At 70.5% G+C, this 113,487-nt stretch carries 95 protein-coding genes, 1 tRNA gene, 4 pseudogenes and 2 CRISPR repeat arrays (1 of these 102 only partly in view); of the genes and pseudogenes, 49 read left to right on the top strand and 51 right to left on the bottom strand.

Annotated features, from left to right (window positions below; genetic code table 11):
* On the top strand, window positions 1-589 hold the 3' end of the coding sequence (locus tag ACTWP8_RS00500) for a methyltransferase domain-containing protein (protein WP_443320134.1). The gene continues 590 nt to the left of window position 1, outside the view; only the last 589 of its 1,179 coding nucleotides appear in the window; its start codon lies beyond the left edge, outside the window; the stop codon is at window positions 587-589.
* Between the two features lie 54 nt (window positions 590-643).
* On the opposite strand, the gene ACTWP8_RS00495 is transcribed toward ACTWP8_RS00500, so the two are convergent.
* On the bottom strand, window positions 644-922 hold the full coding sequence (locus tag ACTWP8_RS00495) for a GntR family transcriptional regulator (protein ID WP_443320133.1): 279 nt from the start codon (window positions 920-922) through the stop codon (window positions 644-646).
* A 163-nt stretch (window positions 923-1,085) separates the two neighbouring features.
* Between ACTWP8_RS00495 and ACTWP8_RS00490 the strand changes: the two genes are divergently transcribed.
* Entirely contained in the window at window positions 1,086-1,472 is a 387-nt protein-coding gene (locus ACTWP8_RS00490) for a hypothetical protein (protein ID WP_443320132.1), read from the top strand.
* Window positions 1,473-2,072: 600 nt separating this feature from the next.
* A complete protein-coding gene (locus ACTWP8_RS00485; RefSeq protein WP_443320131.1) occupies window positions 2,073-2,708 on the top strand; it encodes a hypothetical protein in 636 nt (211 codons plus the stop codon).
* 452 nt (window positions 2,709-3,160) lie between these two features.
* On the opposite strand, the gene ACTWP8_RS00480 is transcribed toward ACTWP8_RS00485, so the two are convergent.
* Together ACTWP8_RS00480 and ACTWP8_RS00475 are read right to left on the bottom strand one after the other, a co-directional pair.
* Complete coding sequence (locus ACTWP8_RS00480) at window positions 3,161-3,772, bottom strand: hypothetical protein (protein ID WP_443320130.1); 612 nt, start codon at window positions 3,770-3,772, stop codon at window positions 3,161-3,163.
* Window positions 3,750-4,445: a helix-turn-helix domain-containing protein gene (locus ACTWP8_RS00475; protein ID WP_443320129.1), complete on the bottom strand. Its 696-nt coding sequence runs from the start codon at window positions 4,443-4,445 to the stop codon at window positions 3,750-3,752. Before ACTWP8_RS00475 ends, ACTWP8_RS00480 begins: the two co-directional genes overlap by 23 nt.
* 163 nt (window positions 4,446-4,608) lie before the next feature.
* Between ACTWP8_RS00475 and ACTWP8_RS00470 the strand changes: the two genes are divergently transcribed.
* Window positions 4,609-5,070 (top strand): ATP-binding protein, encoded by a 462-nt coding sequence (locus tag ACTWP8_RS00470; RefSeq protein ID WP_443320128.1) that lies wholly within the window; start codon window positions 4,609-4,611, stop codon window positions 5,068-5,070.
* On the opposite strand, the gene ACTWP8_RS00465 is transcribed toward ACTWP8_RS00470, so the two are convergent.
* Window positions 5,030-6,601 (bottom strand): hypothetical protein, encoded by a 1,572-nt coding sequence (locus ACTWP8_RS00465; RefSeq protein ID WP_443320127.1) that lies wholly within the window; start codon window positions 6,599-6,601, stop codon window positions 5,030-5,032. The two genes, ACTWP8_RS00470 and ACTWP8_RS00465, sit on opposite strands and share 41 nt — an antisense overlap.
* A gap of 105 nt (window positions 6,602-6,706) precedes the next feature.
* On the opposite strand from ACTWP8_RS00465, the gene ACTWP8_RS00460 reads away from it, so the two are divergent.
* Window positions 6,707-7,891 carry a glycosyltransferase gene (locus ACTWP8_RS00460; protein ID WP_443320126.1) on the top strand — a complete coding sequence of 395 codons (1,185 nt, stop codon included), beginning with the start codon at window positions 6,707-6,709 and terminating at the stop codon, window positions 7,889-7,891.
* 203 nt (window positions 7,892-8,094) lie between these two features.
* Complete coding sequence (locus ACTWP8_RS00455; protein ID WP_443320125.1) at window positions 8,095-10,197, top strand: hypothetical protein; 2,103 nt, start codon at window positions 8,095-8,097, stop codon at window positions 10,195-10,197.
* Window positions 10,198-10,565: 368 nt separating this feature from the next.
* Here the strand turns inward: ACTWP8_RS00455 and ACTWP8_RS00450 are convergent, their stop codons facing one another.
* From ACTWP8_RS00450 to gmd, 6 genes are all read right to left on the bottom strand, one after another.
* Window positions 10,566-10,826 (bottom strand): alpha/beta fold hydrolase, encoded by a 261-nt coding sequence (locus ACTWP8_RS00450; RefSeq protein ID WP_443320124.1) that lies wholly within the window; start codon window positions 10,824-10,826, stop codon window positions 10,566-10,568.
* Between the two features lie 21 nt (window positions 10,827-10,847).
* Window positions 10,848-11,420 carry a YceI family protein gene (locus ACTWP8_RS00445; RefSeq protein WP_443320123.1) on the bottom strand — a complete coding sequence of 191 codons (573 nt, stop codon included), beginning with the start codon at window positions 11,418-11,420 and terminating at the stop codon, window positions 10,848-10,850.
* Between the two features lie 191 nt (window positions 11,421-11,611).
* On the bottom strand, window positions 11,612-12,457 hold the full coding sequence (locus ACTWP8_RS00440; RefSeq protein ID WP_443320122.1) for a glycosyltransferase family 2 protein: 846 nt from the start codon (window positions 12,455-12,457) through the stop codon (window positions 11,612-11,614).
* Entirely contained in the window at window positions 12,454-12,963 is a 510-nt protein-coding gene (locus ACTWP8_RS00435) for a hypothetical protein (RefSeq protein WP_443320121.1), read from the bottom strand. Before ACTWP8_RS00435 ends, ACTWP8_RS00440 begins: the two co-directional genes overlap by 4 nt.
* The gene (locus tag ACTWP8_RS00430) at window positions 12,960-15,194 is read right to left on the bottom strand and encodes a LamG-like jellyroll fold domain-containing protein (protein ID WP_443320120.1); all 2,235 of its coding nucleotides are present in this window, start codon (window positions 15,192-15,194) and stop codon (window positions 12,960-12,962) included. The genes ACTWP8_RS00435 and ACTWP8_RS00430 overlap by 4 nt, the downstream gene beginning before the upstream one ends.
* 165 nt (window positions 15,195-15,359) lie before the next feature.
* Window positions 15,360-16,373 (bottom strand): GDP-mannose 4,6-dehydratase, encoded by a 1,014-nt coding sequence (gene gmd, locus ACTWP8_RS00425; RefSeq protein WP_443320119.1) that lies wholly within the window; start codon window positions 16,371-16,373, stop codon window positions 15,360-15,362.
* 74 nt (window positions 16,374-16,447) lie between these two features.
* Here gmd and ACTWP8_RS00420 point away from each other — a divergent pair, with 74 nt between their 5' ends.
* A complete protein-coding gene (locus ACTWP8_RS00420) occupies window positions 16,448-17,392 on the top strand; it encodes a GDP-L-fucose synthase family protein (protein ID WP_443320118.1) in 945 nt (314 codons plus the stop codon).
* A 25-nt stretch (window positions 17,393-17,417) separates the two neighbouring features.
* Here the strand turns inward: ACTWP8_RS00420 and ACTWP8_RS00415 are convergent, their stop codons facing one another.
* The 3 genes from ACTWP8_RS00415 to ACTWP8_RS00405 form a co-directional block, all read right to left on the bottom strand.
* Entirely contained in the window at window positions 17,418-18,908 is a 1,491-nt protein-coding gene (locus ACTWP8_RS00415) for a sugar transferase (RefSeq protein WP_443320117.1), read from the bottom strand.
* Window positions 18,909-19,452: 544 nt separating this feature from the next.
* Window positions 19,453-19,938, bottom strand: a complete 486-nt coding sequence (locus ACTWP8_RS00410) for a hypothetical protein (protein WP_443320116.1) — start codon at window positions 19,936-19,938, stop codon at window positions 19,453-19,455.
* A 13-nt stretch (window positions 19,939-19,951) separates the two neighbouring features.
* Window positions 19,952-21,406, bottom strand: coding sequence for a helix-turn-helix domain-containing protein (locus ACTWP8_RS00405; RefSeq protein WP_443320115.1), 1,455 nt, complete (start codon window positions 21,404-21,406; stop codon window positions 19,952-19,954).
* 269 nt (window positions 21,407-21,675) lie between these two features.
* Between ACTWP8_RS00405 and ACTWP8_RS00400 the strand changes: the two genes are divergently transcribed.
* From ACTWP8_RS00400 to ACTWP8_RS00370, 7 genes are all read left to right on the top strand, one after another.
* Window positions 21,676-21,990: a hypothetical protein gene (locus tag ACTWP8_RS00400; RefSeq protein ID WP_443320114.1), complete on the top strand. Its 315-nt coding sequence runs from the start codon at window positions 21,676-21,678 to the stop codon at window positions 21,988-21,990.
* Window positions 21,984-22,187 carry a hypothetical protein gene (locus ACTWP8_RS00395; protein ID WP_443320113.1) on the top strand — a complete coding sequence of 68 codons (204 nt, stop codon included), beginning with the start codon at window positions 21,984-21,986 and terminating at the stop codon, window positions 22,185-22,187. The genes ACTWP8_RS00400 and ACTWP8_RS00395 overlap by 7 nt, the downstream gene beginning before the upstream one ends.
* 88 nt (window positions 22,188-22,275) lie before the next feature.
* Window positions 22,276-22,404 (top strand): hypothetical protein, encoded by a 129-nt coding sequence (locus ACTWP8_RS00390; protein ID WP_443320112.1) that lies wholly within the window; start codon window positions 22,276-22,278, stop codon window positions 22,402-22,404.
* Window positions 22,405-22,419: 15 nt separating this feature from the next.
* Complete coding sequence (locus tag ACTWP8_RS00385) at window positions 22,420-23,535, top strand: methyltransferase domain-containing protein (protein WP_443320111.1); 1,116 nt, start codon at window positions 22,420-22,422, stop codon at window positions 23,533-23,535.
* 215 nt (window positions 23,536-23,750) lie between these two features.
* A complete protein-coding gene (locus ACTWP8_RS00380; RefSeq protein ID WP_443320110.1) occupies window positions 23,751-23,885 on the top strand; it encodes a hypothetical protein in 135 nt (44 codons plus the stop codon).
* 120 nt (window positions 23,886-24,005) lie between these two features.
* Window positions 24,006-24,833 (top strand): ErmE/ErmH/ErmO/ErmR family 23S rRNA (adenine(2058)-N(6))-methyltransferase, encoded by an 828-nt coding sequence (erm, locus tag ACTWP8_RS00375; RefSeq protein ID WP_443320433.1) that lies wholly within the window; start codon window positions 24,006-24,008, stop codon window positions 24,831-24,833.
* Window positions 24,834-24,843: 10 nt separating this feature from the next.
* A complete protein-coding gene (locus ACTWP8_RS00370; protein ID WP_443320109.1) occupies window positions 24,844-25,785 on the top strand; it encodes a hypothetical protein in 942 nt (313 codons plus the stop codon).
* Here the strand turns inward: ACTWP8_RS00370 and ACTWP8_RS00365 are convergent.
* Window positions 25,775-26,434: a biliverdin-producing heme oxygenase gene (locus ACTWP8_RS00365; protein WP_443320108.1), complete on the bottom strand. Its 660-nt coding sequence runs from the start codon at window positions 26,432-26,434 to the stop codon at window positions 25,775-25,777. The genes ACTWP8_RS00370 and ACTWP8_RS00365 overlap by 11 nt on opposite strands.
* A 130-nt stretch (window positions 26,435-26,564) precedes the next feature.
* A complete protein-coding gene (map, locus tag ACTWP8_RS00360; RefSeq protein ID WP_443315893.1) occupies window positions 26,565-27,422 on the bottom strand; it encodes a type I methionyl aminopeptidase in 858 nt (285 codons plus the stop codon).
* A 68-nt stretch (window positions 27,423-27,490) separates the two neighbouring features.
* Here map and ACTWP8_RS00355 point away from each other — a divergent pair, with 68 nt between their 5' ends.
* Window positions 27,491-27,724, top strand: coding sequence for a hypothetical protein (locus ACTWP8_RS00355; RefSeq protein ID WP_443320107.1), 234 nt, complete (start codon window positions 27,491-27,493; stop codon window positions 27,722-27,724).
* Between the two features lie 81 nt (window positions 27,725-27,805).
* Here the strand turns inward: ACTWP8_RS00355 and ACTWP8_RS00350 are convergent, their stop codons facing one another.
* Window positions 27,806-28,624 carry a hypothetical protein gene (locus ACTWP8_RS00350; protein WP_443320106.1) on the bottom strand — a complete coding sequence of 273 codons (819 nt, stop codon included), beginning with the start codon at window positions 28,622-28,624 and terminating at the stop codon, window positions 27,806-27,808.
* 227 nt (window positions 28,625-28,851) lie between these two features.
* On the opposite strand from ACTWP8_RS00350, the gene ACTWP8_RS00345 reads away from it, so the two are divergent.
* The 6 genes from ACTWP8_RS00345 (at window position 28,852) to ACTWP8_RS00320 (ending at window position 34,184) form a co-directional block, all read left to right on the top strand.
* A complete protein-coding gene (locus ACTWP8_RS00345; RefSeq protein WP_443320105.1) occupies window positions 28,852-29,955 on the top strand; it encodes a sialidase family protein in 1,104 nt (367 codons plus the stop codon).
* Window positions 29,952-31,280: an ABC transporter substrate-binding protein gene (locus tag ACTWP8_RS00340; protein WP_443320104.1), complete on the top strand. Its 1,329-nt coding sequence runs from the start codon at window positions 29,952-29,954 to the stop codon at window positions 31,278-31,280. Before ACTWP8_RS00345 ends, ACTWP8_RS00340 begins: the two co-directional genes overlap by 4 nt.
* The gene (locus ACTWP8_RS00335) at window positions 31,277-32,191 is read left to right on the top strand and encodes a carbohydrate ABC transporter permease (protein WP_443320103.1); all 915 of its coding nucleotides are present in this window, start codon (window positions 31,277-31,279) and stop codon (window positions 32,189-32,191) included. The genes ACTWP8_RS00340 and ACTWP8_RS00335 overlap by 4 nt, the downstream gene beginning before the upstream one ends.
* Window positions 32,188-33,129 carry a carbohydrate ABC transporter permease gene (locus tag ACTWP8_RS00330; protein ID WP_443320102.1) on the top strand — a complete coding sequence of 314 codons (942 nt, stop codon included), beginning with the start codon at window positions 32,188-32,190 and terminating at the stop codon, window positions 33,127-33,129. Before ACTWP8_RS00335 ends, ACTWP8_RS00330 begins: the two co-directional genes overlap by 4 nt.
* Window positions 33,130-33,189: 60 nt before the next feature.
* Window positions 33,190-33,906 (top strand): NADPH-dependent F420 reductase, encoded by a 717-nt coding sequence (gene npdG / locus ACTWP8_RS00325; RefSeq protein WP_443320101.1) that lies wholly within the window; start codon window positions 33,190-33,192, stop codon window positions 33,904-33,906.
* Window positions 33,907-33,989: 83 nt separating this feature from the next.
* Window positions 33,990-34,184, top strand: coding sequence for a hypothetical protein (locus ACTWP8_RS00320; protein WP_443320100.1), 195 nt, complete (start codon window positions 33,990-33,992; stop codon window positions 34,182-34,184).
* Window positions 34,185-34,346: 162 nt separating this feature from the next.
* Here ACTWP8_RS00320 and ACTWP8_RS00315 read toward each other — a convergent pair whose 3' ends face one another.
* Window positions 34,347-35,141 (bottom strand): site-2 protease family protein, encoded by a 795-nt coding sequence (locus tag ACTWP8_RS00315; protein WP_443320099.1) that lies wholly within the window; start codon window positions 35,139-35,141, stop codon window positions 34,347-34,349.
* Window positions 35,142-35,324: 183 nt separating this feature from the next.
* Between ACTWP8_RS00315 and ACTWP8_RS00310 the strand changes: the two are divergent.
* Window positions 35,325-38,657 (top strand): annotated as a pseudogene (locus ACTWP8_RS00310) (AfsR/SARP family transcriptional regulator); the annotation flags it as partial.
* A gap of 36 nt (window positions 38,658-38,693) precedes the next feature.
* On the opposite strand, the gene ACTWP8_RS00305 reads toward ACTWP8_RS00310, so the two are convergent.
* The 3 genes from ACTWP8_RS00305 to panB all read right to left on the bottom strand — a co-directional run bounded on the left by ACTWP8_RS00305 (window position 38,694) and on the right by panB (window position 41,623).
* Entirely contained in the window at window positions 38,694-39,527 is an 834-nt protein-coding gene (locus ACTWP8_RS00305) for an ABC transporter permease (protein ID WP_443320432.1), read from the bottom strand.
* Entirely contained in the window at window positions 39,524-40,537 is a 1,014-nt protein-coding gene (locus ACTWP8_RS00300; protein ID WP_443320098.1) for an ATP-binding cassette domain-containing protein, read from the bottom strand. Before ACTWP8_RS00300 ends, ACTWP8_RS00305 begins: the two co-directional genes overlap by 4 nt.
* 201 nt (window positions 40,538-40,738) lie before the next feature.
* On the bottom strand, window positions 40,739-41,623 hold the full coding sequence (gene panB, locus ACTWP8_RS00295; RefSeq protein ID WP_443315881.1) for a 3-methyl-2-oxobutanoate hydroxymethyltransferase: 885 nt from the start codon (window positions 41,621-41,623) through the stop codon (window positions 40,739-40,741).
* A 180-nt stretch (window positions 41,624-41,803) separates the two neighbouring features.
* Between panB and ACTWP8_RS00290 the strand changes: the two genes are divergently transcribed.
* The 3 genes from ACTWP8_RS00290 to ACTWP8_RS00280 all read left to right on the top strand — a co-directional run bounded on the left by ACTWP8_RS00290 (window position 41,804) and on the right by ACTWP8_RS00280 (window position 45,320).
* A complete protein-coding gene (locus tag ACTWP8_RS00290; protein WP_443320097.1) occupies window positions 41,804-43,429 on the top strand; it encodes an MFS transporter in 1,626 nt (541 codons plus the stop codon).
* Window positions 43,426-44,025: a TetR/AcrR family transcriptional regulator gene (locus ACTWP8_RS00285; RefSeq protein ID WP_443320096.1), complete on the top strand. Its 600-nt coding sequence runs from the start codon at window positions 43,426-43,428 to the stop codon at window positions 44,023-44,025. The genes ACTWP8_RS00290 and ACTWP8_RS00285 overlap by 4 nt, the downstream gene beginning before the upstream one ends.
* A gap of 269 nt (window positions 44,026-44,294) precedes the next feature.
* On the top strand, window positions 44,295-45,320 hold the full coding sequence (locus ACTWP8_RS00280) for an endonuclease/exonuclease/phosphatase family protein (protein ID WP_443320095.1): 1,026 nt from the start codon (window positions 44,295-44,297) through the stop codon (window positions 45,318-45,320).
* 324 nt (window positions 45,321-45,644) lie between these two features.
* Here ACTWP8_RS00280 and ACTWP8_RS00275 read toward each other — a convergent pair whose 3' ends face one another.
* Both ACTWP8_RS00275 and ACTWP8_RS00270 read right to left on the bottom strand, forming a co-directional pair.
* Window positions 45,645-47,408 carry an NAD+ synthase gene (locus tag ACTWP8_RS00275; protein WP_443320094.1) on the bottom strand — a complete coding sequence of 588 codons (1,764 nt, stop codon included), beginning with the start codon at window positions 47,406-47,408 and terminating at the stop codon, window positions 45,645-45,647.
* Between the two features lie 66 nt (window positions 47,409-47,474).
* Window positions 47,475-47,903 carry an ArsR/SmtB family transcription factor gene (locus ACTWP8_RS00270; protein WP_443320093.1) on the bottom strand — a complete coding sequence of 143 codons (429 nt, stop codon included), beginning with the start codon at window positions 47,901-47,903 and terminating at the stop codon, window positions 47,475-47,477.
* 199 nt (window positions 47,904-48,102) lie between these two features.
* Between ACTWP8_RS00270 and ACTWP8_RS00265 the strand changes: the two genes are divergently transcribed.
* Together ACTWP8_RS00265 and glnA are read left to right on the top strand one after the other, a co-directional pair.
* Window positions 48,103-49,002: an alpha/beta hydrolase gene (locus ACTWP8_RS00265; RefSeq protein WP_443320092.1), complete on the top strand. Its 900-nt coding sequence runs from the start codon at window positions 48,103-48,105 to the stop codon at window positions 49,000-49,002.
* Window positions 49,003-49,118: 116 nt separating this feature from the next.
* On the top strand, window positions 49,119-50,480 hold the full coding sequence (glnA, locus tag ACTWP8_RS00260; RefSeq protein ID WP_443320091.1) for a type I glutamate--ammonia ligase: 1,362 nt from the start codon (window positions 49,119-49,121) through the stop codon (window positions 50,478-50,480).
* Between the two features lie 574 nt (window positions 50,481-51,054).
* Window positions 51,055-51,449: direct repeats of the CRISPR family, unit length 28 nt; unit sequence GGACCATCCCCGCGGGCGCGGGGCCGAC.
* Window positions 51,450-51,467: 18 nt separating this feature from the next.
* On the opposite strand, the gene cas2e is transcribed toward glnA, so the two are convergent.
* From cas2e to ACTWP8_RS00210, 10 genes and pseudogenes are all read right to left on the bottom strand, one after another.
* Window positions 51,468-51,746, bottom strand: coding sequence for a type I-E CRISPR-associated endoribonuclease Cas2e (gene cas2e, locus ACTWP8_RS00255; protein WP_443320090.1), 279 nt, complete (start codon window positions 51,744-51,746; stop codon window positions 51,468-51,470).
* Window positions 51,743-52,770 (bottom strand): annotated as a pseudogene (cas1e, locus tag ACTWP8_RS00250) (type I-E CRISPR-associated endonuclease Cas1e). The gene cas2e and the pseudogene cas1e overlap by 4 nt, the downstream one beginning before the upstream one ends.
* A 2-nt stretch (window positions 52,771-52,772) precedes the next feature.
* Window positions 52,773-53,522 (bottom strand): type I-E CRISPR-associated protein Cas6/Cse3/CasE, encoded by a 750-nt coding sequence (gene cas6e, locus ACTWP8_RS00245; RefSeq protein WP_443320089.1) that lies wholly within the window; start codon window positions 53,520-53,522, stop codon window positions 52,773-52,775.
* A gap of 3 nt (window positions 53,523-53,525) precedes the next feature.
* Window positions 53,526-54,350, bottom strand: a complete 825-nt coding sequence (gene cas5e, locus ACTWP8_RS00240; RefSeq protein WP_443320088.1) for a type I-E CRISPR-associated protein Cas5/CasD — start codon at window positions 54,348-54,350, stop codon at window positions 53,526-53,528.
* Entirely contained in the window at window positions 54,350-55,480 is a 1,131-nt protein-coding gene (cas7e, locus tag ACTWP8_RS00235; protein WP_443320087.1) for a type I-E CRISPR-associated protein Cas7/Cse4/CasC, read from the bottom strand. The genes cas5e and cas7e overlap by 1 nt, the downstream gene beginning before the upstream one ends.
* 73 nt (window positions 55,481-55,553) lie before the next feature.
* A complete protein-coding gene (gene casB / locus ACTWP8_RS00230) occupies window positions 55,554-56,138 on the bottom strand; it encodes a type I-E CRISPR-associated protein Cse2/CasB (RefSeq protein WP_443320086.1) in 585 nt (194 codons plus the stop codon).
* Window positions 56,139-56,143: 5 nt separating this feature from the next.
* A complete protein-coding gene (gene casA / locus ACTWP8_RS00225) occupies window positions 56,144-57,817 on the bottom strand; it encodes a type I-E CRISPR-associated protein Cse1/CasA (RefSeq protein WP_443320085.1) in 1,674 nt (557 codons plus the stop codon).
* Window positions 57,818-58,035: 218 nt separating this feature from the next.
* Window positions 58,036-60,957, bottom strand: coding sequence for a CRISPR-associated helicase Cas3' (gene cas3 / locus ACTWP8_RS00220; protein ID WP_443320084.1), 2,922 nt, complete (start codon window positions 60,955-60,957; stop codon window positions 58,036-58,038).
* A gap of 137 nt (window positions 60,958-61,094) precedes the next feature.
* A CRISPR array of direct repeats spans window positions 61,095-61,610; the repeat unit is 28 nt; unit sequence GTCGGCCCCGCGCCCGCGGGGATGTTCC.
* Between the two features lie 104 nt (window positions 61,611-61,714).
* A complete protein-coding gene (locus ACTWP8_RS00215; protein WP_443320083.1) occupies window positions 61,715-62,149 on the bottom strand; it encodes a type II toxin-antitoxin system HicB family antitoxin in 435 nt (144 codons plus the stop codon).
* Complete coding sequence (locus ACTWP8_RS00210; protein ID WP_443320082.1) at window positions 62,146-62,358, bottom strand: hypothetical protein; 213 nt, start codon at window positions 62,356-62,358, stop codon at window positions 62,146-62,148. The genes ACTWP8_RS00215 and ACTWP8_RS00210 overlap by 4 nt, the downstream gene beginning before the upstream one ends.
* 970 nt (window positions 62,359-63,328) lie before the next feature.
* Here ACTWP8_RS00210 and ACTWP8_RS00205 point away from each other — a divergent pair.
* Window positions 63,329-63,421: pseudogene (locus ACTWP8_RS00205) on the top strand (glutamine synthetase); the annotation flags it as partial.
* A 456-nt stretch (window positions 63,422-63,877) separates the two neighbouring features.
* On the opposite strand, the gene ACTWP8_RS00200 reads toward ACTWP8_RS00205, so the two are convergent.
* Window positions 63,878-64,126, bottom strand: coding sequence for an SCO4226 family nickel-binding protein (locus ACTWP8_RS00200; protein ID WP_443315872.1), 249 nt, complete (start codon window positions 64,124-64,126; stop codon window positions 63,878-63,880).
* Window positions 64,127-64,338: 212 nt separating this feature from the next.
* Window positions 64,339-64,458: pseudogene (locus tag ACTWP8_RS00195) on the bottom strand (IS5/IS1182 family transposase); the annotation flags it as partial.
* Window positions 64,459-64,938: 480 nt separating this feature from the next.
* On the opposite strand from ACTWP8_RS00195, the gene ACTWP8_RS00190 reads away from it, so the two are divergent.
* The 3 genes from ACTWP8_RS00190 (at window position 64,939) to ACTWP8_RS00180 (ending at window position 71,101) form a co-directional block, all read left to right on the top strand.
* Window positions 64,939-66,501 carry a glycosyl hydrolase gene (locus ACTWP8_RS00190; RefSeq protein WP_443320081.1) on the top strand — a complete coding sequence of 521 codons (1,563 nt, stop codon included), beginning with the start codon at window positions 64,939-64,941 and terminating at the stop codon, window positions 66,499-66,501.
* 159 nt (window positions 66,502-66,660) lie between these two features.
* Entirely contained in the window at window positions 66,661-67,929 is a 1,269-nt protein-coding gene (locus tag ACTWP8_RS00185; RefSeq protein WP_443320080.1) for a PP2C family protein-serine/threonine phosphatase, read from the top strand.
* A 130-nt stretch (window positions 67,930-68,059) separates the two neighbouring features.
* Window positions 68,060-71,101: a bifunctional [glutamine synthetase] adenylyltransferase/[glutamine synthetase]-adenylyl-L-tyrosine phosphorylase gene (locus ACTWP8_RS00180; RefSeq protein ID WP_443320431.1), complete on the top strand. Its 3,042-nt coding sequence runs from the start codon at window positions 68,060-68,062 to the stop codon at window positions 71,099-71,101.
* A 23-nt stretch (window positions 71,102-71,124) separates the two neighbouring features.
* Here the strand turns inward: ACTWP8_RS00180 and ACTWP8_RS00175 are convergent, their stop codons facing one another.
* The 6 genes from ACTWP8_RS00175 to ACTWP8_RS00150 form a co-directional block, all read right to left on the bottom strand.
* Complete coding sequence (locus tag ACTWP8_RS00175) at window positions 71,125-72,042, bottom strand: phosphatase PAP2 family protein (protein ID WP_443320079.1); 918 nt, start codon at window positions 72,040-72,042, stop codon at window positions 71,125-71,127.
* 36 nt (window positions 72,043-72,078) lie between these two features.
* Window positions 72,079-73,149 (bottom strand): LacI family DNA-binding transcriptional regulator, encoded by a 1,071-nt coding sequence (locus ACTWP8_RS00170; RefSeq protein ID WP_443320078.1) that lies wholly within the window; start codon window positions 73,147-73,149, stop codon window positions 72,079-72,081.
* 25 nt (window positions 73,150-73,174) lie between these two features.
* Entirely contained in the window at window positions 73,175-74,803 is a 1,629-nt protein-coding gene (locus ACTWP8_RS00165) for a glycoside hydrolase family 13 protein (RefSeq protein WP_443320077.1), read from the bottom strand.
* 109 nt (window positions 74,804-74,912) lie between these two features.
* A complete protein-coding gene (locus ACTWP8_RS00160; RefSeq protein WP_443320076.1) occupies window positions 74,913-75,767 on the bottom strand; it encodes a sugar ABC transporter permease in 855 nt (284 codons plus the stop codon).
* Entirely contained in the window at window positions 75,764-76,783 is a 1,020-nt protein-coding gene (locus ACTWP8_RS00155; protein WP_443320075.1) for a carbohydrate ABC transporter permease, read from the bottom strand. The genes ACTWP8_RS00160 and ACTWP8_RS00155 overlap by 4 nt, the downstream gene beginning before the upstream one ends.
* Before the next feature lie 169 nt (window positions 76,784-76,952).
* The gene (locus tag ACTWP8_RS00150) at window positions 76,953-78,257 is read right to left on the bottom strand and encodes an extracellular solute-binding protein (protein ID WP_443320074.1); all 1,305 of its coding nucleotides are present in this window, start codon (window positions 78,255-78,257) and stop codon (window positions 76,953-76,955) included.
* 520 nt (window positions 78,258-78,777) lie between these two features.
* On the opposite strand from ACTWP8_RS00150, the gene ACTWP8_RS00145 reads away from it, so the two are divergent.
* From ACTWP8_RS00145 to ACTWP8_RS00135, 3 genes are all read left to right on the top strand, one after another.
* A complete protein-coding gene (locus ACTWP8_RS00145; protein ID WP_443320073.1) occupies window positions 78,778-80,166 on the top strand; it encodes an alpha-amylase in 1,389 nt (462 codons plus the stop codon).
* A 276-nt stretch (window positions 80,167-80,442) separates the two neighbouring features.
* Complete coding sequence (pulA, locus tag ACTWP8_RS00140) at window positions 80,443-85,836, top strand: pullulanase-type alpha-1,6-glucosidase (protein WP_443320072.1); 5,394 nt, start codon at window positions 80,443-80,445, stop codon at window positions 85,834-85,836.
* A gap of 107 nt (window positions 85,837-85,943) precedes the next feature.
* Window positions 85,944-86,873 carry a hypothetical protein gene (locus ACTWP8_RS00135; protein ID WP_443320071.1) on the top strand — a complete coding sequence of 310 codons (930 nt, stop codon included), beginning with the start codon at window positions 85,944-85,946 and terminating at the stop codon, window positions 86,871-86,873.
* Window positions 86,874-86,986: 113 nt separating this feature from the next.
* Here ACTWP8_RS00135 and ACTWP8_RS00130 read toward each other — a convergent pair whose 3' ends face one another.
* The 3 genes from ACTWP8_RS00130 to ACTWP8_RS00120 all read right to left on the bottom strand — a co-directional run bounded on the left by ACTWP8_RS00130 (window position 86,987) and on the right by ACTWP8_RS00120 (window position 88,857).
* Window positions 86,987-87,649: a class I SAM-dependent methyltransferase gene (locus tag ACTWP8_RS00130; protein ID WP_443320070.1), complete on the bottom strand. Its 663-nt coding sequence runs from the start codon at window positions 87,647-87,649 to the stop codon at window positions 86,987-86,989.
* Between the two features lie 83 nt (window positions 87,650-87,732).
* Window positions 87,733-88,215 carry a hypothetical protein gene (locus ACTWP8_RS00125; RefSeq protein ID WP_443320069.1) on the bottom strand — a complete coding sequence of 161 codons (483 nt, stop codon included), beginning with the start codon at window positions 88,213-88,215 and terminating at the stop codon, window positions 87,733-87,735.
* A 48-nt stretch (window positions 88,216-88,263) separates the two neighbouring features.
* The gene (locus ACTWP8_RS00120; protein ID WP_443320456.1) at window positions 88,264-88,857 is read right to left on the bottom strand and encodes a hypothetical protein; all 594 of its coding nucleotides are present in this window, start codon (window positions 88,855-88,857) and stop codon (window positions 88,264-88,266) included.
* Between ACTWP8_RS00120 and ACTWP8_RS00115 the strand changes: the two genes are divergently transcribed.
* Genes ACTWP8_RS00115 through ACTWP8_RS00105 form a run of 3 tightly spaced genes read left to right on the top strand, consistent with a single transcriptional unit; the run spans window position 88,783 to window position 90,439 of the window.
* Window positions 88,783-89,064, top strand: coding sequence for a helix-turn-helix transcriptional regulator (locus ACTWP8_RS00115; RefSeq protein WP_443320068.1), 282 nt, complete (start codon window positions 88,783-88,785; stop codon window positions 89,062-89,064). The two genes, ACTWP8_RS00120 and ACTWP8_RS00115, sit on opposite strands and share 75 nt — an antisense overlap.
* The gene (locus ACTWP8_RS00110; protein ID WP_443320067.1) at window positions 89,061-90,056 is read left to right on the top strand and encodes a transcriptional regulator; all 996 of its coding nucleotides are present in this window, start codon (window positions 89,061-89,063) and stop codon (window positions 90,054-90,056) included. Before ACTWP8_RS00115 ends, ACTWP8_RS00110 begins: the two co-directional genes overlap by 4 nt.
* 14 nt (window positions 90,057-90,070) lie before the next feature.
* On the top strand, window positions 90,071-90,439 hold the full coding sequence (locus ACTWP8_RS00105) for a hypothetical protein (RefSeq protein WP_443320066.1): 369 nt from the start codon (window positions 90,071-90,073) through the stop codon (window positions 90,437-90,439).
* A gap of 54 nt (window positions 90,440-90,493) precedes the next feature.
* Here the strand turns inward: ACTWP8_RS00105 and ACTWP8_RS00100 are convergent, their stop codons facing one another.
* Window positions 90,494-91,042, bottom strand: coding sequence for a peptidoglycan recognition protein family protein (locus ACTWP8_RS00100; RefSeq protein WP_443320430.1), 549 nt, complete (start codon window positions 91,040-91,042; stop codon window positions 90,494-90,496).
* Window positions 91,043-91,252: 210 nt separating this feature from the next.
* Entirely contained in the window at window positions 91,253-91,753 is a 501-nt protein-coding gene (locus ACTWP8_RS00095) for a nuclear transport factor 2 family protein (RefSeq protein WP_443320065.1), read from the bottom strand.
* 72 nt (window positions 91,754-91,825) lie between these two features.
* Between ACTWP8_RS00095 and ACTWP8_RS00090 the strand changes: the two genes are divergently transcribed.
* Complete coding sequence (locus ACTWP8_RS00090; protein WP_443320064.1) at window positions 91,826-92,425, top strand: class I SAM-dependent methyltransferase; 600 nt, start codon at window positions 91,826-91,828, stop codon at window positions 92,423-92,425.
* On the opposite strand, the gene ACTWP8_RS00085 is transcribed toward ACTWP8_RS00090, so the two are convergent.
* The 3 genes from ACTWP8_RS00085 to ACTWP8_RS00075 form a co-directional block, all read right to left on the bottom strand.
* The gene (locus ACTWP8_RS00085; RefSeq protein WP_443320063.1) at window positions 92,422-93,165 is read right to left on the bottom strand and encodes a TetR/AcrR family transcriptional regulator; all 744 of its coding nucleotides are present in this window, start codon (window positions 93,163-93,165) and stop codon (window positions 92,422-92,424) included. The genes ACTWP8_RS00090 and ACTWP8_RS00085 overlap by 4 nt on opposite strands.
* Window positions 93,166-93,249: 84 nt before the next feature.
* The gene (locus ACTWP8_RS00080; RefSeq protein WP_443320062.1) at window positions 93,250-95,286 is read right to left on the bottom strand and encodes a hypothetical protein; all 2,037 of its coding nucleotides are present in this window, start codon (window positions 95,284-95,286) and stop codon (window positions 93,250-93,252) included.
* A gap of 421 nt (window positions 95,287-95,707) precedes the next feature.
* Complete coding sequence (locus ACTWP8_RS00075; RefSeq protein ID WP_443320061.1) at window positions 95,708-98,473, bottom strand: AAA family ATPase; 2,766 nt, start codon at window positions 98,471-98,473, stop codon at window positions 95,708-95,710.
* Between the two features lie 329 nt (window positions 98,474-98,802).
* Here ACTWP8_RS00075 and ACTWP8_RS00070 point away from each other — a divergent pair, with 329 nt between their 5' ends.
* The 6 genes from ACTWP8_RS00070 to ACTWP8_RS00045 all read left to right on the top strand — a co-directional run bounded on the left by ACTWP8_RS00070 (window position 98,803) and on the right by ACTWP8_RS00045 (window position 102,043).
* Window positions 98,803-99,489 (top strand): hypothetical protein, encoded by a 687-nt coding sequence (locus ACTWP8_RS00070; protein WP_443320060.1) that lies wholly within the window; start codon window positions 98,803-98,805, stop codon window positions 99,487-99,489.
* Between the two features lie 15 nt (window positions 99,490-99,504).
* On the top strand, window positions 99,505-100,020 hold the full coding sequence (locus ACTWP8_RS00065; RefSeq protein ID WP_443320059.1) for a hypothetical protein: 516 nt from the start codon (window positions 99,505-99,507) through the stop codon (window positions 100,018-100,020).
* Window positions 100,020-100,580 carry a hypothetical protein gene (locus ACTWP8_RS00060; RefSeq protein WP_443315852.1) on the top strand — a complete coding sequence of 187 codons (561 nt, stop codon included), beginning with the start codon at window positions 100,020-100,022 and terminating at the stop codon, window positions 100,578-100,580. Before ACTWP8_RS00065 ends, ACTWP8_RS00060 begins: the two co-directional genes overlap by 1 nt.
* Window positions 100,577-100,753, top strand: a complete 177-nt coding sequence (locus ACTWP8_RS00055; protein WP_443320058.1) for a hypothetical protein — start codon at window positions 100,577-100,579, stop codon at window positions 100,751-100,753. Before ACTWP8_RS00060 ends, ACTWP8_RS00055 begins: the two co-directional genes overlap by 4 nt.
* A 108-nt stretch (window positions 100,754-100,861) precedes the next feature.
* Window positions 100,862-101,332, top strand: coding sequence for a hypothetical protein (locus ACTWP8_RS00050; protein WP_443320057.1), 471 nt, complete (start codon window positions 100,862-100,864; stop codon window positions 101,330-101,332).
* A 15-nt stretch (window positions 101,333-101,347) separates the two neighbouring features.
* On the top strand, window positions 101,348-102,043 hold the full coding sequence (locus ACTWP8_RS00045; protein ID WP_443320056.1) for a MauE/DoxX family redox-associated membrane protein: 696 nt from the start codon (window positions 101,348-101,350) through the stop codon (window positions 102,041-102,043).
* Here ACTWP8_RS00045 and selD read toward each other — a convergent pair.
* Window positions 101,951-102,946, bottom strand: a complete 996-nt coding sequence (gene selD, locus ACTWP8_RS00040; RefSeq protein WP_443320055.1) for a selenide, water dikinase SelD — start codon at window positions 102,944-102,946, stop codon at window positions 101,951-101,953. The two genes, ACTWP8_RS00045 and selD, sit on opposite strands and share 93 nt — an antisense overlap.
* A gap of 48 nt (window positions 102,947-102,994) precedes the next feature.
* Here selD and ACTWP8_RS00035 point away from each other — a divergent pair.
* The 3 genes from ACTWP8_RS00035 to selB all read left to right on the top strand — a co-directional run bounded on the left by ACTWP8_RS00035 (window position 102,995) and on the right by selB (window position 106,183).
* A tRNA-Sec gene (locus ACTWP8_RS00035) sits at window positions 102,995-103,089 on the top strand.
* A gap of 23 nt (window positions 103,090-103,112) precedes the next feature.
* Window positions 103,113-104,396 carry an L-seryl-tRNA(Sec) selenium transferase gene (gene selA / locus ACTWP8_RS00030; RefSeq protein ID WP_443320054.1) on the top strand — a complete coding sequence of 428 codons (1,284 nt, stop codon included), beginning with the start codon at window positions 103,113-103,115 and terminating at the stop codon, window positions 104,394-104,396.
* A complete protein-coding gene (gene selB / locus ACTWP8_RS00025) occupies window positions 104,393-106,183 on the top strand; it encodes a selenocysteine-specific translation elongation factor (RefSeq protein WP_443320053.1) in 1,791 nt (596 codons plus the stop codon). The genes selA and selB overlap by 4 nt, the downstream gene beginning before the upstream one ends.
* 105 nt (window positions 106,184-106,288) lie before the next feature.
* Here selB and ACTWP8_RS00020 read toward each other — a convergent pair whose 3' ends face one another.
* Window positions 106,289-109,438 (bottom strand): alpha-N-acetylglucosaminidase, encoded by a 3,150-nt coding sequence (locus tag ACTWP8_RS00020; RefSeq protein ID WP_443320429.1) that lies wholly within the window; start codon window positions 109,436-109,438, stop codon window positions 106,289-106,291.
* 231 nt (window positions 109,439-109,669) lie between these two features.
* Here ACTWP8_RS00020 and ACTWP8_RS00015 point away from each other — a divergent pair, with 231 nt between their 5' ends.
* The gene (locus ACTWP8_RS00015; protein ID WP_443320052.1) at window positions 109,670-110,122 is read left to right on the top strand and encodes a hypothetical protein; all 453 of its coding nucleotides are present in this window, start codon (window positions 109,670-109,672) and stop codon (window positions 110,120-110,122) included.
* Window positions 110,123-110,193: 71 nt separating this feature from the next.
* On the opposite strand, the gene ACTWP8_RS00010 is transcribed toward ACTWP8_RS00015, so the two are convergent.
* Window positions 110,194-111,471, bottom strand: coding sequence for a DUF1996 domain-containing protein (locus tag ACTWP8_RS00010; protein WP_443320051.1), 1,278 nt, complete (start codon window positions 111,469-111,471; stop codon window positions 110,194-110,196).
* 692 nt (window positions 111,472-112,163) lie between these two features.
* On the opposite strand from ACTWP8_RS00010, the gene ACTWP8_RS00005 reads away from it, so the two are divergent.
* Window positions 112,164-113,426, top strand: a complete 1,263-nt coding sequence (locus ACTWP8_RS00005) for an IPT/TIG domain-containing protein (protein ID WP_443320050.1) — start codon at window positions 112,164-112,166, stop codon at window positions 113,424-113,426.
* Window positions 113,427-113,487 lie beyond the last annotated feature (61 nt).

Below are 113,487 nucleotides of genomic sequence, written 5' to 3'. Positions count from 1 at the left end.
CCCGTTTGCGTGGGTGGAACAGTCCCAACCGCGCGGGGTCATCGTGGTCCCCTGGGGGACGCACTACGGCAATGGTGACGCCGTTGCCCGGCTGGTCGTTGCCGACGACAGAGAGAGCGCGTCAGGACCCTTCACGGGGCCTGTGGAGTTCATGAAGTTGAGGTCTCAGCGCCTGTCGTCAGTTGAGCACTCCGAATACGTCACGGGCAGCGTGGCCGATCGTGAGAAGTCGTCCACCACGATCACGGAAGACGACTTCATGGGGGAGGACCGATTCAGCCCCCAGCGTTTCGCCGTGGGTCTCCGTATGCGGGATTGCCTGTATGTCATGGCCGACAAGCGTGACGGCGCACGGGCCGTTTGGTTCTACGGACTCAATGACCGCTCATGGGCGTGCGTCGTGTTCCGCGATGGGGACACGGCGTCCGTCTGGCAATCCGGCCCCCGCCAACTCTGGGACGAGGCGGAAGCGGCCTACCGATGGTGGGAAGCGAAGGGCAAGCCGGGGCATGAGCGGTTCGGGCTCACCGTGACAGCGGAAGGGCAGACCGCGTGGCTGGACGACCCGGCCGATTCCTGGCCGGTGTAGCCGCCAAACTGGTCCTGCTCGTCTGCTCCCCGTGGCAGATGGGCGGGGCCGCTCTTACGCGCTTGGGGCCGACCCTTCCGGCTTCTGTACGGCCACGTACGTACCGCGCCCGGACACCGCGTACACGAGCCCTTCCTCGGCCAGTACGGCAATCGCGCGGCGGACGGTGGGGCGGGACAGCCCGTACTCGTCGGCGAGGGCGTTCTCGCCGGGAATGGCGCGGTTGGGTTTCCAGTCGCCCCGCTTCACACGTGCGCGCAAGATCCCCGCGAGCTGCTGAAACGGCGCCTCGGGTGCGTCGCGCTCCACCTGGTCATCCGGCCCGTACTTCATGAACCGACGGTATCCGGCCGGTGCCATAGCGGCACTCCCTGACAGGCCCATACAAGCCTTTACAGGCTTTTACAGGTAGGGCTAGGGTCGACCACGAAAAGACCCCCGCGACGCGGCGAACGTCCGGGGGCGTGGCCCATCAGCTTTAAGGGAGCTGACGAACGTGACCGACCTTATCGCGCGCGCCGTGGCGCGCCTGTGCTCGCTGCTATTCCCCACACGCGGGAAGCACCGCGCCATCCCTGCCCCCGCACCGGAACTGGCGCCCGCCCGGACGGCGTGCCCCCGGCGCCCGCTGCCGGAGCACAAGAGCCCGTATGTCCGCGAGGCGGCCGAGCGGCGGCCGTTCATGGACACGCTCAGCCCGGTACGCCCCTACGTCACGACACCCGCCCGCAGGCGCCCGGACGACCCGGAGCGCGGGGCGCAGGCCGAACGGCGCTGGGCGTTGGAAATGGCGCTGCGCGGTATCGACGTGGGACCGGCCACGATTCACGGCGTGCACGTGCGCGCCGGTAGCCGCACGCTGCGCGTGGCGGTGGGCGTATGACCGACGTCGTGTGCTGCCGTTGCCAGCGCAAGACGTTCGCCGCCCGTGGCGGTGCGGCACGTCGAGCGGGCGAGCGGTCCCAGCGTGACGGTGTACGCGTGCCCCGACTGCGCGCCCCACATCACCCCCGGTCCCCTCCCGGTAGAGGACGACTCTCCGCCGACGCGCGGCTGAGTCGCTGCCGACACCCTGCCCCGTCCGGACCCGTGCCGGCCGGGGCTTCGTCGTCCCGGGGCGCCGCGGGGACGGCGGGACGTGGGGGACGCTGTTCCCGGGCTTCCCTCTGCGTCCCCCCTCGTTGTCCTCACGCAGACGGACGGGGGTGACCCAGATACCCAACAAAGGGGCAATGAGTGATCTTGAAGCCGCGAACGGCCTGGTCAGCGCCGCGTGATTCGGGCGCATCTCCGGGGTCCTGGAACTGTCCGCCGTGGCGTTCCCGCTGCTCAACACCCCTGCCGCAGTAACCCGAGGGCATGTGACCCACGGTGCAACGAGGCCCCGAGGAGGCCGGAATCTGGGACGAACACCAACCCGCTATACGGCGTTGGGCTGTAGGTTGTGGCCCCTGATCCGAACGAGGGACGGGGAGAGACGGCGGTGTCTGAATCTGAGTCCGACCAGGTGACGGCGAAGGATCATCGGTGGGGCATTTGGGTCACGGCAGGCGCGGCTGTGCTTGCAGCACTTATCACAGGGATCCTGGGTCTTCTTGGCTCCGATGATTCAGGTGGGGAGACCGCAAATACCACCGCGGAGACCACTCCACCGCCGAGCCCGAGCCGTTCCGCGGCGTCCTCCAGTTCCTCCGCTTCCAGCACGCCCACACCATTACCCGAACCGGAGCCTGTCACCGCCACGGGCCTCAACCTGCCCAACGACTACTACTTCTCGCTAACCGATGATCCGATCAGGCCGCGTGAAGGCCTGAATGGCGACTTCTCGTACTCGAACGGCACCCATGTCAATTCGGACTCGAACGACGGGGCCGGGAAGCTGGTTCTCCTGGATCCCGGCCAAGAAGGTTCCTTGAAGGTGTGTAGGTCTGACACCCGATACACCGAGAACATCGATGTCCCACGTCTGAGCAAAGGGGCTCAGATCTGTGTCATTAAGGCCGGTCACGTCGGACTGGTGACCGTACGGGCGATGCCTGACGACCAAGCACCCAGCCAATATTTCACCCTGGACGTCAAGATCTGGCGTAACGCTGTGCCCTCCGATCCGGAAAACTGAGCGAGACCAACCCTCGGGCTTTGGCCGGGACCAACGTAGTCGGGGGATGGAACAACGGAACGAAGACCGCCAGTGGCCTTGCCGCAGATACGGAGCCGCTTCACGCAACGGGGGCCACTGGGGGAGCGCCACGGCGGACAGTGCCGGGACCCCGGAGATGCGCCCGAATCACGCGACGCTGACCAGGCGGTTCGCGGCTTCAAGATCACTCATTGCCCCTTTGTTGGGTATCTGGGTCACCCCCGACGGAGGGGCAGGGGGTGCGGCAGCGTCCCCCGTGTCCCCTGGCGGGGCCGGGTGCCCCCTGTGTGCAGGCAGGGGCGGGGCGATGAGGGGGACGCTGCGCGGTTCGGGAACGTCCCCGAGGCGTCCACCTGCGTCCCCTGTGCGTCCCCGGGATGCGGCGGCGCCCTAGTCGGCGTGGTGCCGTTCCGGGCACGGTAAGGGTCGGCCTACGCGGCGGGGAGTGCGCCTACTCGTTGGTCGGCGAGGCGGGCGGCGATGGCGGTGCGTAGGGCGTTGCTGGGGTCGGCGGTGCCGTCGACTTCGCGGCGCAGTCCGGCGAGGGTCTCGCGTAGGCCGGGTTCGATCTCGTCGAGGTCGAGGCGGGCGCGCAGTGCGGCGCCCTGGGCGGTGGGCAGGTGGTCGACGAGGGCGCAGTCGATGGTGTGCAGGATGCGCGCCGGGTCGGGCTCGGTGAACCCTGCGCCCGCGAGTCCCTGCGGCTTGGTGCGCTGGGCGGCGAGGTAGGTGGGCAGCTCGGCGCGCAGCGCGTACAGGGTGTCGGCGTCGGCTCCCGCGATGACCTCGGGCACGGTGCGCCCGGCGTCGAGCAGCGCGCGGGCGCGGTCCCATGCGCGCGCCTGGCGGGTCTCGGCGAGTAGCTGCTCGGCGGCGTCCCGGGGTCGGGCGGCGGCGGTGGCTTTGTCGGCCACGGTGCGTACCAGGGCGGCGGCGTTGTTGGCCTCGCGCTCGATGCGGTCCAGTTGTGCGGCGGCCTGCTCGCGCGCGGCGCTCTCCAGCTCGGCGCGGCGGCGGGCGTTACTGGGCCTCGAATTGAGCAAGGCTGCCGACCTGGTAGGCGGTGAGCACCTGGTCACCGGAGCGACGAGCGGATCTGACCGCGGACCCGTACCAGGCCCGGGCTGATCCGTGGTCCCCCATGTCCCAGCTGAGCCATGCGGCCAGGCTCGCTGCTTCACTGCCCACTGCTGCAAGGCGGGTCCGATCCACCGCGCTGCCGCTCTCGGAAGCGATCGTCTGAATCAGCCGCACGTGAGCTAGCACCGCCTCAGCCAGGTGCCGTGAAGGTGTCGAGCCGTCCATCCGCCGGAAGGCGGTGGTGGCCAGGCGTAATGCGGCGGCCTGACGCGAGTCCGGCGCCGCGTGTATCGCGGCCAGAGTCGGTGCCGCTGCCACGGCCAGCGAACTGGCCAGAAAACCACGCCGCTCCACGTTCTCCTGTCCATCCCCTTGCGCCGCATGCGCTGCTGTCGTGTCGGCGAGGCCGACCAGTCGCGGTGGGATGCCGAGATGGACTGCGGCTCTCGCCAGAATCGTCATGTTGTACGTGCCCACGCCGTGGCCCTCCAGCCGGGAGACCGCGGACTGGGTGATGCCACATGCCTCGCCGAGTTGTCGTTGAGTGACCCTGGCGGCTTGCCGCGCCAGTCGGATCACCCGTCCGAAATCGCCTTGCTGTGAGGCGAGTTTGAGTGCCTGCGATGACCAGTTCACGTTGATCGAACCCCCGTCACGTATGTACCGCAAGACTTTCGTTTCCCGGTGCCGATATACGCGCGACGCATACGCGTATGCGTCCGGCGCCTGAGGAGTGGCCCGGCTCGGCGAGAGGGCGATTCGGTTGCGTCACCACTCGCAGCAACGATGGGAACACTCTATGTCAGAACATGCTCTGGGCGACGTTGAGACGGCTCAGCGGAGGTTCCGCCGTTACCGTCGTTCGGTCTCCCTGGCCCGGCAATTCGCAGTCGAAGTGCTGAGCGGCTGGGGTGCAGTCGGAGTGATGGACGCGGCACAGGTGTGTGTTTCGGAATTGGTCACCAACGCCATCCGGCACGGCGTCCCAGCAGGCCGTGAAACGTTGCTCGTGCTGCGCATGGCGGACAGTCGGCTTCGCATCGAAGTCCACGACAGCGGAGACGGCCGGCCAGTCGCTCGAAGGCCCGTGGCCGATGACGAGACCGGTCGCGGACTGCTGCTTGTCGGCGAGCTGTCGGACGACTGGGGGGTGGAGCGGAGCGAGCCGGTCGGCAAAGTTGTATGGGCGGAGTTCAGCGTGAACGCCCCGCCCCCGCCACCTACCGCAGCAGCCTCCGCCCGTCCGAGCGGAACGTCGTGACCAGCGCCAGGCACAGCAGCGCGATCCCGACCCGGCCGGAGGCCTGCAGGAGCGGGCCGCGCAGCAGGATGAAGGCGTAGCCCGCGATCAGCGGGATGACGATCGCCAGGACGTTTCCCGGGCGTGGATCGTCGACCGTGCGGAGCGTGTAGCGGCGGTCGGCGCGGGCGCTGAGGTACCCCAGGCCCAGGAAGGCGCCCGTCATGCCCACCGGGCCGAAGTCCAGCCAGAGTTCGGCCCAGAGCGGCGACGACAGGTTCGTGTTGCTCATGCCCATCCACTCGCCCACCCGCACCCCCGAGTCCTGGGGCTTGCCGTGCCACACCGAGCGCGGCACGAAGAACAGCGTGGAGGCGGTGAGCTGCCGGCCGTATGCGTGGCCCGCGCCCGAGCCGACGAAGGTGATGGTGTTGGCGAGCATGCCGATCTGGTCGTAGTCCTTCCGCACCAGCGGGTCGAAGACGGAGGTGGACTCGACGGGCCGGTGCCCGCTCTCGTCGTAGCGGAACCGGTCCATGAAAGGGAAGAGGAGCAGCGCGGCCACCACCCCGAGGGCCAGCGCTGCCCGGTACATCACCGGGCTCCTCGGCAAGGCCGTGAAGAGGATCGAGAACAGCACGGTCAGGAACCAGTAACGCGGGTTCGAGACCGGGTTGTTGACCAGGGCGTTCACCCCGAGCAGGCCCGCCCAGGCCAGGAGGACCGAGGGGCGGCGGCGCGCGTGGCGGGACGTCACCAGCCAGCGGGTGAGGAAGAGGAAGGCCAGCAGCGCGGGCACCGTCCCGAAGCCGCGCAGGAACGCCGACCCGACCTGGGACTCACCGCCCCCGCCGCCCCCGCCGCCCCCGCTGCTCTGGATTCCCTCGCTGATCTCCTGGCGGCTGCTGAAGAAGACCGCGGGGCCGCCCAGCTTCACCACGAACAGCGCGCTCGCCACGTACGCCAGCGCGACCAGGAGCCAGAGCCGCCTGCGGCTGACCGATGCCGTACGCCGGTGCCTGCGGGTGCGGAGGACGGGGCGGTGGCGGGCCAGCAGCACGCCCACGTCGAAGGCCACGCAGCCGCAGAGCGCCAGCGAGACCGCCAGGACCAGGTCGGAGCGGGTGCCGACCACGGGTGTCGGCGTCTGGCCCAGGACGGCCTGCGCGAGCGGGGCCACGCCCATGGCGACGTAGACGAAGAGCCAGAAGGAGCCCTGGATCAGCCTGCGCCGGGCCGTGAGCGTCATCGCCGCGAGCCGGGCACCGGCGTACGCGGTGAGCACGAGCTGCAGCCAGTACGCCTCGTCCCGCACCCCGGGACCCGGCTGTACGGACACCAGCACCGGCAGGAAGAAGACCAGGCCCAGGACCAGCGGTACGGCGAGGGCGCGGGAGAGCACGGCGCGCGGGGAGACCGGCGGTACGTCCAGCGTGGCGGGACCGGCGGCGGCGTCGGTGGGATCGGCTGCGGCGTCGGCGGGACCGGCCGCGGCACCGGTGGGACTGCCCGCGGCCCCGGCGGGCCTGGCGGTCCGTACGTCAACTGCCATATTCCCCCGCTTCGTTCCCCAAGTTCCCCAATGCCCCCGGGCAGTCTAATGATGCGGCTAATCTGGCCGGGCGATGCTGGGGAGCATCGGGGGGAGGAATTTCCGGTGAAGGTTCTGCATGTCGTCACGCTGCACACGCCCACCAACGACTTCGGCGGGCCGACGCGCGTGGCCCTGAATCTCTCCAAGGGCCTCAGGGCCCGTGGGGTGGACGCGCGGATCGCCACACTGGGCGACGGATTCGACGGGCCGCTGCCCGACTCCGTGGAAAACGTCCCCGTCTTCATGTTCCAGGCGCGGCACGTACTGCCGCAGTTCGAAGTCAGCGGCATCGCCTCGCCCGCGCTGCTCGCCCGCGCCCGGCGCCTGGTGAAGGCGGCCGACGTCGTGCACGTGCACCTCATGCGCGACCTGATCACCCTGCCGTTCGCCCTCGCCGCGCTGCAGTGCGGACGGCCGCTCGTCCTCCAGACGCACGGCATGATCGACCCGACCGAGAAGCGCGTCGCGAAGGTCGTGGACGCGCTCGGGCTGCGCCGCGTGCTGCGCGGGGCCGACGCGATCCTGCACCTCACGGAGATGGAGCGGGAGGGAGTCGAGGCCGTCGTGACCCCGGCGCGGCTCCGCCGCACGGACCGGCTCGTCAACGGCGTCCAGCTCCAGGACCGGCGGCCCGCGAACGACGGCAGCCGCCCGCCCACGGTGCTGTACTGCGCCCGCGTACAGGCCCGTAAGCGGCCCGAGGACTTCATCTCGGCGATCCCGACCGTCCTCGCCAAGTACCCGGAAGTCCGCTTCGTCCTCGCGGGCCCCGACACGGGCGCGCTCGCCGGGCCGATGCTGGATCTCGCGCGCGGTCTGGGGGTCGGCCACGCCGTCGAGTACGTGGGCGCGCTCGACCACGCCGCGGTGCTCGAGCAACTGCGCCGCTCGGACGTGTACGTACTGCCGTCCGTCGTCGAGCCGTTCGCCGTGTCCGTGCTGGAGGCCATGTCCGTCGGGCTGCCGGTCGTCGTCACGAAGACCGGCGGCCTGTCCCCGGACGTCGAGGCGGCGGGCGCGGGCCGGGTCGTGGACAGCCGCCCGGACCGCGACAACGGCCCGCTCGTCGGCCAGGCCATCCTCGAACTCCTCGACCCGGCCGCCAACGAGGAGGCCTCGGAGGCCGCTTGGCGGCTGATCCGGGACCAGTTCTCGATCGAGAGGGTCGTGGACAACCTCCAGGGCATCTACGAGGAAATTGCCCAGTCAGTGAAAGAACCGGCGAAGAAGCAGAAGAAGCGCCCCTGACCGGCGGTGATGCGGCTGCGCCGCCGCCCTGGCCGCATCCCGCGGGCGTCCCTGATCCTGTCACGGCGACCCCGGTGTTCGCGTCGAGCGCATACCCCCTCCTCCCACCGCTCACTTGTCGAACGCCTGCTGGCACCTGGCTCACTTGTCCCCCTAGCGTCATGTGTTCCAGACCGGTGAGGCATGGCCGACGGGGGCACGGTTTGACGTTCATCATGGCCGCCGCGGCCGTCTACGGGGTCCTGCAATTGGCGGTGCTCGCCTGGCCGGTGCGCTCGGTGCGACTACCGACGGTGCTGTTGACAGTCGTGGTCGGCGTCTACGGCAGCGGCGTGGTCGCGGCGCTTGTGGAGCTGGTTTACGCCCGAGGCTCTACGGCTGTCACCGGGCGGCCGTTCGCGGACGTAATGGCTGAGGCGAGCTACACAATCGCCCCGGCCGTCGAGGAGATCGCCAAACTCGTGCCGCTCTTGCTGATCGGCTGGAACCTCAAGATTCGCTATCAGCTGGGGCTGGCCGATTACGTGGTGCTCGGCGCGGCCACCGGTGCCGGCTTGGGGTTGCTGGAGGTGCTGTTGCAGCACGCCCTGGATGCCCAGCGTGCCACCCCCTTTCCGCGCGGCGGCTGGATGTTGTCCGGCGGCATCAGCCTCGGCGCGACCTACGTCCCCGACTGGCACCGGGTGCTGACCAACTGGCTTCCGGCCCCCCTCGGCGCACTTGATCTCAGCTTCACCCGTCCCAGCCTGGACACCAACCTCCACTTGGCCTGGGGCGCCGCTGGCGCCCTGGGCGCCGATCTGCTGCTGCGCGGTCGCGGATGGCGGCGTGCCCTGGCTGTGCTGCCGTTGGCCTACGCCATCGGCCACCACACCCTGGTCAACTACACGGGGCAGCGCGGCGCCGATCCCCCCAGTTGGGCGGCGTCCCTGCTGAATGCAGCCGACTCCGCAGTCGGCTATGCCCCTCTGGCCTGCCTGCTCCTCGCGATGGCCGTCGACTTTCGCCGGCTCCGGCAGGGCAAGAGGGCGGTACCGGGAGTGCTACTGGCGGCCGAGCGTGCGGGCCGGTCGAGTCTTGTGGCGCTCGCCGGCTTCGGCGCCTGGTGTGTTCCCTGGTCGACCTTGCTCGCCATGCGCTTCGCCCGACTGCGCCGCTCGCTGCTGTACGCCGCGGCGCGTACCCCATCCGAGCGGTTCGAGCCGCTGCGTCAGGTCGTGGCCGAGATCACGGCGCGGATGGATGCCGTCAGCCACGAACGCGCGTGGGACTCATCCCGCATACGGGCGTACCTCAAGGCGGCGCGTGCCCGCCGGCCCTCCGGTCGGCGTTGGCTGCTGCTCGTCCCCTGCCTGCTGACACTGCCGTCACTGGTCTTCCTGGGCCTGGGCTCGTTCACCTCCACCAAACAGATCCAGGAGGACTTCTCCACCGGCTACGGCCCCACCCTGTTCATCGGTCTCGGCATCGCGGGTCTGGCCTGGATCATGTTCCAGCTGATCGTCCTGCTCCGTGCCTGGCGCACCAGCGCGACGCTCCCCCTGGGCGAAACGCTGGCCATCATCCGCCTCCGGCTGTTCACCGCCGTCGGCTCCGCCACCACTGCCGTCCTGCTTCTGACGAGCCGCTTCAGGGGAACCGCCCCCGATGGCGAGGCCGTTCCCACCCAGGCGATGCTCCTGGCAGCCCTGGAGGACATGAAGCTCTACCTCGGTTTTGCACTCCTGCTGTTCACCGTGGCCACCTTGGTCGTCCTTTTTCCGCCCGCAGGCGCCCTCGCCCTGGTCGGCGGCGGCGTCGTTGGGAGCTCCCTCGCGGCCGGGGGCGTGGCCACGACTCTCGCCACCGCCGGCGCCGTCCTCATGGCTGCAGAAGCCCGAGGCGGGAAGGGTGGCAGCGAGACACCGTCGAATTCGGGCGCCGAAGGTGGTCGCGGGCAGCCGGCGTCCGGGGAGACGAAAGAGGCACTGGTAAAAGAGCTGAAAGATCAGGGGGTGAAGTGCGATCCGGACAAGATCGTCCGTATTGAGCGAGGTGCGGACGGAAAGATTCGGTTCCTCGAGGAGGGGAACCAGCGGGCCGGTCTTCGGCACATCACAGGTCGGCATGCGCAAGATTTCGCCAACAAGGGCGTACCAGAAGCCGAGATCCCAGACGTGGTCATGGAGGCAACCACGTCCGGACAGCAGGTGGGCATGCAGGGGACCCGCCCTGTCTACCAGGTCAACTACAAGGGGAAGATACTGAAAGTGGCCGTGACCGTGGGCGGCAATGGGTTCATCGTTGGCGCGAACCCAGCATCGTAACGAACAGGAACTTAAATGCCGAAGCTATTGCTGTCCCCCGAGATTCAGTGCTGCCCCACCTGGGTCGAGAAGGAAGGAGTTCGGGAGAACGTGGATCCCTCCACCCTGCCCATCTCACCGGCCCTGACCGAGGCACTCAATGCATGGCGCGACCGTTGGGATGCCACATACGATCTTTCGGACCCGGCGAGCTCGGGATTCTCTTCAGCCGCAGAGGAGGAGAGTTTCAGGGTCGATGGCGTCTCACTTCTCGACCGGTTGAGATACGAACTCGGGGCCCAGTGGGACGTAGTTCTGGACATTCCATAGGTGTTCGGGAAGGCCACTCCACGGCACCCCGGTCCGCACCCGGTGCAAGGTCCCATTGATCACCTGCCGGAAGTCCCGCGGCCCGGCACCCCCCTGGCGAGGAACGTCGTGACGGTCCGGGTGAAGCGGCGGGGGTCGTCGAGCCATGGGAAGTGGCCGGCGCCCGGTTGGACCGCCAGTTCGGCCTCGGGGAACAGCTCGGCAATGGCGGCAGCGCTACGGGGAAGTGGGCCGCTGTCCACTTCACCTGCGAGGACCAGGACCCGCGCGTCCCAGGCGGCGATCGCGGCCCGGGCTGCTTCGGGGTCGAAGGCGGACACCGGCCCAGGAGTCTCTCGTGATCAGGGGGCCGTTTCACCGGCATCGAGGACGGCCTCGACGTCGACCATGACGTCGACCATGGCGCTGACGACCACTCCGCCCCGGTCGACCACGTCGTTCCAACTCACTCCGAAGTCATGGCGATTGATCCGCGTCGTGGCGGCGAAACCGGCGCGTCGCCGGGTGCCCAGATCCCGGCCATCCTCCCACCAGGGGGTATCCCACTGTCCCAAGTACGTGACGTCGAACGTCACGGGACGCGTTACTCCACGTACGGTGAGATCCCCGGTGATCTCGAATTCGGTCGCGCTCACCTGATGAGTGCGCGAGCCGACGAACGTCCACGTCGGGTGGTGCTCGACGTCGAAGAAATCGGCACTGCGCAGGTGCGCGTCGCGCTCGGGCTGACCGGTGTAGACCTGGGTCGCGTCGATCGTCGCCTCGATGCGGGCCTTCTCCGGCTCGTCGGGATCGACCTCCAGCAAGCCGTGCACGTTCTTGAGCTGCCCGCGCACGTAGGCGACCATCATGTGCCGGGCGCGGAACTCGGCGCCCGTATGACCGGGCTCGAAGAACCATTTAGTCGTGACCATGGCAGCTCCCCTGGGCACCATCCCCTCCGACCAGGATAGGACGATCGAGGGCCACGGGCCTGCGGTGGCCGACGCGGCTGCGTTCCGAGGCGCGCGCGTACGCGATGTGTGCGGGGCCGCTGAGCAGCGACAACGCCGGACCGGCGCCCGCCTCCCCCCGGCGGTGGCCGGGGGAAGGGCGGGATGGGGAATCACCGGTCGGACACCGCCTGGCCGCGGCCGCGTGTCGCCTCGCGCGACTTCAGTCCGATCTGCCAGCGGTAGAAGGACATCGCCAGCGCGTAGTCGAATCCGGCCCGCCCGTCCAGGAACCCCCGCTTGAAGACATAGGCGTACGCGAAGGACACCAGCGGCTTGAACGGCGCCTTGTGGAAGAGCTGCCCCTGCCGGGTTTTCGCCTGCCGGATCTCCTCCCTCACTTCCGGGTGCTGCTCCAGCCACGCCTCCCAGTCCGAGTAGCGGTTGTGCCGCTCGAACCAGGTCCGTACGGGATCCAGGTCCTCGTGCTCGATCGGGGACTTCAGCCGCCACACCGACGGGGCCACCGGCTGGTAGTGGCCCTCCTGCTCGCCCATTCCCGGGGCGTCCAGGTCCCCGAGGACCGGGAAGTGGCAGCGCGTACGGTCCAGCAGCGCCCGCTTGACGATGGTGTAGCCGTGCCGCAGGCGCCTGCCCGCGAACCAGTAGCCCAGCGGAATGTCGAACGCGGCGACCTTCACCGGCCGGGAGAAGACGTACCGCAGCTCCGCCAGAAGCTCAGGGCTCGGAGTCTCGTCACCGTCGAGGAACAGCAGCCAGGGCGTCTCGGGCCGGATGTGGTCCAGGCACCACTGCTTCTTCTTCGGGTACCCGCCGTCCCACTCGTACGGGACGACCTCGGCGCCCAGTTCGGCGGCGATCTTGCAGGTGTCGTCCGTGCTGGCCGAGTCGACCACGACGACCGCCTCGAAGTGGTCGATGACCGAGGAGACCGTACGGGCGATGTTCTCGGCCTCGTTCTTGGTCGGTATCGCGACCACGATGGGGAGTTTCCTCACCCCTGACCTCCCTTCTTCGCGGCCTCAAGCAGCGGCTGCTGCTCCGGGCACAGGTGGGTGACGGCGGGCTCGGCGTTCGCGATCTCGCCCGTGCGGATCGCGCTGACCGCCGCCTTGCGGTCGTGCTCGGCGGTGCGGGCGATCCGCTGGCAGGTCTCCTGGCCGATCTGGAGGACGGCCGCCGGGTCCGTCCCCTCGGGCACCCGGCCGGTCAGGTACTCCTTCTCCTTCTTGGTGAAGGAGCCGGTGGCCGGGGTCAGTTCGGACTTCGGAACCCTGGGCCCTCGAGGCGTCTGTCCGGCCGTGGCCCCGGACGGGCCGCCGTCCGCCGCGTCCGCGTCTCCGCCCGCCGCGGGCGTACGCGGGCCGGCTACCCCCGGCTCCCGGTCCTTCGCGCCGGAGTCGCCGGAGTCGCCGGAGCCGCCCGACCCCCCGCACCCCACCAGCAGCATCGCCGCCGCCGCGAGCGCGGCGGCGACGACGGCAGCCCGGGGACGCCGGCTCACGAGCCCGTCCCGAGGCCGCGGTGCGCGGAGACCTGCGAGCTTGAGAGCACGCTCGGGTAGATCGCCGTCTCGTCGATCTGCCCGGCGAAGTAGTCGCTCGTCGGGGTGCTCGGCCAGGAGGAGTTGATGCTGTCGCCGCCGACGTGCCAGTACCCCTCGTAGTTCTGGCTGCCGGTCACCAGCAGGTTGCTGGCCCTGAGCGACCCGTCCACGTACAGCCGCATCCCGCTGGACCCCTGAGTCGCCACGACGTGGTGCCACCGGCCGTCATTGAGCCCGGAGCCGCTGCTGATGGTCCGGACGCCGCTGCTGTAGACACCGAAGATCACCCGGCCGTCGTTGGTCATGTAGAGGTGCTTGTCGTAGCTGGAACTGGGCTCCTGGGTGCGGTTGCCGAAGCCGACGATCTTGCCGCCCTGGGTCGTCGTGGTCTTGAACCAGGTCTCGATGGAGTACGAGGCCGGGCGGCTGTGCTTGCGGTCGCTGTAGGTGTACTCGTCGGTGCCGTTGTAGCCCACGGCCGTGCTCGGCCCCGGCACGGCCGCCGGGGTCGCCCGGTAGGACGGCGCGTTGCGGTGCACGCCGCTGTTGTCCGTGCCCGATGCGTCTGCCGCGAACTGGCCGCTCGCCTCGTCGTACCGCCAGTACAGGCTGGCGCCGTCGGCCTTGATCCGCTCCGGGTACGCCTCGGCCGCCGACGGCACGGTGACCGACTGGGTGGCTGACTTGGCGCTGGTGTTGGTGCCGTCGCTCGCCGTGATCCGGTACGTGTACGTGGACCCGGGCGTGACGTCGGTGTCCCTGAAGGTGATCTGCGGGCGCACCCAGGGCAGCGAGGCGCCCGAGACGGTGTGGATCGGCGTCGTGGCGCCGTTCTTGTAGACCCGGTACGTCAGTTGGCTGTCGTCGAGGTCCAGGCTGGACTGCCAGCGCACGTTCACCTCGTCCGGCTTGGTGCTGGAGGCGTTCACCAGCGGGACGGACGGGGCGCCCGTGTCGGGACCGCTCGCGAAGCGGGTCAGGCTCTGCTGCCCGGCGCCGTTGACGGTGGTGAACTCGCCACCCACCCACAGGTAGTCCGTGCCGCCCTTGGCGGAGGTGGCCATCACCCGCGGCCCGATCTGCTCGCCCAGACCGTCATTGGTGTCCGGGAACCAGCCCAGCAGCGCGGGGTTGCCGACCGACTCGGCGAGCAGGTGCTTGCGGCGCTGGTTCGGGAACGCGCCCATGCTGCTGCAGTCGTGGGCGTGCGAGCCCGAGTAGAGCACGCCGCCGTGGACCGCGACCGCTTGGGTGGCGCCGAGGCAGGTGTCTCGCCAGCGCTGGTTGAAGTCGCTGAGGTTCAGGGCGATACGGCCGTCGAAGACCCCGCCGCCCGTGCCCTCGTTGCCGGTGTAGAAGCCGGTCGCGTCGGTGGTGATGTCCTTGACCACCGACGCGGTCGGGATGAAGCCGCTGCCGTACGCCTTGGCCAGGGCGCCGGTGGTGGCGTCGACCACGGCGAGGGCGTGCGAGCCGGTGCCGTTGACGGTGAAGAAGTCGCCGCCCAGCAGGACCTTGCCGCCGTCCGGGGTGACCTCCACGGCGCGGCCCGGCTCGTCGGCGTCGGCCGTCCACGGCAGGAGTTCACCGCCCGTCGTCACCGCACCGAAGTACCGGCGGCTCCGCCCCTCCAACGAGGTGAAGTCCCCGCCGAGGTAGACCGTCTCGCCGGTCACGGCCAGGGCCCGTACGGTCGCGCTCGCCGCCACCTTGAAAGACGACTTGGGCGTGCATGTGGCGATGTCGATCGCCGCGACGTTGCTCACCCCGACGCCGTTGACCGCCCCGAACTGGCCGCCCGCGTAAAGGGTCTGGCCGTCAGGAGAGACCGCGAGCGCCCGTACGGTGGCCGTGCCGGAGCCGATCGTGAACGACAGCTCGCAGGATGTCGGCGCGCCGGTCGCCGCGTCGAGCGCCACGAAGTTGAGCGCCTGCTGCTCGCTGTTGCCGGACGATGCGTCCGGCGGTCTGACGGTCGAGAACGTGCCACCGGCGAAGACGACTCCGTTCGCCTCCGCCATGGCCCAGACGATGCCGTTGGTCTGCCAGGTCGGCAGATCGTCGGCCGTGATCCCCACGGGCGGGGTGAGTGCCGACGCCCGCGGCGCCGATGCCACCACCCCCGCCCCGACGAGAGATGCGGCTGCCATCGTCAGGACAGCCGTGTATACCCCCACTGCGCTGCGCATGTGCCCCCCTGGCCCCTGCTGTTCTGTGCTCGCTCGCGATGTTCCGAGCCCGCTCGCGAGTCCGGCGGCCCAACCGGCCGCCTTGTGGACGGCAGGTTAGGGCGCTGCTCACCTTGCTGTAACCAGATTGGCCAAAATGGTGCCGGTACTTTGCACGTTGATGTGTCATCTGTCGATACGGACGGCGGTACCGGCCAACTCCGCCTCAAGTTTGGACACATCCGCATCCACCATGATGCGCGCCAGCTCCGGCCACTTGACCTCCGGCTTCCAGCCGAGCAGCGACTCCGCCTTGGAGGCGTCCCCGATGAGGGCGTCGACCTCGCTGGGGCGCTCGTACTTGGGGTCGAACCGCACGTATTCGGCCCAGTCGAGCCCGGCCGCCGAGAAGGCCACCTCCAGGAACTGCCGTACGGTCCCGGCCTCGCCCGTCGCCACCACGTAGTCGTCCGGCTCGTCGCGCTGCAGCATCCTCCACATCGCCTCGACGTACTCCGGGGCGTAGCCCCAGTCGCGTAGGGCGTCGAGGTTGCCGAGGTAGAGCCGGTCCTGGAGGCCGGCCTTGATACGGGCGACCGCACGGGTGATCTTGCGGGTCACGAAGGTCTCGCCGCGGCGGGGCGACTCGTGGTTGAAGAGGATGCCGTTGACGGCGAAGAGGCCGTATGCCTCACGGTAGTTGACCGTCGTCCAGTAGCCGAAGACCTTGGCGCAGCCGTACGGGCTGCGCGGATGGAAGGGCGTCTTCTCGTTCTGCGGGGGCGGGGTGGCGCCGAACATCTCCGAGGACGACGCCTGGTAGATCCGGGTGTCGACGCCGCTCGCCCGGATCGCCTCCAGCAGCCTGAGCGACCCCATGCCGGTCACGTCGCCGGTGTAGAGCGGCGCGTCGAAGGAGACCCGGACATGGGACTGGGCGCCCAGGTTGTAGACCTCGTCGGGTCCGAGGTCGCGCAGCAGATTCACCAGCGCCACGCCGTCGGAGAGGTCGGCGTGGTGCAGGACGAGTCTTCGGTCGGGCTCCTGCGGCCCCTGGTAGATGTGATCGAGCCGCTCGGTGTTGAACGAGGACGACCGGCGCAGCAGGCCGTGCACGGTGTAGCCCTTCGACAGCAGCAGCTCGGCGAGATAGGAGCCGTCCTGGCCGGTGACGCCGGTGATCAGTGCGGTTTTGCCCATGATGTGCGTGTCCCCCCTCGGGATTTGTGCGTATGTGCGCTATGCGGTCATTCGCCCTGGCAGAATCCGGTGCCATGACGCGAGCGAACGAGCTGTTGCCGGGCGGGGCCCGGATATTCGTGGCGGGCCACCGGGGCCTGGTCGGATCCGCGATCACCCGCCGCCTCACCGCGGAAGGGCATGAGGTGATCACCCGCGGCCGGGCGGAGCTCGATCTGCGCGACGCCGCGCGGACCGAGGCCTTTCTGCGGGACGTACGTCCTGACGCCGTCGTGCTGGCCGCCGCCAAAGTGGGCGGCATCATGGCCAACAGCACTTATCCGGTTCAGTTCATCGAGGACAACCTGCGCATCCAGCTCAGCGTAATCGCCGGAGCGCACGCGGCCGGCGCCGGCCGGCTCCTCTTCCTCGGCTCGTCGTGCATCTACCCCAAGCTGGCGCCGCAGCCGATCCGCGAGGACGCGCTGCTGACCGGCCCGCTGGAGCCGACCAACGAGCCGTACGCGCTGGCCAAGATCGCCGGAATCGTGCAGGTCCAGTCCTACCGGCGGCAGTACGGCGCCTCGTACATCTCCGCCATGCCGACCAACCTCTACGGGCCCGGCGACAACTTCGACCTCGAGACCTCGCATGTCCTGCCCGCGCTCATCCGGCGCTTCCACGAGGCGAAGCGGGACGGGCGGGAGGAGGTCGTGCTGTGGGGCACCGGCACCCCGCGCCGGGAGTTCCTGCACGTGGACGACCTGGCGGCGGCCTGCGCGCTGCTGCTGCGGCGCTACGACGGGGACCAGCCGGTCAACGTCGGCTGCGGCGAGGACCTGACGATCCGCGAACTGGCCGAGACGGTGCGGGATGTGACCGGCTTCGAGGGCCGTATCGCCTTCGACCCGACGAAGCCGGACGGCACCCCGCGCAAGCTGCTGGACATCTCGCGGATGGCGTCGCTCGGCTGGAAGCCGAGGGTCCCTTTGCGGAACGGCATTGCATCGGTATACGCGAACTGGCTGGCGCAGGACTGACGGGTCGTGGGCATTCGTTGCCACCTCAGTACGCCCCACGGCCGTCGACGACGGCCCGAAACGTACGGGCGATGACATCCAGGTCCTCGCCGATCGACCAGTTGTCCGCGTACCGAAGGTCCAGCGCCACCGTCTCGTCCCAGGACAGCTCCGAGCGCCCGCTGACCTGCCACAGCCCCGTGAGCCCCGGCTTCACCGTGAGCCGCCGTGCCGCCACCTCGTCGTACTGCGCCACCTCCTCCGGCAGCGGCGGCCGCGGCCCCACCAGCGACATGTCGCCGCGCAACACGTTCACCAACTGCGGCAGTTCGTCCAGCGAGCTGCGCCGCAGCCACCGCCCGATCCGTGTCACGCGCGGATCGCGCCGCATCTTGAAGAGCGGCCCGTCCTGCTCGTTGGCGGATATCAGCTCCACCCGGCGCTGCTCGGCGTCCACCACCATCGTGCGGAACTTCCACATGGTGAAGGGGGTGCCGTCCTGCCCGATCCGGGTCTGGCGGTGCAGCGCGGGACCGGCGGAGTCGAGCCGTATGGCCAGCGCCAGCAGCCCGTACAGCGGAGCCAGCAGCAGCAGACCCAGCGCCGCCCCCGCCCGGTCGAGTGCCGACTTCGCGACCAGGTGCAGTCCGCGCCGCACCGGCGGTGCGACGTGCAGCAGCGAGAGCCCGGCGACCGTGGCCGCCTGGATCCGGCGCAGCGCCACGTCCGTCAGACCGGGCGAGACGGCCAGCGGCAGCCCGGCGTCGTGCAGCGCCCAGGAGAGCCTGCGCAGCCGCTCCCCGCTGAGCCGGGGGCCGGGGGCCACCAGCACCAGCTCCGCGCCCAGCTGTTCGGTCGCGGCCAGGACCGGGACCCAGTCCTCGTTCGGGGTGGCGGGCTGGGCGGAGCCGAGGCGGGTGAGGGCAGGGAGCCCGGATGTGAGCCGCCCTTCGCCCACCGGGACCGCGCCGACGACCACGTACGCGTGATCCGTCCGGCTCGCCAGGTGCTCGACCACGTCGTCCGCGGCACCCGGTTCGCCTATCACCAGCACGCGGTGCACGGACTGCGCCTCGCGCCGCAGCGCGGTCAGATGCCGGTGGGTCGCCTTCCGGCAGACGACGGTCACCGTCGGCGCGGCCGACAGCGCGAGCAGCGCCAGCGCGGGTTCGGAACTCTCCCCGAGGGCCACCCGGGCGACCGCGAGCAGCCCCAGCATCGTGAACCAGTCGCGGAGTACGGGCAGTACGCCACGCGACTCGCCCAGCGCGTGGGCGGCGTAGCGGCGATGGGACGCCCGTACGCCGAGCCAGACGGCCGTCGCGGTGAGCGCGGCCAGGACCGGATGCGGCTGGAGCGTGACACCGAAGACGATGAGCACGGGCACTGCGATGCCCAGCACATCCGTGGCCAGCGCCACGGGCAGATACCACGGCGCCTTGTCGCTGCGCCTACCGCCGGGCAGAGTGCTTTGAGCGGATACCGGTCTGAGCCGCCCGGCCCCCGATCCGGAATAGGACATATCGACACGCCGCATGGACCCCCCCTGGCACGTCGCGACCAAAGGCGCACCGGATCACTTCCCCAAGTGACGATGGTGCGCAAGTGCTGTGCAAGTGCTGTGACGGTATGGCAATCGGCTGGGCGTCCGCCGGGGTTTGCCGTTATTTGCTGCCTGATACCCCGCGGGTTCACCTTTGGCCGACGGCCGAATCCAAGCCCTTTCTCTTCCTCTCCGCGGCTGCTGCGCCCGCCGGGCCAGTACGCGAACGCGCGTAACGCTGCTTGCGCGCCGCGGAAGAGGGCCGAAAAGCGATGTTGTGTGAACTCCACCACGGCGATCGGGGCAAGCGCTTCGAAGCGCTTTCGGTGAGGGAGCGCAACACATTGTGCTGGCTGTTCTGCCGGTGGCAGCGGACGGACGGCGCTTCACCGCATGCGCCGTCGTCGTATCGCTGGCGCTGCTCGCCATCGGCTACGGCGCCATCCAGCCGATAGGCGCCTCGCCACCCGCGCCCACGCAACCTGTACAGCGGGACGTGTGCCCCGCCAGGGGCCGGGCAGGGCGGCGTTGCGTGCGGTCAGGCGCGCCTGGCCCCAGGGGGCCATACCACATCAACCGGGAGGCCGGCCTCCTGCGCGGCGTGTACGACGTCAGCCGTGCCGCCGCCCTTGCCACTCGGCGGTTCCCCGTTCCACACAGCGACGACACGGTCAGCACGCTCGAGGAGGATCGTGTTCGCTGCCTCGTACGCCTCGCGGTTCGCTGTCTTGTACGGCATGACCAGCACCTCGTCCGCGGCCTCCAGCAGCCGGTCGAAGACCGGGGCGTGGTCCGGCTTCACCTTCGCCTGCCGGTAGTCATTCGAGGGCAGGACGACGACCAGGTGGCCGCCGACCTCGAGCAGCTCCTCAGCGAAGAGGCTGTCCGAGCCTCGTGCGATGCATGACAGACCCACCAGGTCGCCGTCGGCGTACTGACCCAGCACATCCCGCAGGCCTGCCCGCACGAGTTCCACACTGTCGTCGGTGAGGTCCATGTGCCCGGTCGCCGCGATCGTCGTCACGCTGCTCTCCCTTTCAGCTGGCCAACAGGTCGCGGATCCTACCTCGCGCCTCCCGGACGGCTCGGGAGGCACTGTGGCCCACGGTGTATGGGTACAGCTGGCCGAGCTGCGTTCGGACCCGGGAGGACTGTGTGAGTTCTGCGGCCTCCACGGCGCGGTGTGTATGGTCCACGGCCCCGGAAAGGTCTCCAACGAGGAAGCGGCATTCGGCGAGCCCGATCCGGTCGAGGGCGTGACTCCGGCCGGCCTCCGGGCCGCGGCGGTCCAGGGCGCAGCGGATCTGCCCGGAGGCGGCATCGGCGTGCGCGCTCGGGTCCTGGCGGGCGAGGTCGAGCAGGCGGCCGCCGGTGACTCCGGCCAACTCGGCCTCGTCGAAGTACGAGATCCAGTACGGCTCTTCGTTGTCTGCTGCGTCGGCGAGCGCCTCGTGGGCTTGCTCGGTCGCCCGGCGGAATGCCGCGGTCCGGCGCATGGCAGACAGAGCCCAGGCTTCGCGGGTGTGCAGCATGGCGCGGACGCGGGGGCCAGCAATGCCTCGCGAGCCGTCCTGAGCGAGCCGCACGAGCTCCAGGGCGTCTTGCGGCCGGTCGCGGTACAGCATCTGCCGGGCCATACCCGCCAGCACGTTGGCGCCGAACAGGGTGTCTTTTCCGGCGTGCGCGGAACGTAGCGCGAGGCCGTAGTAGTCTTGGGCGCGGCGCTGCAGGCCCGAGTCCCATGCCATCGTGGCGGCGGTCCCGGCCAGCTGCGCCATGACCCTGTAGAGGCGCTGTTCGATGGCCGATGTCTGGTGCTCGTCCAGGGCGGTCGCAACTTCGTTGAGCTGGCCGAGGACGGCCTTGCGACGGAGCCCTCCGCCGTACCGGTGGTCCCAGCGGCGGAAGGCGCGGGCGGTCTGCTCGAGCTGGTCGACGTCGCGGAGGCCGAGACGACCGGGGCCGCGGCGAGGCTCGGCGGCGGCTGCTGGCTCGCGCCAGCCTTCCAAGGGGTCGAGCAGGGCGGCTCCGGTCACAACCGTGGCCGCCACGGCGCGTGCGGCCGTGCGGCGGTCCATCATCAGGTCGCTCCTCGTCAGGTGTGCGGCCAGGTCCACGGTGGCGTCCGGACGCCATGGGACCTCATCGGTGCCTGGCCGTTCACCCGGCGACAGTGACGGGTGGTCGTCATGCTGCTCCTGCTGGCCCTCCCACGGTCGTGGGGCGAGCCCGAGCAGGTTTCCCGGGATGCGCAGCCCGTCAGCGATGCGCGCGATGACCTCGAAGGAGGTCACCTGCTGCGCTCCGCTGATGATGGTCGACACCTTGCCCGGCGTGAGGCAACACGCGGCCGCAATGCGGTTCTGGCTGAGGCCGCCCCACTTCTTGATCAGGGTGAAGGCGGCCGCGAAGTCGTGCTCCACGAGGGCTCGGCGTAAGTCGTCTCGGTCGAGGACATCTGCGGCGAGCGGGCCGGGGGTTGCGGCGTCCATGGGGCCAACTTCCGGTGCGAGCTTAGGCACGGACGAGGGTCGCACTGCCGTGGAAACGAGTGTATTACCGACTCGGTAACCCCCGCTGGTCATCCCGAAGTTGGCGGCACGGGCACGAATCTCGGTGTGTGACCCGATCGTCGATGCCCGGGAGCGAGCCCGTGGACAGGCCAGGAGAACCGCCAGAGAGGTTCGACCTCGACTGGATCCCGCGCACCGCTGGTGTGCGCAACGCCCACTGCGGAGCCATCGGTTGGCATGCCGTGCGTATGCCGACCATCTGGGGCAACTGCGTGCTGCGGCAGCTCGGGCAGAAGACTGGTGCGGTCGTTGATGACCAGCTCAGCCACCGCCTGTACTGGCTCATCCCCGTGGATGGTGCCGCTGGCTGGCAGGTGCCCGCGGCGCACGACATCGAGATCCTCGGCGACGGCTACCAGCTCCTCGTCCCCGGCACGCTCCGGGACCACCTGCTTAAGTGGCTCGTGCCGCCCCGGCCTTACCGGCTTCTGACCGCACCGGACGACCTGATCGCCGCCATCACCACGGCGCTCGGCCCGCGGCCGGAGGTGGCCGGGTGCTGAGGGACTGGTGCAGCTGGCACGAGGGCTACGCCGAAGGCACGAAGCTGGTGAAGATCGTGGAGACCGGCAGCGGACCCGGTGGCATGCTCTACGCCTGCGGCGAGTGCCGGGTCGAGCGCGGGCTCACCCCGCTTGTGGACGAACCCCCACCAGGCCGCGCGCGGCGCGGCCCGCCCAGGACCGGGCCGTCGACGTGACGGCGGATTCATCAAGCGTCGGCGGTCCAATACGACCCCGTCCGGAACCGGGCGGGTGACACGGCAACCCACACCGAGGAGTACGCCTATGACCGTCACTGGACCCAACCAAGCCCCGACCGCCGAGGCGGACGACGGCAAGCACGGCGGTAACCCCGCGCCGATCAAGCCGTGGACGCCGCCGGCCCCGCCGTCCCCCGACGGCGACGGATCCTGATAGGAGGCTGACGCCATGACGGACCCCGAGCTGCGGGTCTCCGGTCACCGATCGCTGCTCAATGACCTCGAGGAGCGTGGCTTACTCGCCGACCCGTGGCGGCGCGTGTGGGATGCGGTCCCGCGCGACCAGTTCATTCCCTCGCAAATCTGGCGGCAGCGCCCGACCCGTTGCGAGCCGGTGGCGACCGACGCCGAATGGTGGGACCTGGTGTACAGCGACGAACCTGTGGTGATCCAGGTGGACGACGGGCAGGAGGACGGGCCGGGCATCGCCACCTCGTCCAACTCGATGCCGTCCATGGTCGCGCGCATGCTCGGCATGCTCGAGGTCGAGGACGGGCATCGCGTGTTGGAGATCGGCACCGCCTCGGGGTTCGTCGCGGCGCTTCTGTCCGAACGCCTCGGTGAGGAACGGGTCTTCAGCGTCGAGCTCGACCCGGTCCTCGCCGAGCGCGGCAAGGACAACCTTGCGGCCGCAGGTTACGCGCCGACTGTTGTGCAGGCCGATGGCGGGCATGGCTGGCCACAGGCCGCGCCCTATGACCGGCTGATCGCGACGTGCGCACTGCGGCACGTGCCGTTCGATCTCGTCCGCCAGGTCCGGCCGGGCGGTGTTCTGGTGGCGCCGCTTGCCCGGGAGTTCGGGAGCGGGGCGCTGGTGCAGCTCACCGTCCAGGTGGACGGCACGGCGTCCGGCCCGTTCCGGGGCGGCGCGTCGTACATGCCCATGCGGTCTCACCGTGCCGTGGCGGGAGCACCGGTGGACGAGTCCACCGGCCGGTGCCGGTCCACAGATGTGGACCCGGGGCGCATCGCCAGGCTTCCTTTCGCGCTCTACGCCGGCGCCCGCATGCCGGGCTTGTCGATGGTGAGTCAGCGGGAGAAGAACGGGGCCCGTGTCTGGCTGGATGACGGGAATGGTTCCGGCGCCACGGTTGGGCACGGCGAACCTGTGTGGCTGTACGGGCCTCGGGACCTGTGGTCCGACGTTGAACGGGCGCTCGAGGAGTACACCGGTCTCGGCTCACCTGACACCGAAGAGTTCGGCCTCAATGTGACCGCTGACGGACAGAGCGTGTGGCTGCGCACGCTGGAGGCGGTCATCGGGCCGGACCGCTCCAGCGCCTAAGCGGCCCCGGGAAATGGGGCGTCACGCCCACTTCCCCAGGGCCGCTTAGCCCCCCACCCGGAGGGGCGGGCGGCTGGTTGCGGCTGCGCGCGGCGTGGCCCTGCGTGGAGGAGCGAGCGGCTGGATCTGCCTGGACAACGAGTACCAGGTGAGCGGCCGACCAGTCGCCCGTAAATCATTTGCCCACTGCGCAGGCGGCACTTAGCGTCGTGGCCATGTCCGCAGCCTTCATGGCGATCATCAACGGTGTGCGCGCCGCCGCGTGGCACACCGGCTGGAGTCCGCTCCAGACCTGCCGCCCGCGCGGCCGGCGCCAGGCCCTGGTCCGCCAGGACTCGTACGGCGTCTGATCGCTGCCGCGTCACTCTTTTCCGCGTCTCACGCGTTCCGCCTTCCGTGATCCGTCCTGCGCGCGTGCCCAGGGCCTCCGATGTCCCCGTCGACTCGGACAGGCCCCGACTTCTGCATGCCTGTCCTCCCACCAGAGGACTTCGCCCGTGGCACGCCGCCGCATCGCCCTTTCCCAGAACTTCCTGCACAACGCCGCCGCCGTACGCCTCGTCGTGCGCTCCGCCCGCGTCCGCCCCGCCGATCTGGTCGTCGAACCCGGCGCCGGTGAAGGGGTGCTCACCCGCGCCCTGGCCCATAGGGCCCGCCAGGTCGTCGCGTACGAGATCGATCCCCGGCTGGCCGCCCGGCTCCCGCACCGCACCCGCGCGCACCCGAACGTCCTCGTGGTGCAAGGGGACTTCGTGCGGGCCCGTCCGCCGCGCGAGCCCTTCGCCGTCGTGGGCAGCATCCCGTACTCGCGGACCTCCGACATCGTCCGGTGGTGCCTGGACGCTCCGGCGCTGACGTCGGCGACCCTGGTCACCCAGCTCGAGTACGCCCGTAAGCGCACCGGGGGCTACGGGCGCTGGACCCGGCTGACCGTCGAGACCTGGCCGGAGTACGACTGGCGCTTCGTCGCCCGTATCGCGCGCGAGAGTTTCACGCCCGTCCCGCGCACCGACTCGGCGGTCCTGCGCATCGAGCGCCGCCCATCCCCGCTGCTGGGCCGGGACCGGCTCGCCGCCTACCGCGACTTCGTCGCCCACGGCTTCACCGGTACTGGCGGCTCCCTCCGGGCCACCCTCGCGCGACGCCACGGGACCGCACGGACCCGGGCGGCCTTCCGAACGCTCGCCGTCGACGCATCCGCGCCGGTCGGATACGTGACTCCGGCCCAGTGGCTCGCCCTCTTCTGCGCACTCGGGCCGCGCGCCCGGAACCCGGGAGCCGCACCGGGAATTCGGTAGCATCGCGCGCATGGACGCCAAGGGCGCACCCGGCGCAGCCGCGACCGAAGCGTACGCCGAGGCGGTCCGCGCAACCTCACGCCAACTCGTCGTACTCGACAACGCGTTCAGCGGATTCTCCGCCGCCGCCACAGCGGCGCGCGCCTTCGTATCCGTCCGTCGCGCCTTGCACGACGGAATTCGGGGCGCGCGGTACGAGCGCGAAATTCACTCCGCGGCAGCGGAATTGGCGGAAGTCGCCGCCTGGATGCTCTTTGACGCGGAGCGGCACGCCTCCGCCCGCCGGTTCAACCGGGAGGCGCTCCGGCTGGCGCGGAGCGCGGGGGACCGGACGATCGAGCTCCTCATCCTGCAGAACGTGGCGCTGCACGCCGGATGGGCCGGCCGTGCTCACGAGGAGCTCGCCATCGCCCGCTCCGTCCTGGACCGGGAGCGGCTGACCCCGCGTGCGGAGGCGATCTTCCGTATCCGCGAGGCGAACGGGCTCTTCGGCACCGGCCGCGCCCGGGAGGCGGCCAGGTCCTTCGACCGCGCGCGGTCGTTGCTCGCGGAGGGCGAGCGCGGGAACGACCCGTTCTGGGCGTGGTGGGTGTCGATGGACGAGATCGACGGCCACGAGGGCGGCCGGCATCTCGACGCCGCCGACTGGGACCGCGCCATCCCGTACCTGGAGCGGGCGGCGCTGCACGAGGCGGGTGCGCGGGTGGGCTACGGCAGCATCTTCGATGCCCAGTTGCTCGCGTCCTACCTCGGCGCGGGCGCGTGGCGCGACGCGGAACGCACGGCCGAGACTCTGGCGCGCGCGGTCCACGGCATCGGCTCGGCTCGCACGTTCACGATCCTGAAGCGCACCGCACGGCGAGCCGCGCGGCAGGAGCGCATCCCTCCGGGTGTGCGCGACGCCGTGCACGAGCTGGCGGCCGCGGTCGCGGCCGCGGAGGCTACGCGCTGAGCGGGAACCGCTCGCCCAGCTCCCGGAACACCGCCGTGTTCAGGGCGAATGCGCGCTTGCACTCCTCCACGGCCCGCTGCTTCTCCAGGTCGTCCAGCGGCAGCGCGTCCAGCAGCGCACGGTACTCCCGCTTGAAGGCGGCCGGGTTGCCGATGCCCGCGAAGACGTAGAACCGGACGCCGTCGCCCTTGCGCTCGAAGCCCCAGGACTTCTCGGCGGTGGAGCGGATGATCTGGCCGCCGGAGAGGTCGCCGAGGTAGCGGGTGTAGTGGTGGGCGACATAGCCGGCCGGCCAGTCGCGGGCGACCTCGGTGATACGGGAGGCGTACGCGGCGGTCGCCGGGAGCGGGCGCAGGCCCGCGGACCAGTCGGCGCGGCCGCCGTGCAGATGGCCGAGGTCCCGCTCCAGCGATTCGACGCGCGACAGCTCCGGCAGGAGGAAGGGCCCGGCGACCGGATCGCCCGCGAGGTGCTCCACGGAGTCCTCGAGCGCCCGGTAGACGAACCACAGCTGCTCGGTGTAGCGCGCGTACGCCTCCACGCCGAGCCGCCCGCCGAGCAGGTCGCTCATGAACGTCGAGTTCTCCGCCTCCGTGTGCGCTTCGTGCGAGGCGGTACGGATTTGCGTGGAGAACGGCGTCGGTTCCAAGGCGGCCTCCGGGGTCCGTGGGACGAGGCAAGGATGAGCACTCACGCTTACTTAGGCGTACCTAACTACTTAGGCTTGCCTAAGTCAATGCTTCCCGACATCCCGTCGGTAAAACCCTGCGGCTGCCAGGCTACGGCAGGGTCAGGATCTCCGCACCCGCCTCGGTCACCACCAGCGTGTGCTCGAACTGCGCCGTCCGCTTCCGGTCCTTCGTGACGACCGTCCAGCCGTCGGCCCACATGTCGTACTCGTGCGTCCCCAGCGTCAGCATCGGCTCGATGGTGAAGGTCATCCCCGGCCGCATGACGGTGGTGGCGTTCGGGCTGTCGTAGTGCGGGATGATCAGGCCGGAGTGGAAGGACGAGTTGATCCCGTGGCCGGTGAAGTCGCGGACCACGCCGTAGCCGAACCGCTTCGCGTACGACTCGATGACCCGGCCGATCACGTTGATCTGGCGGCCCGGCCTGACCGCCTTGATCGCCCGGTTCAGCGACTCCCGCGTCCGCTCCACCAGCAGCCGCGACTCCTCGTCGACGTCCCCGCACAGATACGTGGCGTTGTTGTCGCCGTGCACGCCGTGGATGTACGCGGTGACGTCGAGGTTCACGATGTCGCCGTCGCGCAGCACCGTCGAGTCCGGGATGCCGTGGCAGATGACCTCGTTGAGCGAGGAGCACAGCGACTTCGGGAAGCCCCGGTAGCCCAGCGTCGAGGGGTAGGCCCCGTGGTCGCACATGAACTCGTGCGCGACCCGGTCCAGCTCGTCCGTGGTCACGCCGGGCGAGATGAGCTTGGCGGCCTCGGCCATGGCCTGCGCGGCGATCCGCCCGGCGATGCGCATGCGCTCGATCGTTTCCGCATCCTGTACCTCGGACCCGGTGTACGGGGTCGGGGCGTCCTTCCCCACGTACTCGGGACGCGGGATGGAGGCGGGCACGGCACGGGTGGGGGACACGGTCCCAGGGGCGAGAAGCGACTGGCTGGACATGCCAGCGAGTGTATCGAGGTCCCATCGGGCAGCATGGCGGCAGAGGCGGCGGAGAGAGGAGATCGGCGATGGCGCTGTTCAAGAGGAGAACGGTGGGGAAGCCGGGCGAGTGGTACTACTGCCTCGAGCACCGGAAGGTCGAGGAAGGGCCCGAGTGCCCTGCCAAGGACCGCTTCGGTCCCTACGGCACGCGCGGCGAGGCCGAGCACGCCCTGCAGATCGCCGCCGAGCGGAACCTCCAGTGGGAGAACGACCCGCGCTGGCACGACAGCCCTGCCGGGAAGGGCCTGGACGAGAGCTGACGCCGGTCGCGCTGCGGCGGGCGGTGACGCGGCGGCGGCCCGCGCGCTCGCGTGCGCGCCGCCGAGTCGTACGGGCCCCGGCTACCACCGCGCGGGCGGCGGCAGCGTCAGCTGCTCGGCGATCCGGGCCAGCCGGTCGCGGAAGCCGCGGCGGCTGCGCGGCGAGGGCAGCCGGTTCTCCCCGGCGGCGGCACTGACCAGGTGCTGAACGGTCTCGAACCCGAACTCGGAACCGCGCCCGGCTTCGGCCGCGCCGGCCGGCACGGCCGGGCCGCCCGGACCAGCCGGCGCGGCTGAGCCGCCCAGACCGGCCGGCACGTCCCGGCCGCCCGCCGCGCCCGTGCCCGGGGGGACCGCGCCCGTTCCCGGCGCCACCCGGCCGCCCGGCGAACCCGGAGCCGCCATGCCCGTACCAGGAGCCGCCGCGCCCGTACCCGGAGGCACCAAGCCGCCCGGTGCCGCCAGCGCCTCGTGTGCCAGCGCGTGCAGATCGCGGTCGCCGCCGTCGAGCGCGAGGACCGTCGCCCCGGACCTGCGCGCGTCGTGCACCCGCTCCAGCAGGCCCTCGTCCGGCCGCTCCGGCGTCACCACGAGCAGCGTCTCGCCGCGCCCGGCCGCCTCGATCCTGCCGAGCCCGACCGCCAGGTGGGCGGGTTCGCCCGGCCGCACCCGGTGCCGTACGAGCGTGGGGGACAGCTCGGGCAGGCCGGCCCAGGCGGCCTCGTCGTCCAGGTGCGCCGCCAGATGCCACGGCTCGTACGCCTCGCTGCCGACCAGCAGCAGCCCGCCGCCGTGCGGCCCGACGGACGCCCGCAGCGTCCCTGCGAACCGCCGGGTGGCCTCCAACCACTCCGTCCCTGCGAGCACTTCGCGCAGCAGCGCGACCCGTACGGCGTCCATGGCGGGGCATCCTGCCCTATGGCCGGGGACGCGCGGGCCGCTTCCGGGGAGAGTCCCCCACACGGGTGTCACAGGACTGCCACCACGTGTGCCCCGCCGCGACCGCGGCCCACCGGATGTTCATGTGGCGTGCCTTGACGGTCCGTTGGGTCCTGCCTATGGTTCGCGGCAGGACAAGGGACGTCCTACGTCCGCTCGTATGCGATGGGGGCATCGGGAGGGGCTGAATGGCACTCGGCGTGGCCGCTTACGAGGACTCCGTACCCTTCAGGGCGGGCGCCGAGGGGTATGCCAGCTTCCGCATTCCGGCCGTGGTCCGGGCCGCTGACGGAGCGCTGCTCGCCTTCTGCGAGGGCCGCGTCGGGTCCGAGGAGGACTTCGGCGACATCGACATCGTGCTCAAGCGGTCCACCGACGGCGGCCGCACCTGGGGGCAGCTCCAGATCGCGGCGGAGAACGGCGACGACACCGCGGGCAACCCGGCCCCGGTCGTCCTCGACACCGGCCGGGTCGTCCTCGTCCACGTGCGCAACGCGGCCTACGCGACCGAGCAGGAGATCCGCCTCGGGCGGGTCCCCGCCGCGGACGGGCGCCGGGTGTGGCTGCAGCACAGCGACGACCACGGCAGGACCTGGAGCACCGCCCGCGAGATCACCGAGTCCGTGAAGCACCCCGACTGGCGCTGGTACGCGACCACGCCCGGGCACGCCATCCAGCTGCGGCACGGCCCGCACGCCGGCCGGATCGTCGTCCCCGCCAACCACTCCGCCCCGCCGTCCGGCGACGACACCGGCGCCGAGGGCAAGTACGACGGCGGCCACTCCCTGCTGAGCGATGACGGCGGCGAGACCTGGCGGATCGGCTACACCGACAGCAGGTCCAACGGCTACATCAACGCCAACGAGACGACCGCCGCCGAACTCCCCGACGGCCGCGTCTACTTCAACTGCCGCAACGACTCGCCCGCCCCGGGCACCCGCGCCGACGCCCACTCCGGCGACGGCGGCGAGACCCTGGAGCGGCCCTTCCGCCCGCAGGCCGGGCTGACGGGCCCGGTCGTCGAGGGCAGCGTGCTCCCTCTCGGGGACCCGGACGTGCTGGTCTTCTCCGGGCCCGCCGACCCCGGCTTCCGTGCCCTGATGACCGTACGGGCCAGCCGCGACCACGGCGTGACCTGGCAGCCCGTGCACACCGTCGGCGGCCTCCCCGCGGCCTACTCGGACCTCGTACGCATCGACGACGGCACCGTCGGACTGCTGTACGAGACCGGTGACTTCAGCGCGTACACCACCATCACCTTTCGCCGGATTCCCGTGGAGGAGCTGTCATGAGCGCACATGGACCGGACCGCCGTACCGTTCTCGGTGGCGCCGCCGCCGTGGCCGCGGGGCTGGCATTCGCCGGCTGCGGCGACAGCGACGACAGTGGCGGCGAACCCGCGGGCCGCAAGAAGGGCGAGAAGGTCACGCTCACCTTCTGGTCCTGGGTGCCCGGCATCGACAAGCCCGTCCAGCTGTGGAACAGCAAGAACCCTTCAGTCCAGATCAAGCTGGAGAAGGTCTCGGCGGTCAACGGCGCGCAGTACGCGAAGATGCACGCCGCCATCAAGGCGGGCAACCCGCCGGACCTCGGCCAGATCGAATACCCGGTCGTCCCCAGCTTCCTCCTCGACAACGGGCTGCTCGACCTGACGAAGTACGGAGCCGCCGACGTCAAGGGCAAGTTCGAGGGCTGGCAGTGGCAGCAGAGCGTCTTCGGGAAGGCCGTCTTCGCGATCCCGCAGGCGTCCGGCCCGATGGGGCTCTTCGTCCGCCAGGACCTCTTCGACAAGTGGGGCGTCGAGACCCCGCAGACCTGGGACGAGTACGAGGCGGCGGCCAAGGCGATCCGTAAGAAGGGCGCCTGGATCGAGACGTTCTCGGCCACCAACGGCAACCGCTTCGCGGGCTTCGCCTGGCAGAGCGGGGCGCGCTGGTTCGGCGTCGACGGCGAGACCTGGACGGTCACCATCGACGACGAGCCGACCCGGCGGGTCGCCGACTACTGGGAGTCGCTGGTCGAGCAGAAGCTGATCAAGACCATCCCGGACCGGCAGAACGCCTGGTACAAGGACGTCCAGACCGGCGACATCGCCGCCTGGGTCGGTGCCAGCTGGGGCGACGCACTGCTGGTGGGCAACGCGCCGAAGACGGCGGGGAAGTGGCGGGTGGCGCCGCTGCCGCAGTGGAAGAAGGGCGACAACGCCGCGGCCAACTGGGGCGGTTCGACCACGTCCGTGTTCCGCGGCACCAAGTACCCCAAGGACGCGATGGCCTTCGCCGTCTGGCTCAACACCGACCCCGAGTCGATAAAGCTCCTCATCGACGGCGGCTACGGCTGGCCCAGCGCCAGGTCGGGCTGGACCAACGCCGACATGGAGGGCCAGCGGGACTTCTTCGGCGGGCAGCAGTACAGCGAGGTCTTCGAGGCGGCGGGCAAGGCCGTGGACACCAGTTGGCAGTGGGGCCCGGCCATGGACACCCTCTACCAGCGGCTCGGCGATGCCTTCACCGAAGCCCTCAGCAGCGGCGGCTCCTTCCGCTCCGTGCTCACCAAGGTGCAGAGGCAGACCGTCGACGACCTCAGGGCCAAGGGCCTGAAGGTGGAGACCGGGTGAGGCGGCTCACCCGTACCGAGGCACGCAACGCCCGCGTCGCGACAGGCTTCCTGCTGCCCTTTCTCGCCCTGTTCCTGCTCTGCTTCATCGCGCCCATCGGCTACGCCATCTACCAGAGCCTGCTGAAGACCGAGCGGTCCGGGCCGCTCGGTCTCGGCGGCGGCGCGCAGGAGGTCTTCGCGGGCCTGGACAACTACGCGCACGCGCTGCAGGACTCCACCTTCACCTCCGGCTTCGGGCGCGTGCTGCTCTTCGGCGCCGTCCAGATCCCGGTGATGCTCGCGCTCGCCACCACGCTGGCGCTGCTGCTCGAGGCGGCGTCCGCGCGCTGGGTCGGCCTCTTCCGCACCGCCTTCTTCCTGCCGTACGGGGTACCCGGGGTCATCGCCTCGATCCTCTGGGGATTCCTCTACGTGCCGGGGATCAGCCCGTTCGTCGAAATGGGCAAGTCCGTGGGCTGGGACCTGGACTTCCTCTCCAGCGGCACCGTCCTGTGGTCCATCGCCAACATCGTCACCTGGCAGTACGCGGGCTACAACATGCTCGTCCTCGTCGCCCAGCTCAAGGCCGTGCCCGGCGAGCTGTACGAGGCCGCGCGGATCGACGGGGCGAGCGCCTGGCAGGTCGCCCGGCACATCAAGCTGCCGCTCATCCGGCCCGCGCTCGTCCTCACCACCGTCTTCAGCATCATCGGCACGCTCCAGCTCTTCGCCGAGCCGCTGGTGCTGCAGCCGCTGTCCAACGCCATCAACTCCGGCTACACCCCCAACCTGGCCGCCTACAACGAGGCGTTCAAGGGCAACAACCAGAACATCGCGGCGGCCGAGGCGGTGCTGCTGGCGCTCGTCGCGTGCGCGCTGTCCTTCGGCTTCCTGCGGATGGCCGGACGGCGAGGGAGGGACGGCGCATGACGATCGTGCCGGAGGACTCCAAGGACAGAGCCCCTGAGCCGACCGGCAGGGCGGGGAAGGCATCCGGGGCCACCGCGCAGGGCGGCGCCCGGGGCCCCGGGGGACCGCCGCTGCGCTACCGCATCATCACGCGCTCGCTGCTCGCCGTCGCCGCCGTCTACTTCCTCGTGCCCGTCTACTGGCTGGTCGTCTCGGCGACCAAGAGCAGCGAGGACCTCTTCGGCAGCTTCGGCTTCTGGTTCGCCGACCCGCACCCGCTGCGCTACCTCGGCGACCTGCTGGCGTACGACGACGGGATCTACGTCCGCTGGTTCGGCAACAGCCTGCTCTACGCGGGCGTGGGCGCGGTCGCCGCCACCCTGCTGTCCGCCGCCGCGGGCTACGCGCTGGCGAAGTTCCCCTTCCCCGGACGCGAGGGGATCTTCAACCTCGTCCTGGCCGGGGTGCTCATCCCCGGCACCGCCCTCGCCCTGCCGCTCTATCTGCTGTTCAGCGAGATGGGCCTGTCCAACACGTACTGGGCGGTGCTGATCCCCAGCGTCGTCAGCCCCTTCGGCGTCTACCTCTGCCGGATCTACGCGGCCGCGGCCGTGCCGGACTCGCTGCTGGAGGCCGCCAGGATCGACGGGGCGGGCGAAGGGCGGATCTTCGCCACGCTGGCGCTGCGGCTGATGACGCCCGCGCTCGTGACCGTCTTCCTGTTCCAGTTCGTGCACATCTGGAACAACTTCTTCCTGCCCCTGGTGATGCTCTCGGACTCCGACCTCTATCCGATCCAGCTCGGCCTGACCGGCTGGCAGGGCTACGCGGACCGGCAGCCCGTGCTGTACCAGTACACGGTGGGCGGCGCCTTCCTGTCCGTCCTGCCGCTGATGATCCTGATGGGCGTGCTCCAGCGGTACTGGCGTACGGGCCTGACGGAGGGCAGCGTGAAGTGAGCGGGCCGACGTGACATACGCCATGTGAACTGATCGGTAGCGGCCTGGCAGGATCGCTGTATGACGACTACTGACGCTGCAAGCGGTGCACCCCAGAAGACCCCGGCCAAGGACCCGTGGGACCTCCCCGACGTATCCGGCCTGGTGGTCGGCGTGCTCGGCGGCACCGGTGACCAGGGGCGGGGCCTGGCGTACCGGCTGGCCAGGGCGGGCCAGAAGGTGATCATCGGCTCGCGCGCCGTCGAGCGGGCGGAGACCGCCGCCCGTGAGCTGGGTCTGGGCATCGAGGGCGCCGAGAACGCCGACTGCGCGCGGCGCAGCGATGTGGTGATCGTCGCGGTTCCGTGGGAGGGGCATGCCAAGACCCTCGAGACGCTGCGCGAGGTGCTCGCGGGCAAGCTGGTCATCGACTGCGTCAACCCGCTGGGCTTCGACAAGAAGGGCGCCTACGCGCTGAAGCCGGAGGAGGGCAGCGCCGCCGAGCAGGCCGCGGCGCTGCTGCCGGAGGCGCGGGTCACCGCGGCCTTCCACCACCTGTCGGCGGTGCTGCTCCAGGACGAGTCGGTCGAGGAGATCGACACGGATGTGATGGTGCTGGGCGAGTCGCGGGCCGACACGGACCTCGTGCAGGCGCTGGCCGCCCGTATCCCCGGCATGCGCGGGATCTTCGCGGGCCGGCTGCGCAATGCCCATCAGGTGGAGTCGCTGGTGGCCAACCTGATCTCGGTGAACCGCCGCTACAAGGCGCACGCGGGGCTGCGCGTCACCGACGTGTGAGCGCCTAGGTCACCGGCGTCTCGTCGCGTACGGGGCATGGGGGACAATGTCCGGGACGTCACCCCCGGACAGGAGCCGACCCCATGCCCCGCCTCGCCGTCTTCGCCCTCGCCGCCTGCGTGCTCGCCATCGCCGCGGCGGTCGTGTCCTTCGCGCGGGGCAGCTGGCTCGGCATCCTCTGGATCATGATGGCGGGCGTCTCGTCGAACATGACCTGGTTCTCCTTGCGCAGGGCGAAGGCCGAGCGCGCGGCGGGGGACCGTACGGTCACGGGCTGAGCCCGGGTCACCCGCTGGGACAAGACAACGGCCAGGGACAAGACAACGGCCAGGGACAAGACAACGGCCAGGGACAAGACAACGGCCAGGGACAAGGCAACGGCCAGGGACAAGACAACGGCCAGGGACAAGGCAACGGCCTGAGCCGCGTGACGGACCGGCTTACGAGCCGCTCGGCAGCTCCGGCTCTCCCTGCCAGAAGCGGAAGAACTCGTAGCCCAGGTAGGTGTCCCAGTCCGACACCCCGAGGCCGCGCAGGATCGTATCCACAGCGTCGAAGAACACGTGGTTGATCTCGGGCACCCACAGCAGGCCGAAGACCGCGAACAGCCCGAACGGCGCGAACGGTTCCACCTGGCGCCGGATCTTGTACGACAGCCAGGGCTCGATCACGCCGTACCCGTCCAGGCCCGGCACCGGCAGGGAGTTCAGGATCGCGGCCGTCACCTGCAGCAGCGCGAGGAACGCCAGCGCGTAGCGGAAGGGGTCCGGCACGCCGTCCATCGCCCCCAGCCAGAAGGGCGCCGTCAGCGCGACGGCGAACAGCGCGTTCGTCAGCGGCCCCGCGGCCGAGATCAGGCTGTGCTTCCAGCGACCCTGGATGCGCCCGCGCTCGACGAACACGGCACCGCCCGGCAGCCCGATCCCGCCCATGATCACGAAGAGGACGGGCAGCACGATGCTCAGCAGCGCGTGGGTGTACTTGAGCGGGTTCAGGGTGAGATAGCCCTTCGCCCCGATCGAGATGTCCCCGCCGTGCAGCGCGGTGCGCGCGTGCGCGTATTCGTGCAGGCACAGGGACACGATCCAGCCGGACACGACGAACAGGAACACGGCGAATCCGGTGCTCGCCGAGTAATCCGTCCACACGGCCCATGCGGACACCGCCATGATCGCGACGAGGCCGAGGAAGACGGGGCTGACCCGGCGGTCGCTGCGGGCGATGGTCGTGGCCATGGGCGTGAGCTCCTGAGCGTGCTGCGTGCGTGCGGGATGGGGCCGGGGTGTCCCGACCGTACAGGCGGTAGCAGGACAACGTCGCGGGCGCGGGTGTGAGTTCCGGCTCGTTTGCGGTCTTTCCGGCCCGCCGCCCCCGGTAATCATTGGGTCGTCCACCTGCTCGTCCAGCAGAATGGGCCGGTGCGCTACGGCATCCTCGGCACGACGCAGGCCCACCGGGACGACGGGACCCCCGTCGCGCTCGGCGGCGTACGGTTGCGTGCCCTGCTCGCCGCGCTGGCGCTGGACCCCGGCCGGGTGCGTACGGCGGAGTCGCTGATCGGCGAGGTCTGGGACGGCGATCCGCCCGCCGACGCCGCCGGGGCACTCCAAGCCCTGGTCGGGCGGCTGCGGCGGACCCTCGGCCACGACGCCGTCGGCTCCGCGGTCGGCGGCTACCGGCTGTGTGCCGAGCCCGACGACGTCGACCTGCACCGCTTCGAGCGGCTGGCGGGCGAGGGCGCACGGGCCCTCGCGGACGGCGATCCGGCGAAGGCCGCGGCCGTCCTCGACGATGCCCTCGCGCTGTGGCGCGGTCCGGCGCTGGCCGACCTCGCCGACCGTACGGGCGTGGCGGCGGGCGCGGAGGCCCGGCGCCTGGAAGCCCGCCGCTCCCGGCTCGCCGCCGACCTCGGCCTCGGGCGCGCCGACCGCGCTCTGCCGGAGCTCGCCGCCCTCTGCGACGACCACCCGCTCGACGAGCCCCTCCAGGCCCTTCGCATCAGGGCGCTGCGCGACACGGGCCGCGCGGCGGAGGCGCTCGCCGCGTACGAGCACGTCCGCCGTACCATCGCCGCCCGCCTCGGCGCCGACCCGAGCAACGAACTGCGGGCGCTGCACGCGGAGTTGCTGAGTGGCGAGCCGGTCGGAGGGCCGGCCGGAGGGCCCGTCGGGGGTGAGCTGCCGGCCGGCGGCCCGCGGCGGCCGCAGGGCCCGCCCGCGGGTCCGGGAGCCCGGCAGGGCAACATGCGGGCCCGGCTCACCAGCTTCGTCGGGCGCGAGGCCGACCTCGCGACCTTGCGCGGTGACCTGTCCGCCGCGCGGCTCGTCACGCTGATCGGGCCCGGCGGGGCCGGGAAGACGCGGCTGTCGCAGGAGGCCGCTGACGCCGTGGCGGGCGCCTGGCCCGACGGCGTATGGCTGGCCGAGCTGGCGCCCGTCGACGACCCGGGCACGGTCCCCGAGGCGGTCCTCACGGCGCTCGGCGGGCGCGAGACCGTGATCCGCGGCAGCACGGCGGAAGGGCTGCGCGCGGCGGCCGACCCGGGGGCGTACGACCCGCTGCCGCGGCTCGCCGAGCACTGCGCGCAGCGCCGGATGCTGCTCGTACTCGACAACTGCGAGCATGTCATCGGCGCCGCAGCGGAGCTGGCCGAGTTCCTGCTCGGCCACTGCCCGGACGTCACGGTGCTCGCCACCAGCCGGGAGCCGCTCGGCGTGCCGGGCGAACTCATACGGCCCGTCGATCCGCTGCCGGACCCGGTCGCCCTGCGGCTGCTCGCCGACCGCGGCGCGGCCGCGAGACCCGGCTTCCGCACGGACGACGACCCCGAGGCGTGCGCCGAGATCTGCCGTCGCCTGGACGGGTTGCCGCTGGCCATCGAACTCGCCGCCGCCCGGCTCCGGTTGCTCACCCCACGCCAGATAGCGGACCGCCTCGACGACCGCTTCCGCCTCCTGACCAGCGGCAGCCGTACGGTCCTGCCGCGCCAGCAGACCCTGCGCGCGGTCGTCGACTGGTCCTGGGACCTCCTCACCGCCCCCGAACGCGCGGTCCTTCGCCGCCTCTCGGTCTTCGCAGGCGGCTGCGACCTTCCAGCGGCAGAGGCCGTCTGCAGCGACACCCCGCCGGGCGCGGACTCCGACATCCGCGGGGCGATCGACCCCCGCGACATAGCCGCCCTCCTCGGTTCCCTTGTCGATAAGTCGCTCGTTGTCGCCGAGCCCGAGCCCGGCCCCGCGGGCGGGATGCGGTACCGGCTGCTCGAGACCGTTGCGGAGTACGCGGCCGAGCGGCTCGGCGAGGCGGGGGAGCGCGGGGCCGTCGAGCGGCGGCACCTGGTGTACTTCCGGGAGCTCGCCCGTACCGCCGACCCCCTCCTCCGCGGCCCCGCCCAACGCACTTGGCTCGAGCGTCTCGAGCGCGAGCACGACAACCTCAGGGCCGCGCTCCGGCGCGCCGTCGCCGCTCGCGACGAGCACGAGGCGCTGTGCCTCGTGATCTCGCTCGGCTGGTTCTGGCAGCTGCGCGAGCACCGCACCGACGCCCGTGCCTGGGCCAACGCCGCTGCCGCGCTTGGCCCCGACCCGTTCGTCCAGCCCGTCTCGCCCGCGCCCTCGCTGCTCGCGAACCCCACGGACGCGCCGCCGCCCATGACGCCGGACCTCCTCGACGAGGCCCGGCGCGGCGTGCGGCTCATCGCCCTCGCCAACGTCGAGAACAACTTCCACGAGCTGCAGACTCCCGCCATGCAGGACCGGCTGCGCGGCATCGTCGCCGCGTACCGCCCCGGCCAGCCGCAGACCTGCCGCATCCCCGGGGTCATGTGGTGGTACGCGATCCTGCTCACCGGCGACGTCGAGCAGTTGGTGTCGACGATCGACGCCGCCGTCGACGGCTGCCGCGAACTGGGTTACGCGTGGGAGCTCGCGTACATGCTGCAGTTCCGCGCCAAGTTGCTCACCGAGCGGCCCGGCAAGACGGAGGTGGCCCGCCGGGACGCCGACGAGAGCCTCGAGATCTTCCTGCGGCTCGGCGACGTGTGGGGCGTGGCCGAGGCGCTGTCGAGCCGCGGCGAGGCGCGCGAGCGGCGCGGCGAGTACGAGGCCGCCGCCGACGACTACCGGGAGGCGATCCGGTACGCACGGCAGCTCGGCGCCATGGGCCAGGTGCCCCTGCTGCGGGGCCGCCTCGCCGGGGTGCTCATCGAGTCGGGGGACACCGAGTCCGGCGAGCCCATGCTGTGGGACGCGCTGGAGCAGGGGCAGCGCTCGGGCGGCGAATCCACGGCCTTCGTCCGCCTCCACCTGGCGATACTGCTGGGCCGCAGCGGCCGGACCGCCGAGGCCTGGGAGCAGCTCGACCGCATGATGCGGGACGACTTCGCCAACCACGCGCCCCGGTTGTTCGAGGGCCTCGTCAAAGGGCTGGCCGGCTGGCTCGATCTCCTCGACGGCCGGCCCGCCGAGGCGCTCGAGCAGTTCCGCGACGCCCTGGAGGCCGTACAGGACCCGCTCACCGACATGGTCGCCCCCGTCCTGCCCGTGATCCAGCTGATGAGCGGGGCCCAGGCGCACGCCGCCCTCGGCGGAACGGCCCACGCCGGGACGGCCGCACGCCTGCTCGGCGCCTACGACGCGCTGCTGCCCGAGAGCCACTTCTCGCCCGCCGTGGAGCGGGAGGGGCGCGCCGCGGCCGAGGCGGACGCGCGAGCCGCCCTGGGCGACGCGGCGTACGAGCGGGCGCACGCCGAGCACTCCCCGGCCCCACTCAGGTCTTCCCTGCCCCGCTCAGGTCTTCTTGCGGAACTTCGACACCGCGAGCGGCGCCGTCACCGCCGTGATGCCGACCGCCCAGATCAGGGTGATCATGACCGGGTGCCCGACCGCGCCCTGGCCGTTGAGCAGAGCCCGTGCCGCGTCGGCCAGCTGGGACAGCGGGTTGTACTTCGTGAACGACTCCAGCCAGCCCGGCATCGTCCCCGGCGGCGCGAAGATCGACGAGCCGAACTGCAGCGGCATGATCGCCAGGAAGCCCACGCCCTGCACGGCCTGAGGGGTCCTCAGCGAGAGCCCAAGCAGCATGAAGACCCAGGTCAGCGAGGCGCCGAAGGCCAGCGCCAGGGCTATCGCGCCGAGCAGCTCGAGCGGCCCGGTCTTCAGGTCGAAGCCGATGAGGAAGGCCACGGTCAGCAGGATGAGGGTCGAGACCAGCATCCGGCCGGCCTCCACGATGAGCTTGGCGATCAGCACCGAGGAGCGAGCGATGGGCATCGTGCGGAAACGGTCCATCACCCCCTTGTTGAAGTCGTCGTTGACGCCTGTGCCGACCGACATGGCGATGTTCAGGCCGCCCATCGCCATCAGGCCCGGGATGACGTAGTTGACGTAGACGTCCCGGTCGCCGCCGAGGCTGCCGCCCACCGCGCCACCGAAGACGTACACGAACAGCAGCGTGAAGACGATCGGCATCAGCACGGCGTCGAACATCGACTCCGGGTCCTGCTTGATCTGCAGGGCGTTACGGCGTACGAGCGCGCCGATGTGCCGCAGGTTCCCGCGCAGGCCGATGCGTCCCTCGCCGGGAAGGGGCTGTGTGGGTGCCGTGATCGTGGCGGCGCTCATACGGCGACCTCCTGAAGTTCCTTCGCGTCCTGCGGAGTCGACGTCTTCTGGCCGGTGACGGCCAGGAACACCTCGTCCAGACTGGGCAGATGGGTGTCGATTCCGGCGATCGCGAAGCCGCGCTCGCCGAGCAGCCCTATCACCGCGGTCAGCTGCTCGTCGCTGATGATCGGGACGTTGACCAGGCCCTCGGCCGCGTCGGCCGTGGCGCCCGCGATGCCGTCGAGACCGGCTTGCGCGATGGCACCGACCATGCGGCTCAGCTCGCCGGGGTCGGCCGGGCGGATCTGCAGCGTGCGTCCCCCGACCTTCGCCTTGAGCTCGTTGACCTCGCCCTCGGCGATGACCTTGCCGCGGTCGATGACCGTCAGCTGGCTCGCGAGCTGCTCGGCCTCCTCCATGTACTGCGTGGTGAGCAGCACGGTCGCGCCCTCCGCGACCATCCGCTTCACCTCGTCCCACACCTCGTTGCGGGTGCGCGGGTCCAGGCCGGTCGTCGGCTCGTCGAGGTAGAGCACCGCGGGCTGCCCGATCATGGACGCGGCCAGGTCGAGGCGGCGGCGCATACCGCCGGAGTACTGCGAGGCGGGCCGCTTGGCGGCCTCGGTCAGCGAGAACCGCTCGAGCATCTCGTCCGCGCGCCTGCGGGCGTCCCTGCGGGGCAGGTCGAGCAGCCGCCCGATCATGTAGAGGTTCTCCCAGCCGGAGAGCTTCTCGTCGACCGAGGCGTACTGCCCGGTCAGGCCGATGGTGCGGCGCAGCTGCCGGGGCTGCTTCACCACGTCGTACCCGGCTACGGTCGCGGTGCCGGCGTCCGGCACCAGAAGAGTGGAGAGGCACCGGACGAGTGTCGTCTTGCCGGCGCCGTTGGGGCCGAGGACACCGAGGACGGTGCCCTCCTTCACATCGAGGTCCACGCCGTCTACGGCCCTGGTCTCGCCGAAGTGCTTGACCAGCCCCCGTACTTCGACGGCGTTTCCGCCACCGGAGTTCTTGTCGTATCGCGTCATGCGGCGAGCTTCTCAGGCCCCACCGACAACGCACCGACATCGCACCGACAAGACGCCGCCAGCCCGCCGCGGGGAAGTGAACGGCGGGCTGTCGGCCGGGAGATCGGTCTTGGTGGCTGTGTCTATCCGGGGGACGCTGCACACCACAGCGGCTCCGCCGCGGGCCGGACCCCCGGCAGGAACAACCTCATGCAGCCGGCCTCAGTGAAAACTGTGCTGCTCGGTCGGGTACGCCCCGCCGACGACGTCCTCGGCGAAGGCCTTCGCCGCGCCGCCCAGCACCTCGCGCAGCTGCGCGTACTGCTTGACGAACCGGGGCACGCGGCCGCCCGTCATGCCCGCCATGTCCGTCCACACCAGCACCTGCGCGTCGCAGTCCGGACCCGCGCCGATGCCGACCGTCGGGATGTGCAGCGAGCGCGTGACCTCGGCGGCCAGCTCGGACGGTACGAGTTCCAGCACGACCGCGAAGGCGCCCGCGTCCTGCACCGCCTTGGCGTCACGGAGCAGCTGCTGGGCGGCCTCCTCGCCGCGCCCCTGCACCGGGTAGCCGCCGTAGGCGTTGACGGACTGCGGGGTGAGGCCGACGTGCGCCATGACCGGGATGCCGGACTCGACGAGCAGCTCGATCTGGTGCGCGGACCGCTCGCCGCCCTCCAGCTTCACTGCGCCCACGCCCGCGTCCTTGACCAGCCGGGTGGCGCTGCGCAGTGCCTGCACCGGGCCCTCCTGGTACGAGCCGAAGGGCAGGTCGCCGACGATCAGGGCGCGCTTGGTGCCGCGGACGACCGCGGCCGAGAGCAGGGTCATCTCGTCCATCGTGACGGGGACGGTGGACTCGTAGCCGAGGTGGCAGTTGCCCATCGAGTCGCCGACGAGCATGACGGGGATGCCGGCCTCGTCGAAGACGGAGGCGGTCATCGCGTCGTACGCGGTGAGCATGGGCCACTTCTCGCCGCGCTGCTTGGCGGCGGCGATGTCGCGGACGGTGATGCGCCGGGTGCCGGTGCCGCCGTACAGCGCCTTGCTGCTGTCAGCGCTGCTGCTGTCGGCAGGGGATTTCCGGGCAGGCGAAACGTGCGTCATTGCAACGGCTCCTTCGTCATCTCGAGGCGCCCTGACGGCGTCCCCGGACCAGCTCCATGGTGGCACCTGCCGCCGATACCGCAAAGGGGAGCGGCGAACGGGCGGCGCAGCGTGACGCAACTCATCGGAACTCTTCAGATACGGAACGGGTTCGTATCGTAAAGATGTAGCCTGGGCCGCATGTCGACTCCCGCCGGCACTCCCGCAGCCCGTACCGTCTCCGAGGCCGTCCACCGGCGCCGCTGGCTGATCCTCTCCGTGCTCATGTTCAGCCTGCTCATCGTGGTGCTGGACAACTCGATCCTGAACGTGGCGATGAAGACGATCGCCACCCCGCCGCCGACCGGACTCGGCGCCACCCAGAGCGAGCTGGAGTGGGCGATCAACGCCTACACGCTCGTCTTCGCGGGCATCCTCTTCACCGCAGGGCTCCTGGGCGACCGACTCGGACGCAAAAAGGTCCTGCTCTTCGGCATGGCCCTCTTCGGCATCGGCTCGGTGCTCGCCGCGATGTCCGATTCACCCGTCCAGCTGATTGCGTTCCGCGCCCTTATGGGCTTCGGCGGCGCCTTCGTCATGCCCGCCACGCTGGCCATCCTCATGAACGTCTTCGAGCGCGACGAGCAGCCCAAGGCCATAGGAATCTGGGTCGGCGGCGTCGGCCTCGCCATCGCGATAGGGCCGATCACCGGCGGGCTGCTGCTCGAGCACTTCTGGTGGGGCTCGGTCTTCCTGGTCAACGTCCCCATCGTGGCCGCCGGGCTGCTCGGCATGCTGCTGCTCGTCCCCGACTCCAGGGACCCGAGGCCGGGCCGCCTCGATCCGTTCGGCGTGCTGCTGTCCGTCGTCGGGCTCGTGCTGCTGGTCTACGGGATCATCAAGGGCGGGCAGCTCGCCGACTTCGCCGACCGTGAGGTGCTCGGCTCGATCGGCGCGGGCCTCCTCGTACTCCTGGCTTTCGTGCTGCACGAGAAGCGCAGCGACCACCCGGCGATCGATATCGGCTACTTCCGCATGCCCGCCTTCTCCGCGGCCATCGCCGCCATCGCGCTCGTCTTCTTCGCGCTCATGGGCGTGACGTTCTTCACCGTCTTCTACACGCAGAGCGTGCGCGGCTACACCCCGCTCGAGACGGGCGTGCTGATACTGCCGCTCGCGCTCGCGCAGATGGTCTTCGCGCCGCGCGCCCGCCTCGTTGTGGAACGGTTCGGCTCCCGCGCGGTGTGTACGGGCGGGATGCTGCTGGTCGCGGTCACCCTGGCGGGCTTCGTGCTGCTCGACCAGGACACCCCGATCTGGGTGCTGGAGGTGCTGTTCTTCCTTCAGGGCGCGGGTATGGCCCACATCATGCCGCCCGTCACCACCTCGATCATGCAGTCGCTGCCGAGGGAGAAGGCGGGCTCCGGATCCGCGCTCAACAACACCTTCCGGCAGGTGGGCGGGGCCCTGGGCGTCGCCGTCCTCGGGTCCCTGCTGTCCACTGGCTACCGCGACGGCATCCGGGACGAGCTGACGGTGCTGCCGCCGGGCGCCCGGCACGACGCCGGCGAGTCGATCGAGGCGACCCTCGCGGCCGCCGAGCGCATCGGCCCCGCCGGGAAGTCGCTGGTGCAGCCCGCCAACGAGGCCTTCATCCACGCCATGCACGTGACCGTCCTGTTCGGGGCCGGCGTCGCCGTGATCGGGGCGCTCGTCGTCGCGCTCTTCATGCCCGGCCGCCGCCCCGCCGAGAGCCCGGACGAGGAGCAGCAGGCCGTCGGAGCGGGGGTCCCGCAGGCCGGGGGCCGGGGGAGCGGGGGCCCATGACCACCGCCGAGCGCCGCGGCCGCCCGCGCAGCGCCGCCGTCGACACGGCGGTCATCGAGGCCGTGCTCCGGCTCCTCGAGGAGGGCACCCCGGTGGGCAGGCTGTCGATGGAACGGATCGCCCGCGAGGCCGGAGTCGGCAAGGCCACCGTCTACCGCCGCTGGCCCGGCAAGGAGGCCCTGCTCCTCGACGTCATGCGCTCGCTCGACGTGCACACCCCCGAGGCCGCCGGGGTCTCGGTCCGCGACGATCTCGTCCTCATGCTGGAGTTCCTGCGCCGCCGCGGCCTGGCCAAGCGCTCCTCCGCCGTGATGCGCGCCGTCATCACCGAGGTCACGTCGCATCCGGACCTGTGGAAGGAGTACCAGGACACGGTCATACGGGGGCGGCGTGACGCCGTGTACGAGGTGCTGCGGCGCGGCATGGCCACCGGCGAGATCCGCGCCGACGTGGACCTCGAGCTGCTGGCCGATCTGTTCACCGGGCCGATGCTCGCCCGCGTCGTCCTGCACGAATGGCAGGAGCTGCCGGAGGGCCTGGCCGAGCGCATCGTCGACACGGTGCTCGAAGGAGTGCGCCCGCCCGCGGCCACCTGACGCGGCCGGGCGACAGTCATCTGGCGGCCACGTGGCGACGCATGCGCGCGCACCGCCCGACGCGAGGGTCGTATGGCCGCCTTCCTCCCCTTACTCCCGGTATTTGTTCAGGTTTTGTCACAGGGGTCCGCACGCGGGTACCGGCCGGAACCCCTTGCGCCGCCGCGTTCGTCCTCGTAGGAGATCAGCCGCCGGGGGCGGCACGGAAAGCCCCCGCCCATCGCCTATGGTGCGTAGACGGGGCAGTGCGAAGCAGCGAGGAACGGCATATGACGCAGGCGTACACGAGGCATACGGGACGCGGCAGCTCGAACCCCGAGCGGTCCGGATCCCGCGCCCGGCGCCTGCTGAGCGGAGGGCGTGACAGAAGAGTGTGGCGCCGCGGGATCGTCCTCGCCGTCTTCGCCCTGGTGCTTGCCGGGCTGATGGGCCTTCACTCCCACATCCCCAACGCCGTGGGCAACTTCGGCAGCCTGCTGGAGACCTTCCTGCCCTGGCTCGGCCTCGGCATCCCGGTTCTGCTGCTGCTCGCGCTGGTGCGCAGGTCGGGGACCGCGCTGCTCGCGCTGCTGCTCCCGACGGTGGTGTGGCTGAACCTGTTCGGCGGCCTCGTCGCCACCAAGTCCTCGGGCACGGACGGCGATCTCACGGTGGCCACCCACAATGTCAACGCCGACAACGCCGACCCTGGGGGGACCGCGCGCGACGTGGCCGCCGCGGGCGCAGACGTCGTGGCGCTGGAGGAGCTGACGGGGGCCGCCGTGTCGACGTACGAGAAGGCGCTGGCGGGCACGTACAAGTACCACTCCGTGCAGGGCACGGTCGGGGTCTGGAGCAAGTACCCGCTGAGCGACACCCGGCCCGTCGACATCAAGCTCGGCTGGACGCGCGCGCTGCGCAGCACGGTCCGGACCCCGGAGGGCGAGGTCGCGGTGTACGTCGCTCATCTGCCGTCGGTGCGTGTGAAGTTCAACGCGGGCTTCACGGCGGGGCAGCGGGACGGCAGTGCGGAGGCGCTGGGGCGCGCCATCGCGCAGGAGCCGATCAAGGAGGTCGTACTGCTCGGCGACCTCAACGGGACGATGAACGACCGCGCCCTGGCGCCCGTCACCTCGCAGCGGATGCGCTCCACGCAGGGCGCGGCGGGCGACGGATTCGGCTTCAGCTGGCCCGCGTCGCTCCCGATGGCGCGGATCGACCAGATCATGGTGCGGGACCTGGAGCCGGTCTCGTCGTGGACGCTGCCGGCGACCGGGAGCGACCATCTGCCGATCGCGGCCTCGGTCCGGCGCTGAGCAGTCGCAGGCCCGGCGCGCGGACGAGCAGGAGCGTTCGCGCCGAGCATGAGCCTGCCCGCAAAGAGGCTTCGCACTGCTGGCGGGGGGCGGGGCCTCGCCGGGCTGCCGCACGGCGTGTTCTTCGGCATCGGCGCGGTCGTCGCCGCCCGTCTCGGACCGGCGGTCGTGCGGCCATCGCCACCAAGGGCACCCACGAGGGGGTCTGCCACGCGCGTCGCGGCGGGTTCTCCCCTCGCCCGTCAGGGCGGGGCCGGCCGCGCCCGCAGGGGCGGCCGGTGCGCCGTGGAGCGGCGGGTTCGGTGCGTGGTCCCGCCCGGAGGGCTACTCGTGTTCGCGCCAGCGGTTGGTGATCGGGAGACGGCGGTCCTTGCCGAAGCCCTTGGCGGAGATCTTGGTGCCCGGCGGGTACTGGCGCCGCTTGTACTCCGCCCGGTCCACCAGGAGCAGCGTCCTGGTCACCACCTCGGGGTCGTAGCCCGCCGCGACGATCGCATCGAGCCCCTGGTCCCGGTCCACGTACAGCTCCAGGATCGCGTCGAGGACGTCGTAGTCCGGCAGCGAGTCCGTGTCGACCTGCCCGGGGCGCAGTTCGGCGCTCGGCGGCTTGGTGATGGAGTTCTCCGGGATGGGCGGCGTCTGGCCGCGGTCCAGGGCCGCCCGGTTGCGCCACCTGGCGAGCCGGAAGACCAGGTTCTTGTAGACGTCCTTGATTGGCCCGTACGCGCCGACCGAGTCGCCGTACAGCGTGGAGTATCCGACCGCGAGCTCGGACTTGTTGCCCGGGGCCAGCACGATGTGGCCCTCCTGGTTGGAGACGGCCATGAGCAGCGTGCCGCGCAGCCGGGACTGGAGATTCTCCTCGGCGAGCCCGGTCAGGCCCAGGGACTCCATGTACGCGTCGAACATCGGCCCGATCGGGACCGTGCGGAAGTTCAGGCCGGTGCGGCGGGCGAGTTCGGCGGCGTCGTCCTTGGAGTGCTCGGACGAGTAGCGGGACGGCATGGAGATGCCGTAGACGTTCTGCGCGCCGAGTGCGTCGCAGGCGATGGCGGCGACCAGGGAGGAGTCGATGCCGCCCGACAGGCCGATGAGAACGGTGCGGAAACCGTTCTTCGCGACGTACGCGCGCAGGCCGACGACCAGTGCCGAGTAGACCTCCTCGTCGTCGTCGAGTCGGTCCGCGTACCCGCCCGTGAGCTCGGGCTCGTACGCGGGCAGCGGATCGGCGGACAGGGTGACGTGGTCGATGACCAGGCCGTCGTCCACCGTGCCGCCCGGGACCCGGCCCGCGGCCGCCGGGAGGTCGAGGTCGATCAGCACGCAGCCTTCGGCGAACTGCGGGGCGCGGGCGATCACTTCGCCGTCGGCGGCGACGACGATCGAGTCGCCGTCGAAGACCAGCTCGTCCTGGCCGCCGATCATCGCCAGATAGGCGGTCGTGCAGCCCGCCTCCTGGGCGCGCTTGCGGACGAGGTCGAGGCGGGTGTCGTCCTTCTCGCGCTCGTACGGGGAGGCGTTGACCGAGAGCAGCAGCCCGGCGCCCGCGGACCGGGCGGCGGGCACGCGCCCGCCGTCCTGCCAGAGGTCCTCGCAGATGGCGAGCGCCACGTCGATGCCGTGCACGCGGATCATGGGGAGGGTGTCGCCGGGCACGAAGTAGCGGTACTCGTCGAAGACGCCGTAGTTCGGCAGGTGATGCTTGGCGAAGGTGAGCGCCACCCGGCCGCGGTGCAGGACGGCCGCGGCGTTCTGCGGGGCCCCGGCGGGCTGGCCGTACCGCGGCTCGTTCGCGAGCGCCTTCTCGGACCGGTCCAGGTAGCCGACGACGACCGGCAGCTCGCCGAACCCCTCGTCGTCGAGGCGCACCGCGAGCGCGCGCAGGGCCTCGCGGGAGGCGTCGACGAAGGTGGAGCGCAGGGCGAGGTCCTCGACGGGGTAGCCGGTCAGCGCCATCTCGGGGAAGGCGACGAGGTGGGCGCCCTGCTCGGCGGAGTGCCGGGTCCAGTGGACGATCGCCTCGGCGTTTCCGACGAGGTCGCCGACGGTCGAGTCGATCTGATTCAGTGCGAGGCGGAGTTGAGGCACGCAGCCAGTGTAATCGTCTCTCTGACGCGATGCCCCGCCGCGGGCGTGTGGCCCGCCACACCCCCCTCACTCCCCGGCTACTTCCCGACGGTTTTCCCTGTTCCCCGGATCCTTGTCGTCCGGGCTGTCCTGGCTGCCCGGACCGTCCGGACTCTCGCTCCCGGTTCGCAGCCGTCGCTCGCGCTTTCCGCGGGCGAGCTCGGTGCCGAGGGCGTCCAGCCGCTGGTCCCAGAAGGCGCGGAACCGGTCCAGCCATGCGTCGATCTCCTGCAGGGGAGCGGAGTCGACGGCGTAGGGCCGCCGCGTGCCCTCGGCCCGTACGGTCGCGAATCCGGTCCCGCGCAGCATGCGCAGGTGCTGCGACACGGCGGGCTGAGAGATCGCGAACTCTTCGCGGATGACGGCGGTGACGGCGCCGGAGGACTGCTCGCCCTCGGCGAGCAGCTCCAGGATCCGGCGCCGGACCGGGTCTCCCAGTACATCGAGTGCGTGCACACCGGCGAATATGCCAGCGGGCACTTATATAAGTCATGCCTTAAGGAATGCCGTCAGCCGCGAGGCGGCGCTTCCGGGCGTACGCGCGCAGCATGAGACTTATGAGGCGCAGGCCCAGTCCGGTCTCCGGACGCGGTGGCCGGCCTTCCCCCGTCGCCGGCTGCCGCGCGGGCCGCGACTGCCAGGCGGGGGGCGTCCGGTGAACGGCGTCCCGGGGCGGATTCTCCGCATCGCGGGCGTGCCCACCCACGTCGTGGTCGAGGGCGCGGGCCCCGCCTGCGTGCTGAGCGGCGGGCTCGGGAGCAGCTGGTTCGACTGGGACCCCGTGATCCCGCTGCTGTCCCCGTACCGCACCGTCGTACGGTTCGACCGCCCCGGCCTCGGACTCAGCGCGCCCGCCCCGCCCCCGCTGACCCCCACCGCCGCGGGCGAGGCCGCCCGCATCCTCGGCGTACTCGACGCGCTCGGGCTGACGGGCCCCTGCACGGTCGTCGGCCACTCCCTCGCCGGGTTCCACGCGGAGGCGTTCGCCCGCCTCCACCCCGCCCGTACCGCAGGGCTCGTGCTCGTCGACTGCAGCGTGGAGGAGGACCCGCGCGGCCCCGCCGTCCCCGCCGCGCCGCGGGCCGCCGCGGCGCGGCTGCTCGCGACCGCCCTCGGCGCCGCCGGGCTGCCCCTCGCGCTCGGTCGCACCGCCCGGCGCCTGACCGTCCGCGTGGGGACCGTACGCCACCGCGACCCGGCCTCCGACGACCTCGTACGCCGCTGCTACCGCACCACCCGCGTACTCCGCGCCGGCCTGCTGGAGAACGCGTCCTACGCGGGACTCGCCGCCGAAGTCGCCGCCCTCCGCGCCCGCCACCCGCTGCCCGACGTCCCCGTCACCGTCCTCGCCGCGTACGGCGCGACCGAGTCGCCGCGCGAGCTGCGCCGGCTGGACCGGCAGCGGCGGCTCGCCGCGGAACTCGGCGGTGCGCACTTCCGGATAGCAGCCCCCGCGGGCCATCTGCTGATGATGGACGACCCCGCCGCCATCGCCCGCGCTGTGCTCAGCAGCGTCCCCCGCTCGGGACATCCTGGCCCGGAGGACCTAGCCTGACCCCGGGGGCGCGAAACGAGAGCGAAACCCCGTCACGTGATACTGAGCTGGCCACAGTGCCGTGACGGACCTCAGAAGCACCAGAGCAAGCCGTCTGACCTGCGAGGATAGGAATCATGGATAAGCAGCAGGAGTTCGTGCTTCGGACGCTCGAAGAGCGCGACATCCGCTTCGTGCGCCTGTGGTTCACCGATGTGCTCGGCTTCCTCAAGTCGGTCGCGGTGGCCCCCGCCGAGCTCGAGCAGGCATTCGACGAGGGAATGGGCTTCGACGGCTCGGCGATCGAGGGCTTCGCCCGCGTCTACGAGTCCGACATGATCGCCAAGCCGGACCCGAGCACGTTCCAAATCATCCCGTGGCGCGCCGAGGCGCCCGGCACGGCCCGGATGTTCTGCGACATCCTGATGCCCGACGGCTCGCCCTCGTACGCCGACCCGCGCTACGTCCTCAAGCGCATCCTCGCCAGGACCTCCGACCTCGGCTTCACCTTCTACACCCACCCCGAGATCGAGTTCTTCCTGCTCAAGGACAAGCCGGTCGACGGCTCGCGGCCCACCCCGGCCGACAGCTCCGGCTACTTCGACCACACCCCGCAGAACGTGGGCATGGACTTCCGCCGCCAGGCGATCACGATGCTCGAGTCCATGGGCATCTCGGTGGAGTTCTCGCACCACGAGGGCGCCCCGGGGCAGCAGGAGATCGACCTGCGGTACGCGGACGCGCTGTCGACCGCCGACAACGTCATGACCTTCCGGCTGATCATGAAGCAGGTCGCGCTCGAACAGGGCGTGCAGGCGACCTTCATGCCGAAGCCGTTCTCCGAATACCCCGGCTCCGGAATGCACACGCACCTCTCCCTCTTCGAGGGGGACCGCAACGCCTTCCATGAGTCGGGCGCCGAGTACCAGCTCTCCAAGGTCGGCAAGTTCTTCATCGCGGGCCTGCTCCGGCACGCGGCGGAGATCTCGGCCGTGACGAACCAGTGGGTGAACTCCTACAAGCGGATCTGGGGCGGCGCGAACCGCACCGCGGGCGCGGGCGGCGAGGCCCCCTCGTACATCTGCTGGGGCCACAACAACCGGTCCGCGCTCGTCCGAGTCCCGCTGTACAAGCCGGGCAAGACCGGGTCGACGCGCGTCGAGGTCCGCTCCCTCGACTCGGGCGCCAACCCCTACCTCGCGTACGCGGTGCTGCTCGCGGCCGGCCTCAAGGGCATCGAGCAGGGCTACGAGCTCCCGCCGGGCGCGGACGACGACGTGTGGGCGCTGAGCGATGCGGAGCGGCGGGCGATGGGGATCGAGCCGCTGCCGCAGAACCTGGGTGAGGCGATCTCCCTCATGGAGCGGAGCGAGTTGGTCGCGGAGACGCTGGGCGAGCACGTCTTCGACTTCTTCCTGCGCAACAAGAAGCAGGAGTGGGAGGAGTACCGCTCCGAGGTCACGGCCTTCGAGCTGCGGAAGAACCTGCCGGTGCTGTAGGCGCAGGTCAGCGGGGGTTCCTGGCTGGGGCGTCACTCAGGGTCGACGGTTCGTGACCGTTGACCCTGTGGCGTCTCACCGGCCCTGGGCCGTCTGTGGGCCGTCCGGGGCCGCATCGGTGTCCTGCTCGTCTCGGTGGGTGTCAGCGTTTGATGCGGCTGCGCATGGCTAGGACGGCCAGCGCGAGCAGTACGGGTTCCGTGAAGCGGCTGACCATCTCCGTGTAGGTCCCGGCGGCGGTGAGGTCCTGGCCCCTGGACGGAACACGGCGGAGTTCAGCACCACCCGCAGAGCTTTGTCGACGTGTTTCTTCGGTGAACCGGTCGCCGAGAGGGTGCGTCAGCCGTGGGGCCGGGCCGACCGCCATCGCTGAGCAGGCGTATGCCCTTCGGAGAGACCATCCCCGCGGGCGCGGGGCCGACAGTCCCAGTGCTCGTAGCCAGTGCGACACGAGCGGACCATCCCCGCGGGCGCGGGGCCGACGACATAAACCACAGAGAATTCGCCAACGGCGAAGGACTCCCCGCGGGCGCGGGGCCGACCAGATCATGAAACCGAAGTACGCCGCCCACATGGGACCATCCCCGCGGGCGCGGGGCCGACGGCAGGATCGGCGAGAAACGGGCCCGGGAACGGGGACCATCCCCGCGGGCGCGGGGCCGACACCATCCCGATGCTGATGATGCCCATGGCGATCGGACCATCCCCGCGGGCGCGGGGCCGACACCGACTTGCCTGGACGTGGAGCGTGAATGACCGGACCATCCCCGCGGGCGCGGGGCCGACCTGACGGCGAAGGGGCCCCACCGACCGGGGGTGGGACCATCCCCGCGGGCGCGGGGCCGACGGCGGCCTCAAGTCCGGGGAGCTGTCGCTGGAGGGACCATCCCCGCGGGCGCGGGGCCGACGCCTACACCGACGTCCTTACCTACAACCTGGGCGGACCATCCCCGCGGGCGCGGGGCCGACGCTTGCTGAGCTGCAGGCTTATCGGCGGAGGCGGGCGCTGAGGATCAGTCCGTCGTAGTCGACGGGTCGCCAACGGTCTTTGCCTGCGGTGCGGACAGCCCAGCCTTGTTCATTGCTGGCAGGCTCCACGAGTACCGCCTGACCGTCGCCGATGCGGCTGGCTAGGAGTTCCCAGAGACGGTCGCGGATGCGGCGGCTGGGGTTGCCGACGAAGACTCCGGCGTTGACCTCGACCATCCACCGAGTGAGATGGCCTCGTGGCCCCTCAGGTGCTGCGATGAGGACGATGACCGTCATACGGGCTTGGCTCCTGCCGGCGTATCGAACTCGGGCCCGATGACAGCGATGTGGTCCTCGCCCATGTTCGGTTGGACGAGTTGGAGGTCTGCCGGGATGTCGGCGGCAGACCAGTTCACTCCTCCCGCTACAGACCCGACCTGGTCGTCCCAGAGTTGATTCATGTCGTCCTCGGGGATCTCGCTCCCTTCGGGGTTCAGCAGGGCCTTGATGTCGCGAACGATGCGAGCGAGGAGATGGGTTTCAGCGATGCGGTCGCGGAGGCCGAGCCGGGCGTCGCGTTCGTCCGTCAGCCCTCTCGCCGCGAGGTCGAAGGCGAGCGGGATGGTGTATTCGGCCTTGTACAGGTCGGCGATATCGAGGACGAAGGATACGGCTGAGCCAGTGTGGACGAAGCCGAGTCCGGGGCTGGCGCCCAGGCCGACGATGACGGCGTGACAGATGCCGTACAGGGCCGCGTTGGCCGCGGAAAGAAGTCGGTTGAGGTCATCGCCAGCGGCGTGGGCGTCTCCGGCGCGGTATTCGCGACGGGTCCAGGGGACGCCGGTGCGCTGGGAGTGGGCCTTGTAGAGCTTGCGGATGCGGGCGCCTTCGCGGCCGCGTAGTTGCTGCATCGTGCAGGTGGAGATGTCCTCGCCAGGAAGCGCATGCCGTACATGGCGCGTGCGACGGTAAGGCGTTCCTTGGGGCGGGTGACCAGCCATGCCTGGCGGGCAAGGAGGCCGGCGCCGTGGCTGGGGCCGAGCCCGGCGGCGTACATCCGTACACCCTGCTCCCCGACCCAGCACACGGTCGTTCCGGAGTCCGCGAGCAGGTTGATCGCGCCGTGTGTGACTCGGGTGCCGGGGCCCAGCAGCATGACGGCGATCATTGCAGCAGGGACCCGTACGGTTTCGCGCTTGTTGATGATGACGACGGCGTTCTCGTCGCGGTCGAGGTGGCTGCGTTCGACGTAGACGCTGGAGATTCGGTCGTCGAGGCGGTGCAGGTCATGCGGGTGGGACTTCCACCAGATGTTCGCCATGGTCAGTCGCTTCCTCTCGCTCCGGGCAAGGGGGCGAGGGTGAGGAGCCCGCAGCCGTACGCCTTGGCGGGGCCGATTCCAGTGAGAAGAGCGTCGGTGAGCAGGCTGGTGTCGGTGATGCGCAGGCGGCCTTCGAAGGTGGCGGTATGCAGTATCACGGGCTTGCCGGCGTCGTTCTTGCGGAAAGAGAGGCGATTCCGGGCGACCAGACGTAGGTCACGGGCTGGTTCGGCTGCTTTGTCGTCGTAGGTGTCGACAGGGGCTGGGGGAACCTCGAAGCCCCAGCGCGGGGTGCGCTGCAGGAACCAGGTGAGCTGCTGGGCCGCGGTGCGGTGGCCGATGCGGTAGGAGCGTCGTTCGCCGCGGGCGGCGCGCTCGGCTTGCACACCGCTCGGTTTCACGGGGGTGGAGGTGTTCTGCACGGGGTTTGCGGTGACCCGGAAGGCGAATTCACGGCCGAGTGCAATACGGGCGAGTAGGGGTGTGTAGTCGCGGACGGCGGCATGTTCGCCGTCCGCGTCGGGCCATCCGGAGCTCTCGACCATGTGTGTCCAGTCGGGCTTGGACTGGCTGAGGACGAAGAGCACCGGGCGGCGGGGGTTGTCGGTGTCGAGACGCCAGAGGGTTCGTTCGTCCGTCGGCCGGTCGGGGATGCCCCCTAGGACGGCTCCGCGCATGGCGCGCGGGTTGGCGAGCAGGTTGCGGCTGCCGGCCCGCAGGGGGTTGATGCGGATACGGGAGAGGTAGGTCATGGGTCACCAGCCGAGCAGGGCGAAGGGGTCGTGGCCGTTTCCGTCTGCTTCATCGCCCTGAGCGCTCGGGGCGGGGAAGCCGGTGGGTACCGACAGCCAGGTGTGGTGCACGCGACGGGTCGTGAAGCGGCGGTTGCGTGGGTCGAATGAGAGCGGCGCGTCGTTGAGCTGGTCCTCGCCGTGGTCGTCCTCGAGCGTTGCGGACAGGTCGATCTGCTGTGGGCGGGTGCCGTGGCGGCGGGCGTATCGCTCGCGGGCGTGATCAGAGGCCCGCCAAGGTTCAGCGCTGAGGACTTCCCGGAGTGCTCCGGTGCGCAGGCCGAGACAGAGGGGCTGGCTCGGTACGCAGGAGCGGCGCCCGAGAGCGAGGGGGAACGCGGGCTGGGCGACCGCCGTGGCCAGGGTCGTCAGCAGTGGGCGGGGTCCTGCGACGGCGGCGAGGAATACGGCGTCTTGGAGGTAGAAGCGGTGGGTGACGTGGGTTTCCTTGGGGGGCGAGGTCCGCTTCTGAAGGCCCTTGCCCGTTACTCCGGCTTGTAGCAGCGGCTCGCCCCGGTAGTCGCTGACGGTGTGGTAGTCGCGCAGCAGAGTGCCGGGCTGATCGATCCGCACGCCCAGGCGAAGTCCCAGGAGATTGCCGAGCGGTGCTTCGCGGGGTCGGCCCTCGGCGGCGGCGAGCAGCCCGATGACGCCGGACTTGGTGGGCTCGGGACGGGTCTCGCGACGGTTGAAGACGCTGCGGTCGCCCCAGGACTGGAGCGGCCCGGCCAGACGGAGCAGCAGGACGGTCTCCTCCTGCTCGGCGGGTGCGGTGGAATCGGTGGCCATCAGCCCTGCTTCACGTTCACGGCGAGGGTGGCACGGAGGCCGGCGAGGAAGTCGGCGAACGTCCGGTTCTCTCCGAAGGCCTCGTCGACTGTGGCTGATTCCTTGTCGGCGAGGGTGTGACAGACCGCGGTGTGGAGGGGGGTGTCGCCCCACTGCCGGGCGGCCGTGATGAATTCCTGGGCCAGCCGGTCGGCGGAGGCAGTGGCGATGCCGTTGACGGTGGCGATAGGCCTTTCGAACGCGGAGACCAGGTTGACGGGCTGGTCCTCGCGTACGACAACGGCGACGAGGCTGGGACGGGTGCGGGGAGCGAAGGAGTTGGCGTAGCCGGTGGGCATGGACTGTGCAAAGGAGCGCACGAACAGGTCTACGGCGTCCAGGGCGGCTTCAGTCTCGGTGAGGTTGTCGATGAGCTGGTGCAGGCCGACGGTGGCGTACCGGTAGAGGGTTGCGGAGTTGAAGCCGATGTTGCCGATCATGCCGGCGCCGGTCTCCTCCTTTTCGTTCTCGTCGTCGACGGCGGTGTAGTAGTCGTTCTCCAGCTCCACGGCGTGTGTCGAGAGGGCGTGGGCGACTTGGGTCGCCGCGTCGACGTTGAGGGAGGGGATGTCGGCGACCATGCGGCCGAACAGGGCGACATCCTTGGGGTGGCCTGTGCGGAACTTTTCCTCGACGGGCAGCTCCTTCGCCTGCTTGGCGAGGGCCTCATCGTCCAGGGTGGCGAGGTCAGCTGCATCGTCGGCGACCAGGTCGACGATGTCCTCCAGCTGACGGCGCCCGAAGAACAACAGGTAGGCCGTGTCCCCGGCCTTCTTTCCGGCCGAGATCCCCAGAGGCGCCAGCAGAGCGTTCGCGATCCTGGCGGCGTTCTCGTCATCAATCTCTGTGCGCGCCTGCAGGCGCTTGGACAACTCTGCAGCGATCCGCTTGGTGCGGGTGGCGAGGTCTTCGGCAGGGACGTGCTCGGCGAAGGCCTTGCGGGTGGCGCGCTTCCACGCCTGCGAGGAGACGCGGGAGCGACGGACCCCGCCGAAGAGTGCTTCCTTGGGGTTGCCCTGGTCATCCCGGTTGAGATTGGCCGGCGGGACGGTCTGGATGATGTGGACGTCGATGTACAGGCGCTGGGCCATGAGGACTTCTCCGGGTGTGTGCGTACGGCGGTGCGGATGGAGAGAGGAGCGATGCGGGGTGCGGTGAGGCAGCTCAGAGGCCCGTTGTCTCCGGGGCCTTGGCAGTGGGCTGGGCCCACACCTGGTAGTCCAGGGCCCAGGTGCGGCGTACGCGCTGCCGGGTGTCGGGGTAATGCCAGGCGCGAATGTCACGGAGCAGCCGGTCATAGTCCAGTGGCTGGCGGATCGTGCGCAGCTGCGGGATCAGACCGCGAAGCCGGTGCAGCAGCATGGGGGCGCTGTTGGCGCTCGCGAGAGCGCCGACGCGGGCGTCTATGGCCTGTTCGCTGAATTTTCCGTGGGTCCGCAGTCTGCGCAGCGCCTGCCCAAGGCCGATGCCCGGACGGTGCATGGGGTCCTGCTGGGACTGCTGATGCAGGCCGAAGAGGGCGAGGGCGGCGTGCTCAGCCCTTTGTTCGGTGGATACACCACCACGGCGTGCGAGGCCGTCATCCACCGTGCACGTGTAGTAGGGCCACATCTTGGGAACGTCCATGGCCTCGCGGCCCAGGCCGGCGCGCAGCGCGGCGAGGTCCTCGCCAGGAGCGCGCTCGCGTCGCCAGGTCCCCTCTGCGGTGATGTATCGGTGCCAGTAGCGCGCAGGACTGGTGCTGGTCATAGGTGTCACGCTCCGGGGTTCGAGAGGACAGCTGCTGCCCGGTCTGATCGGCGTTCGGTGGCGGGCTCGGTGGCGCGGGGGAGGATCTGGGCCAGCCGACGGCGGAAGTTGCTCTCCGCAGTGCCCAGGGAGTAGGTAACTGGCCTGTTGTTCCGCATGGCCGTGCGTCCGGAGAAGACGCTCGCGGGGGCGGCGGCGAAAAGCGGCTCGGAGACCTCCCGGGCAAGGAGCCAGGCTCGTTGCTCCCAGACCACCTGTCCGCGGTTGAGAAGGTCGTCGTCCTCTCCGGCTGCTCGCACCTTGGTCAGAAGCTGGCGGACCAGCGGGTCCAGCAGGTGCAGGACGAACTCCCCCGGCCGCTGGCCCTTGTCCCAGGGAATCGGGTCGGCTCCGGATGCTCGCCGCAGATCCGCCGAGAGGTTGTTGATAGCCGTGGCCAGGTCTTCCGCTTGCTGTGCGACCTCCAGCAGCACGGCGTAGGCAAGCCCGTCCGTTCGCAGTGCGGTGACCGGGAGCGGGATCGCATCGTGCAGCACGTCCTCGATGACCGCTGACTGGGTGCCATAGGACATGCCGAAGGTCTGCAGTCGCAGCGGATACTCGTCAGAGACCGCCTGGTGCTCCTGGAGCTCCGCCAATTGGAGGAGAAGGGAGCTGGTCTCCCATCCGTCGCCGCTGCCGGGCTGGTACTCGGAGGCGAGCAGGGCGTCCAGGCCGCGCCAGATCGCCTTCCCGGGCTGATGGCGACGCGGGGAGCGCTCCGCTCCGATACGACTCTTCTTGGATTTGGTGAACTTCCAGGCCGTGTGCGTCTCCCACTCGGGCAGCGCTTCGAGCCGGTCGCCGGCGCACAGAACGATGCGTGTCACCCGCAGCCCGTCCGGGGTCTGTTCAGGGATCAGGCGGATACGCCGGGACTGCCAGGTCCACAGATCGAGCAGCCCGTCGGGGGCTCTGGTCTGCCAGGCCGCTTCCGCCGGAGCGCGGCGCCACTGCGGAGTGCCGGCCAGTCCTTGCTTGCCGATCGGCAGGTTCAGCAGCAGAGTCTCGTACAGCGTCCGCCCCTCGGGGACGATCAGGCCGAGCTGCCCAAGCGGACCGGTTGGATTCCCTGTCGTCTTCCCGGCCTTGACCTTCGGATCGCCGACAGCGCCGGTCTTGATGGCGGCGGTGTCCCAGCAGTGCGTATGCAACAGCCAGCGCACGGCCTGCGCCGGAGAGAGGGGAAGCGGGTCGCCTTCGGTGCGGGAGGCAAACAGAGGGACGTTGTTACCGGTCGCGGCCGTGGCCACCAGAAGCGCCGACCCCTTGGTCTCGACCTTGGCCGTCCGCAGGTCAGCCACCTGAGCGAAGGGCGCATCCGCACCGAAGAGATCGAAGCGATCGCGGTGCTCCTCGCAGTACGCCAGCAGCCGCTCACGCTCGGGCTGCGTGAACCTGCCCTCGGTGAAGCGGCGGGACCACTCGTGCAGGTCGACCGGAGACCCCAGAGCGTCCAGGACGATCGGCAGCAACGCGTGCCGTAACAGCGCGGGCACCTGCGTCGGCAGGTCCACGACGAGTGACTCGAACTCATCAGCCCGCAGCAGCGCTTCGGCCCAGCCGACCTCGACGATGTCGCCGCCGCCGCGAGGACGCAGCATCAGCGAGGGCTGCTCCAGCAAGTCGTAGGAGGGCATAACGGAGATCCTCAACTAGTCATATCTTGCGAGGGGGTGACAGGTTACGGCTATGGATGAGCCGTAATCTGCGAAATGCTTGGATTGCCTCTGGCTCCCGCCCGCGCCCAGCTCCACGCAGGAGACAGTCCCGCGGGGCCGTAGCAGTGTCTGGGCGTGGGCCCCGCTTCCGCCAGGCGTGTAGGGGATACGGGTTGGTCTGTCCCGGCCCAACCCTCTTACTGGCGCGTGGGTTTGCGGGTGACGACGAGCCCCAGCTGCTTGTCATAGCGCACAGTGCAGCCGCCGAGCTGCGCGCTGTGACGCTCGTCCAGGACCAGCGCGCGGCTGTAACGCAGCCACGGATGGTCCTGCCACGCGTCTAGGGGCCGTAGTTCCGCTTCGGCGGCCTCAGTCAGCGCGGTCGGCAGCCGGACCGTCGTGCCCAGCACGTGCTCTACCAGGTCCGTCGACACTTCACCGTTGACGCCGAGCCAGCGGCCGCCCAGCGAGCGGTATCCGCGCTCGTCCCGGGACAGCAGCACGACCTCGGTGCTCTTCTCGCCGTCGCGCACCATGGCCTGAAACGCTGCTTCGTCCAGGCCGTTCTGCATGCCGCCGAAGTGCAGGCCCTCAAGTGTGGTTTGGCCCTGTTCGCCCCGCCGGGCCAGCAGATACGGCTCGGCGGCGCGTGCTCGCCGAGCCTGCTCGGCTTGCCAAGCGGCGCGCGCCTGGGCCTCCTCCTCACGCCACGGCTCAGGGACCAGATGCTCAGCGTCCCCGTACACCTTCGCCACTAGCTGCGGCACGACACCGGGTACCTGCCAGTGCTGTCCCTCACTCGCCAGCACCAGTGCTGCCGTCCGCAGTAGGAGATATCGGCCGTAAATCGCCTCACTCGCTGGCAGGATCCACGGGGCCCGGCCCTCGACAGGGGCGAAACCTGTCACGACCACCTGCGGCTCGCGCAGCCTGTCCGGTCGAACGACCCCGGCGTGACGGTGTACGCGGCCGATGCGCTGCAAGAGCAAGTCAACCGGTGCCAGGTCGGTCACCAGAAGATCGGCGTCCACGTCGAAGGATTGCTCGGCCAGTTGCGTGGCAACCAGGATCAGGCGGTCCGGCCGGGACGGGCCGTCCTCGCGAGGCGGCCCCAGCAGCTCCAAGCATTCCTGCGTGCGCTCTGCCCGGTGTTCGGCGTGCAACCGTCCGTGCAGTAGACGGACCTCCTCACCGAAGACGGCGCGCAGTGTTTGGAAGGTCGCCTGCGCCCGTGCCACGGTGTTCCGGATCACCAGCGCACAGCCGCCGTCCGCCAGACGGTCCTCCAGCAAGCGAGCCACCGTGGCATCTCCTGGCGAACCGGCCTCATCCGTCTGCTGCCGGGCCAGCTCAGGCAGGACCTCGACGCCTACGGACAAGTCACCGCGCCAGGGCTGAGTGTCCTCCACGAGATGCCCCACCCCCTGCTCGGTGCCCCACACGGCCGTGACGCTCGGATATCCGTCCGGCTCCGGAATCTCGGGCCCAGAGGCACTCTCCTTCCCTTCACCTCCGACATACGACTCAAGCAGCTCCCGGCGCTGTCCCGGCGGCAGCGTCGCGGAGAGCAGCACCACCGGCACGCCCGCCTGTCCCAACCAGCGCAGGCCCTCCTTCAGGAACTGCGACATGTACACATCGGCAGCGTGCACCTCGTCCAGAATCACGACCTTGCCGCTCAAGCCGGCCATCCGGAGCATGACGTGCTTGGTCCTCGTCGCGGCGAACAGCAACTGGTCGATCGTGCCGACCGCCAACGGGCTCAGCAGCCCGCGCTTTCTGCCCAGGAACCACTCCGCCGGAGCCCTGCGCTCCGGCACATCCTGCGCATCGGCACCGAACGGCCCGGACATGCCGTACTCGTCTTCGTCCTCCGCGATCCCACAGAAGACGTCATCCGGGGATTCGCCAGCCTCCTGCAGCAGCTCCTGCCACTCCCGGTTGAACATCCGCTTGCCGTGCAGAAGCGCGACTTGGCTCTCCAGACCGTCCCCGATGCCGGCCGCCCACTTCCTGACGTGCCCGAACATGGGATCACTCGTGGCCTGCGTCGGCATCCCGACGTACACACCGTCCGCTCCGAACCGGGCAGCCAGGACCTCTGCCGCGGCCAGCGCGGCCTTCGTCTTCCCTTCGCCCATGGGGGCCTCAACTACCAGCAGCCCCGGCCCACCCATCCGCCCTACGGCATCCAGCACCATCAGCTGAGATGGCCGCGGCCCGTGTCCGAACCGGTCGCGAAACGCCTCCGGACTAGGAAGATCCAGATCTCCCCAACCGCCCCGCAGACCCAGCGCGCTCCACGCAGCTGCGGCGCGTTCACGCGCAACCTTGATACTGACCTGGGCCAGGTCATCGATCCCAGTGAAGAAGCGCTCGTCACTCGCGATCCAGTCGGCCATCACCACGAACCCGCTCAGTTGCAACTGCGCGGTTCGGCTGGGAAGTTCGCGCGGCTCGACCGCCGCAAGCCCTTCGAATCCCAGCCTCTCGCTGAACACCTCCACCACGGCCCGCTGCACCTGCGCCCATGACGCTCCTCTGCCCTGCAGATGCCCCCGCGCTGCCCGTGGCTCGCGCAGATCACCTGCTGACGGGAAGAAACCGTGGTGCCCAGCCACGATCGGCCACACCCACTCGCACTGCTCCGCCCGCCACCCTGCTCCCTCCAGCAGCCCGCGGATCAGCTTCCCTCCGGCCTTGTCATGCCGCCATCGGTAGCGTTCTACGAGATGCCGGTCCCACGACAGCCCCGCTTCCTGCACGGCCCGCGCACCCGGCTCATCCATCCGCTGGAACGCCGGAGTGGCTTTCCCACAGTCGTGCACCCCACATACCCAAGCGAACAGGGCCCTCCCCTTGCCTCGCCCGCCGGCCACCACATCCAGCGTTCGGCGAACCGAGGGAGCCAGATAGAAGTCCCAGATGCACTCCGCCACCGCCGCGGTGTCCAGCAGGTGCGACAACAGCAGGTTGCTACGACCCCCGCCTTTAGACGCTGACTTTCCCCACAAGGCCCCCAACTGACGTCGTACTTCCGGCTCGTAGGTTCTTAAGAAACCGCGCTCCGCCCCCACCGCCGCCTCCTCGCGTCGATGGTTCGAGAGAGTAGGGGCCATCACTGACAATCACGTGAGCTCGCCGAAAATGGCCTCAGAGCAGTCGAGGCGCGGGTATGCCCCCGCAGTCAGTCAGTGCCGCGCACCACCCGATGCGGAAAGCCCTCACGTCGCGATAACGTCGCAGGTCGGCAAGTGTCGGCCCCGCGCCCGCGGGGATGTTCCGCCCAAGCACTCGCGGGCACGACCATCCCGCCGGTCGGCCCCGCGCCCGCGGGGATGTTCCCGACCTCCCTGACCAGCAGTTTCCCGCCGTACAGTCGGCCCCGCGCCCGCGGGGATGTTCCTTCAGGGTCACTCAGCTCCCGACGGCACCGGCGGTCGGCCCCGCGCCCGCGGGGATGTTCCGGCCGATCGGGAGTCAGGCTATCGGGTTGTAGGGTCGGCCCCGCGCCCGCGGGGATGTTCCCTACAAGCCCGTGTTCTCCGATGCCGTGCGCGGGTCGGCCCCGCGCCCGCGGGGATGTTCCGTCCTACGAGCTGTCCCGCCTGATGGGCATCGAGTCGGCCCCGCGCCCGCGGGGATGTTCCGAGGGGGAGACCGGTACCGCAAGGACCGGGACCGTCGGCCCCGCGCCCGCGGGGATGTTCCTCGTTCACGTTCTGTCAGCTCCCTGATAGTTCGGTCGGCCCCGCGCTCGCGGGGATGTTCCCCCCTCCCACTGCTCCCGCCGCCGAATGCGCCGGGCGCGCCGCGGCATGACGAAGGCCCCCGACCAGCGGGTCGGGGGCCTCGCGACGTGTCAGCTGCTCTTGCTCAGCTGCTGACCCGCGTCCTTGGCTTTGGATTGCGGGCACGACTCTTGGCCCGCACAGAGCGTGAGTTCAGCAGCTGGGACACGCGCTGGAAGGACAGTCCCATGATCTTGCCTGCGTCTCGCTGGCTGAGGTCGCGCGTCAGCACAGCAGCAGCGCGCTGCATCACGCGACGCTCCTCGTCGGCGGCCTTCCTTGTTGCTTGCTGGGCCTGCTCGACCTCCTGCAGGACCTCGCGTGCAGCGGGAGACAGCACCGGCTCAACCTGGACTTCGATCTTGTCGGGCTCGACGTCCAGCATCACCGCGATCGCCTCGCGAGCTGCGTCGTCGGCCTTCTCCAGGCGCTTGGCCTGACTGAAGACACCCGGCAGATCGGGGACCTCGAGGGCCCACCAGTCGCCGGCTCGCCGCGCAATAACGCGGTAGGCGCTCACCGCCACCACCCCTCTCCAAGTTCGGGCTCGAGCGTCTTGCAGATGTGCTCTGCGGTTATTTCGTTGACCTCGCTGTGCTTAGGGATTACGACGCGGGTGTGGCCGCAGACCCACATCTGGTGGCTGCCCTTCTGCCGCAGCATCTCGAAGGGGATGTCCTTGGCTTTCGCCGCGTCTCTGATCTTCTTGATCAGGTCCCTATGCTTCATGGTTTAAAGTCTAGTGTAGTTAGACGAGTCAAGTCTAGCTAGGCTAGACAAACCGCGCGCCCATTCACGCAGCGCTCGAACAGACGGTCATCATCCCGCCACCCCGCCGTCCGGCCCGTCACCATTCATCCCCGGACACCAACAAGGGGACTGTCCATGCGCCCGCACACCGCCATCACCGCCGCCTGCCTGCCCGCCGCCCTCACCGCTTGGCGCTGCTTCGCCAGCTCCCAGTCTTGGCATGAAGGCTTGCATGCTGGCGATGAAGATGTCCGCCTCGTCCGGCGTCAGATCAACCGTCTCACCCTGCACGTACGGCAACCGTCTCGCCAGTCCGCGCGCCCTCGTCGTACGGAACAGCTCGGGGCGCAGCATCATCGATGCGTCGTCCACGTTCAGCGGCCGCGGGTTCGCCAGCCGATGCTGCGGCCCCCAGTGGGCGGTCGCCGTCGGGCCGAAGTGGTGACCGACCGCTCGCAGGGATGTTCCTCCACCGTGGGAAGATTCAGTCACGCCCCATGGGTCGGCCCGCGCTCGGCGGGGATGTTCCGAGGCCGGCATCGCCTCGCAGTACCTCCGGGACGTTGGCCCCGCGCTCGCGGGGATGCTCCTGTTTCGCCGTGCTGGGCGGCGGTGAGCCAGGTCTCGGCCCCGCGCGCCTGCGGGGATGCTGCTGCCGAATTGACGTTCTACGCCTTCCAGGTCTGGTCGGCTCCGACACTTCGCATCCGCGGGGATGCTTCCAGCGGATGGGTGCCGCCGCGGAATACGGCCCCGCCCCCCGATAGCCCTTGGCTCAACGTCACATCGGCGCTATATGGCACCTGCCCTCCCAGTACGGGTAAGGCATCCCGGCCGTCTGTGGGCCGTCCGACAGGGGCCGACGGCGACCAACAATGACCAATGACGACGGCTCCGCCGCAGGTCCGCGGCGGGGGAGCGTGAAGCTCCTGAGGCGCCCACGCCAGGGGATCAGTTCCTGCGCAACAAGAAGCAGGAGTAGGAGGAGTACCGCTCGGAGGTCACCGCCTTCGAGCTGCGGAAGAACCTGCCGGTGCTGTAGGCGCAGGCAGCGCCGTCGCTTTGTAGTCCGCGCTGCTGGTCCGCTGGACGCGCACCGGACGGTCCAGCACTTCGGAGGCGACCCCTGCCATGCCCTCGGGGACAGGTCGTCGGGTCCGACCAGCGGGACGTCGTCCGGGGCCGCCTGGCCCTCGCCGACCTCGGCCTGCGCCCCGGCGATCTGCACCGGTTCCTCGACGAGATCCGCAGCGAGGGCCGCGACCTCGCCCAGCTGCTCACGCTCGTCGGACTGGGCCGCCTCACCCCCCTGCTGCCCGCCTCCGTCGCCGCCCGCTATCCGCGCCCGGGCGTCGTCTTCCGGCCGGTCCCGGACGCTCCGCCCGCGGTCCTCGTCATCGCCTGGCCGCAGGGGCCCGTTCGACGGCCACGGCGGCGCTCGTCCGCGCCGCCGCGTCTGTGGCCGACGCCGTGCGGGACCGGCAAGCGGGCTGGCCAGCTAGACGGAAAGCGGCACAGGATGGATCTCGGTGGCCGGGTGACCAGTGCGCTCGTGTATGCGCTTCACAGCTTCTGCGGAGGGGGCCTCGGACAGGCAGTACACGACTCCCGCCTCGGGGTCGGCCCACGCCCGCTCGAAGTGCACCCCTTCTTCCGCCTCGATCTCCAGGTCCGCCCGGTGTGCCGCCGAGAGCTGCTCGGCCGTGATGCCCTTCATGTCGTGGTGGACATCCATGAATGTCGTCATCGTCCGCCACCTTCCTTCGTCTCATCGGCTCATGGGCTGCGGCACGGACGCTGTGAGGCGTCGTCCTACCCTGGCCGCGGTCTCCCCCTCTCACCATCGTGCGCCCGCCACCTCGCCGAGGCGAACCGGGGCTGCTGCCTCAACCCGTGAGGACTTGGGCGGCCTGTCTTCGCCATGATCAAAGGGCGGTCGCATGCGGATGTGCCCGTACGGCCCGCGGTGTCGGTCGCGGCCTGGACCCGCTGCAGCAGCCGCTCCCCTGTCCCGTCGGCGGACCACAGCCGGTGACGTTCGTAGACCGTCTTCCAGGGCCCGCACCGTTCGGGCAGGTCACCTCACTGCATCCCGGTTCGCACCCGGTGCGGAAACGGTCCGGCGACGGTCGGGGACGGTGGGCACGGTGGGCCGGGCCCCAGCGGGGGTGGGCGCGGCCGCACGCTGTGCGCGGTCGCCGTTGACCTCAGGTGCTGTTGATCTCAGGTGCTGAGGAGACGGTTGAAGAACGAACGGTAGCGTTGCAGCGCGACGCGCAGATCTCACACGTCGCGCAGTGCATGCCTGCGGGCGTTATGGGCCTCAGAGGCCGGGCCCGTCTGTGGGCCGTCGAAGGGCGGCCCCGAACCGTCGGCCCTGTCGGGTCTTCCTGCTCCTCCCGAGCGTCGTCGGCAGGACCCGGTGAACCTTCCGCTGCGCGCATACGTCGGGCATACGCAGGCGCTACCTCATCGTCGTCTGACGCAAGCCCGGCTCGAGAGGCATATTCCATGCGAATGCGGTCACTTCTCGTTGTGTTATTGCTGGTCGCTGTCGGTGTGTCAGCCGCAGGCTCAGCGCTTCACGCCCCTTCCGGTGCTCCTGACGAGCGCATAGCCGGGGCGCCGGCCGCTGCCTCGGACAAGCAGGCGCTTTCCGCCGGGGCCGCCGAGCACACCGTTACCCTGCAGAACAAGACGGGCAGCCGTATCTGGGTCGGCAGCACGGTCAACGCCGACGGCTCGACCCCCTTGACGCGGCTGCCGGTGCTGGACCCGGGCCAATCCGCCACCGTCACCATTCCCGAGCACTCGGGTTCCGGGCACTGGCGCGGCACGTTCTTCGCCCGCCAGGGCTGCACCGGTGAGGACGGCAGCACCTTCCACTGCGCCGTCGGCGACTGCGGGCCGTTCGTCGACCGCTGCTCCACCGGCGAGCAGCCCGTCAGTCTCGCCGAGTTCAACTTCGACCGGGGTGACGCCATGGCGCCCTGGTACGACGTCAGCTACGTCAACGCCGTCTCCGTGCCCGTCACCATCACCCCCGACGGCGTGAAGCCGTCCGCGGACGGCGGCGACTGCGCCGAGCTGGGCTGCTCCGCCGACCTGCTGGCCGCCTGCCCGCCCGAGAACCTGACCAAGGAGAAGGGCACGGGCAAGCCGCTGGTGTGCGTCAACCCCAACCGGGACGCGAAGACCGCCTACAGCGACGCGATCACCCAGCACTGCCCCAAGGCGTACGCATGGTCCAAGCACGACGCCGAGCCGGGCAACCAGGTCATGCGCCAGTGCAGCAAGTGCAAGGGCCTGACCGTCACCTTCCACGGAGCCGGCAGCGACGCCCCGCACAAGCCCCGCAAGAGCCCCGGTCCCCATTCCGGCAGGGACGCCGCGCCCTCGCCCCGCAAGGGCGTCAGCCTCAACCCCGTCGACGGCGCCGCCCAGGCGCTGGCCGACTCCGGCGCGTCCTGGTACCACAACTGGACCTCCTCCACCGGCGAGGTCGCCAAGCCGCGGGGCACCGAGTTCGTCCCGATGATCTGGGGCGCCGGCTCGGTCACCGACGCCGAGCTCGGCCGGGCCGCCAAGGAAGGCACGCACCTCCTCGGCTTCAACGAACCCGACTCAGTCGGGCAGGCCAACCTCACCCCCGAGCAAGCCCTGGACCTCTGGCCCCGGCTGGAGAAGACCGGCCTGCGCCTGGGCGCCCCCGCGGTCGCCTCCGGTGGCGACACCCCCGGCGGCTGGCTGGACCGCTTCATGCAGGGAGCCGCCGACCGCGGTCTGCGCGTCGACTTCATCCCGCTGCACTGGTACGGCGCCGACTTCGGCCCCGCCGCCACCGAACAGCTGCGGGGCTACCTTCAGGCCGTCCACGACCGCTACCACAAGCCGATCTGGCTGACCGAGTACGCCCTCATCGACTTCTCCGGAGCCGCGCCCCGCTACCCCAGCAAGCAGGAGCAGACCGCCTTCATCACGTCGTCGACGCAGATGCTGGAGAGCCTGGACTTCGTGAAGCGCTACGCGTGGTTCGCCCTGTCCACCCGGACCAGCCCGACCGGCCTGTACAACGGGGCAACCGCGAACGCCAGCGGCCATGCCTACCACGACGCGGGCTGACACACCGGCCCCTCGTGACCGGCCCCCGCCCCGAGCCGCGACCGGCAGGACACCGGACAAGGGCGGCCCGCCCCCGGCCGAACACCGGGAGTACGTGGTGGGTGGGCGGGATCCCGGGTCCCCCGTAGATTGGTGACTGAGCCGGTGAGGGGGACTGGCATGGAGCGTGTGACGACACCGGAGATCGATTACGCGGCGCTGTTCGCGGCCACGCCGAGCCCGTATGTGGTGCTGGGCCCGGACCTGGTGATCGTGGACGTCAACCGGGCGTATCTGGAGGCAACCGGGCGGACCCGGGGAGATCTGGTCGGGCAGTATGTCTTCGACGCCTTCCCGGAGAACCCGGCGGATCCCGACGCCGATGGGGTGCCGAATCTGAAAGCCTCGCTGCACCGAGTCCTGGCCCAGCGGGAGCCGGACACCATGGCTCTTCAGAAATACGACATCCCGGTCGCGGGCCGCCCCAGCGCGTTCGAGGAGCGGTGGTGGTCGCCCATCAATACCCCCGTGTTCGGACCGGACGGCGGGGTGGCGTGGATCATCGTCCGGGTGGAGGACGTGACCGACTTCGTCCGCTCCCGCCGCCTCCGCCAGGGCCCGGAGGCAGGGGACCGGGGAGCGGAAGCCGAGCTGTACGCACGGGCGCAGGAACTGCAGCGGCTCAATGAAGAACTGCGGCAGGCCAACGCCCGGGAAAGGCAGGTCGCCCTCACCCTGCAGGAAGCCATGCTCTACTCGCCGGACCTCCCCCGGGAGGGCATCGCGGTGCGCTACCTGCCCGCCACCGGGACGCTCAACGTGTGCGGTGACTGGTACGACGTCACTGACATATCCGCGGGAGAGATACCGACGGGAGACGCACCCACGAGCCGGTTCGCAGCGGCGGTGGGTGACGTGGTCGGCCACGGCCTGGGGGCTGCCGCCGTCATGGGGATGATGCGCAGTGCCCTGACCGCTGCCATGCGTGCAACGGACAGCCCGAGCAGGGCGCTGCAAATCCTGGGGCTCTATGCGAACTCCGTTGAAGGAGCGCTGGCCACCACCGCCGTCAAGGTGATGATCGACACCACCACCCACCTGATCACGTACAGCAGCGCAGGCCATCTGCCCCCCATCCTCGTGCACGCCGACGGAAGCAGCGACGTGCTGGACCAGGCCACTGACCCGCCACTGGCCACCCGCTCCGAACACATGCCGCGCCGGGAGGCCAAACTGCCCTACACCCCCGGAGACGCCCTTGTGCTCTACACCGACGGGCTCATCGAACGCCGCGGCGAGGACATCGACGCCGGTATCGCGCGCCTGACCGACGCCCTGTCCCGCTACGCCCGGCTCGACCCCGAGCGCCTGGCCGACGCCCTGCTGGCCCGCCTCGGCGTCAGCAGCGGTGCCCGCGACGACATCGCCCTGGTCGTCATCCGCCTCTGACCCGCGTCCGGCACACCTTCCCCCGGCGTCCCCCGCCACTGCGGCGGCAGCGGGACGTGGTGGGGCCTACCGCGCCGGAGGCGGTTAGGCTCGGCGGCGGGGTCTGACCGACGGGAGGCGGGCGATGCCGATGTCCGTGCCGCAGGGGCGCCGGAGCAGCACGTTCACTCAGCTGCTCAGGCACGGTTTCACCGATCCCTCCGCCGCGGCCCGGCTGCTGGACACACCCGAGCTCTCGCCCGTCCGCTCCGACCCCGTCCTGCTCGACGCGCTCGGCGCCACCGCCGATCCCGACCTGGCGCTCAACGCCCTCGTGCGCCTCGTCGAGTCGCTGCGCAGGCACGGGAGCGAGCCGCAGGTCCTGCTCGACACGCTCGTCACCGCCAAGCCGCTGCGCGACCGGCTGCTCGGGGTGCTCGGCGCGTCCGAGGCGCTGGGCGACCACCTCGCCCGGCATCCGCTCGACTGGCACGCCCTGGTGACGTACGAGTCGGCCGATCTGCACCCCGGCGTCGAGGAGTTCGAGCGCTGCCTCGACGGCGTGGCGGACCCCGACGCGCTGCGGGCCGCTTACCGCCGCTGTCTGCTCACCATCGCCGCGCGCGACGTCTGCGGGACCACGGACGTCGCCGACGCGGCCGCCGAGCTGGCCGACCTGGCGACCGCCACACTGCGCGCAGCCCTCGGCCTCGCCGAGTCCGGGGCGCCCGCCGACGCCGCCGCCTGCCGGCTCGCGGTGATCGCCATGGGCAAGTGCGGCGGCCACGAGCTCAACTACGTCTCGGACGTGGACGTCATCTTCGTCGCCGAGCCCGCCGACGGGGCCGACGAGGCCAAGGCCATCCAGGCCGCGACCCGCCTCGCCTCCCACATGATGCGGATCTGTTCCGACACGACGGCCGAGGGGACGATCTGGCCCGTCGACGCGAACCTGCGGCCCGAGGGCCGCAACGGCCCGCTCGTGCGGACGCTCTCCAGCCACCTCGCGTACTACCAGCGGTGGGCCAAGACCTGGGAGTTCCAGGCGCTGCTCAAGGCCCGGCCGGTGGCGGGCGACGCCGCGCTCGGCCGGGAGTACGTGGCCGCGGTCTCGCCGATGGTCTGGCAGGCGGCCGAGCGCGAGAACTTCGTGAGCGACGTGCAGGAGATGCGGCGCCGCGTCGTCGACAACATCCCCGCCCACCACATCGAGCGCGAGCTCAAGCTCGGCCCCGGAGGGCTGCGGGACGTGGAGTTCGCCGTCCAGCTGCTCCAGCTCGTGCACGGCCGCTCGGACGCCTCGCTGCGCAGCGTCTCCACGCTCGATGCCCTGGACTCCCTCGCCACGGGCGGATACGTGGGGCGGGCGGACGCCGCCTCGCTCGACGCCGCGTACCGCTTCCTGCGCACCATGGAGCACCGCATTCAGCTGTACAAGCTGCGCCGCACCCACCTGGTCCCCGAGGACGAGGCCGACCTGCGCCGCCTCGGCCGCAGCCTCGCCCGCAGCTACGACTGGCCCGCCAGGCACGAGCCCGTCGCCATGCTGAACGCCGAGTGGCGGCGGCATGCGCGCGAGGTGCGGCGGCTGCACGAGAAGCTCTTCTACCGGCCGCTGCTGTCCGCCGTCGCCGAGCTCGAGCCCGCCGAGGCCCGGCTCAGCCCCAGCGCCGCGCGCCAGCGCCTCGAGGCGCTCGGCTACGCCGACCCGGCCGCCGCGCTGCGCCACCTGGAGGCCCTCGCCTCCGGCGTGACCCGCAAGGCCGCCATCCAGCGCACGCTGCTGCCGGTGCTGCTCGGCTGGTTCGCCGACTCCGCCGACCCCGACGCCGGGCTGCTGGGCTTCCGCAAGGTGTCGGACGCGCTGGGCAAGACCCCCTGGTATCTGCGGCTGCTACGGGACGAGGGCGCCGCGGCCGAGAACCTGGCGCGCGTGCTGTCCGCCGGACGGCTCGCCCCCGACCTGCTGCTCCGCGCCCCCGAGGCGGTCGCCCTGCTCGGTGACCCGGAGGAGCTGAAGCCCCGCGGCCGGGCCCACCTGGAGCAGGAGATCCTCGCCGCGGTGGGCCGCGCCGACGACGCCGAGCAGGCGGTCACCGCGGCCCGGGGGGTGCGCCGCCGCGAGCTGTTCCGCACCGCCGCGGCCGACATCGTCGGCGCGTACGGCACCGAGCTGACGCCCGCGGAGACCGACCACGGGTGGGCCGCCGACCTGGTCGGCAGCGCGGTCTCCGACCTGAACGCGGCGACGATCGCGGGCGCCCTGCGGGCCGCCGTCCGGGACACGTGGGGAGACGAACTGCCCACCCGGTTCGCCGTGATCGGCATGGGCCGCTTCGGCGGCCACGAGCTCGGCTACGGCTCCGACTGCGACGTGATGTTCGTGCACGAGCCGCGCGAAGGCGTGGGCGAGCAGCAGGCGTCGCGGGCCGCCTTCGCCGTCGCCAACGAGATGCGGCGGCTGCTCCAGCTGCCCAGCGCCGACCCCCCGCTGCTGATCGACGCCGACCTGCGCCCCGAAGGCAAGGCGGGACCGCTCGTGCGGACCCTCGAGTCGTACGCCGCCTACTACCGGCGCTGGTCGCTGGTCTGGGAGAGCCAGGCCCTGCTGCGCGCCGAGCCGGTCGCGGGCGATCCGGGACTGGGGGAGCGGTTCATCGAGCTGATCGATCCGCTGCGCTACCCGGCCGAGGGCCTCGGCGAGGACGCCGTACGGGAGATCCGCCGGCTCAAGGCCCGTATGGAGTCCGAGCGGATGCCGCGCGGCGCCGACCGTACGACGCATACGAAGCTGGGCCGCGGCGGCCTGTCCGACGTCGAGTGGACCGTGCAGCTGCTGCAGATGCAGCACGCCTGGGCCGAGCCGGGGCTGCGCACCACGCGGACGCGGGACGCGCTGCACGCCGCGCACGCCGCGGAGCTGATCTCCACCGAGTACGCGCAGATCCTGGACGAGGCGTGGGTGCTCGCCACCCGGGTGCGCAACGCGGTGATGCTGGTCCGCGGCCGTCCCGGGGACACCTTCCCGACCGAAGCGCGGGAGCTTGCGGCCGTGGGCCGCTACCTCGGCTACGGGCCGGGACCCGCGCGTGGGCAGCCGCACGTCGGAAGCAGTGGGGAGATGCTCGACGACTACCGGCGCGTCACGCGTCGCGCGCGAGCTGTGGTCGAGGAGCTCTTCTACGGGGCGTAGCCCCACGAAGGGCCGTACACCGTTCAGGCCCTCAGACCGGTTGCGGTCGCCTCGGCACCGGCGGGCTCCGCCGCGGTGGTTGCTCGCCGTCGCGGCGGGGAGATCCTTGTCGCCACCCGGCGCGGCAGCGCGTACGGCAGCCCGCCGTACCACGCGTACGACAGGGCGTAGCCGAAGGACAGGCACATCAGCCCGCCGACCGCGTCGAGCCAGAAGTGGTTGGCCGTCGCGACGATCACGAGCAGTGTGAAGCTCGGGTACAGCCAGCCGAGCGTCTTCGCCCACAACGGCCGCGCCAGCATCACGATGGTGATGCCGCACCACACCGACCAGCCGATGTGCATGGAGGGCATGGCGGCGTACTGGTTGGACATGTTGGCCAAGTTGCCCGACGCCATGGACCCCCATGTCTCGTGGACCAGCACCGTGTCGATGAAGCCCTCTCCGGACATCAGGCGCGGCGGCGCAAGCGGGTAGAGGTAGTAGCCGAGCAGGGCGACGCCCGTGGTGGCGAAGAGCACGAGCCGTGTCGCCGCGTAACGCCCCGGGTGCCCGCGGTAAATCCACACGAGCACACCGATGGTGACGATGAAGTGCAGCGTCGCGTAGTAGTAGTTCATGCCGACGATCAGCCATTCCACCGAGTTCACGGCGTGGTTGACCGTCCGCTCCACGGCGATCCCGAGGACTTCCTCCGCCCGCCAGATCCAGTCGGCGTTCTGCAGCGCTTCCCGCTTCTGCTCCGGGACGGCGTTGCGGATCAGCGAGTACGTCCAGTAGCTGACCGCGATGAGGAGGATCTCGAACCACAACCGGGGCCTGCGGGGGGTGCGCAACCGTTCCATCCAGGCGCGCCGCGCCTGTGCCGGGCGGTCCGCACGCTCCTCGATGGGTGACAGGGCCGTCCGGCCTTCCAGAGTCTCCACAGTCGCTTCACCCATAGCGCGACAGTCTGCCAGATGCTCGCCTTCTGCAGATCACTCGCCGGTCGGGTCTACGTCACCCACGTTACGCCTTGGGGAGGACGGCTGTCCTTTGGGGCCGGCGGCGGTCGAACCGCGGACGACCAGCTCGGGGAGGAAGACGAACTCGCTGTGTGGTGCCGGTGTCCCGCCGATCTCCTCGAGCAGCGCCCGGACCGCCGCCTGCCCCATCGCGGGCACCGGCTGCCGGATGGTGGTCAGCGGCGGATCGGTGAAGGCGATCAGCGGTGAGTCGTCGAAGCCGGTCACCGATATGTCGTGCGGCACCTCGAGGCCGTGCTGCCGGGCGGCTCTGATCGCGCCGAGCGCCATCATGTCGCTTGCGCACACCACCGCCGTGCAGCCCCGGCCGATCAGCGCGGAGGCCGCCGCCTGGCCGCCTTCCAGCGTGAACAGCGAGTGCTCGACCAGCGACTCGGCATCACCGGCCGGCACCCCCAGCACGTCGTCCATGCTGCGCAGGAAGCCCTCTATCTTGCGCTGCACCGGTACGAACCGCTTCGGTCCCAGCGCGAGGCCGATCCGCTCGTGGCCGAGCGCGGCGAGGTGGGTGACCGCGAGCCGGACCGCCGCCCGGTCGTCGGGCGACACGAACGGCGCCTGCACCTTCGAGGAGAAGCCGTTGATGAGGACGAACGGCACGCCCTGGGCGCGAAGCTGCTCGTACCGCTCCATGTCGGCCGAGGTGTCGGCGTGCAGCCCTGAGACGAAGATGATCCCGGTGACGCCCCGGTCCACCAGCATCTCGGTGAGCTGGTCCTCGGTGAAGCCGCCCGGAGTCTGGGTGGCCAGCACGGGCGTGTAGCCCTGCTGGGTCAGCGCCTGGCCGATGACCTGCGCGAAGGCCGGGAATATCGGATTCTCCAGCTCCGGCGTGATCAGCCCGACCAGGCCCGCGCTGCGCTGCCGCAGCCGCACCGGGCGCTCGTAGCCGAGCACGTCCAGCGCGGCCAGCACGGACTGGCGGGTGGTCGCGGCGACGCCGGGCTTCCCGTTGAGCACACGGCTGACCGTCGCCTCGCTGACCCCCGCCTGTGCTGCGATGTCAGCGAGCCGTGCGGTCACGGGGTTGGACTGTACCGGTCGCATCTCAGACTGCCCACCAGACGCAGGTGTCGGCCGGAATGTGGACACTCCCGCCGGTGAAGTGCAGGGCCGCGGTGGCGAGCACCGGCCGCCCCGGCACGGGAAGTTCGACCTCCCGCGCCAGCGTGTTGAGCGTGCACACGAAGCCGGGCCGGGACACCGCCAGCACCCCCTCCGGGGCGTCCAGCCAGGCCATCGGGCCGTCGCCGAGCCCGGACAGCTGCCGCCGCATCGCCAGCGCCGAGCGGTACAGCTCCAGGGTCGAGCGCGGGTCGCCGGACTGCGCCTTCACCGACAACTCCCGCCAGGCGGCTGGCTGCGGCAGCCAGCTGCCGCCGGGCCCGAAGCCGTACGGCGCCGCCTCGCCCGACCACGGGATCGGCACCCGGCAGCCGTCGCGCCTGCCGTCCTGGCTGCCGGTGCGGAAGAACGCCGGGTCCTGGCGCACCTCGTCGGGCAGGTCCTCGACCTCCGGCAGGCCGAGCTCCTCGCCCTGGTAGATGTACGTGGACCCGGGCAGCGCCAGCATCAGCAGCGCGGCGGCGCGGGCCCTGCGCAGGCCCGGCTCGCCGCCGCCGTAGCGGGTGGTGTGGCGTACGACGTCGTGGTTGGACAGCACCCAGGTGGTGGGGGCGCCGACCGAGGTGGTCGCGGCCAGAGACTCGTCGATTACCCTGCGCATCGCATCCGCGTCCCACGCGCAGTTCAGGAAGTGGAAGTTGAACGCCTGGTGCAGCTCGTCCGGGCGCACGTACAGCGCGAGCCGGTCCGAGCTCGGCGCCCACGCCTCGGCGACGCCGATACGGTCTCCGCCGTAGGAGTCCAGCAGCTTCCGCCAGGAGCGGTGGATCTCGTGCACCCCGTCCTGGTCGAAGAACGGCAGCACCTGCGCGCCGATCAGCTTCGCCTGCTCCTTGCGGCCGATGTCCGGCATGCCCTCGGCCTTGACCATGCCGTGCGCCACGTCGATGCGGAAGCCGTCGACGCCCAGGTCCAGCCAGAAGCGCAGGATCGAGTCGAACTCCTCCCGCACCTCGGCGTTGTTCCAGTTGAGATCGGGCTGCTCGGGTGCGAAGAGGTGGAGGTACCACTCGCCCGGGGTGCCGTCCGGCTCGGTCACCCGGGTCCAGGCCGAGCCGCCGAAGACCGACTCCCAGTCGTTCGGCGGGAGTTCGCCGCCTCCGCCCCTGCCGGGCTGGAAGTGGTAGCGGTCCCGGGAGGCCGCGCCCGCCCCCTGCGCGAGCGCGGCCCGGAACCACTCGTGCTGGTCGGAGGTGTGGTTCGGGACGATGTCCACGATCACCTTCAGACCCAGCTCGTGGGCTCTGCGCACCAGGTCGTCGGCGTCCTGCAGATCCCCGAACAGCGGGTCCACGGCGCGGTAGTCGGCGACGTCGTAGCCGCCGTCGGCCTGCGGGGAGGCGTAGAAGGGGGTGAGCCATACGGCGTCCACGCCCAGGTCGGCCAGGTGCGGCAGTCGCTCGCGGATACCCCGCAGATCGCCGATGCCGTCGCCGTCGCTGTCCGCGAACGAGCGCACGTAGACCTGGTAGATGACGGCGCTGCGCCACCAGCCGGCGGTGTGCTGCCCGTCTGTCTGCTCGCGGACGGACGGGGCGAGGTCCTGGGTCATGTTGCGTTCCCTATCGGGTAGGCCCAACAACGGGGCGTCAGGTGCGGCTTCAGGTGCGAAGTTCTGGACGAAAAGGGTCAACGCCCAAGGCGCGGACCGGTGACGTGATTCAGCCCTTGGTACCGCCCGCGGTGAGTCCGGCGACCAGATGCCTCTGGGCGAAGAAGAACAGCAGCCCGGCCGGGACCATGATCAGCACGGATGAGGCGGTCATCAGACCCCACTCCGCCCGGTGCGGTCCGACGAAGGTCTGCAGGCCGACCGCGAGCGTGTAGTTCTCCTCGCTGCTCATGAACTGGGTGGCGAAGGCGACCTCGCTCCACGCGGTCAGGAAGGTGTAGAAGGCGGTCACGGCCAGGCCCGGCCGGGCCAGCGGCACGATCAGCCGCCAGAAGGTGCCGAACGGGGTGAGGCCGTCGACCCGCCCCGACTCGTCGATCTCGGCCGGGATGGTGTCGAAGTAGCCCTTCAGCATCCAGGCGCAGAACGGCACGGCCACCGAGCAGTAGGTGAGGATCAGGCCGCCGTAGCTGTCCAGCAGGCCCAGCTTTCCGAGGGCGTTGTAGAGCGGCACGATCAGCACCGCGACCGGGAACATCTGGAAGAGCAGGAAGGACCACATCAGCGAGCCGTGGCCGGGGAAGCGCATCCGGGAGAGGGCGTAGCCCGCGCTGGCCGCGATGAGGACGCCGACCAGCATGGTCCCTCCGGCCACCACGACCGAGTTGGCGAACCAGCTCAGGAACGCGGTGTCGGCCAGCACATGGCCGTAGTTGGCGAGTGTGAACCCCGTCAGCTCGGTGGGGTGGGTCCAGCCGCTCTCGCCGCGCAGCGAGACCAGCACGATGAAGACGACGGGGAACAGCGCGATCAGCGAGGCCAGCACGAGCGTCGTGTGCAGGGCGACCGAGGCCCCCTTGGAGCGCTCGCCGCGCCCGCGGACGCGTACGGCGGGTGCACTCATCGGACCGCCTCCTGACGGTTCAGCATCTTGCGGTAGAAGACGGAGAAGACCAGCAGCAGGGAGAGGATCACGATGCCGTACGAGGCCGAGGCCGCGTAGTCCCGTACGCCCTGGAAGGCCAGCCGGTAGGCGTACGTTACGAGGATCTCGCTCTCGGTGCCGCCCGCCTGCCCGATCACCAGATAGATGATCGGGAACATGTTGAAGGTCCAGATGGTGCCCAGCAGGATGATGGTGCTGCTGACCGGACGCAGGCCCGGCAGCGTCACGTTCCGGAACCGCTGCCAGGGCGAGGCGCCGTCCATCTCGGCCGCCTCGTGCAGCTCCCTCGGGATCGCCTGCAGCCCGCCGAGGATCGCGACCATCATGAACGGCACGCCCAGCCAGGTGTTGACGGCGATGACCGAGATCTTCTGGATCACCGGGTCGCCAAGCCAGTCGACCGCGCCGATGCCCACCTTGGCGAGCAGCGCGTTGAGCACGCCGTTGTCGGTGTTGTACATCAGCTTCCAGGCGAAGGCGGCGACGAACGCCGGGACGGCCCAGGGCAGGATCAGCAGCACCCGGTACAGCGACCGCCCCCTGACCGGCCGGTTGAGCAGCATCGCAAGAGCCAGGCCGATCGTGTAGTGCAGGAACACGCAGCTCGCGGTCCAGATCACGGTCCACGTCAGCCGCGGGTAGAAGGAACCCTCCTGCCCGGAGAGGATATTCCAGTAGTTGTCGAGCCCGACGAACGTGTACGTCGCCGGAACCTCGAAGTTGCCGATCACCCGGCCGATGTTCGCCTCGTTGGCGTCGGTGAAGGACAGGAAGATGCCGCGGCCGAGCGGGTAGCCGACGAGCACGGCCAGCACCACGACGACGGGCAGCACCATCGCCCAGGCGTACCAGTGGGTCTTGTACGAGCGCCGGGCCCGGGTGAGCAGCCCCGGGCGCTGCGGCCGCTTCGGGCCGGAGCCCGCGGGCGCTTCCGTCTGCTCGGTGCCACCGGGCAAGGTGTCGGCTGTGGTCATGGCTCCACGGCTTTCTGCGGTTCTGCGGCGGGGACGGGCGAGAGTCGGGTCGGACGGGGTCGGGACCGGCTCGGCCGGCCGGGCGCGTGGGGCCTTCCCGCGGGCGGCGGAAAGGACCCCCGGCCGGCCGAGCCTGGGTCTCCCCCGGCACCGGCCGGGGGAGAGTCGGTTACCGGCCGGCGATCTCGTAGTCCTTGATCAGCTTGGACTTCCACTCGTCGGCGAGGGCATCGAGCCCGGCCTTCGGGGTGGCCTGCCCGCGCAGGATCTTCACGTAGTGCTGGTCGAAGGCGACGAACAGGTCACCGACGCCGGGGATGGCCGGGCGCGCCTTGGATGTGGCGAGCGCGTCCTGGAAGGCCTTCTTGACCGGGTCGGCCGTGACCTCCTGGGTGTAGGCGGAGGTGCGCGTCGGCAGGGTGCCGAGCTCCGTGGCGGTGTACTCCTGGCTCTTGGCTGAGGTCATGAACTTCACGAAGAGGAGAGCGGCGTCGAGGTTCTTCGTGCCGCGGTAGACCGTGTAGTTGTGGCCGCCGATCGGGGCCGCGGCCTTGCCCGTGGAACCGGCGGGGACGGGCGCGATGCCGAGGTTGTCCTTGTCCTTGAACGCCTTGCCGGTGTAGTCCTCGGCGGTCGACCAGGGGCCGTTGACCACCATGGCGACCTTGCCGTCCTTGAAGGCCGTCTGCATGTTGACGTAGCCGTCGGTGGTGGCGGGCTTCAGCGAGACGCCGGACTTGACCATCTCCAGGGCGGTCTTCACGCCCTTGACGGCCTCGGGGGAGTTCACAGTGATCTTCTTGCCCTTGACGTCGAGCATGTCGCCGCCCTCGCCGTAGATGAACGGCAGGGAGAAGTAGCCCTCGGGGTTGAGCTGGGTGCCCGCGATGCCCGTCTTCTTCTTGATCGTCTTCGCGGTCTCGATGAACTCGTCCCAGGTGGCCGGGGGCTTCTCGATCCCGGCCTTCTTGAAGATCTCCTTGTTGTAGAGGAGACCGAGGGTGTCGGTGACCTGCGGGACGCCGACCGTCTGGCCCTTGTACTTGGCGGTGGACATCGGACCGGGGAGGAAGTCGTCCGCGCCCTCCAGGGCCGCCGTGCCGTCGAGCGGCTGCAGATAGCCGAGGTTCGCGAAGCCGGCGGTCCAGCCCACGTCCGTACGCATCACATCGGGCGCGCCCTTGCCGGACTGGGCGGCGGTCTTGAACTTCTGCTCGGCGGCGTCGAAGGACACCGGAACCCGCTTGACCTTGATCTTCGGGTACTTCGCCGAGAAGTCCTTCACCAGTTCGTCGTACGCCGGGCCCTCGGCCTCGTTGGAGGTGTCCCACCAGGTCACGGTGCCGGAGACGCTGCCCGGGTCCTTGGCGGCCTTGGACCCGTCGCCACCGCTGCCTCCGCTGTCACCACCACAGGCCGTCGCTGCCAGAGCCAGCACGCCGGCCACGGCGGCGACCGATATGCCTCGACGCATATTGATCTCCTCATTGAGTGTGGCCCGGCGTGCGACATGTGTGCCATGTGTTCGCTCCCCCGGCTGACGCCGGGATGTGCCCCCAGTTCCTAGAGGGCCGGGCTGGGCAGGAACGTAACAGGGCTGCAAGTCTTGCGAAAGACCTTGCAGAAAGAAAACAGCGAGATTTCCGGGCTGTGACCTCTCCGTGTCGCAGGGCTTGACCGCGGTGGTTGAGGCTCGTACGGTCTCGGCGGCGGCAAGCTGCTGACGGCTTGCTGCAAGAACCGTCATCAATGGCCTTACGGGCATGGCGCGTTGCCACGAGGCTGCACCGAGCGAACCGAAGGGCGCGGCCGCCCGCGCCGGAGGCGCTGTCAGACGCTGCGAATGTGACGAGGTCAAGCGCGGACCCCAGCCGATATGCGGCTGGCGCCGCGCGAGCGCAGTGCCGAGGAGCGTCGACACCGGGTCGGAGCGCCCGGAGGTGAGCGAGGAAGCGCACTGCCACCCGCACCCTCCCCCCCACGCAGGAGGATCCATGGCCATCAGACTGCTGGCCGCCGCCGTCGCCCTCGCGGCCGGTGCGGCGGTAGCCCTCGCCGTACCGGCGCCTCAGGTGGCGGCCGCCCCGCCAGGGGATAAGGACGTCACCGCGGTTCTGTTCGAGTGGCGATTTGACTCGATTGCACGGGAATGTCGGGAAACGCTTGGTCCGGCGGGCTACGGCTACGTCCAGGTCTCGCCGCCCCAGGAGCACATCCAGGGCGGCCAGTGGTGGACCTCGTACCAGCCCGTCAGTTACAAGATCGCCGGGCGGCTCGGTGACCGCACCGCCTTCCGGAACATGGTCGACGCCTGCCATGGGGCGGGCGTGAAGGTCGTCGCGGACGCCGTGATCAACCACATGACGGCCGGGTCGGGTACGGGCACGGGCGGCTCCTCGTACACCAAGTACGACTACCCCGGCACCTACTCGGGCTTCGACATGGACGACTGCCGGTCGCAGGTGAGCAACTACCAGGACCGGTACAACGTCCAGCACTGCGAACTCGTCGAGCTCGCGGACCTCGACACCGGCGAGGAGTACGTGCGCTCGCGGATCGCCGCGTACCTGAACGACCTGCTGTCGCTCGGCGTCGACGGCTTCCGCATCGACGCCGCCAAGCACATGCCGGCGGCCGATCTCGCGGCCATCAAGGGCAAGCTCACCGACCCGGACGTGTACTGGAAGCAGGAGGCGATCTACGGCGCGGGCGAGGCCGTGTCGCCCACCGAGTACCAGGGCACGGGCGACGTCCAGGAGTTCCGGTACGCCCGCGACCTCAAGCGGGTCTTCACCAGCGAGCAGCTTTCGTATCTGAACAACTACGGCGAGGGCTGGGGCTACATGGAGAGCGGGGAGTCCGCCGTCTTCGTCGACAACCACGACACCGAGCGCGGCGGCGACACCCTCAGCTACAAGGACGGCGCCGACTACACGCTGGGACACGTCTTCATGCTGGCCTGGCCGTACGGGGCGCCCGACGTCCACTCCGGCTACGAGTTCAGCGACCGCGACGCCGGACCGCCGAACGGCGGTGCGGTGAACGCCTGCTGGCAGGACGGCTGGAAGTGCCAGCACAAGTGGCCCGAGATCGCGGCGATGGTCGGCTTCCGGAACGCGGTGCGCGGCACCGCCGTCACCGACTGGTGGGACAACGGCAACGACGCGATCGCGTTCGGGCGCGGCAGCAAGGGCTTCGTCGCCATCAACCACGAGGGCGGGGCACTCACCCGTACGTACCGGACATCGCTCCCGGCGGGCGACTACTGCGATGTGCAGAGCCGCAGCAGGACCGTCACGGTGAACGGCTCCGGCCAGTTCACGGCCACGCTCGGCGCGAACACGGCGCTCGCACTGCACACGGGCGCGCGCGCCTGTACTTGACGTCCGTCCTTTGCCCGTGGTGGTTGCGGCCGGTTCGGCTCCCCCAGCTGCCGCTGGGTGGGGGTACCCCCAGCGGTAGCTGGGGGGAGTGCCCCCCATCCGGGCTCCGAACATCGTGGTTGCTCGCCGTTGCGGCGGAAACTTCTTTCCGCCGCAACGGCGAGAACCTCCCGTGGACCTGACCGGCGGTGCCAACCCGCGCAACCCGGCCACGGTCCCCCCGCATCTCGCCGACGGCCATCCACTTCCCCGAACCCCCCCGAAGGAGATCTCGCCTTGACACACCCCTCCCTGCGACGCAGAACGGCCCTCGCCACCGCCGCGGCGGCAGTGCTCGCGGTGCTGCCCGCGGCGGCACCGCCCGCCGCGCGGGCGACCGCGCCTCCGCCCCCGCCGTCGGACGCGTCTCTCGCCGCGCAGCCCGCGCGTCACGACCTCACGCGCGAGCAGTTCTACTTCGTCCTGCCCGACCGGTTCGCCAACGGCTCGGCCGCCAACGACCGGGGCGGCCTCACCGGCGGGCGCCTGAGCACCGGCTTCGACCCCGCCGACAAGGGCTTCTACCAGGGCGGCGACCTCAAGGGCCTGACGGAGAAGCTCGACTACATCAAGGGCCTCGGCACGACCGCCATCTGGATGGCGCCCATCTTCAGGAACAAGCCGGTGCAGGGCGCGGGCAAGGACGCCTCGGCCGGCTACCACGGGTACTGGATAACCGACTTCACACAGGTCGACCCGCACTTCGGGACGAACGCCGAGCTGGAGCGGCTGATCGACAAGGCCCACGACAAGGGCATGAAGGTCTTCTTCGACGTCATCACCAACCACACCGCCGACACGGTGGACTACGCGGAGAAGGAGTACGGCTACCGGCCCAAGGGCGCGTACCCGTACCTGGACCGCGAGGGCCGCCCCTTCGACGACCGGAGCGGCGGCATCGGCAAGGTGGACGCGGACTCCTTCCCGTACACCCCGAAGGCGCGGGAAGGCGTGGGGACAACGCCGGCCGGTAGCCGGGCGAGTAAGGTTCCAGGCTGGCTCAACGACCCGACGATGTACCACAACCGCGGGGACTCGACCTTCGCGGGCGAGAGCAGCGAGTACGGCGACTTCGCGGGCCTGGACGACCTGTGGACCGAGCGGCCCGAGGTCGTCGAGGGCATGGAGAAGATCTATCAGCGCTGGGTCCGCGATTTCCGGATAGACGGCTTCCGCATCGACACTGTCAAGCACGTCGACCTCGACTTCTGGACCCAGTGGGCGACGGCCCTGGACGCGTACGCCGCGAAGCGGGGCCGGGACGACTTCTTCATGTTCGGCGAGGTCTACTCCGCTGATCCTGCGGTCACTTCGCCGTACGTGACGCGCGGCCGCCTCGACGCAACGCTCGACTTCCCCTTCCAGGAGGCCGCGCGCTCGTACGCCTCCCAGGGCGGCCCGGCGGAGAAGCTGTCCGCGGCCCTCGGCCAGGACTACCGCTACACCACGGGCAAGGCCAACGCCTACGAGCAGGTGACCTTCCTCGGCAACCACGACATGGGCCGCATCGGGACCTTCCTCAGGCAGGACAACCCGCAGGCCGGAGACGCGGAGCTGGTGCGCAGGGCCCGTCTGGCGAACGAGCTGATGTTCCTGACCCGCGGCAACCCGGTCGTCTACTACGGCGACGAGCAGGGACTCACGGGCGCGGGCGGTGACAAGGACGCCCGGCAGACCCTGTTCGCGTCGAGGACCCCCGACTACCTGGACGACGACCAGCTGGGAACGGACCGTACGCACGCCGACGACGCGTACGACACCCGGCACCCGCTGTACCGGTCGATCGCAGCGCTGTCGAAGCTGACGAAGGAGCACCCGGCGCTGCGCGACGGCGTGCAGACGCGGCGGTACGCGGCGAAGGGCGCGGGCGTGTACGCGTACTCGCGCACGGACCTGAAGCGTCAGGTCGAGTACGTGGTCGCGGTGAACAACACGACCGAGGCCAGGAGGGCCGAGATCCCGACGGGCGCGGCCGGGATGCGCTTCGAGCAGATCTACGGCGGCGAGGGCGCCGGTACCACGGGCTCGGACCGGAAGCTGACCGTCGAGGTCCCCGCCCTGTCCGCCGTCGTCCACAAGGCGGCACACAAGCTGCCCGCGCCGGACGCGAAACCCGTGATCGACCTGAAGGCACCGGCCGCCGGAGCGACCGGCACCGTCGAGATCTCGGCGGACGTCGACGGCGGCGGGCTGAACCGGGTCGTGTTCGCGGCGCAGGTGGGCAACGGAAAGTGGCAGGTCCTCGGGTCCGCGGACCACGCCCCGTACAAGGTGACCCAGCACATCGACGAGCAGGTGGAGGCGGGAACTCCGTTGCGTTACAAGGCCGTTGTCGTGGACAGCGCGGGCCGCACCGCCGGCGCCCTCGCCTCGACGACCGCCGGCCAGACCCCGCGGCCCGAGAAGCCCACCGCCGTTCAGCGCGACTACGCGATCGTCCACTACAAGCGCGCGGACGGCGACTACGACGGCTGGCAGCTGAAGTCCGGCGACAGGACGGGCGCCTTCAGCGGGCGCGACGCGTACGGCGCCTTCGCCTGGCTGAAGGTGGCCGACGGCGAGACCGCCGTCCCCTTCACCGTCGAGAAGAACGGCACCGCCGACGGTCCCGAGCGGACCGTCGACCTCGCCCGCACCGGCGAGGTGTGGCTCGAGCAGGGCAAGGACGAGCCGGCCGAGAAGGCCCCGGACGGCGCCTACCCGCCGCAGGACACCAAGAAGGCCGTTCTCCACTACCACCGCGCCGACGGCGACTACGACGGCTTGGGCCTGCACACCTGGACCGGCGCGGCCGAGCCCACCGACTGGTCCAAGCCGCTGAAGCCGGTGCGCCAGGACGCGTACGGCGTGACCTTCGAGGTCCCGCTGGCCGAGGGCGCGAAGTCGCTGAGCTACATCGTCCACAAGGGCGACGAGAAGGACCTGCCCAGCGACCAGTCCCTGGACTTCGGCACCCACGGCCGCGAGGTCTGGCTGCTCGCCGGACAGCCGAAGTACCTGCTGCCGACCATGGGCGGCGCCCCCGACCTCGACCTCGCCAAGGCCGAGGCGCAGTGGATCGACCGCGACACCGTGGTCTGGAAGGTCAAGGCCACGGACGCCACCAGCCAGCAGCTCGTCTACGCGCCCGACGGCGGCATCACGGTCGAGGACGGCGCGCTGAGCGACGAGGGGCACTGGCTGCGCCTGAAGCCGTCGGCGCTCACGGACGCGCAGAAGGCGAAGTACCCGCACCTGAAGGACTATCCGGCCTTCGCCGTGGACCCGCGCGACCGGGACCGGATCCGTACGGCCCTGAAGGGCCAGCTCATCGCCACGCAGCGTTCCGCCGAAGGGGCGCTGCTGGCGGCGACGGGCGTGCAGACGCCGGGCGTGCTCGACGACCTGTACGCGGGTGAGGCCGTGTGGGCGAAGCTCGGACCGGTGTTCCGGAAGGGCCGTCCCACGCTGTCCCTCTGGGCGCCGACGGCGCGGAAGGTGTCACTGGAGCTGGGCGGCAGGACGGTCCCGATGCGGCGGGACGGCGCGAGTGGCCTCTGGAGCGTCGAGGGCGAGCGGAGCTGGGTCGGCAAGCCGTACCGGTACGCGGTGACCGTCTGGGCCCCGTCCGTACAGAAGATGGTGACGAACCGGGTCACCGACCCGTACTCCTCGGCCCTGACCGCCGACTCCCAGCGTAGCCTGGTCGCCGACCTGTCCGACCCGGAGCTCGCCCCGAAGGGGTGGTCGGACCTGAAGAAGCCGGAGGCCGCGCCGCTGCGCGACGCGCAGATCCAGGAGCTGCACATCCGCGACTTCTCGATCGCCGACCGGACGGCCGGACACCGCGGCGAGTACCTCGCCTTCACCGACCGGGACTCGGACGGCGTGCGGCACCTGCGGAAACTGGCCCGCGCGGGGACCTCGTACGTCCACCTCCTCCCGGCCTTCGACATCGGCACCATCCCGGAGCGCAAGTCCGACCAGGCGGAGCCCGGCTGCGACCTGCCGTCGTACGCGCCCGACTCCGAGAAGCAGCAGGAGTGCGTGGGGGAGACGGCGGGGAAGGACGCGTACAACTGGGGCTACGACCCGCTGCACTACACCGTGCCGGAGGGCTCGTACGCCAGTGATCCCGAGGGCACGCGCCGCACGGTCGAGTTCCGGCGAATGGTGCAGGGCCTGAACGGAACGGGCCTGCGCACGGTCATGGACGTGGTCTACAACCACACCGTGGCGAGCGGTCAGGACCAGAAGTCCGTGCTGGACAGGATCGTGCCCGGGTACTACCAGCGGCTGCTGGCGGACGGCTCGGTCGCCACCTCCACGTGCTGTGCCAACACCGCGCCCGAGCACGCCATGATGGGCAAGCTCGTCGTGGACTCGGTGGTCACGTGGGCGAAGGAGTACAAGGTCGACGGCTTCCGCTTCGACCTCATGGGCCACCATCCGAAGGCCAACATCCTCGCTGTCCGGAAGGCGCTCGACGCCCTCACGGTGGAGAAGGACGGCGTCGACGGAAAGAGGATCATCCTCTACGGGGAGGGCTGGAACTTCGGCGAGATCGCCGACGACGCCCGGTTCATCCAGGCCACGCAGATGAACATGGCGGGGACCGGCGTCGCGACCTTCTCCGACCGGGCGCGGGACGCGGTGCGGGGCGGCGGGCCGTTCGACGAGGACCCGGGGATCCAGGGCTTCGCCTCCGGCCTCTACACCGACCCCAACGGCTCGAAGGCCAACGGTACGCGGGAGGAACAGAAGGCGAGACTCCTCCACTACCAGGACCTGATCAAGGTGGGACTCACGGGCAACCTCGCCTCGTACACCTTCAGGGACAGCAGCGGAAAGGAGGTCAAGGGCTCGGAGGTCGACTACAACGGCGCCCCGGCCGGATACGCCGCGGCCCCCGGCGACGCCCTGGCATACGCGGACGCCCACGACAACGAGACGCTCTACGACGCCCTCGCCTTCAAGCTCCCGCAGGGGACCGGGGCGGGGGAGCGGGCCCGTATGCAGGTGCTGGCGATGGCCACGGCCGCGCTCTCCCAGGGCCCGGCCCTCTCCCAGGCAGGCACGGACCTCCTCCGCTCCAAGTCGCTGGACCGCAACTCGTACGACAGCGGTGACTGGTTCAACGCCGTCCACTGGCAGTGCGGGACGGCGGGCAAGGCGGGTGCTCCGGACCATGCGGGCAACGGCTTCGGCCGCGGGCTCCCGCCGGCGGCCGACAACAAGCCCAAGTGGCCTTACGCCAAGCCGCTGCTGGCCGACCCCGCCCTCCGCCCGGGCTGCGCCCGGATCACCGACACCTCGGCCGCGTACCGGGACCTGCTGAGGATCCGCAGCATGGAGAAGTCCTTCAGCCTGTCCTCGGCGGAGGCGGTCCAGGAGGCGCTCTCCTTCCCGCTCTCGGGCACGGAGGAGACGCCGGGCGTCATCACGATGCGGCTCGGGGGGCTGGTCGTCGTCTTCAACGCCACACCGGAGCGGCAGGACCAGCGGATCGCTTCGCTCGCGGGCAGGCCGTACGCCCTCCACACCGCCCAGGCCCGCGGCTCGGACGCGGTGGTGAAGTCCTCGTCCTACGACCGCGATTCGGGCACCTTCACGGTCCCGGCGCGCACGGTCGCGGTCTTCGAGCGGCGCTGACGAGCAACGTCGCGGGGGCCGTTCGTCGCTGTCACTGGGCTGCGCTACGGTGCAGCCCAGTGCACAGACGAAGAAATGACCGGTGCACGGACAACAGGGGGTGGGGTATGAGCATGTCCGCATGGGGGCGCGTGGGCGTCTCGGTGACGGCCGTGGCCGTGCTGGCGGGCGTCGCGGGCTGTCAGGACGGCGCCGACTCGTCGTCGAAGAAGTCGAAGAACAAGACGACCGGACAGCAGGGCCGCGTGCAGACGCCGGTTCAGGCCATCACGGCCGCTTTCAAGAAGACCGAGGCGGCGAAGTCCGCCAAGGTCCGGATGACGATGTCGCTGCCGGTCACCGCCGAGGGTGGTGGCGAGACGGTGATGACGGGTGTCATGGGCTGGGACCCCACGGTGATGGACATGACCATGAGCGGCCCCATGTTCAAGGCCGAGCCCGGAGCTCCGGAGAAGGTCCGCATGGTCTGGCGCGACAACGTGATGTACATGGACATGGGCGCCGCGGCCGCCAAGGACATGGACGGCAAGCGCTGGATGAAGCTCGACCTCGCCGCCGCGGCCAAGGCCTCCGGCGGCGAGACGGCCGCCAAGCAGATGACCGGCGGGCTCGACAGCATGAACCAGGACCCGGCCCAGCAGCTGGCGGTCCTCCTGGAGTCGCCGAACATCCGCCGCGTGGGCGTCCAGCAGATCGACGGGCAGCCGACCGAGCACTACAAGGGCACGCTGACCTTCGAGGAAATGCTGAAGGCCAACAAGTCCGGCATCGGCGCGAAGGAGCGCGAAGAGCTCCTCAAGAAGATGCGCGAGTCGAAGATCAAGGGCTACGACACCGAGGTCTGGGTCAACGAGGACGACTACCCCGTGAAGATGGACCTGGGGATGAAGACCCCGCAGGGCCGGCTCAAGGTGACGGCCGAGTACTACGACTACGGCGCCCCGGTGGAGGTCCAGACCCCGCCGGACGGCGAGACCGTCGACCTCTTCGCGATGCTGAAGGACATGGGCGAAACGCCCGCCCAGAGCCAGTCCTGACACCACGCCCCGGCCGGCCCGGAGCCGCCCGGCATCCGGCATCCGGCCGTCATGAGCGAGAAGCCCCCCCGCGTTCGGGGGGCTTTTCGTGTTCAGGGGGCCTCCCGGGAGGCTCACCCTGCCGCGGCGCGCACGATGAGCGTGCCGATGTGGCCAGGCTTGGGAGCGTGGAGAACCTGCGCGTCGACGTCGTCGAAGCTGGCCCTCAGCAGGAGGTTCCTCCACTTGCGGGGCGTGTAGCTGTAGCGGTAGGTGAACATCGCCTTGCCCGCGAAGCCGCCCTTATACATGCCCTGAGGGCCGTACGCCCCGGGGATGGCCGGGGGCTGGGAGAAGACCAAAACGCCGCCGGGGTTCAGCCGCTCGACGATCAGAGGGAACAACTTGGCCGGGTCGGTGAACCAGACAGCCCCGAAGATTGAATAGATGGCATCGTAGGTCTCCGTGCTGTTGCTGAGGTGTTCGAGCGCTTCGGAGCAGATGAACTGTGCGCCGGTCGGCCCCCAGCGTTCGGTGGTGTGCTCGACCATGACGGGCGAGAGATCAACGCCGGTTGCCTTGATCCCCTGCTGCGCAAGGTATGCCAGCGCCCGCCCGGTGCCGCACCCGATCTCCAGTGCGGTCGTCGGGTCACCCAGGAGCTCAGGGCCCGGCCCATGGCCAGCGTACTGAGTCCAACAGAAGACGGGATCGGAGTCGAACACCTTGTCCTTGGTGCTCTGGGCGTAGGTGTCCCAGAGTTCGCGTTCGGCGTCGATGTCGTGTCGTGCGGGCAACGGGTTTCCTCTACGTGTGCGGCGGGGGTGGGGCCTGCCCCTGTCCTCGGGGGAGGAGGCTGGGGCAGGCGCTCCAGGGCGCGTCAGTGGCTGTCGGGCGCCTTGTTGTCGCAGGGCGAGCAGTCGGAAGCGTCCACTGACCACAACTCGTCGTCGACGTCGAAGCCGTTCCTGCGCAGGAGCTCGGCAGTGCGCATCACGGTGCCATCGCGACGGCGCTCGATCAGTGGTGCGTGGTGCTTGTACGTCCCTCCGTTGTACTGGTCGCAGAAGGCGAAGTAGAGGGGCGTGTCGAGGATGATCTGGTGGACGCCGATATCGACGGTGTAACCGACGCCCATGTCCACGCCGGGGTTCTCCATGGCGGTGATCAGGTACGCGATCCCCTGGCCGAGGATACGCTCGGCGAGGCTGCGGACCGCCACGCTGTCACGGAGCAGGAGCTGTACCTCGCGCTCCCACAGGTCATCCACACCGACATCGGCGACGAGGTGCGGAAGGCGCTGCTGTAGCGCGTTGAGAATGATCCGCGGGTCGCGAGTTCGCATCTGAACGGCTGTGCTCATCGAGTGGTCCTCCTTGTTGTGGGTGCGGGGCGCGGCTTCTTGGTCTCGTCAGCCATCGGCCTCGTCCATCTCGTGCAACTTGCGGTAGACGTTTGCGAGACCTCTCGTAAGCTGGGCCAGCTCGCGCATGTACTCGAAGGCCCTGAAGTGGGTCTCTTCGTGTGTGGGGCGGTGGTTGAGTTCCAGCAGCCGGTACGCTTCCCGGTACATCCCCCGGACTACGGAGTCCTCGTCGAAGCCGAGGTCTCCAGCCAGGAGTTGTTCGAGGTGGCCGATCAGGTCCCGCGTCGTGGCGTCGATCTGCGGGCGTCCAGGCACCGCGAGTGTGACGGCGAGCGCGGTGTCCACGGTCTCGCCGATGACCTCCGGGTCGACAAGGAGACACTCCGTTCCTGGCGACTTGACGTTCTTCGTCCCCATGCCCGCACCCCTTGCCGGCGTCGACCGGTTCTCGTAGCTGACAACATCAAGGAAACCGCTCTGAGTTGGAGCACTCCACGGCATGTGTGCGGCAGCCGTGTGGCACAACCGATGCACGGTGTCCCAGATGGGTAGAGGCAGGTTGATATGTGGAAAGGGGCTGGCATGGGCCTTGCCGAGCGGCGGAAAGTCGTGGGTTACAGTCAGGAGGGTCTCGCCCATGCGCTCGGCGTCGATCGCACAACGGTTGGCCGCTGGGAAAGCGGGAAAACCATGCCTCAGCCGCCGTTACGGCCGCAATTGGCCGAGGCCCTGCAGGTCGACCTCGCCGAACTCGATGCTTTGGTGGTGCAGTCACAACCTCGCCCCAGGAGTCCGCAGGGCCGCCTCCCAGCGGCCGCCGAGGCTGGGGGAGCATCGACGACATGATCCGACGCGAATTTCTGCGCGTGATTGCCGTAACCGGCGCCCTTGCGGCCCTGCCCGCCGACGAGGTCGAAGCCCTCGCTGAAGGGGTGCGTCGGGGAGCATCCGCCGACTTTCTACGCATGAACAGCCACCTGTGGCAGGTGTACCAGCTCGCCCGCTCGAAGGGTTCCGTCTATCCGATCGTGCGGGAGCAACTGGCGGCACTGAACACGACGCTGGATGGCAGATCGGATGTAGAGGCGAGAGTTCTCTGCAGCGCTGCGGGCGACCTCTTCCAGCTCGCTGGGGAACTGGCCTTCGACAGCAACCGCTACATGGACGCTGCGGCGTCCTACACGCTCGCCGCCTCGGCGAGCAAGGAGGCAGGATCGTTCGACCTCTGGGCCTGCGCGCTCGTGCGGCACGCGTACGTCGAGATGTCCGAGCGGCAGTACAACCAGGCCGTAGGCATCCTTGCGGCTGCCGAGAGAATCGCTGGGCGAGGAGACAGCTCGCTGTCAACGCGTCACTGGGTCGCCTCCGTTCAGGCGGAGGCGTACGCCGGCCTGGGCGACCTGGCCGCTTGCGAGCGCGCTCTCGACCAGGCGGAGAAGGTGATCGACCTGGGCGGCCGCGCCCACAATGGCGGCTGGCTCCGCTTCGACGGCTCGCGGCTGGCTGAGGAACGCGGGGCCCGATACGTACAGCTCGGCCGCCTCGACTTTGCTGAGACGGCTCTCATGAGCGCCCTGGACCAAGGCGCCCTTGCTCAGGGGCAGTCGTTTCGCCGTCGCGGAGCTGTCCTTGCGGATCTCGCCGCGATCGGGGCGAAGCGTCGCGACCCCGAGCAGGTCGTCACCTTCGGCCGTGAAGCTCTGCAACTCGCTCGGGAATCTTCCTCCGGCTACGTCGCCCGTAGACTTCAAGACCTACAAGACGAATTCGGCCCCCTTGCTCGCAATGGTCGTGTGGCCGAACTGGGGGCCGAGATCGCCGCTTTGAGCACGACGTGACGAGAGAGGCTGGCATGCCGCAGACCGAGGGCGCGCGACTGTTCCGGGAGACATGGATCGCAGGCGTGCGAAAGCACTTCCCCGGCGAGCCGAAGCCCGGCTACGTGACGCCCTGGGAGGACACCCCGGGGTGGGAGCGCGACGCTGCGGGTGCCGTGTACGAGCAGGTGCGTCAGTTTCTCGACACGAGCGGCGGACACGCGTCGCGACTGACCCGCGAGCAGAAGGGCCGCTTCGTCGCAACCTGCTGGACGGCCCAGATGTTCAAGCACTTCGAGGACCCCAAGCCGGGCTACGTGGCCGACTGGCCCGACCTGCCGGATTGGCAGAAGGAGACCGACTCGGACATCTTCGAGGCGATCGAGAATTCCCTGAAGCAGTGATCCTTGCCACCCCTCGAGGGGTGGCAAGGACCCAAAGCCCGCCGCTTCGCGGCATCACCTACGCCGGCCTCCATGTCGGCCACCACGCCGGGACGCCGGGACGACCCTCGAGCCGCTCTTGTACTGCAGGCCGATCTCGCCGAGCGTCTCACCGGCCTTGACGATGTGGTGTCCGCCGTCCCACAAGACGCCCGGGTCCAGGGTGCCGTTCAGGACGTGCCCGTAGAGCAGGTCTCCGGGGCATTCGGTGGCGTAGCCGTCGCGGTGGCCGGCTATCTCCCAGCCTGCTCCGTGCCGACGCAGGTACGCGATGGCGTCCTGCAGACCGGTGATCATGGCTTGGGGAACGTCGGTGTAGCCCTTGTGGCCGGTGAGCGCGCACACGGCGAAGTGGCTGCGGTTCAGCTCCGGGTTGCCGTTGGCCGCGTTCTGCGCGTTCTTGCCGCGGCCTTCGAAGACGACTCCGTGCTTACAGACCAGCAGGTAGTAGCCGATGTCGGCGTACTTCTCGCCGGTGTCCATGTGTTTGTCCTGGATGGAGCGGACACGCAGCCGGCACTCGAAGTGCCGGTAGTCGAGCTCGAACGACCCCGTGTAGTGGATCTTGACGCCTTCGTTGCTTTCGACCGGGTCGTGCCCGTTCCTGGGTGGCCGGGCGTTCCATTCGGCACGGCGGGCGAAAAACGTGATCCTCCCCGTTTCGCTGCGCTCAACTGTCGCCCAGCGCCGCGGAGTTGATCGGTGTGTGGCCAGGGCAGCTTACCCATGCGGCCGGCGAGGGCTCGCACAGGCGCGCGAAGCGCCCGTCGGGGGTCATGGACTCGCCGCTGTGAGCCCTGGAGGCAATATCGGCGGCTCTCCCGTCGTCCATGTCACCCGTACCGCCATCCGCCGGAAGCGCCAGCCGTCGGCCGTCCGGACGGCTTCGCCGTCGATGCGGCCGCCGACGACGAAGAGTCCCCCGGGTTCCTGGCCGCGCAGTGCCTGCGTCGAGTCGAGGTGTACGTGCGTCATGATCGCGTTCAGTTCCACCGTCGCGCGGTCGCCGTCGAGGCGGATGACGTGATTCGAGCCGACGTGCTGAGTGCGCTCGAACCGCTCGAGGGCCTCACCGGCCCCTTTCACCATCCCGTCGATCCCCTCGTGGCCCCCGAGGGGAGTCTCGGCCCGGATGTCGTCGGTGAACATCGACCGGGCCCACGGCTCGTCGAATTCCCTCGCGTCGAGGGAGAGGAGATAGCGGTCGGCGAGGTCGGTGATCTCGGCGCGGTCGGCGAGGGCCTGAAGCTGATCGTGCAGCGCTTGTGCGGTCATGCGGCGAGCCTGCTACCTCGACCTCGGTTGAGGTCAAGCACTGGTTCTCTGTCCGACCCCTACGCTGCCGCCATGGCATTCTCCCACAACCGGCACTACCACCGGCTCCTCCTCCGGCACGTACCGCGGGGTTGCGGAACGGCGCTTGACGCCGGATGCGGGCGTGGGGAGTTCGCGGAGAAGCTGGCGTCGAGGTCGGGCCGGGTCGATGCGTTCGACCTCGATCAGGGGATGGCGGAGGCCGCGGCCGAGCGGACCGCTCGCATGGGCAACGTCCGCGTACAGCAAGGGGACCTGCGGGAAACGCACGCGGCAGGCAGCGGCACGTACGACTACGTCGCCTGTGTCTCGACGATCCACCACGTCCCCTTCGAGGAGGGGGCCACAGCCCTCCGAGCCGCCCTCGCGCCCGGCGGTACCCTCGTCCTCCTCGGCCTCTACCGGCCCGTGACACTTTCCGACTGGGGCCTCAGTCTCGCCGCCGTCCCCGTCAACGCGGTCTGCCGTGCGGCGCACGCCATTGCCCGTACGCCGCCCCAGGGAACGATGCCCGTGCGGGAAGCGGGCGAGTCTCTCGCCGAGATCAGGCGGGCGGCGGCCACGGCGCTGCCCGGGGCGCGCATCCGGCGGTTGCTGTTCTGGCGGTACGTCCTGGTGTACCGCGAGCCTTAGGCCGTGGAGGCCGCGCTTCCCGCGGAGGCCGGGGAGCGCTGAGGCTTCGCAGGGGCCAGGGAGAGGAGGCTCGTCACCATGTCGCCGAATGCGCCGTCCGGCTCCTGCGCGACGATCCGGCGCGCCAGGTCCGCGCACTCCTCGTCGTACGCCGCGCTCACCACCACCAGCGCCGTGAAGTCGTGCACCAGCTGCAACTCCAGCTCCCCGCGCGGAATGCCCTGCCCGTCAAGCCACGCCAGGGCCGCCGCCTCGCAGAGCCCGATCCAGGAGCGGACTGCCAGGGCCACCCGTGGCCCGGGGTCGGTGACGTCGAGGTGGGCGAGCATGTGGTCGTACGCGGACTGGCGGACCTCGTCGATCATCGCGGTCGCCCGCTCGGAGCCGATGGACGAGCCGCCGCGCAACAGCGCCTCGAAGCCCGGCCCGTGCTCGTCGACGAAGTCGAAGAAGCGCCGGATGACCCGGAGCAGGCGCCCTCCGGGCGGGCCTTCCTGCGGTTCGGCGAAGCGGGCCGTCAGTTCGTCGGCGGCGCGCCGCACCACCTCGTCGTAGAGGCTGTGTTTGCCCGGGAAGTAGTGGTAGACGAGGGGCCGGGATATCCCGGCGGCCGTCGCTATGTCGTCGATGGACACGTCTCCGGGGGGCCGTTGGCTGAAAAGTTCCTGTGCCACGGCTATCAGCTGCTCGCGCCGTTCCTCCACGCCCATTCTGCGCCGGCGCACAACCCCAGTCGTCATGCGCTTACCCTAACCGCCTGCCCACCGTGACCGGCAGGGCAGATGGTGTTGTGTGCAACTAGTCTCAATCGCCGCGGCGATTGATCAGCGGAGCGCTCTGAGCCGTGCTCCGTCGTCGAGGCGGGCATCCAACTCGGAGCGGGCGCCCGCCTTTGCCGGCAGGGCCAGCAGGTGGCCCCGTGCGCTGCCCCGCACACCGCCCGAGGCCGAGATGGCGGCGACCCGCTCGCTGCCCGCTGCCAGTACGTACCACTGCCCGGCGCGCGACTTCCACAGCACCCCCGCCAGCACATGAGGCGCGCGCGGTCCGCAGGCCGCGGTGTCGTCGGCCCGCGCCACGACCGCGCCCGGGAGGCCCGACTGTCCTGCGGGCGGCGGCTGGAACTGGGCCATGACCCTGTTGCCGCCGCCCCGCCAGGTCACCGCGCGCGTGCACACCCAGGCCGCCGTGCCGCCTCCCCCGGGCAGCCGCTGTCGCGCGAACTGCCAGGAGTTCACGGCCCGTACGCCCATGGCGCGCACCGTCGCAAGGTGGCAGGCCGTACGCGACCAGGCCGCGTACGCCTCGCGCCCCGCCACATCGCGCGGCGCCCGGTCCGGACTGCCGTACGTCAGGCGCGCCGGGGTCAGCTCCCCGAGGTCGGTCAGCAGGTGTGCGGTACCGGTGCCGCCCCTCGAAGCATCCCGGGCCGCGCCGCGCTCCGCACCCGCCCGTGCGCGCAACTCCAGCGCGGGCCAGGCCCGGCAGTCGGTCGCGGCCGCCGGACTCGGCAGTGGGTCCGTCACTCCGTGCCCGTCCCGGTGCAGACTCCGCCCCGCGTCACCCGGCCGCAGCAGGTCGCGCAGCTGCACCCCGGACACCCAGGGGGCGGTCAGATAGCGGACATTGTCGTCGGTGCGGCCCACGACGAGGGCGGTGGCCGATGCGGCGCCGGCAGCGTCCGTCCGCGCGAAGTCCAGTACGGCGCCGCCGCCCTCGCCGTCCCTGGGCTCCGCGTACCGCACCACGCGCAGCCCGTCGTACAGCAGCACCACCGCCGCCTCGTCGACCACGCCCGCGTACAGCAGCTGCGCGGGTCCCGGCGGCGGCCCCGAGGCGGTCCCGGGAGTCGCCGACACCCGCACCGACCGGCCGGGGCGCGCCCAGACGGCGAGCGCGCGGCGCTGCAGGGCCTTGTCGCCTGTGCGGTTGCCGCGCGGGGGCCAGGCCGAGAAGTCCGTACGGTCGGAGGTCCGCCAGGCGGCGGGCGCGGCCTTCGCCAGTGCGGCCGGGTCGAGGGCCCGCTCGGAGGCCGGGTCACGGGCGTACGACGGCGCGGCAGCGCCATCCGGGCCCCAGCCGTCGCCGGGCAGCCCGAGCAGCGTGCCGCACACGAGGACGGCTGCGGTCGTGGCGACGGCGGCCCGCAGGTGCTGGCGGCGGCGCAGCAGGTCGGTGGGGCGGGCCTGGAGCGAGCACGGATCGAACTCCGGTGATTCCAGCAGCAGATCGGCCCTGCTGCCCTGCGGCGCGGTCACCCGGGCCGCCGCGATCAGAGCCGCCTGCGCGTCCTTGACCCCCGCCGCCTCCAGCAGCTGACGCGTCTCCCGGTCGGTGAGCCGGTCGAGACCGCGCAGCACGTACGCCGCCCGGGCCGGGGCCGGGAGCGCCGACAGCGCCTGGTCCAGGGCGAGTTCGTCGGCCCCGCCGGAGCGGGGGAACAGCCGCAGGCCCCACACCTGCGGCAGCAGCGGCGGCAGTTGCGCGCGGAGGCGCAGTCCCCGCGGTCCCCGCAATCCCCGAAGTCCCCAGCCGCGCCGCGGCCGCCCGGCTTCCAGCGCGGCCCGCAGCACCCGCAGCCGTACGAAGGCGTACCCGGGCTCGCCCGCTCCCACGGCTCCGACAGCTCCGACGGCCTCGCCCGGCGCGCCACCCGTACGGCTGCGCGGCAGGGCGCGCTGCGCGAGCGCGTGCGCGGTGAGCACCCGGCGGTTCCGGCCGAGCGCCGGCGGCAGCACGAGATACGCGATCCGGACGAGCCGCGGATAGTGCTCGACGAGCGCGGCCTCGGCCTGCTCGAGCCCCACGGGCTCGACCACGGCGGACGAGTGGGTGGCGGCTGTCGCTTCCCGTGAAGTCACGTTCAGCAAAACGAGCGAATCGTCAGATGGTCACCTCGCAGGGCGGCCACGGGCCGCCTCGGAGGGCTGCCGAAGGACCTCGGTTTCCGGTGTCCCGGAATGCACTGTTTCCTCGTGCCGCATCGTCAACTCGATGCGATGTGACGGGGCCGCAGCTCATGGCTGCGGCCCCAGGCGGCGCGTGCGGCGCGTGCGGCGTGGGCGGAGGCGGAGTGCGTGGACGCGGGGAACGCGCCCTACGGGCCGTGGCCGGATGCCTTGGCTGCGGTCTCTTGGGGAGTGGCCGAAGGGCCCCGGCTATCGGTGTCCCGGGATGCGCCGTCTCCTCGTACCGCATGGCCGGCTCGATGCGATGTGACGGGGCCGCAGGCGTGTGCGGCGTACGCGGCGCGCGGAACGCGGAACGCAGCCCACGGGCGGGCTATTTCCGATCGCTTGGCATCGGCATCCTCGCAGGCAGATCCGCTCGTCCGCGGACGCCGAGCTTGCGGTAGATGCTGCTCAAGTGCAGCTCCACGGTGCGTCGTACGACGAAGAGGCGCTCGGAGATCTCCCGGTTGCTCAGCCCCCGTGCCGCCAGGTGAGCCACCCGGCGCTCGGTCGGGGTGAGGGACTCGGGCCCGCAGTGAGCCTGGCTGCGGGGCCGGGCACCGGCCGCGATGAGTTCGGCGCGAGCGAGGCGGACCAGCGCGATCGCGCCGCACTGCTGCGCGCAGGTCGCGGCCTGACGCAGGTGGTGGCGGGCATCCGCGAGCTGGTTGGTCGTACGCAGCGCGGTGCCGAGGTCGGCGAGGGCGCGCGCATGTTCCAGCGACGCATCGGAGCGGCTCAGCGCGGCGACTGCCTCACGCAACAGATCGACGCCCGCGCTTCCCTTCGTCGCCCTGCCTGCCGCCCGCAAGGCCATGCCGATGGCCTGCGTGCTTCCCCACCGGCGCGCCAGGGCCAGTTCCTCCTCGATGAGTTCACGGGCCGCCGAGTTCTTGCCCATCGCCGCATACCCGAGCCCGGCCAGCGACCGCCACGGAATGACGGCGGGATTGGTCACCTGCCAGGAGTCCAGCCGCCGGCCCGCCTGCAGCAGGTCGTCCACGCCCTCCCGGATCTCTCCCGTGGCCAGGCGCAGTCGGCCCCGACTGGTGAGCAGCCACGTACCCAGTAGGTTCGCCGGCACGGTCCGTCCCCCTAGCACGTCCTCGATCACCTGCCCGGCCGCGTCCGGGTCGCCGCTGTCCACCAGGGCGTCCGCCAGCCGCGCTGTTGCGGCCATGGCCATGCCGTCCGCCCGGCGTGAGCCGAACTGGACGAGCGTGTCCCGGCAGGCCCGCGCGTCGTTCTGGCAGTCCTCCAGCCGTCCCAGCCGGTAGTTCACCTCGCTGCGCACGGCGAGTGCCCAGGCACCGCCCAGCGCGGAACGGGTGCGGCGCGCTTGGTCGACCGCCTGGCCGGCGTGGTGGAAGGCGAGTTCGAGTTCACCGGCCACCGCGAGCGTCAGCACGCTCATCGGGTGGTGGAGGGATGCCTCGTTCACTTGTGGGAGGCCGTGATCCAGTGCCCGCGACGCCAGCTTCACCGCCTGCTGCCGGCGCAGGCCCGACATCATCGCGCAGACCGACCACAAGATGCCCAGCGCGTCGTTCTCCGGCTCCTCGGTGAGGTCGACGCGGTCGGCGAGCCGGGCCAACGCCGAATCCGGCGAGGGCAGATGGAACAGGCCCAGCAGAGCCTCCTCGACCTCCAGGCTTGCCGCCACCTCGGGGGAGCGGTCTCGCGCAGGCCCGGCCACGTTCCGCAGCACCCGCATGCCCTCCCCGTAACGCTCGCTCAGGCACAGCAGTCCGGCCAGCCGCCGCGCGGCACCGGCCTGGACCGAGACGTCAGAGGTGACGTGCAGGGCCCGGCGCAGGTAGCCGACGGCCGAGCCGACATCAGCCGGTGGCTGCGCCGAGCCCATGTGCACCATCAGCTCCGACCGTCTTTGAGAGCTCATCGGCTCGCGCAGTGCCGACCGCAGATGGTTCAGCGCGCGGTCGAAGTCACCCTCTGCCGTGGCCTTCGCGGCCACCGCGCACAGCACATCGGCCGCCCACGGCTCGCCGAGCGGACCGGACCGGAGCAGCTGTGCCGCGATGTCGGCCGCGGGCGCGCCCCGGGAATGCAGCAGCCGCGCCGCCCTGGCGCGCAGCACCTGGCCGGTGCCGGGCGCGAGGCCGGCCAGCGCGGCCGCCTGGACCAGAGGCGGCCGCAGGGATACCCGGTCGCGGCACCAGTACAGCAGTCGCGCCGCCACCAGCGCGTCGACCAGCGGTGCCACCCGCGGGGTGGCGAGTTCGGCGGTGGCGACGACGAGGTCCAGTTCGACCGGTTCGCCGAACGCCGCGATCACCTCGACCAGTTCTGCGGCACCGGAACCGCAGGTCGCCAGGGTTCGTCGCAGCCAGGTCAGCACGTCCGGCGGAGGGCTCGCCAACACCTCGCTCAGGACCGCGGAGCTCATCGGTCGTTCCGCTTCCCGCACCGCGCGCAGCACCGCCTGCAGCACCGCCCGCAGCAGCAACGGGTTGCCATCGGTGGCCCGGTGGCACGAGGCGCCGAACTCCTTCTCGACCGGCGTGCCCAGAATGTCTCCCGCGAGGTCGACGACGGCCTCGGTGCGCAGCCCATCGAGGGCGATCCTGTGGTCGAAACGGCTTACGAGGTCGGCGTCGATGACGTCCGTCGGCAGGCTCGTGGTCGCGATGACGAGAACACGCCGGCGACGGATCCTGCGCAGCAGATACGCGAGCCACCGTGCCGAGGCGTCGTCGATCCACCGTAGATCGTCCACCGCGATGACCACCGGGCGGCTCGCCGCCAGATCCATGGCCCTGGCGTAGAGCTCATCCAGGCCATCCAGGCCATCCAGGCCATCCAGGCCATCCAGGCCGGACACGGGCCAGGATCCGTCGACGTCCTCGAACAACTGCCGGACGACGCCGAACCGACAGTCGGCCTCCAGCCGGTCCGCCTCGGCTGCGAAGACGAGCGCCCCCGCGCGCTGGGCCCGTTCGCACGCCGCGCGAAGCAGCGCCGTCCTGCCCATGCCCGCCGCGCCCTGAATCAGCATCCCTGTGCCGTATCCGCCCCAGACTTCAGCGCGCAGCTCGTCGATCGCGCACAATTCGTCCTCGCGCCCCACGAGGTGCACGGATTCCCCACCTTGGCGATTCAATGGGCCCCACCCTGACGGAATTTATCGTGGCTCTTATTCAGAAGGGATGCGCCGAGCGAATGCTCCGTTGAGCCGTTCGCGCCCTACAAGCTGTGATCTATCTCATGGCGAAGCCGGGCAACCTCGGGAACTCCGCCGCAACGACCAGCAGCGGAATAATCCTTCGGTACCCGCCGAGAGGCACCGAAGGCGCAGGGCAGGCAGGCTGATTGAGCGGAAGCATTCCGCACTTCCGCCGGATGAATGATTTATCCGCTGCTTATGTTCTGGAGGTGGTCCGGGTGCCGGGCTCGACTTTGCGCATCATGGCTCCGAGTGGGGACAGACTGGCATTGCGCCTCGCCGGCGAAGCGCCCGTACGAGCCGTGGCGACCAACGTACGGTTCGTCGGCGGCGCTTACAGCCGCGCGTTCCAGATCGGTTCCCGCGGCTATCACGACTTCGTCCGCAAGCACGTGATCAAAGCGGCCCCGACGGACCGGTTCGTCGTCAAGGGGCGCGAGACCGTCGTCGCCGCCAGCGCGGACGGCAACACCACGCTGGTCACCCTGAAGGAGCGGTACCACGAGCTGATGACGGTCTTCACCGGCCCCGCGCCGAGCCGACAGACGCTGATCGGCCTGTTCGGCACGCTGGAGATCGAGGACCACCCCCGCGGCATGCGCGTGCGCCCGGAACGCTTCACGCAGGGCGACACCGCACTGGAGCAGGTGGCCGTCGTCGTGGCCGACCGGGGCACGATCGTCGTTCCCGGACCGCGGCAGGCCGGACGGATGGTGCCCAAGCACCGAGGCAAGTCCACGCGCCACGGCGAGCTGTGGCGGGTGCCGCTGCCCGGGCGCGCCGGCTCCGCCAGCGAGCACGACTACCTGTATGTCGTCGCCGGAACGAAGGGCGCCGCCCAGGTACGGATCGACCCGGGGTCCGGGCTCGGCACCGCCGCCCTGCTGGACTGGGTGGACGGGATCGACGCCGCCTGGACCGCGGCCTGAGGCGATCGCGCATCCATGTCTGCCACCCTCGCTCTGGTGATCCTCAGTTGGATCGCGATCGTCATTCTCTATCTCGCTCTCGCCGCGGTGCTGCGAGAAGTGCGGATGCTGCGGCGGCGGTTGGACGAGCGGGCCGGCACCGCGGTGCCCCCCGCAGAACTGGTGCTGCCCCCGTCGTTCGTGGAACGCATCGCGGAACCGGGCCGGGAGCGAACGGTGCTGGTCGCCGACGCCGGCTGCCCCCTGTGCCGGCACGCCGCCGCCGTCCTTGCGGAGATGGCGACACCCGACTTCCGGCCGGTGCTGCTCACCTACGAGCCGCCGGAGCGGTGGTCGTCGCTGCCCGACGCGCTGGAGCTCGTCCAGGACCGCGACGCGTGGTCGTCGCTGGCCCACCTGAGTCCGCCCGTACTCCTGACCGTCGGCACCGACGGCACCATCGGCTCGCTGCACCTCCCGAGCAGCGAGCGCGACATCGCCGGTGCACTCGCGGTCACCCCCTCGGCCCCACCGATGGAAAGGTCGTCGTGATGACGTCACACCTGGCTGAAATACCCTTGGTCAACCGGAATGATGACGGTGACCTGCAGCCCACCACGGCGCTCCGCGGGCTGAAGAAGCCCGCCTCGCGCAGAAGTGTGCTGCGCGGCATGGCCGCATCGGCGCTCACCGTGGGGGCTCTCTCGCTCACCTGGGGCAACAGCGGGCGGGCCTTCGCCGAGGAGAGTCCGGGCGGGCTGACGGGCTGGGACCGCAACGACTGCAAGGACGCCTACCCCAGCGGCTATGACGAGCAGGCGGACGAGGGCGGTCAGTTCAAGGACGCCCCCGGGGCGTGCTTCGGCGGGCCGGTCTCCAGCGATTACTGCGACGCCAACGGCTGGTATCGCGCCGACGAGGTGACGGAGGGTGACAAGGTCACCAAGTACGCGCCGGTTTCCACGATGTGCGGCGAGAGTGAGCAGAAGAACGCGTGGAAGTGGACGACTCCGGACGGCAAGGCGTACCGGTGCTCCGACGGGGAGATGACGGTGACTGCCGGCGGTGAGACCAACACCGTGTTCAGTATCTGCCGGGCTCTGGTGTCATGAGGCCGGCTCGCCGTCTGACCTGGCATCCCGCGACCGCAGCAGCACTGATCACTGCCGCCGCGGTCGCGGGCGTGGCCACCGCGCTGCCGCTGCCCGGCGCGGGGACGCACTCGCTGTGGCCCTGGCTGGTGACCGGCGCCGCGGCGGGGTTCGCGACCAGCGGCTCCACTTGAAGCCGCAACTCAGCCTCCGTGCTGGGCTCGTCGGTCTGGCGAGGTCTGCCCCCTTATGCTTTCGCGCTCGGCCTGGTGCTGGGCGGAGTGATCAGTGGCCTTGGTGTGATGCTCGTCGGTTCCGTGCTGCGCGCGGTGCTGCCGGTGACCGTCGTGGCCGGGGCCACCCTGGTGGTGCTGGTGGTGCTGGCCGCCCGGGAGTTCGGGTGGCCGCGGTTCCCGCTCCCGCAGAACGCCCGGCTGGTCCCGGAGACCGTGTTCCGGCACGGCCGGTTCTTCGGTCCGCTGCAGTTCGGGATCGAGATGGGCACCGGCATGCGCACCTACGTGCCGTCCGGACTGCCCTACGCGGCTCTGGTGCTGGTAGCGGGGTTCGCCGGGCCCCTCACGGCGCTTGCGGCCGGTGCGGCGTTCGGTCTCGGCCGGGCGGCGATGACCATCGGCTCGCTGTACTACGGCGCCGGCGGTGAGTGGGACCTGGCTTGGAGCACCTGGGAGAAGTGGCTGAAGGTCACGCTCGTGCTGGCCTTCACCGCGGGCCAGGCGGTGCTCGTGCTGCCGCTGCTGGTTCAACCGTAAAGGAGACGACGGAAGATGAACTGGACGCTGCTCGGCGCCGTCGGCGCCACCGGCAGCGGGTTCGTCCTGCTGAACGCCGGGTGGTGGAAACTGCGCCACCGCCCGGCGTTCGCGCTGGTGCTGAGCGAGCACGGGCGGGTCGTGGCCGCCAACGTCACCTGGCTGGCGTGGGCGCTGCCGGTCGCCGAGCTCGCGCTGGGCCTGGGGGCGATGACGCTCGTCCTGCCGCCGGCGACCCGCGGGGGACTGGTGTTCCCGCCGACGTGGCTGCCGATGCTCGGCATGGTCGTGCTGGGCGGGATCTTCGCCGGGTACGCCGGCGTGCAACTGAGGCGCGGCGGGCATCCGCGCTGCGGCTGTCTGGACAGCCACGACCGGTTCGGCCCGCACACCGTGCTGCGCGCACTGGCGATCAGCCTCGGCGGACTGGGCGGGCTCGCCGGCCGGCTCACCGACGCCGACCGGACCGGCCCGCTGCCATCGCCCGTGTGGGCGATGACCGTCGTCGCCGGAGGTCTGATGGTGGCGGTCGTCCTCCAGGTCGGGCTGCCGCTGGTCGCGAATTCCAGGGGATCAGCGGTCGGTGACTCAGCGGGCGGTGGCTCAGCGGTCGGTGGCTCAGCGGACGGTGATCGACGCCTGCCCCGCGGGCACCAACTGGCCGATCACCGGCGCACCCGGCACCTCACCGGCGACCAGCAGCCCCCCTGACGTCTGTGCGTCGGCCAGCAGCAGCTGTTCGATCTCACCGACGGCCCCGAAGCCGACGTGGGGCTCCACCCAGGCGAGGTTGCGCCGGGTGCCACCACTGACAAAGCCGTCCTTCGCCGCTTCCCTCGCACCGTCCAGATAGCCCACCGCGTCGGCGTGCAGCACCGCCGAGACCCCACTCGCCCGGACCAGCTTGTAGAGATGACCCAGCAGACCGAATCCCGTGACATCAGTGGCACATCGCACCTCTGCCGAAACGGCGGCGGCGCTCGCGCGGTCGTTGAGCTCCGTCATCGCCGCTATCGCCTGCGGAAAGACCTCGCCCGTGGCCTTGTGCCGGGTGTTGAGTACCCCGATGCCGAGCGGTTTGGTCAGCGAGAGCGGCAGACCGGGGCGGCCGGAGTCGTTGCGCAGCATGCGATCGAGATCGACGACGCCGGTCACCGCCATGCCGTACTTGGGTTCCGCGTCGTCCACGCTGTGCCCGCCACCGACCGGGCAGCCCGCGGCGCGCGCGGTGTCCGCCCCGCCGCGCAGCACTTCGGCGGCCAGCTCCATGGGCAGCGTCTCCCGGGGCCAGCACAGCAGGTTGACCGCCACCACCGGACGCCCACCCATGGCGTACACATCGGACAGCGCGTTGGCCGCGGCGATACGGCCCCACGTATAGGGATCGTCCACGACGGGCGTGAAGAAGTCGGTGGTCGCCACCACGCCGCTCGAGGAGTCGAGGGCGACCACGGCTGCGTCGTCCCCGTGCTCCGCACCGACCACCAGATGCTCCGAAGGCCGGGCGAGGCCGGCGAGCACCTCCTCCAGTTCCCCCGGCGGAATCTTGCACGCACAGCCGCCGCCGCGCGCGTACTGGGTCAGGCGGACCTCGGTACCGCTGATCGACTCCATGACTCCAGCCAATCACACGTTCTTCCCACGCAGGGAAGCCCTCAACGTGGAGGCGTATGGCGCCTGGTGGCGCCCGCGGTCTTCAAAACCGACGTGGCCGGGGCTCCCGGCCAGGCGGGTTCGATTCCCGTCCGCCTCCGCCAGACTTCCACGACGGGCGCCATCGATGACTGATCCAAGGCGCCGTGTTCCCCGCACCGACGCGCTGCTCGCCGCACCGGAACTGCACTCTGCCATCACCCACTTGGGGCGAGACGCGGTCAAAGGCGTCGTCCACGCCGCGCAAGAGCGGGCCAGGCGGGGCGAGATCGCCCCCGGCGAGGTGCTCGCCGAGGTTGGGCGGACCTTGCCGCAGACCGCGAGCAGCCTGCAGGCGGTGATCAACGCGACCGGGGTCGTCGTGCACACCAACCTCGGCCGTGCCCCGCTGTCGGCCGCGGCCGTCGACGCCCTCGTCACGGCCGCCGGGTACACCGACGTCGAGTTCGACCTTGCCTCCGGCAGCCGGGCACGCCGTGGCCGCGGCGTGCGCGAGGCGCTGCTGGCGGCCGTGCCCGAGGCGGGTGACGTGCACGTGGTGAACAACAATGCCGCCGCGCTGGCGCTGGCCGCCGTCACCCTCGCCGGGGGGCGGGAGATCGTGATCAGCAGGGGCGAACTGGTCGCGATCGGCGATGGCTTCCGGCTGCCCGAGCTGATGGAGAGCACGGGCGCCCGGCTGCGCGAGGTCGGTACGACGAACCGGACCACCCTGGACGACTACCTCTCGGCGGTCGGTCGGGACACCGCGTTCGTACTGAAGGTGCATCCGTCCAATTTCGTGGTGACCGGTTTCGTGCAGTCGGTCGGCGTCGCCGCTCTGTCCGCACTCGACGTTCCGGTTGTGGTCGACGTCGGATCCGGACTGCTGCGGCGGGACTCCGTACTGCCCGAGGAACCCGACGTGCAGAGCGCATTGCGGGCCGGCGCGGCGCTGGTGACCGCGAGTGGGGACAAACTGCTGGGTGGTCCGCAGGCCGGCCTGATCTTCGGCGAGGCCGGCATGGTCCGGCAGTTGGCCCGGCATCCACTGGCTCGCGCGCTGCGGACCGACAAGCTGACGCTGGCCGCGCTGGAGGCGACCGTGCGTGGCCCGCGCCCACCGGTCGTGCAGGCGCTGTACGCCGAGCCGGCCGGACTGCGGGCGCGCGCCCAGCGGATGGCGGCTCAGCTGTCCGGTGTGGACGCGCGCATCGTGGCCTCGACGGCCATGGTGGGTGGCGGCGGGGCGCCGGACGTGGTGCTGCCCAGCGTGGCGCTCAGCCTGCCCGAGCGGTACGGCGCGGCGCTGCGTGCCGGCACGCAGCCGGTCGTGGGCCGGGTGATGGACGGTCGTTGCCTGCTCGACCTGCGCACGATCGATCCGCACCAGGACGACCAGGTCGTCGACGCCGTGCGCACCGCGTCGTGATCGTCGTAGCCACCGCCGGGCATGTCGACCACGGCAAGACAGCCCTGGTCCGCGCACTCACCGGCCGTGACCCGGACCGGCTCGCCGAGGAGCGACGCCGTGGGCTCACCCTGGATCTCGGGTTCGCGTGGTGCGACCTGCCGAGCGGGCGGCGGGCCGCCTTCGTCGACGTGCCGGGACACGAGCGGTACCTGCACACCATGCTGGCCGGACTCGGCCCCGTCCGTGCCGCGCTGCTGGCGGTGGCCGCGGACCAGGGCTGGGCCGCACAGACCGCCGAACACACCGACGCCCTGGCCGCCTTCGCCGTGCCGCAGCTGATTCTCGTGATCACCCGCTGCGACCTGGCCGATCCCGGACCCACGGCGGCCGTCGCCCGTCGTGAGCTGCTCATGCGCGGCCTCCCGGCCCCGGCCCCGGTGGCGACGAGCGCGCACACCGGCCAGGGTCTCGATGCGCTGCGCTCCGCGCTCGACCAGCTCGCTCCGGCGTTCCCGCCATGTCCGGGACCGGTACGGCTGTGGGTGGACCGGGCCTTCACCGTCTCCGGCGCGGGCACCGTGGTGACCGGCACGCTGCTCGGCGGAACGCTGCGCGTCGGGGATCGGGTCGAGCTCTGCCCATCCGGTGCGGAGGGCCCGATCGCGACCGTCCGGGGACTTCAGGTGTGCGAGCGATCCGTGACGGAGGCCTCCGGGCCCACCCGCCTCGCGGTCAACCTCCGGCGCGTTCCGCTCGACGCGGTGCCCCGCGGCAGCGCCCTGCTCACTCCGGACGCATGGGTCGCCGGCACGCTGGTCGACGTCCGGCTGCACGCCATCGGCGCGAGCGCGAATCCACCGGCGCTGCCGGCCGAGGTCATGTGCCACCTCGGCACGGCCCGTCGCCCCGCCCGGCTGCGCCGGCTCGCCGACGACCTCGGCCGGCTCCGGCTGTCCGCACCGCTGCCGCTCCATGTGGGAGACCGGCTCGCGGTGCGCGACCCCGCCACCCGTGCGGTGCTGGGCGCAACCGTGCTGGACCCGATGCCCCCGCACATGGCCGGTCGCGGCGCGGCAGGGCGGCGCAGGGCGGCACTGGAATCCGCGACCGGAAGACCGCTGCTCGCCGACGAGCTCACCCGCCGCGGCTTGGTCCGCAGCGCCGACGTGCGCCGTCTCGGCATCCCCTTGCCCGCCGGCCGGCCGGAGCAGGAATGGCTGATCGACCCCGAACACCGGCGGCAGCTCGCCGAACGCCTGCTGATCCTGGTGTGGACTCACCACGAACAGCAGTCCGCCACGGCAGCGGAACTCACCAGGGAACAGATACGGGACGCACTGGGACTCCCCGGCACCCGCGTCATCGACCTCATCATGTCGCCCCAGCTCAGGGAAGACCACGGGCGCATCGGCCTGGCCGAAGCCCCCCTGCCGGCCGCATTGCACAGAGTCGCCGAGATCGCCCACCGGGAACTCGCCGCAGCGGGCCCTCGAGCGCCGACCGCCCACCGGTGGCGCGAGCTCGGGGTCAGCGCCGCCGAACTCCATGCGCTGACCCGGCACGGTGTGCTCGTGCGACTGGCACCGGATGTCTATCTCACCCCGGACGCGATAGAGCAGGCCATCGCCGTACTCCAGCGGCTGCCCGCACCCTTCCGCGTAAGCCACGCACGAACCGCCCTGGCCGCACCACGACGCGTCGTCGTCCCCCTGCTGGAACACTTCGATCGCCAAGGCATCACCGAGAAAGTCACCGACGACGGCCACCGACGACTGCGCCGGCCAACGCACCGTGCAACGACCTGACGCGGACGGCTCAGTGCCGCGCCACCAGCTCGACGCCCACGACCGTCAGGCCGATGACCGTGTCCAGCGTGCCTGCCACCGGGGCCGCGACCGGATGGCCCGTGCTCATCCGGCGGGAGCGGGGTCCGGGGAGCCCGCAGAGCCCTTGGCCTCCTCCGGCTCCGTCAGTTCCCAGCCGCTGAACTCGACCGTCCCGCGCGCGCCGTTCCCGCCGTTCGCCGCCGACATGAACAGCCCCACGTCCTGCCGGCCGGCCGCGCCCGGCACGGAAACCCTCCCCACCGTGCGCCAGCCGGCGCCGCCGTCCGCCGAGAACTCCCCGGTGTACGCGCCCGAGTCCGCGTCGCGCGAGAGCCGGAGCAGAACCGGGGCCCGTACGCCCGTGACGCGCTGGTAGGCGTCCAGCGTTCCGTCGCCGTTCGTGTCGTACGACAGGACCACCCCGTTGGCCGGGGTCACCGACAGGTTGAGGAAGCCGGGGGAGCCGGCTGTCGCGAGGCTGTTGCGGGCGATGAGCCCGGACCGCGCCCAGGGGCCCGTGACGGCCTGCGCGTCGACCCGTACGGTCACCGCTGTGCCGCCCGCCAGCGCGCCCTCGCGGTAGACGGCGCCGAACTCCGCCGTCGCACGCCACAGATCCGCGCCCGCCCCGTCGATGCCGATGCGGTCGTCGAGCTGTCCGAAGACGGCCTCGTTGTTGGTGACGGTCCTCCAGCCGTCCGCCAGCGGGCCCGCCACCCACAGCGCGCCGGGGTGGACGACCCGCACCCGGTCCTCGCCCTCCGGGCCGTACTCCGTGCTCAGGTCGTACGGCAGCGGTTTCAGCGGCCGGTCCAGGGGCTTGTCGGGGGCGGTCGCGCGCCAGCGGACCGTGCCGCTGCCGCCCGGCTCCACGCGCGGCAGCGATGGGGAGCCCTCGGGCTCGGCGTCGACGCCGGACAGGGTGAAGTCGACGCGGCCGGTTGCGGACAGGCCGTTGACGTTGCGGAAGGCGGCAGCGACCTGCGCGGCGCCGCCAGGCGGCAGCGTGGACGGCTCGGCGGTGACCGTCACCAGGCCCTGGTACGGGGCCGTGGCCAGCACGTCGCGCACCCGCCGCGCCGTGCGGTACGCGTCGCTCACCGGCCGCAGCGGATAGCCCTTGCGCTCGCGCGTCCACGGTTCCTCGACCGCGTACCAGTCGAAGGACTTCGGCGCGCGGTTCTCGGCGAGGGCGTCCTCCAGTTCCTCGAGGTAGGCCCGCCACTGGGGGAGGTGGAAGTCGCCGATGAGGCCGTTCCAGTCGCGGTTGGCGTAGTTGGCGAGCCGCCCGCCGTCCGCCGTGACCCGGTCCGCCCAGGTGGTGACGAGCACCCGCGCCGTCCGCTCCAGCCGCGCCGACTCGGTCTCACCCGTGGCCATCCGCCTGGCGTCCTCCAGCCACGGCCCGAGGAGGAAGAGGCGGTGCGCCCCGGTCACGTCCTCGCTCAGCGCCATCAGCTTCAGCCACAGCCGGGCCAGGACGCGGAAGGTGCCCAGGTCCTTGCGCTCGTAGGCGGTCCGCAGCTGCGGCAGCAGCTGCCAGGAGCGGTTCGCGAGGGCCTGGCGCGCGGCGTCGGTGAGGTCGTAGCGGTACGCGTCCGAGCCGCGCAGCCCCTCCCGTACGCCGAGCAGCGCGGCGAACGCGGCGTCGAACCCGGCCGGGTCGAAGGCGGGGGTGTGGGTGGCGTAGTACGTGCCGGAGGCGGCGGTGAGGCTGGGGCGGGAGGCGAAGATGGAGTCGTGCGGGCGGCCGTCCCGGCTGCTGATCTCGTACGCGGTGTCGCGCAGGGCGGCGAAGGCATCGCGCGCGTGCCCGTCGCGTCCGCCGTACCGCAGGTCCGCATAGCCGTCGAACCAGGCGGCGCGCTCGACCGGCTCGCTCCGCCAGGCCAGCTCGCTGAAGAGCTCCAGGGCCGCCGGGTCGCGTTCGACGGCCTCGGGCATGTAGGCGACGCCGGTGAGCCTGCTGCCCGGCTTGTCGCGCCAGGCGGTGAAACGCTCCGCCCACATATGGGTCTTGGCGCCGATCGTCGTGCGCCCGCCGAAGTTGGGGATGGTGCCGAAGGCGTACGGCGTGCCGCCCCAGTCGTCCTCGCGGTCGGTCACCGTCTCCAGGTCGGAGAGCCCGTCCACGACCAGCATCCGGTCCTTGTCGACGGCGTCGAGGAGGTCGCGGCGCGGGTTGTCCTGCCAGCCGAGGATGACCCAGGTGGCGCCGGGCCGGGCGGTCTGCAGGGCCCGCTCAACGGCGCGCGCCGCGTCCGGCACGGGCACGTCCCCCGCGCTGCCGCCCTCGTGCAGCAGGTCCATCTTGAAGTGGGATGCGGGGCCGAAGAGTTCTTCCTGGTGGCGGTAGAAGGCGGCGGCCACCTCGCGGAAGGCCTCGGTCCGCGGGTCGAGCCAGTCCGGGCGCTTCAGGCCCGCCCAGGTGCCCTGCGGGACGGTACGGGCCCCGGGGTTGCGGTCCGCGAAGCCGTCGGGGACGGTTCCGAAGTAGCCGGGGAGCACCGGCGCCATGCCGAGCTCGCGCATCCGGCCGGTGATCCTCCGGCCCAAGTCGGTCCGCCTGGCGAGGAGTTCGGGGCTGATCGGGCCGCCGTACGCGCTCATGTTCTGCAGCAGCCACCACGGCTGGTGGGAGGGGGCGGGGAGCCAGGCCCGCGCCTCCTCGTCCGAGTAGCCGAAGTCCTGGAGGAGGCGGTGGTAGACGGCTTCCTGGCCCGGGGTGACGAGGATCTGGTTGAAGCCGTGCAGCGCCATGACGTCGATGAGCCGCTCCCAGCGCGGCCAGTCGGCGTACGGGCCCGTGTAGCCGTCGTGTGTGTCGTTGAACGCGAAGCGGCTCTGCACGGTCGCGGACCGCTCGAGGGGGCGGGCGGGCGCGGGCAGCCGGCGCGGGAGGTTCGCTTGCGTGCCCGCCCAGGAGATGAGCGCCCCGCAGACGTACTTGAGATACCAGTGGACGCCGGTGAGCAGCACCGCGGGGCTGGTGCCCGACACCTCGATACGGCCGGTGGAGCCGGAGACGCGGAAGCGCTCGCGCCCTTCGTTCCCCCCGGCGAGCACCTTCAGCCGGAACTGGTCGGCGTGGCGGGGCAGCAAACGCCCCAGCGCGGCCAGCGCCGGGGCGGTGATGAGCGTCTTCGGTTCTGCGGCGGCCGCGGGCGGGCCGCTGCCGAGGGCCGCGGCGGCGCCGAGCGCTCCCGCGGTCCCGAGCAGAGTCCGTCTGGCCATCCGGCGGCTGAGCGGATCGGTCACGTGCGCTCCCCACTGTGCGTAACGATGCGGTGGTGCGGCGTCATGTGTGTGCGGGGTGCACGTTAATGAGGGGGCCAAGGGGGAGCAATGGGGCGCGCGACGGGGGCGCCCGGAGGGGGAGCTGAGTGATCCGTCCGCGGTTCCCGTAGGGGGAAGTGGCGGCGTGTGCCGTCATGCCTTGAGTTGAGTCCCGTCAGGAGGTCATCGATGCGAGCACTGAGGCGTATTCCGAGCCGTGCCGCCGTCCTGTCCGCCGTGCTGCTGCTCGCGGCCGGGTGCGGCGGCGGGGAGGACGACGGCGAGAAGGTGCCGAAGACGGCGACGGGGACCGTGGAGCAGCTGGCCGAGAAGGCCAAGTGCAAGCCCGATATGCAGATCGACGCGACGGAGATCCGGCAGGGCATCTGCAAGACGCGGGGCGGGAAGTACGTGCTGGCGACGTTCAAGACGAACATCGGCCAGCAGAACTGGCTGAGCAGTGCGCAGGCCTACGGCGGCTCGTATCTGGTGGGCCGCAAGTGGGTCGCGGTGGGCGATCCGAAGGTGATCGGAACGCTGCGCGGCCGGCTCGGCGGGGAGGTCGAGACCGCACCCGCGCACGGCGGTCACTCCTCTGGCGGAGGTCCTTCGCGCAAGGGTCACAGCGGCCATCAGGGATAACGACCGGGCTCCCCCAGCTTCCGCTGGGGGAGCCCGAGAACCGCTGTCCGGTCAGGGTCTGCCGGACGGCTCTACTGGCACTGCCGTCCCTCGTTGATGCAGTCCACAGCCTCCTGCATCAGGTCTTCGGAGAAGACGTTGATGAAGTCACCGTGGTCGGTGATCGGCTTGTGCAACTGGTCCGGGAAGGAGTCGACCGCGAAGTTGGGCTCCGGCTGGACGTCGTAGACGAGCCGCTGCACGAGCTGCGGAATCGCCTGGAAGCCGTTGTCGCAGGAGCCGTCCTCATTGGCGAAGTCGACGTGCGTACGGTGGTTGGCGCTGTCGATGTTCTGACCGTCCCAGCAGCTCTGGAACTTGGACGTGCGCACCACCTGCTCGCCCTCCGGGCAGAGCGGGTACTTGTCCTTCAGCTGCACCTGGTCCTCGAATCCGGTGCAGCTCCACGAGGCATTGGCGTTGGCGTCTCCGTTGGTGAATGCCTTGGCGTCGCCGGTGATGATGCGCAGGAACCGCGGCATCGCCACGACGTCGCCGGCCGGGTTGCCCTTGAGTTCGAGAGTCACCTCCGACGGCGTCTGGATCGTGCCGATGTTGCCGTCCTGACCACCGCCGGGAGCATTCGCGTCCTGCTCGTCCTGGCCGTCCTGCACGCGCAGCACCGGCCAGAAGTAAGTGGACTGGTCTCCCTGGTTCTGGCAGCTGGTATCACCGTTGGCGAGGTCGTCGTCACTCACGAAGGCGCCGGTTTCCTGGTTGCCCACGTAGTCGTGCATGTGCTGGGCACCGTTGCTCACGCCAGGGGCGACGATGACGTTGTCCGAGTTGCGGTTCGCGTTCTCGTTGACGCCGCAGTTGGTGGTGAAGGTGCCGGTCGAAGCGCCCTGCTGCTCCTGCGGCTCCTGGACGTTCGGCTCGACCTGGGTGATGTCGACGAAGTCCTCGGGGGAGGGCCCGCCGGCCTGTGCTTCGCCGCCGCCCTGGTCCTGTCCGGCCTGGTCCTCGCCGCCTTGGTCCTGGCCGCCGTCCTGGACCTGGCCGTCGTCGGCCTGGTTCTGGCCGTCGTCCGCGACGGCACCGCCCTCCTTGAGCTGGCACTCGGCCATCTGGTCGAGGCCCTCGGGGGCGTCGTTGCCGATGGACGAGGAGATGTCATCGATGGTGGTCCTGCGCTGTTCCGCTAGCGGATCGAGAACCGAGTTCTGCACGAAGTTCGGATCACTTTCCGCGGCATCCCGGTTCTGGACCATCTTCTCGTACGCATCGCCGACCTGCGTGTCGAGCTCCGCGAGCTTGTTGTCCACCTCCGGCTGCGCATCTTGCGGTACTTCGGTTATCTGATCTCGCACCTCCGGACAGTCGATGGTTGAGGCATTTTGGACCTCGGCCGGCTGTTCCTGGGAGGAGTCGCCCCCCTGACCGGCGGAGGCGGAGACATTGATGGCAATCAGTCCACCGCCTCCCAGCAGGAGGGCGGCCGCCGCGGCGATCGCCCTGCCTGCCACAGGGGAGCGTTTGTGCGATTTGAGTTTCATGGAACCCCTCTACGTCGTTCCGGAAGATGGGGGGCCTCCCGGTTCGGAGAAGCTCCGTTTCATACGGCGAGGGGTGGGGCCGCGTTCAGGAGCGGATGCGGGTTCGTGGGATTCGCCAACGGCATTTGGTCCCAGGGCCGGTCATATCGGGCCGGTCCGGCTAAGCGGTCCTGGGGGGCGACGGCCCCGCCCCAGCGGCGCACTTCAGCGCAAAGTGAGTATTTCTGGCGCTAATTTACATATTCATACTTAGCGTTTTTGCTCTTCTGCGCCCTGATTGCGCCCTTTTGGTGTCTATCTCATATTCGGTTCTCTGGGAAGTGGCGGGGTGTCAGGGCGGCGCCGCGGGCCCACCGCAGTGGCAAGGCCTATCGGCATGGCGCGCCTCCCTGTTTCTGCGCACTCCTCCGCATAGGGCATCTCATGTCCGGAATCCGGGCCGGGACAACCGGCGTCCGCCGAGCTGGGTGTGGCATGCACGCGATCAACCAACGAAAGGCGAAACGATGCCGTTCATCATTCTCATAGCCCCGAGCGTGGGTCCGGCCGCGGGGGGCAATACGGTCAGCCTCCTCGGTTCCGGCTTCACGGGGGCTACCGCGGTCAAGTTCGGGGCGACCAACGCCTCGAGTTTCACCGTGTGGACTGACAACGTGATCACCGCTGTGGCCCCGCCCGGTACCGGCACCGTCGGGGTGAAGGTGTCCACACCCGCCGGAACCAGCAACTCCGTCCAATACGCCTACATCCCGGCGCCGGTGCCGGTGCCGGTGATCACCTCGGTATCGCCCATCTCGGGGCCGGCTGCCGGTGGAAACGCCGTTACCATCACCGGTTTCGGCTTCACCGGTGCGACAGCGGTCAAGTTCGGCACGGCCAACGCCATCAGCTTCACGGTGACGGGCGACAACACCATCACGGCTGTGGCCCCGCCCGGCACCGGCACGGTAGGCATCACCGTCATCACCCCGGCCGGAGTGAGTAACTCCGTGTCGTACACCTATGTCCCGCCCGCACCGGCGCCACCGGTTCTCACGGCCCTCAGCCCGACTTCGGGCCCAGTCGGCGGGGGCAACCCGGTCTCGCTCACCGGCTCCGGGTTCACCGGTGCCACGAGCGTGACGTTCGGAGCCGTCCCGGCGGCCGGCTTCACCGTGCACTCCGACAGTTCCATCACCGCGATCGCTCCCCCCGGGACCGGTACGGTCCAGGTCAGCGTCACCACTCCGCACGGCACCAGCAACACCCAGGCGTACACCTACGCGCCTGTGACACCCACGCTCACCAGCCTGGTCCCGGAGACCGGGCCGGCCGCGGGCGGCACCCTCGTCGTGCTCAACGGTTCCGGGCTCAGCGGCGCCACGAGCGTGAACTTCGGCACCACCCCGGCGACCGAATTCAGCGTGGTGTCGGACAGCGCGATTGCTGCCATCACGCCCGCGGGCACCGGGACTGTCCTTGTCACCGTGGACACGCCCCTGGGCACCAGCAACACGCTGCCCTTCGTCTACGCTCCGGCCCCTCCGCCGAGCATCAACAGCCTGGTTCCGGATACCGGTCCGGCGGCCGGCGGCAATCTGGTCTTCATCGACGGCTCCGGGTTCACCGGCGCCACCGCGGTGGACTTCGGCACCACACCGGCCGACGGCTTCGTGGTGGTGGGGGACGACGTGATCGCGGCCACCGCACCGGCGGGCACCGGCACTGTTCAGGTCCAGGTCACCACGCCCAGCGGCACCAGTAACGCCGTAGCGTACGTGTATACCTGATCCGCTGCGATCCGCTCAGTGGAGGGGCCTCGGAGCCGGAGCCCCCCCGCGCCTCCGGCCG

This window comes from Streptomyces sp. 7N604 (genome assembly GCF_052245475.1).
Classification (GTDB): Bacteria; Actinomycetota; Actinomycetes; order Streptomycetales; family Streptomycetaceae; genus Streptomyces.
Note: the sequence above shows the minus strand (reverse complement) of the source record. Positions and strands in the feature narration are given on the sequence as shown.

What these genes read in the sequence shown, in the direction of transcription:
- ACTWP8_RS00495 (WP_443320133.1), bottom strand. Translation starts at nt 922, where the DNA reads ATGAAGTACGGGCCGGATGACCAGGTGGAGCGCGACGCACCCGAGGCG.
- ACTWP8_RS00470 (WP_443320128.1), top strand. Translation starts at nt 4,609, where the DNA reads ATGTCAGAACATGCTCTGGGCGACGTTGAGACGGCTCAGCGGAGGTTC.
- ACTWP8_RS00465 (WP_443320127.1), bottom strand. Translation starts at nt 6,601, where the DNA reads ATGGCAGTTGACGTACGGACCGCCAGGCCCGCCGGGGCCGCGGGCAGT.
- ACTWP8_RS00445 (WP_443320123.1), bottom strand. Translation starts at nt 11,420, where the DNA reads ATGGTCACGACTAAATGGTTCTTCGAGCCCGGTCATACGGGCGCCGAG.
- ACTWP8_RS00430 (WP_443320120.1), bottom strand. Translation starts at nt 15,194, where the DNA reads ATGCGCAGCGCAGTGGGGGTATACACGGCTGTCCTGACGATGGCAGCC.
- gmd (WP_443320119.1), bottom strand. Translation starts at nt 16,373, where the DNA reads ATGGGCAAAACCGCACTGATCACCGGCGTCACCGGCCAGGACGGCTCC.
- ACTWP8_RS00420 (WP_443320118.1), top strand. Translation starts at nt 16,448, where the DNA reads ATGACGCGAGCGAACGAGCTGTTGCCGGGCGGGGCCCGGATATTCGTG.
- ACTWP8_RS00415 (WP_443320117.1), bottom strand. Translation starts at nt 18,908, where the DNA reads ATGCGGCGTGTCGATATGTCCTATTCCGGATCGGGGGCCGGGCGGCTC.
- ACTWP8_RS00405 (WP_443320115.1), bottom strand. Translation starts at nt 21,406, where the DNA reads ATGGACGCCGCAACCCCCGGCCCGCTCGCCGCAGATGTCCTCGACCGA.
- ACTWP8_RS00400 (WP_443320114.1), top strand. Translation starts at nt 21,676, where the DNA reads ATGCCGACCATCTGGGGCAACTGCGTGCTGCGGCAGCTCGGGCAGAAG.
- ACTWP8_RS00390 (WP_443320112.1), top strand. Translation starts at nt 22,276, where the DNA reads ATGACCGTCACTGGACCCAACCAAGCCCCGACCGCCGAGGCGGACGAC.
- ACTWP8_RS00385 (WP_443320111.1), top strand. Translation starts at nt 22,420, where the DNA reads ATGACGGACCCCGAGCTGCGGGTCTCCGGTCACCGATCGCTGCTCAAT.
- ACTWP8_RS00380 (WP_443320110.1), top strand. Translation starts at nt 23,751, where the DNA reads ATGTCCGCAGCCTTCATGGCGATCATCAACGGTGTGCGCGCCGCCGCG.
- ACTWP8_RS00370 (WP_443320109.1), top strand. Translation starts at nt 24,844, where the DNA reads ATGGACGCCAAGGGCGCACCCGGCGCAGCCGCGACCGAAGCGTACGCC.
- map (WP_443315893.1), bottom strand. Translation starts at nt 27,422, where the DNA reads ATGTCCAGCCAGTCGCTTCTCGCCCCTGGGACCGTGTCCCCCACCCGT.
- ACTWP8_RS00355 (WP_443320107.1), top strand. Translation starts at nt 27,491, where the DNA reads ATGGCGCTGTTCAAGAGGAGAACGGTGGGGAAGCCGGGCGAGTGGTAC.
- ACTWP8_RS00350 (WP_443320106.1), bottom strand. Translation starts at nt 28,624, where the DNA reads ATGGACGCCGTACGGGTCGCGCTGCTGCGCGAAGTGCTCGCAGGGACG.
- ACTWP8_RS00345 (WP_443320105.1), top strand. Translation starts at nt 28,852, where the DNA reads ATGGCACTCGGCGTGGCCGCTTACGAGGACTCCGTACCCTTCAGGGCG.
- ACTWP8_RS00340 (WP_443320104.1), top strand. Translation starts at nt 29,952, where the DNA reads ATGAGCGCACATGGACCGGACCGCCGTACCGTTCTCGGTGGCGCCGCC.
- ACTWP8_RS00330 (WP_443320102.1), top strand. Translation starts at nt 32,188, where the DNA reads ATGACGATCGTGCCGGAGGACTCCAAGGACAGAGCCCCTGAGCCGACC.
- npdG (WP_443320101.1), top strand. Translation starts at nt 33,190, where the DNA reads ATGACGACTACTGACGCTGCAAGCGGTGCACCCCAGAAGACCCCGGCC.
- ACTWP8_RS00320 (WP_443320100.1), top strand. Translation starts at nt 33,990, where the DNA reads ATGCCCCGCCTCGCCGTCTTCGCCCTCGCCGCCTGCGTGCTCGCCATC.
- ACTWP8_RS00315 (WP_443320099.1), bottom strand. Translation starts at nt 35,141, where the DNA reads ATGGCCACGACCATCGCCCGCAGCGACCGCCGGGTCAGCCCCGTCTTC.
- ACTWP8_RS00305 (WP_443320432.1), bottom strand. Translation starts at nt 39,527, where the DNA reads ATGAGCGCCGCCACGATCACGGCACCCACACAGCCCCTTCCCGGCGAG.
- ACTWP8_RS00300 (WP_443320098.1), bottom strand. Translation starts at nt 40,537, where the DNA reads ATGACGCGATACGACAAGAACTCCGGTGGCGGAAACGCCGTCGAAGTA.
- panB (WP_443315881.1), bottom strand. Translation starts at nt 41,623, where the DNA reads ATGACGCACGTTTCGCCTGCCCGGAAATCCCCTGCCGACAGCAGCAGC.
- ACTWP8_RS00290 (WP_443320097.1), top strand. Translation starts at nt 41,804, where the DNA reads ATGTCGACTCCCGCCGGCACTCCCGCAGCCCGTACCGTCTCCGAGGCC.
- ACTWP8_RS00285 (WP_443320096.1), top strand. Translation starts at nt 43,426, where the DNA reads ATGACCACCGCCGAGCGCCGCGGCCGCCCGCGCAGCGCCGCCGTCGAC.
- ACTWP8_RS00280 (WP_443320095.1), top strand. Translation starts at nt 44,295, where the DNA reads ATGACGCAGGCGTACACGAGGCATACGGGACGCGGCAGCTCGAACCCC.
- glnA (WP_443320091.1), top strand. Translation starts at nt 49,119, where the DNA reads ATGGATAAGCAGCAGGAGTTCGTGCTTCGGACGCTCGAAGAGCGCGAC.
- cas2e (WP_443320090.1), bottom strand. Translation starts at nt 51,746, where the DNA reads ATGACGGTCATCGTCCTCATCGCAGCACCTGAGGGGCCACGAGGCCAT.
- cas6e (WP_443320089.1), bottom strand. Translation starts at nt 53,522, where the DNA reads ATGACCTACCTCTCCCGTATCCGCATCAACCCCCTGCGGGCCGGCAGC.
- cas5e (WP_443320088.1), bottom strand. Translation starts at nt 54,350, where the DNA reads ATGGCCACCGATTCCACCGCACCCGCCGAGCAGGAGGAGACCGTCCTG.
- cas7e (WP_443320087.1), bottom strand. Translation starts at nt 55,480, where the DNA reads ATGGCCCAGCGCCTGTACATCGACGTCCACATCATCCAGACCGTCCCG.
- casB (WP_443320086.1), bottom strand. Translation starts at nt 56,138, where the DNA reads ATGACCAGCACCAGTCCTGCGCGCTACTGGCACCGATACATCACCGCA.
- casA (WP_443320085.1), bottom strand. Translation starts at nt 57,817, where the DNA reads ATGCCCTCCTACGACTTGCTGGAGCAGCCCTCGCTGATGCTGCGTCCT.
- cas3 (WP_443320084.1), bottom strand. Translation starts at nt 60,957, where the DNA reads ATGGCCCCTACTCTCTCGAACCATCGACGCGAGGAGGCGGCGGTGGGG.
- ACTWP8_RS00210 (WP_443320082.1), bottom strand. Translation starts at nt 62,358, where the DNA reads ATGAAGCATAGGGACCTGATCAAGAAGATCAGAGACGCGGCGAAAGCC.
- ACTWP8_RS00200 (WP_443315872.1), bottom strand. Translation starts at nt 64,126, where the DNA reads ATGACGACATTCATGGATGTCCACCACGACATGAAGGGCATCACGGCC.
- ACTWP8_RS00185 (WP_443320080.1), top strand. Translation starts at nt 66,661, where the DNA reads ATGGAGCGTGTGACGACACCGGAGATCGATTACGCGGCGCTGTTCGCG.
- ACTWP8_RS00180 (WP_443320431.1), top strand. Translation starts at nt 68,060, where the DNA reads ATGTCCGTGCCGCAGGGGCGCCGGAGCAGCACGTTCACTCAGCTGCTC.
- ACTWP8_RS00175 (WP_443320079.1), bottom strand. Translation starts at nt 72,042, where the DNA reads ATGGGTGAAGCGACTGTGGAGACTCTGGAAGGCCGGACGGCCCTGTCA.
- ACTWP8_RS00165 (WP_443320077.1), bottom strand. Translation starts at nt 74,803, where the DNA reads ATGACCCAGGACCTCGCCCCGTCCGTCCGCGAGCAGACAGACGGGCAG.
- ACTWP8_RS00160 (WP_443320076.1), bottom strand. Translation starts at nt 75,767, where the DNA reads ATGAGTGCACCCGCCGTACGCGTCCGCGGGCGCGGCGAGCGCTCCAAG.
- ACTWP8_RS00155 (WP_443320075.1), bottom strand. Translation starts at nt 76,783, where the DNA reads ATGACCACAGCCGACACCTTGCCCGGTGGCACCGAGCAGACGGAAGCG.
- ACTWP8_RS00150 (WP_443320074.1), bottom strand. Translation starts at nt 78,257, where the DNA reads ATGCGTCGAGGCATATCGGTCGCCGCCGTGGCCGGCGTGCTGGCTCTG.
- ACTWP8_RS00145 (WP_443320073.1), top strand. Translation starts at nt 78,778, where the DNA reads ATGGCCATCAGACTGCTGGCCGCCGCCGTCGCCCTCGCGGCCGGTGCG.
- ACTWP8_RS00135 (WP_443320071.1), top strand. Translation starts at nt 85,944, where the DNA reads ATGAGCATGTCCGCATGGGGGCGCGTGGGCGTCTCGGTGACGGCCGTG.
- ACTWP8_RS00125 (WP_443320069.1), bottom strand. Translation starts at nt 88,215, where the DNA reads ATGAGCACAGCCGTTCAGATGCGAACTCGCGACCCGCGGATCATTCTC.
- ACTWP8_RS00115 (WP_443320068.1), top strand. Translation starts at nt 88,783, where the DNA reads ATGTGGAAAGGGGCTGGCATGGGCCTTGCCGAGCGGCGGAAAGTCGTG.
- ACTWP8_RS00120 (WP_443320456.1), bottom strand. Translation starts at nt 88,857, where the DNA reads ATGGGCGAGACCCTCCTGACTGTAACCCACGACTTTCCGCCGCTCGGC.
- ACTWP8_RS00110 (WP_443320067.1), top strand. Translation starts at nt 89,061, where the DNA reads ATGATCCGACGCGAATTTCTGCGCGTGATTGCCGTAACCGGCGCCCTT.
- ACTWP8_RS00105 (WP_443320066.1), top strand. Translation starts at nt 90,071, where the DNA reads ATGCCGCAGACCGAGGGCGCGCGACTGTTCCGGGAGACATGGATCGCA.
- ACTWP8_RS00095 (WP_443320065.1), bottom strand. Translation starts at nt 91,753, where the DNA reads ATGACCGCACAAGCGCTGCACGATCAGCTTCAGGCCCTCGCCGACCGC.
- ACTWP8_RS00090 (WP_443320064.1), top strand. Translation starts at nt 91,826, where the DNA reads ATGGCATTCTCCCACAACCGGCACTACCACCGGCTCCTCCTCCGGCAC.
- ACTWP8_RS00085 (WP_443320063.1), bottom strand. Translation starts at nt 93,165, where the DNA reads ATGACGACTGGGGTTGTGCGCCGGCGCAGAATGGGCGTGGAGGAACGG.
- ACTWP8_RS00070 (WP_443320060.1), top strand. Translation starts at nt 98,803, where the DNA reads ATGGCTCCGAGTGGGGACAGACTGGCATTGCGCCTCGCCGGCGAAGCG.
- ACTWP8_RS00065 (WP_443320059.1), top strand. Translation starts at nt 99,505, where the DNA reads ATGTCTGCCACCCTCGCTCTGGTGATCCTCAGTTGGATCGCGATCGTC.
- ACTWP8_RS00060 (WP_443315852.1), top strand. Translation starts at nt 100,020, where the DNA reads ATGACGTCACACCTGGCTGAAATACCCTTGGTCAACCGGAATGATGAC.
- ACTWP8_RS00055 (WP_443320058.1), top strand. Translation starts at nt 100,577, where the DNA reads ATGAGGCCGGCTCGCCGTCTGACCTGGCATCCCGCGACCGCAGCAGCA.
- ACTWP8_RS00050 (WP_443320057.1), top strand. Translation starts at nt 100,862, where the DNA reads ATGCTCGTCGGTTCCGTGCTGCGCGCGGTGCTGCCGGTGACCGTCGTG.
- ACTWP8_RS00045 (WP_443320056.1), top strand. Translation starts at nt 101,348, where the DNA reads ATGAACTGGACGCTGCTCGGCGCCGTCGGCGCCACCGGCAGCGGGTTC.
- selD (WP_443320055.1), bottom strand. Translation starts at nt 102,946, where the DNA reads ATGGAGTCGATCAGCGGTACCGAGGTCCGCCTGACCCAGTACGCGCGC.
- selA (WP_443320054.1), top strand. Translation starts at nt 103,113, where the DNA reads ATGACTGATCCAAGGCGCCGTGTTCCCCGCACCGACGCGCTGCTCGCC.
- ACTWP8_RS00020 (WP_443320429.1), bottom strand. Translation starts at nt 109,438, where the DNA reads ATGGCCAGACGGACTCTGCTCGGGACCGCGGGAGCGCTCGGCGCCGCC.
- ACTWP8_RS00015 (WP_443320052.1), top strand. Translation starts at nt 109,670, where the DNA reads ATGCGAGCACTGAGGCGTATTCCGAGCCGTGCCGCCGTCCTGTCCGCC.
- ACTWP8_RS00005 (WP_443320050.1), top strand. Translation starts at nt 112,164, where the DNA reads ATGCCGTTCATCATTCTCATAGCCCCGAGCGTGGGTCCGGCCGCGGGG.